Origin of the sequence: Bacillus sp. ES1-5 (assembly GCF_022487605.1) — a bacterium.
GTDB lineage: Bacteria > Bacillota > Bacilli > Bacillales > Bacillaceae_G > Bacillus_A > Bacillus_A wiedmannii.
Window position 1 is genome coordinate 541,078 of record NZ_JAKVPU010000001.1, and the last position, 115,343, is coordinate 656,420.

The window sequence follows — 115,343 nt, forward strand, 5'->3', positions numbered from 1 at the left end:
GGGCCTGTTACTCCCGGTGATCCTGTTAAACCAGTTGCACCTGTTACTCCCGGTGATCCTGTTAAACCAGTTGCACCTGTTACTCCCGGCGATCCTGTTAAACCATTCGGGCCTGTTAAACCATTCGGGCCTGTTACTCCCGGTGATCCTGTTAAACCAGTTGCACCTGTTACTCCCGGTGATCCCGTTAAACCAGTCGGACCTGTTACTCCCGGTGATCCCGTTAAACCAGTTGGACCTGTTACTCCCGGTGATCCTGTTAAACCAGTTGCACCCGTTGGACCGGTCATTCCCGTTAAACCCGTTGGGCCCGTTGGAATATAAATTGGGGGAAGAATCGGAAACGTAGGTCCAATGTTTTCAGGTTTTATCATAGCTTTATTTATTGATAATTTATTATCTCGCTTCACTTTAATACCTCGTTCCACATTTTTGTTTACTACTTAACAAAATAATACATCTATCATTTTAGAAGAATTCCATAACTACTTTTTTCATTCTCAAATGATTTTTACATATAGTAAACTTTTTACCGTTGCTATAACTAGTAGTATTAATATAATAAAATGATAGTTCCATTTCAAAATACTAAATCGGCTACGTTCTAATTTAAAAATGAGGTGATTTATATTCAAAATAGGAATGAAAAAATAAAAAAAGAACTATTATCACTGGCTCTTGAAATTATTCTTCCATACAGACTTACAGGTCCTACTGGGCCCACAGGTATTACCGGTCCTACTGGCATTACTGGACCCACAGGCTTTACTGGACCCATTATTACAACAAACTCTATGTTCGCTAATAATACATTAGGTGGTCCCATCTCAGTCATATTAGGTGGAACTAATATTCCACTTTCTAATAACCAAAGTCTCGGTAATTTTACAGTGAACGCTACAAATGATATATATACAATTCCTGTTACTGGAAGATATTATTTAACCTATCAAATTAATACAACAACTTCTCTACTTGCTGGTACAAGGCTACTATTAAACTCTTCGACTCCACTTCCCGGATCTATTTTTTCACCCGCACTATCAACTTCAAATTATAATAATAATTTAATAACCAATTTAATTGCTGGTAATACAATTTCCCTTCAACTATTCGGCGTATTATCCATAGTTAATTTAGTTGGAGGTGGTTCAACAGGTGCCTCTTTAACAATTATACGAATCGATTAATAAATGATTCATTCTTTTTTATAATAAACATTCTTAGCTGCTAAAGTAGTAACTATTACGTCATTCCTAAAGCTAATAATATTTCAATAATTTCACGACAGTGATTAAGCAATAAAAACAATTTGTACTATATTCGTAGTAGTAACCATCTATACTAAATTTTCCGTATATACATTATCAATTTACACTTCTCCCTGCCAATGTTACATTGAATAAGAAGACAGTTTCCCAAAATGCGAACCATCTCAAAACGTATTTGAGAAACATACTCCAATCCTATACGCGAGAGCAATACTATGTCGACACTCAAACGAGTGTCTTTTTTTATGAATTTTAAAAAATAAAACCATCTCTTATAGATGGTTTATCAACATACATTTCTTTATATTCTTGATGCAATTGTAAGTTTATGCAGCTGGATAATAAATGGTCATACTTAACCGAGTTAGCGTACTTCCGGAATTATGATAAGAGTGCGGTCTATCCGCCTTAAAGCGAATTGCATCTCCGCTATTTAATGTATATTGACAATCATTTATTTCAATTATCAATTCCCCTTCAAACACCGTTATAAATTCTTCGGTCCCTTCTTTATGGCCTTCCGAACTTAATTTTCCTTCTGTTTCAATTTCAACCGTATAGATTTCAAAGTTCCTATCATCTTGAAAAGGAAAAGAAGGATACACTTTATATCTCCCATTGTCTTCTGATAATACTTGAACATCATTTCGTAAAACAACTTTCGTATCTGGTTGCGGATTATTGATTAAAGAAGTAAAAGACACTTTTAAACCATTAGCAATTTTCCATATCGTTGTTAATGTTGGACTTGACTCTCCTCGTTCAATTTGTCCAATCATCGTTTTACTCACACCCGTTAATTGAGAGACCTTTTCTAAACTCATTTTCTCTTTTTCACGTATTGTTTTTAAATTTTTTGCTAAAATAAGTTGAATTTCTTCCATAAGAAACACTCCTACACTATATACAATATAACGACCGTTATGTATAATAAAAAGCACACGTTATATTGTTCTTTTCGGTCATTATAACACACGCCAAATAATTAGGGGGTATTGAAATGCCTATATTTTCTTTTTTGTTATTTGTTTTTATAAGTAGCTTCACACCCGGACCTAACAATTTTTTAGCTATGACATACGCCAATCAACACGGTTTAAAAAGGAGTATGCAATTTTGTTTTGGAGTAGCTTTCGGGTTTTTCATCCTCACTTCCTTATGTAGCTTCTTTAATATTGTACTAATTAATATCCTACCCATAATAGAATTCCCTTTAAAAATTTTAGGTGTAGCATATATGCTATATTTAGCTTTTAAAATACTCACTAGTAAAACTAGTACCGATCCCGATGAAAAACATAATAAAAACTTATTCACAGTGGGGATTTTTCTTCAATTTGTTAATCCTAAAGGGATACTATTCGGGCTGACTGTAGTATCAACTTTTATTCTCCCTTACTATAATTCATATTCAAGTTTTCTACTTTTCTCATTATTTCTAGGTGTAGTCGGGTTAATGAGTACATTTAGTTGGAGCTTATTTGGTTCCATGTTCCAAAAGCTTTTATTAAAGCATACGAAATCATTTAACATCATTATGGCTGTTTTATTAGTTTTCAGTGCTATTTCAATTGTAGTCAATTAAATTCAAGTTCTAAATTTCTTTTCTTTTTAAAAGTATGTTTTAAAAATATTGCTAAGATGCCCAATGAATCTCCCCCTTACATGCATTACTTATTTAATTTTAAGGCGGTAATCTTCTATATCTACTCTTATTCATACGAGATAAAATAAAAAGAGGATTACTCATTATAAGTAATCCTCTTTTTTGACTATTGATTTTTAAATATTCTGTTCCACTAAACTAAAATCTTTACTTAACTTCATACCACCAGCCTTTACGATCAAGGTAATCCGTCATTCCTTTAAGTTGCGCATCTGAAGTTGGTTCAGAGATAAAATATGTTAGACCATCCGATTGTAAGATGAAGTTAGCTGTCATTTTTAGTGACGTTAATGCTCCCATTACATCGGGGGTTTCATACGGTGAAAAAGCTCCTGATTGAATGATATTTTTTTTAGATGGCGGAGTTGTCCCACCAGATTGCCCAGTTAATGCATACACAATTGAATTTGCAATCTTATCTGGATTCCATTTTGCCATATCTGCTTCATTATCAATAAATCCAAGTTCGATTAAGATTGCAGGTGCTTTCGTCTTCGATAACACATAAAGGTCTTTTCGTTCCTTCGCACCACGATTTGACCAGCCAATATCTTTTGAAAGTTGCGCTGCTATCTTTGCTGATAAAGCTTGTTGGTCATAGTACAAAACTTCAACACCATTAGCTTTCGTATCATAAGAGTTTAAATGAAATGAAACTACTAAGTCTACATCATGTGAGTTTGTTTTTGATACAATGTTATTTAAATTTTGTGCTTGTGTTGTCCCTACTTCATCAGTATCATCATAAACTGTATGCCCTAATGCTCTTAATTTAGCAACAACTGCATCCTTAACTTGGCGATCCATAATGTGTTCTTTCCGATTCCCATAATTCGCACCCTGTACAATACTATTGTGACCTCCATGTAAACTATATCTAGCCATTGTTCAACATCCCCTTTTTTATTAATATATTCAAAGCTCGTCTTATTGTCCGGTCAAATATCCAGTAAAGCTCCAGCAAACAATAATAAGGGCACTAATCTATTTTTAAATTTTTAATTCTAGATTATCTATTTTCTAAAACAAAGAATACAAAAACAAAAATCCACAACTAATATATTAAGTTGCGGCATTTACTTTTTTAAACTATTCATTTCGAAATCTTTTTATTATAATACATAAAAACACGTTATAATATAAGCTACTGTACTTTAGGAGGGATTTAATGACTGATAAATATAAATTTTTGATTCTCTTTGTTACAGCATTTGTTTCTTTCTTTTCCTTAATAAAAGATTTCCGTAACATTTCAAAAAGTTTCTTTTGGGGGAGCTTTGCAATCCTAACAAGCTTTATATTATTATTAACTCACGCTTTAGAGTTAACTCCAATACTTCTCTATTCAGCTCAGATGGCTCTTGAGATTATTACAATACCACGTAAATTGTTTCTTCCACCTGTCACTGAAGTTGCTAGTTTTTGCTAACGAGAGGTGATCACTATAAATTGGAAACAATAATACAATCCAAAGTATCTCTTTTACCGCATGTATAGTTATATTTATAAAGTCCTTGATGATATATCATGGTCCTTAAAATAATTTAGATTGTTATGAGTACACATTTTTTGTGTGCTCTTTTCATATCCCTATAAGATAACGCTTTCATTTTAAAGTTATATTGTTATTAAATTATCTATTCTAATCCTCTTCTCTTGTTCATATGCCTAGTTGTTTATTCATAAATTAAAAATAATTGACATAACTGAATGGAGGCTAACTATGTCTTTTGCAAATATTATTAAATACGGACGCGTTCCGCACTTTAACTCTACCTTCCCTTTGATTTTATTTTGGAGTCAGAAAAGTGGCTGTACTTCACTTGCACATTGGTTTTTTTATCAAATAAATTTATTTAAACAAGCCATAAAATACGATTCCTTCATCCATAATTATGAAAATGAAATATACAAAAACTCCTCCGACTACTTTATTGAACTAGCTGCGGCTTTATATACAAACGGAAAAGATTCCTATAAATTAGTGAGAAACCCCTATACAAGAGCTGTAAGTTCATTCTTCTCACTAATTGCCCCGCCTCACATAGAAAACCCAGCATGGAATCCTATTCGGAATTTTTATTATGGTAATGAATTTTGTAATAAGCCTATTTCATTTAAAATCTTTCTCTACTATTTAAAAGCGCAAATGAAAGATTTAGAACAAGTAGATCCACATTTAATGCAGCAATATGAACCAGCTGAGGAGGAGTTTGTTACAAAGTATATCTACCTTGAAAATTTCTCTACTGAAATTGCGCACTTAGAACAAACATATCAATTAAAAACTTCTCCTTTACACATACTAACCAAATCATGGCATCATCAGAAGGACAGAGCGATTTTTAGAGGTGATTTTGCAGATGCTGATATTACCGATCCTTTATTCCCACGCCTCCCAACATACGATAGTTTTTATGATCATGAAACTATCCAATTAGTACAGGATATTTTTAATAAAGATTTTAGCACATACAATTACCCATTAACCCCTTTAACAAATAAGTGATTTTCTAATTGTAGTCTCATATATTATAGAGAAACTTAAATTCACCTATTTAAGTTTCCTCATAAAACTCTCGTAGTAAATTGGGGCACTGGAAACAGTGTCTTTTTTTAATAAAATTCAAATTGTATTATTTATTAAATCATTAAAACGTATAAATATAACGTGAAACACTCATTAAGGTTGTCTTCATTCGCTCTATTTGTTCCACTGCCGTTGTATAATCAAAGTTCAATTATTTCACTATTAAATACAAAAACTTCGATTTCATAGTTTACGTCATAATCATGCAACACTTTTTCTGAACAATTTGCACATCCAAAAATTACAAGTGAACGAATGGGTCATAAAGATTTTTTCATAACCTTACGAATGTTTTACCTTGGATGCAAGAATACGCAGTTAAAACATTTAGTGAACAACTATTTGGATAATAATGTTTACAAATATAAAAATACGGTTTCTCTTTCCTAGAGAAACCGCATCATATTAAAGTTTTTATTAAATTTTAAACTGACTCGTATACAGATCAAAGTAAAACCCTCTATCTTTCATAAGAGATTCATGATTCCCTCTTTCCAAAATACTTCCATCTTTTATAACAAGGATTTGATCTGCTTTTTCAATCGTTTTCAGTCGATGAGCGATTACGAAACTTGTTCGACCTCTCATTAAATTGTTTAGTCCTTCTTGTATTTGTAATTCTGTTCTCGTATCAATATTAGATGTCGCTTCATCAAGAATTAATATATCTGCATCTGCTAAAATCGCCCGCGCAATCGCAAGAAGTTGCTTTTGTCCTTGACTTAAATTCGATCCTTCTGAAGCAATTTTTGTTTCATATTGATTCGGTAAATGTTTAATAAAAGAATGTGCAGATGCTGCCTTAGCTGCATTGATTACTTCATCATCACTAGCATCTAATCGACCATAACGAATATTATCCATAATCGTCCCAGCAAATAAATACGTATCTTGTAAAACTACTCCTATTTTGCTTCGCAACGAATTCATATCATAATCTTTTATATTTTTTCCATCGATATGAATTTGTCCTTGCTGTATATCGTAAAAGCGAGTTAGCAAATTAATGATTGTTGTTTTGCCCGATCCAGTTGGACCAACTAAAGCAATTGTCTCCCCTGGCTGTGCCTTAAGACTCACTTCTTTTAAAATCGATTTATTTTCCTCATAACCAAATGAAACATTCTCGAGTGCAACATGCCCTTGTAAATTTTGTACAATGCATGCATCTTTTTTATTTTGAATTTCCGGTACTTCATCCATAATTTCAAAGACACGTTCTCCACCAGCAACTGCCGATTGAATTGTATTCATTAAAGTTGCAAATTGACTGAGTGGTCTTGAGAATTGACGAGAATAATTAATAAAAGCCGCAATGACACCTACTGTTGTCATTCCATTTAAAACCATAACTGAACCAGTCCCAATTACAAGCCCCATACCTAAGTTATTTATAAAGTTCATACTTGGAAAAATAAAAGCTGAAAATGTATCCGCCTTCGTAGCTGAAATTCTTAGTTGTTCATTAATTTTATTGAAATTTAGTACGGTTTCTTTTTCTTTCCCGTATAATGTTGTAACATCCGCTCCTGTTATAGCTTCCTCAATAAAACCATTTAATTCTCCTAAATCTTTTTGACGCTTTGCAAAGTTTTTACCACTATAAGCAACTAGTTTTTTTGTAACGAAAAACATAATAGGTACTGTAATTAAAGTAACAATCGCTAAAATCCAATCTAATGCGAACATCGCAATTGTTACACCTATAAAGGTTAATGCAGATGAAATAATTTGTACAACACTTTGCGTCAACGCTTGATTCAAATTATCTATATCATTTGTCACACGGCTCATTAAATCCCCTTGCGAACGTACATCAAAGAACCGTAAAGAAAGCGTTTGGATTTTCTCAAAAATATCTTGTCGTATTTTTTGTATTGTTTTTAATGCAACGTTAACCATGACAAATGTTTGTAGCCAAGTTAACAATACTGTTACACCGTAAATCACGATAAGTAACAAACACATTCTCGCCGTACCGCTTAAATCTTTCGGTACAATATATTGATCTATAATTACTCCCATTAAATACGGACCTAATAGCCCAAGTAACGTCGTAACAAATACTAAAAATATAACGAACGTAAGAGCAGCCTTTTGATACCCCATATAGTTCCATACTCGTAATACAGTTCCTTTAGTGTTTCTAGCTTCACCCATTTTAGGCGCGTTACGCCCACCTTTATTAGCAAATTGCCCTTGAAGATTACGCATGTTCTTTCCCACCTTCTTTATGTAAATTGCCACCTTGGGAAAGATAGATTTCTTGATATACCTCACATTGTTCTAACAATTCTTCATGTGTACCATCACCAACTAATTCACCGTTATCTAAAACGAGAATTTTATCAGCATCTATTATAGATGAGATTTTAGAGGCGATTAATAATGTTGTTGTTCCTTTATATTCTGTTCTTAATGCCGATTGAATGTTAGATTCTGATTTCGCATCAACTGCTGATGTAGAATCATCTAATATAAGAATGGATGGCTTTCTCACAAGTGCCCTTGCAATGGATACACGTTGTTTTTGTCCACCTGATAAATTCGTCGCACCTTGTGTTAAATGATATTGATATGAATCTTCCAACTTGTTAATAAACTCAGTCGCACAAGCTGATGAAGCCGCTACTTCCAGTTCGTCATTCGTTGCATCTTCTTTACCATAACGTAAGTTCTCTTCTATGCTACCTGAAAACAATAATGCCTTTTGAGGTACAAACCCGATTGAAGCACGAAGTTTTTGTAAATCGTATGCTCTAACATTTATTCCATCAATGCATACTTCCCCTTGATCAACATCGTATAAACGCGGTAACAGTTTTGCTAAAGTGGATTTACCACTTCCTGTAGAACCGATAATTCCTACTTTTTCACCTTTACATATGTTAAATGAAATATCTTTTAAAACATATTCATTATTTTTCGTGTAACTATAACTAACATTTTTAAAGTCAATTTGTCCCCCAATTTGCTTAGGTACAAACGCATTTGTTTCACTCATAATATCAACCTCAGTATTTAAAACTTGCTGTACACGATCCGCAGATGGAAATGCTCGCGCGATTTGCATAAATACCATACTTATAGACATAAGTGACATTAAAATAATATTCAAATAGTTTATAAACGCTAAAATAGCTCCTACTTGAAGCGTTCCATCAAATACTTTTTCTCCACCAATCCATAATGTTGCGACAATCCCGCCGCTTACAACTAGCATAATGATTGGCATCATTATGGAAATAAGCTGCACCGCTCGAATATTTATCTTCGTTAAATTTGTATTAACATTTCCAAACTGAGTAATTTCATATTTCTGTCTTACATACGCTTTAATAACACGTACTCCAGATAAATTTTCTTGTAGCTTTGTATTCACTTTATCTAATGCTTCTTGCACTTTTTTGAACGTTCCGCTCGCTTTACTTGCAATGAATATAATCGCAAGTAATAAAATTGGAACAACCACAAGTAATATAGGAAATAACTCGCGTGCTGTTACAAAAACAATTATTATACTTCCGATAAATAACAAAGGACCACGAACAAGTACACGTAATGTCATCGTCATCGCTGATTGAATAGAAGTAATATCATTTGTCACAATCGTTAATAATTTCCCAGTTCCAAATGAATCACGATTTTCACTAGAAAATGTTTCTACTTTCGCAAATACATCTTTTCGTATGTCTGTAGCGAAATTAACAGCTGCTTTTGTAGAATACATCATACACCCAAGTCCTCCAACTAAACCGAGTGCTGCAGCTCCTATCATAAGAAGCCCCATTTTTATTACATAATTCAAATCACGATTTGCTATCCCAACATCAATAATATGTTGCATAATAGTCGGTTGAATTAAGTCCATCGCAACCTCAAGTACCATAAATAGCGGTCCAATTATAGCGAAGAACATGTATGGTTTTAAATACTGTAATAACTTGCGAAATGATTTCATACATAATCTCCTTTTCCCATGAAATTACCACTGAATAATTCATATCCCTCCTTATTTAAGCGATGTAGTTTGTAATTTCTTTCTTATTCCTATTATATTATGTAAATTAATATTTAACATTATTAAATGATAAGCATTTATGACTTTCGGGTCAATAAATGTGCTTTATATTACGCAATTAGAAAAACCGTATTCTTAAATAGAAAGAATACGGTTTTTTATCTATATTTGTTCAACTGCAAAATTTAATCTCAAATTCATTTTCTTAGGTGGACTTCACATGTATAAACCTATTTAAATAGTATTTATACTTATATCCTCCCCATCAAAAATATCTATATAAACAATTAGAACTCTGTTAATACTGGGAACTTATATCCTTTAAAATCTAACTCTTTATTACTTCGCACCATTAAATACTTACTAGACTGTAATTCTGTAAACTGTACATCTTCAATCCCTAATTGATCTGGAGAGAAATAAAATTCGATTTCTGTAAATCTTTCAGCGATTTCCCTGCATATTTCATCTAAAACTGGAATTACTGGCGCAAACACTCCATATAATTTCAACTTTTCATTATCTATTTCATACACAATAAGAGCATCTAGTTTCTCTGAATAATACAATTTCTCATTCCATTCCAAGTCATACATATTCAAATAAAACGAAGGGCGGAAGTTTAATGTTGAAAAATTATTTGAAAGTCTTTGGCTACTATCAATAGTTTCATGTATTAACTTTCTATCCTCTTCCATATAATAATCTAACTTTCTAAGTAAGGAATCATTATTATTCTTTTTATCATATGAAATAGTCATCAAATACTCCTGCACAACTTTAAACCCAAATGATGCATATAGTTCAGGTATTTCCGTAAACAATAAAGTACATTCACATTTCTTATCGATTTCTACTATCATTTTACTCATTAATTGTGTCATGAGTCCTTGTCTACGAAAATTAGGGTGTGTCATTACCGATTGAATTCCCACTGCATTTATTCTTTCACCATTTACTAGCAATGGTAACGAAAATGCCGCAACATTTGCAATCACTTTATCATCCTGTAAAAATGATACAGCCTTATATGTATTGTCCCAATATCCTTTCTCCGAAAAATCATTTAATGTTTGAGTTGTAATCCCAAACACTTCTTCAAATAAAGGAAATAACTGCTCTCTTTTCGGTTCTTCTAAAAGAAGTTTTTCAAAATTTTCAACATTCCCCATGTTGTCCCTCCATACGTTAATTCCATCAAATTAGATGTAGTTGTAGAACCTGCTCTTAAAATAATAGGTCTTACCAATCAATATACTATCATAAAATATAAAAAAAAAGTCTAATTTATTTTATGTTTTGACTATTCGAAAATAAGTCGAATAAAAAAATATTAAGATTTTTGAATATTAATAAGTTTATTATATAAAAATAGTGCTATCTACTTCGTTTTTACTAATAGAAATGCACCATTTATAAAAAAATATTTATTATTATTTTTTTCCTTCTAGTCTTTCCTTCGTATTAATTTCTTCTCCTCTCATTCGCTTTTCAAACGTATTTCTCCAACTAGTAGAAAGTTCGTGTACTTCTAAGATCCTTTTTAGCCCTTCCATATTTTGTTTTTCCTTATGCATGATATGATTAGCAAATGCTACTGTTACACCTTTCGGATTAGACTTCAGTAACTTTAACGTATCAACAGGTGATACCCATCCTTCTTTTAATACACGAAAATAAAATCCTGTATATCCTGTTTCTTGAAAATAAAGTGGTAACTTTGGAATATTGTATTTCTTAGCTAATTTAAAACAAGGTTGTCTTGGCTGTGTTACTTGTACAATTGCTTCTCCAATTTGAAATGTATCACCAATACATACATCCTCTTCACACAGACCACTAATTGTAATGTTTTCTCCGAATGCTCCATATACAAGATCTTGATTCAACTCTTTTTCCCAATATCCATAATGTTCTCCCGAATATACGCATACCGCTTTATCTACTCCGCCATGATGTACTAAATCCGCCTGGCCATCTCCATTAAATTTTAAAAAGGATAAAAACACCGGTTCCCTTACTTGCTTCTTATTTATACCTGTATGAATTACCTTCCCCCCGTATGTAACCTCTTTTGGTAACCCTATATTTAAAGATAATAATTGATATCCATTAGCCATTCTTTTTCCTCCTTTAAAGGTGTCACATAATTTTCTCTCTCGATTTATTTTCACAACTATCTCTGTTATATAAAGTTCATTATAAAACCCGAAAAATCATTGTTCAATCCAATTATTTATATAATAATGATAGGTATAACCTATCATTAAACTTGAGGTGATCCCAATCGAATTACGACAACTTGAATATTTTTTAGCTGTTTCAAAAGAATTGCATTTCACAAAAGCAGCTGAGAAATTAAATATTTCACAACCTTCTCTAAGTCAGCAAATACGTGCATTAGAACATGAAGTAGGAATGCCGCTTTTCGATCGTATCGGTAAAAAAATATCTTTAACTGATGCAGGACGGATTTTATTATTACATAGTAAAACCATTTTTCATGAAGTCGAACAAGCTCGTTCTGCAATTCAAGATTTAAACGGATTACAGCAAGGTTCCTTAACAATAGGCTCTTTGTTAACCGTCGTAAATTATTTACTACCACCAGCTATATTAAATTTTAATCATTCATATCCCAATATAGAGCTTTCTGTATTAGGGCTTCGCACAGGAGATATTCGTGAAAAATTATTACAAAACGAACTAGATATTGGCATTACATTTCTCCCGGTGCAAGATAAAGAGATTATTTCTACCCCTCTATACAAAAGTGAACTTACATTAGTCGTACCAACCGGTCATCAATTAACTGAACGTAATCATGTATCTATTGCTGAATTACAGAACTACCCTTTAATTCTTTTACCTAAAAATTTCTTTTTAACCGAACTAATTACATCTCATTGTCAAAAATTTAACTTTAAACCAAAACCAATTTTAGAAATTAGTACGATGGAATCTTTAATCCAAATGGTTTCAAAAGGAATGGGAATTACAGTGTTACCAAAACCGTATATAGACTTTTTACAAAATAAAAACATTCAAGCTATTAAAATAGAGCATCCTACTCCAACAATAGAAATTGGGCTTATTTATAGAAAAGATAAATATATGTGTGCTGCAACTCGAGAATTTATTGAGCAACTAAAAAGAACAGTACGTTCTTTACAAAGCTAAAGGAACAAAAGAGATTATCCTATAAAACCGCTTCACAACGACCTAGTAGAATAATCTCTTTTCACAACATTATAAAACATAACATGTAAACTCATATAAATTTCAATGTACCTTTTTAGATATTGGAATATATTTCGTAAAATATGCCCCAACTAGCAATAAAACAATTGAAATGAACCAAATAAAAATCCCGCCAAAGTTAAACCAATATGCAACCAAATTTAAGATTGCTAGTGTAAAGAAACAAATTGAAGTTAACGCACTCTTCAATCCTTTTACCCCTGCTTTTTTTCTTTTTTCATAAGTAATATACATTGAAACGGCAACAAATAAAATAAGAACAATCGGTAACATAACTTTTAACAATGGCAATTCCTCCCGTATATACACCTTGTTATTACCATTTCATCTCATTTATTCTTCTTGAATCAATTAATAGCGTTCTTCTCTCCAAAAGTCAGTATACGTTTTATTATTAAATTTCACATTCACCTCAGAAAAGGACAGGCTTTCTCCAACTTTCAATGAGTACCAATCGTTGAATAGTGGAGATCCGAAGCAAATATTCATTGTACAATTATGCAAATCAAATAAGACAGAATGCAAAGTTCCAAACCATTCTTCATAATTATGTACTGTCAGCCCAGTAGGATACTCTCTTTCTACTAATCCTTTTAAAGAATCCATGCTCACTTGTTCATTTCGGTTTAAATGTTCATACAATGTTTGATATCTGTTTGTAGATTGTTCTAATCTTCTATTATTCAATTTTTGAACAGATAAACTGATCGCATGGTTTGTTGATACGATAAAATCTTGGCTTTCCTCATCAATTGTAGTAATTGATTTAAAACCGTCAAATATTTCAATACGCGCTGCGTCTAAAGAATCTGCTACAATTAGATTAATATTACTTGCAATTGGCATTTCATCAACTAGTGATATCGCCTCCTGCACATTTTTACATTTCTCCAATACTACTCGAATTACCGCAAAACATTGTAAACCATTTAACACTGGCTTTCGTAAGCCTTCAATATTTCCTACTGGTTGACCACATGCTGAAAATGTAACAGCTAACCCATGCTCATTAACACCTTCAGTTCGACCAAAATAAAAATTAGAAAATCCACTATGGGCATACGCGCCTTCAACATGTGTAGAGCAAAAACGCATATCATCTATTTCTGGTGACAAATCATAATTTCTTAATACATATGTGTGCTTTGAATCTGTCTTTTTAGGTAATACGACACAATGACTACATCCTGCTTTTAATAGTGTTTGATAATAATACATCATATTTCTGGAAGGAATATCCAACACTTCACAAAACCCTTCAATTTCTTCATTAATTCCAGGACAATATTGATGTAATATATTTCTAGATTCTGTCCAATAATTATCTGATACTAAATGTTCTTGCTGTATAAATTGTGGAATGAGATACGGATGATTTTTCACAAACTCTCCTTGTTGCTTTCCAATATCATAATGACTTCCTTTTAATGATGAAAAGTAGCCTTTTACTTGGTACATCTAATTCCTCCTCACATTGAATATATCCATATCATACCAAATGAATTTTATTCATTCTTGATGTTTTTTACTACCTTTCAAATCAAATCTGGCTAGAATAAAAAAACAATTATAAAATAAAAACTAGGAAACTGTAGTCATAAACAGTTCCCTAGTTTTGATCTATACTAAATAATCCCTTCCTCCACCAACGTTTCTACAATTTGAACCGAGTTCCAAGCAGCCCCTTTTAATAAATTATCGGAAACGATCCAAAGATGGAATCCTTTTGGTGTATCAGGGTCTTTTCTAATTCTCCCGACAAATGTATCTATTTTCCCTTCTGCATATAATGGCATTGGGTACAGCTGTTCACGAGGATTATCTTGCAGTATAACACCTGGTGCATCCAGCAACACTTCTCTTATTTTTGCAACAGTTGCTTCTTTTTCAAGTTCTATATAAACCGATTCTGAGTGCCCGGATACGACCGGAACACGCACACAAGTAGCTGCCATTTTCAAGTCTTGATCCTCCAAAATTTTCTTCGTCTCTTGAATCATCTTTACTTCTTCAAACGTAAAATCATTATCTGTGAATGTATCTACTTGCGGAAGTACATTAAACGCAATTGGATAATGTTTTTTATCTTTTTTTGCTGGCAGTATAGTACTCTTGACCTCTTCACCTGCAAGCATTGACTTTGCCTGTTCTTCTAATTCATGAATCGCATGAATTCCTGAACCTGACACAGCTTGGTATGTGGAAACAATAATTCGTTCCAATCCGAATGCTTTTCGAATTGGTTGAAGTGCCGTCACCATCTGTAATGCTGAACAATTCGGAACTGCAATGATCCCTTTATGCTTCTTTAAAGTATGCGCATTTACTTCTGGAACAACGAGCGGTACATCATGTGCCATTCGGTATTCACTCGTGTTATCAATTACGATAGCACCACTAGAGACTGCGTGATTGACAAATTGTCTAGAAACTTCTCCTCCAGCGCTAAAAAAGGCAATATCTACACTTTCAAAGCTAGTTGTTTTTACCTCTTTTATTATTATCTCCCGTCCTTTAAATCGCACTACTTTACCAGCGGATCGTTTTGACGAAAGCAATGTAACTTCAACTATATTAAATTGAGTTTCTTTCTCTAACAGTTCAATAATTTTCTGTCCTACTGCACCTGTAGCCCCAACTACAGCTACATGATAGCCCTTTTTGATCATCTTTTCTCCCCCAATATCACTTAAATGAATATTTCTACAATTTCATTTTATAAAGAATTTAACCATTTGGAAAATTGAAATACGTGATATAATCATTCACAAATCATGATAATAAAAGAGGGATAACTGATGGAAATGAGACACGTTAAAACATTTTGTGCAATTGTTAAATATGGTGGTTTTTCTAAAGCTGCTCGTGCGTTAGGTTATGCGCAATCTACTGTAACAGCGCATATGAAAGCATTAGAAAACGATTTACATCTCCCTCTTTTCGATCGATTAGGGAAAAAAGTACTTCTTACAAAAGCAGGTCATCAATTTCATCCTTATGCTCTAGAATTACTAGCTATTTATGAAAAAGCGCAAGAAATCCCTCAAAATAGTGATGATTTAGAGGGAACATTAACGATTACATCTAACGAATCATTAGCAGTGTACCGATTACCACAATTATTACGTATGTACAAACAGGAGAATCCGAAAGTAAATATCGTACTGGAAACAACTACAAACGAACAAGCAATGAATAAGCTACATGAAGGAGAATCAGATGTTATTTTCATAATTGGAGAAAGTATGGAACATAATGATTTTATTACGCGTACTTTTTGTAATGAAGCATTTGGATGGATTTTACCTCCACATTACTCTACACACTCTAATCCATTTTGTTTACTAAATGATACTCAATTTATCTTTACAGAACAAAGCTGCGGCTATAGACCGATGGTAGATCGGTTTTTACGTCAAAGCAGAAATATTCCAGAGAAAACATTTGAAACTTCCAATGTTGAAGTCATTAAACAATCTGTCATGTGTGAGTTAGGAATTTCGATTCTTCCTTACATCGTTGTAAAAGAAAGTTGCGAAAAAGAGCAACTCTGTTTTCAGCCTATTGAAACTCCAACAGTTATTCAAAGCCATGTAATCTATCATAAATCTAGATGGATTTCACCCGTTTTACAATCGTTTCTTTCCTTACTAGAGCGAGACTAAAAGGTGCACACAAAAAAGAGTAACTGCCTAATAAGCACTTACTCTCTTCCAATGTTATCTTATTTATTAGTCTGTCCCCCACCTGCAATTAATTGACTACCCGAATATGTACCTTTTTGCATAAACACTTGATTAATTAACTCTTTTTGTTCCGCTTCTGACATTACCCCTTTTCCTTCACCTAAATTCCCGCTTTGCAATTTCCAAATCTTGTTGTGATCCGCTTCCATCTTTTCATATTTTCCTTGTTTCCATCTCTCTAAAATATCTGCATATGTATTTCCTTGTACTAGATCATTACTCTTTACAATATCAAGTAAACTTTCAATTCGTTCTTGTGTGATAAAAATATAGCCCCACTTTTGATCAGCTTTCGTTTTTTGATGTGCCATTTCATGTAATGCTGTCTGTATGTTCTCATCTGTCCATTTAAAATTTTTATTAAAACCGCTATTCTGTAGTGAATGATTGCCATTTTCTAAAAGCTTTGCATCTTCAGCTTTTACATTACTATCAGCTAGTACTTCTGCTGCCGGAGCAGCTGGTGATGCCTTTTTCGCAGCTGGTTTACTATTATTTAGATAATACAGCATACCATATGTTAAACCTACGCCGATTACCGCCATACCAGCTATAATACCTATTATTTTAAATAATGTTTTCATCTTGCTTGTTTCCTCCCACATATCCCATTTCGTATTTTCTATTTCTTGAACCACATATACATTTCCTTATATTATATTTCTTTCTTTTATAAATTGAAAGATTATTCTGTAAAAATAACCCATCTATTTCAAATGCAAATCCACCTCTAAGCATTTCGTTTTAAATTCACAAAAATATATGCTAGCCTACATATAAAGGAGATGAATAAATATGAGTTTATTGTATAGCGGTTTAACTTTTTTAAACTTTGATGATACATATTTATTACAAAATAAACTTCATTCTTATTCACATGAAGATATTGATTTTAGTCATTTAGAGCACGCAAACCTGTATTGCGAGACTCCTTCTTTAAAGCGTATAAAACGGGAGTTATATCGTAGAAAGCAAAGAGGAATTACCTTTATCGGTTCTGGAAATTATCATTATGTATCTTATTTGCTACTAAAAGAAATAGATGAACCATTTAGCCTTATTTTATTTGATCATCACACTGACATGAACTTAAAAGAAGAAAATGAACATACTCTTATTTCTTGCGGATCTTGGGTATCATTCGCTCTTCAAAATAACCCAAAATTAAAGAAAGTAATTATTATTGGACCTTCTTCTTTAACCATTCATTCTAATGATTATTCATGTGTAGAAGTATTCCCGATAGATATATCTAATGACGTTTCTGCACATACAATACTTTCGCATATTCATACAGAGACTATATATGTAAGCATTGATAAAGATGTTTTAGATTCAAAAGTAACTATTACAAATTGGGATCAAGGACATATGAAACTTTCTACACTATTAAAATGTATTCACTCTCTTATTGGGAATAAAGATGTCTATGGTATCGATATTTGTGGTGAACTACCCGTTTATCCTTCTCAGCTTTTTCTAGCTAAATATACAAATGCTATTAAGAAAAATGAAAAAGCAAACTTACAAATTTTAAAATCAATATATAATACATAAAAAAACAACGAGTACCTTATAAGGCACTCGTTGTTTTTATGCACGATGTTCTTTTAACCACTTCGTAATCGCATCTAACCTCGAAACATCAAAACGTCTCTCTTCACACACATTTAAACCGTTTAAACTTTTCACAATTTCTAATTCATTCGATTTTACACTTTTCGCATCAATCATTTTGCAATACCCGTCTGTAATAGCATTTAAATTTTCATAATAATGTTGAAACGATTTTGATATATGTAAGTGTTTTTCAAAGTTTCTTCTTCTTTTTGTCTCGTCAGATTCTTTCCGTTTTCTAAGTTCTTCATCATTCGTATATAAATAAAAATATTGATCGGGAAAACCAATTTCCCTATGTATCAGCTTTTCTTTATAAAAGTTTTCTATTAAAGATAACGGCTGATTAAATATATCAAAATGGAAACACCAATTATAACTAAGTGGTTGATAAATATCACCATCAAGTATTACTAATTCATATTGCTCTGACTTCTGCAATGCTATTTTCCAGCGCTCTACTTGTTTTTCAAAATACCAAGTTCTATGTTCATTTTCTGGTCTTTCAAATAAAAAATTCACTTCAGGTATAATATACGCACCATAATTTTTTTCTAATTCACGACACGTGCTACTCTTACCAACCGCGCTCGCTCCCTCAAACGCTATAATCCCCATAGTTTCTCCCACTTTCATTAACTTAAATCTCGTTGTTTCTCTTTTCTCCCCCATAACTGTCTCCATAAAACAATTGAAGCGACAGAAAGCATGATTGTTGTAATGATACTCCCCTCAATTCCGAACGAGCCCCCATGAAGGACTTCCGATCCTTTTGTTACAGGTTTAAAAAGTGGTGTAGAATACATTTCCATTCCACTAACTGCAAAACCATAAATATTAAACTGTGCCCAATTCCACAACGAATGCCACGCGCATATCCCCCAAAGACTACTGTCTTTCAAAGCGTAAAAAGCTGCAAATACACCAACTAATATTATATTGGATATTGAAAGAATTGTAATACCTGGATTTAGTAAATGAAGAAAACCAAATAAAAAAGAAGTCACAACAATCCCAATCCATATACGACTTCTAACAGAAAGGACCGGAAATAACCAACCTCGAACTACAATTTCTTCTGTTGCACCTTGTATTAAAAAAGCAACTAAAGATCCCACAATTCCAATTATAGCGGTTGGCGTAATTTGTTGCATTTGTAGTTGTATAATTCCTGTTAATAAAAGTAGCATGACTGGTATTGAAATGAAAACAAACCCTAATAATGCACCTCTCAAATATTTTCTTATCCACTGATTTCTCCAAAAACCAATGGATGAAATTGATCTTTTCTCTACAAATCTAACCCATAAAAAAACAAAAAATACAGCTCCGCCAAACGTCAGTACCATCTCAATATCACTATAAATTGCCTTCATTAAAAGTGTTTCTGCTTTCGGTAAAAACAACATAAATAACATGAACAATTCACCTAAAGTTAAAAATACAATTGCGAGTATAACAGCGAATATTGGATGAACTTTTTTTCTTCCTTCTTTAGCTGCTTCAATTATTTTAAATTGAGTAAATTGCAATATTCTCGCCTCCATAACAAATATATCAATACTATATATCGTTTCTCTAATACAAACTTTCAATAAAAATTTTCTCTGTTTAGCATAAACCTAAATTTGGAATAATATATAAATAAAAGAGATGACTTTGTGCGTTTTACTATTATCACCAAGATTATTCACTGGTATTACCAGCACTTGCTATTTCCCACCATTTGTTGTAAGATAGTAATTAAGGTCAATTTAACACCATATTTCCTTTGCATATTATCAAGTATCAATCAGGATTATTTTGTACTCCTTATGGGTCTTTGATAATATGTGAACTTTTATTTTTCATTCAAATAAGGCCGATCATATTGTAATCTTTTTAAATTTTAGGAGGCATTACCATGACATTAACAGGTAAAGTAAAATGGTTTAACAGCGAAAAAGGTTTCGGTTTCATCGAAGTTGCAGACGGTAACGACGTATTCGTTCACTTCTCAGCTATCACTGGCGACGGCTTCAAGTCTCTTGACGAAGGTCAAGAAGTTAGCTTCGAAGTTGAAGACGGTAACCGTGGACCTCAAGCTAAAAACGTTGTAAAGCTATAATTCAAACAATAAAAAGGTTGTTACCAGCTCGGTTAACAACCTTTTTAATATATAACTAAAATTTTTTACATAAAAGGAGTGGTTATATGTATCGCAATCGAAAGAACGATGTAGCTGAAGTACCACCAGAACAAACCCCTGTCTGGGAATGTGAATCAGAGGATTGTTTAGGATGGATGAGAAAGAACTTTTCATTTGAAGAAGAGCCTAAATGCCCTTTATGTAAAAGTAGCATGAAAAGCGGAGAACGTTTATTACCTAAAATAGGTTAATTTTTACTTAACCCCTCTTTTATAAGAGGGGTTTTTTATTATAAATTTATATCCTCTACATCCGTTCGAACTATAGAATACAATAGTGCATCATGTTGCTTATTTCCTTGATGAATATATCCACGTAATAACCCTTCCTTATGAAAGCCTATTTTAGATAACATTTTACAAGAAGTAACATTTTCAGGGTATGTAATAGCTCCAATTCTAAATAAGCCTAAATCTCGAAATCCATAATGAATAATTTCTCGAGCCGCTTCTGATGCATAACCATTCCCCCAATAACGAGGATGTAAGTCATATCCAATTTCAGATCGTTTACTCCATAGTTGTAAATTATTTAATCCAATTGTACCCACTAAAGTATTTGTTTCTTTTAATACAATCCCCCATCGTATTGCCTTTTTCTCAAAGTAATTTTTTGAAAAAGATTCAATCATACGTGAAGCTTGTCCAAACTCCGTAAAAGAATTCATACCGTAATAACACGTTACTTCATCCAATGAAAAGATTTCATATATTTTTTGACAATAAGATTGTTCTATTTCAACTAAACGCAAACGTTCTGTTTCTAATATAGGAAACGCCACAGGATCACTCCTTTCTTTCTACTCATTCATTATAGCAGAAAAAGTATTTATAATTAGGAAAGTCCTCAATGTCCCATTTATCAAATATTTCTAGAGAAGCTTATCCTCTTAATTCAATACGAACTAAAAATAACCCTTCTCGCTTTTGCATGATTAGAAAAAATAAAGAGGTGATCAAAATACTATGATCACCTCTTTATGCTCTATTTATATGCAACTAATGCCCAATGACATGGAGCTGTTTGTCTCCAGTTTACACTTAAAAAACCAGTTTCTCTAAGTAGTGTATCTAACTCATTAACAAAAGGATACAATCACATTCCCTGCTCTTACCTTCATTTATAAAAGTTAATTGTATTATTTTCATTTTCAACACTCCGTCTTATAATTTCAATTCCATGCTCACTTTTCTCTTCTAAAACAACACCCTCCTCCATACATTTATGGTAAAATATAGTTAAAAATTTACTGTGGAGGTGTAAATGTTCTATGTATATATTCATCGGCTTATCCCTCTTACTCATATTACTCATATTTTTATTTGCAAAAAAGTTCGCCCCAAATTCATTCATGATGACTAATTTTAAAGGCAATAGCTTTAAAACATTTTCAATCGGTATTTTAATCGCTGCGACTCTTTCGCTTTCATATGGAATTTATCACGCAGCAACATATCAACCTAAACATTTAGATATTACGTTACAAAATCAAAACTTTACTGTTTTCGGTAATGTTGGGGAGCTTGGATATTTCTCAGAAGAGTTACTAAAGAAAGATACAGAAGTTGAACTACATTTTGCCTCTTGGGAAACAATGCAATTAAATAATCCAGAAATAATAGTAAAATACCCTTCAGGTAAACAAGAATTATGGAAACCGAACATAACATCACTTCCAGCCAATAAATTAAAAGAGAAACATGGCATAAAAGAGCTTTATCAACTCTCATCCTATTCATTTAAAGAATCCGGGAACATAACATTAACGATTACTGAGAATAATACAACTAATAAAAAAATCTCAATTCAAGTGAAATAAATAAAACGTCCCTCCAATATACTGGAGGGACGTTTTATTTATATGTATTCTATTTTGATGGTTCCTTTAAAGTTGCAATTATTTCATTTGCAATGTTCTTTCCATTTCCAATACACGCACCAATTCCGACACCATAATATGAAGCGCCAGCTAAGTATACATTAGGATAAAGATCTGTCATTTTTCCTTGTAACGTTTGAACCGCTTGATTATGTTCTAAATGATATTTCGGCATTAAATCTTTCCAATTTGTAACTTCAACTACTTCTGGTTTCCCTTTAATTCCGAGACTCTTTTCAATATCATATAAAGCGACTCGTACTAACTCTTCTTCACAATAATTTTTAATCGTTTCATACACCGGATTTGTACTCTTATAAAACATTCTTACTAAAAGCTTTTGTTTTCCCGATGTATGCTTCCACTTCCGGCTTGTCCATGTACAAGCATCACAATGTAAATCACTGTTTTCCGTTACGATAAATCCTGTGCCGTCCGCCGGTAATTGTTCATCTAGTATGTCAAATCCTAAGTAAATACTTATAAGAGATGAGTTTTTAAATGTATGAAACTGCTCGTTTAACTCATTAGACTGTAATAAAGTTTGTGCGATATCATGCGGAGCTGCTAAAACAACATAATCAGCTTGGATTAATTCATGATTTGCAAAGGAGATTTCATAGAGATCACCTTGTTTTTTTACAGCTGTCGTTATAGCACCTTTCTTAACAACTGTCTCAGTCAGCACTTCTTCTAAACGATCAATAATCGTAGATAGTCCACCTTTAAATGATACGAACTTTTTGTTTCCTGCTGATTGAAACTGTTTTTTATTCTCTTCAAAACCTTTAATAATACTTCCATATTTATTTTTATAATCCAGTAAATACGGTAATGTCGATGCCATAGTAAGCTCATTTAATTTACCGGAATATACTCCTGAAAGCACCGGGGCAATTTGTTTTTCCACTAACTCTTTCCCTAAAAAACTTTCTAAAAATACAGCAAGCGAAGTATCTTTTGTAAACTCTTTATTTTTCGTTATAAAATCTTTTAAAGCAACAATTTTCCCTTTCGTTGATACTAGCGTACTGCTAAACAACGACTCCACACTCATCGGTATCCCAAATATAGTGTCAGAAGGAATTGGGTGTAAAGTATTATTAGAATATATGTAAGAAATACCCGTTTCGTTATATACCATTTGTTCTTCTAAATTCAAATCTTTTACAAGCGGCATAACATGTTCATTACGAGCAACGATGGAATCCGCTCCTGATTCCATAATAAAATCCTTTTCTTCTACACTATGGATTTTACCACCTAAGTACTCTTCTTTTTCTACAAGGATTAAATTTAAATCAATATTATTATCCTTTTTTAATTTTTCTAAATAAAACATAGTAGAAAGTCCCGTTATACCTCCACCGATAACAACAACCGTTTTCATATGTGCTGCGCTCCTAACCGATACAATTAATAATTCCTTTACTATTATACCCAAAAGTCCTTATATTCGACTAGCAGCTTGTGCATTCTGTAAGAAATTAGACAATATATTCGAATATATTTCCGGTTGATCATTGTGTACTAAATGACCAGCAAACGGAATAACAGCAATATGTATATTGTCGTTTAATTGTTTAAACGTTGTAGCAGCTGTAACTTCATCTTCTGAATCTCCCCCAGCAATACAAAGTGTAGGTACTTGAAGATTAGCTACATTGCCAGTTTCATCAAAGGGGTACCAATCTTTAACTTGCCACGATTCAAGCAATGCTTTCCAGTCACTTTTCTCATGAATTTCATTCATATACGTTACAACTTCTTTATTTTCCATCAATTGCTGATGACACTTTGCTTCATACTCTTGAGACTCTTCCCAATTTTCTCTCTTAACCGGAAAAATACCTGAAAAAGTTAATGTTCTCACTTTATCTGGATATTTTTTTGCAAATAATAAAGCGACTAATCCTCCTAGTGAAACACCAGCTATATGACATCTATCAATTTGTAAATGTACTAACGTATCATGTAAATCCTTTACAGAACGTAGGAAATAATTCTCCAATGTCCCCCTTGATCTTCCATGTCCTCTTAAATCTGGACGAATGACTTGATAGTTTTTTTCTCGAAAAAATGCTACCTGCTCTTCATACTCTACTAAACCTGTCATACCACCAGAGTGTAAAAGCATAATTGGTTCCCCTTCGCCTGAAATGTACGTATGTAATATCATATATCCCCCTCCTACAAAACAGAATATTCTATCCATTATTAGTATATAGAATATATATCTTAATTTCCAAATAAAAAAGAACTATAACATTTTCAAATCATGCCATAGTTCTTTTTATTTTAAAAACATAAAGTAATTAATCAATTTGTCTATTTCTTGACTTAATGCCAATACTTTTTCATGTTGAATTCCGTAATCCGATACTAAATATAGAAGTTCTTCTTTCTTTATTTCAATTGCTTTTTCCAATTTTACTAATTCCATGTCGTTTTACTTCTCTCTCCAATACTAAAATATATGTATTTTAGTATAGCCTATTTACATAATTAGTAAAAGTAAAATAAGCATGTAAAATCTTACAAATATAAAAATAATATACTATCAACAAAAAATTTAAAATTTAACCTTTTATACAGATCATTAGACTTCATTACGTATGAATAACAAATCGGAATTTCTCTAATGTAATATCTTTATATTCTGGAGCTCTCTTTATATGGTCAAAATAACTATATGAGAATTTAAAAACATGCCCAAAATCCCAATCAAACGCACTATAGTCTTTTAGCCAAAATTGATTTTCTGTTGGTAATACATGAGCACGTTTTGATTCGATTAAAGGTAAACAATCTATAGGTGTGTGCAAGTTAATTTCAGTATTCGGCATAAGATTTTGGCTAGCACGTAACACGTATACTAGTTTTAACAGTGGCCGTATCGCTCGATGGAATATATCTATATGCCCTAAGTCATACATAATATTAATTGCATGAGAAAAAGTAAGTAAATGACCAATTAAATCATGATGCGATTCCGCTCTATAAATAATATTAAATTGCGAGAGCTCGTTTAAAATAAACTTAGATAATTGTTTCGGATTTTTGAATTCACTTTCTATCTCATCTTTTATACTTAATTGTTTTACTTCTTTCGTCGTAAAACCAATCCACGATCTACCAGGAATTGTTTTTCGAAACGATAATATAAGGTTAGTAATCCCTTCAATTGCTTGATTATCACCCCATTTTTGTAACTCTTTCATAGCTAATAAACTTAATGCAGCATAAATGACATTATGCCCGACCCAATGAAGTTCATCAATTGTATGTTCCAATGATTTTATAATCATTTTTTCAGCACTTTGAAAATCAATTTCTTCTTTACTATCAATTATTCCAACTAGTTTTTGATTGTTCAACATCATTTTTGTTTGAGAATACATACTACGAGTTATCTCTTCTTCCATATTGTTATCTTTCATGAAAAAATAACTAGCAATTGCAGCTGCTCCGAAATGCGCATGCCAAATATCATTTGTTTGTTTTTTACATTGAGAAATAATTGAAAGGCCATCTCTTAAAACAGTTTTATTTTCCATCTATTTTTCCCCCGTAATAAAAATCACTTAATACTCATCCTAACGATGGCGTCAATACAAATAAGATATGATTGGATTCATCACTTTTATTCAAAAAGCGATGTTTCACATTTGGCGGAATACGTACAACATCTCCTTCTTCTAAAAAATATTCTTTTCCTTCTAACTCCACATACACTTCTCCTTTCATAACAACAGCAAGCTCTTCCTTATCTTCATGTGAGTAATGACTTTCCGTTGTGTTTGCTTGTTTATTTAAATCCATTATTAACATTTCAATACGTGCTTTCATAAAATCAGGTGTTAATACATCATATACAATGTGATCATTGTTTTCCCGATATACTTTTTTTCGATCTTTTTTCTTAGAAATGAGTGAATCTGTATCAATCTCATTAATAAAAAGTGTAAATAGCGGTACATTTAATGCTTTCGCAATTAATTCCAATACACTTAAGGAAGGATTCGCATATCCTCGTTCAATTTGACTAATTAGTGAAGTACTAATCCCTGCATAATCAGCAAATTCCCGAATTGTCATATTATTTTTCTTACGATAACTTAATACAGTTTGTCCGAGCCTATCATGGATCATAATAAAAACTTCCTTTCGTCCATCATATTGCATGTTTCATTGTCTTTGTGCTGACATACTAAACAAAGGCAAATAATCCTTTCCTATCGTCTCTGGGACTTATATACTTACCCTTGTACATTATATCGTATTTAGTTCATTATAATAAACAACCTATTGGAGGGACAAACTGTGAAATCACCTATTCTTTCATATTGCATCTTATTTTTCGGCGTATTCGCCCTATCAACTTCAGCAATTTTCGTAAAATTGGCAGATGCTCCTGCGGCTATCATTGCTTTTTACCGTTTATTCTTTGCTGTACTAATTCTATTACCGTTATTACTATTTAATAAAAATAATCGAAACGAGCTAAAAACAGTAACAAGAAGACAATGGGGATTCGGATTCATATCCGGGCTATTTTTAGCTGCACATTATGTACTATGGTTTGAATCATTACAATATACTTCTGTAGCGAGTTCTACAGTTATCGTAACGTTACAACCTTTATTTTCAATGATTGGTGGTTACTTTCTATTTAAAGAGAGATTTACGAAAGGAGCGGTTATTGGTTGCCTCATCGCTATTTCAGGAAGTATCGTCATCGGATGGCAAGACTTCCAAATTAGCGGAGAAGCATTATACGGAGATATTTTAGCCTTTATTGCGGCCGGAATTATTACCGCTTACTTTTTCATTAGCCAACATGTTCGTAAAGATTTATCACTTATACTGTATTCGGTAATTAGTTATGGAAGTAGCGCCTGTTTTCTCGGTATATTTGCCTACATGCAGCAAGAATCTTTCATCCATTACTCTACACAAACTTGGTTGTGCTTTATCGGCTTAGCTTTCATTGCTACGATTTTAGGTCAAACAATATTCAATTGGTTATTAAAATGGATGAGTGCTACAGTTATTTCTATGAGCATTTTAGGAGAAACGATTGGAACTTGTATACTAGCGTACTTTATATTAAATGAGACTATTTCTTTACAACAAGGACTAGGCATTACAGTTATTTTTATTGGCTTAGCATTATTTTTAGTGCAACCAAAACTGCCTAACAACAACTAACAAATAAAAAGCATGACAGTATAATGCCATGCTTTTCACTATCCATTATGTATGATTAAACCATCAGGTCTAAAACGACTCATCATAATTTCATTAATAAACTTTCCGTGAGCCTTCAAATTCCCTACTTTTATTCCCTCTTCTACAAATCCAAATTTTTCATATAGCGATTTCGCTTTAGGATTCGTTGCTAAAACACCAAGCTCTACTCGCTCTAACATTAACCAATTATCAGCCAAATCAAGCATTTTTGTAAGAAGTGCTTTCCCAATGCCTTTATTATGATATTCACTATCTACCCCCATAAACAAATCCCCCGAATGAGATCTACGTCCTGGGCTTTGGGTTAATCCAACAAATCCGACAACTTTTCCATCATACTCTGCAACAAATTCAAATTGATTTGGCGCTAAATTACGAATTCTATTTTCCATCGCATCTACACGCATACTAGGTAAGAAAACCATATAAGGTAAAACATCATCTTGTATGCATATACGATGAATTGCTCTAGCATCTTGTATTTCTACCGCTCTTAGTTTAATCTCCATATTTTCTCCCCTCCATATTCATAACAATACATAATCCATTCTAGACCCCTGGTTGAAACCCCTTCCCTTCTATATTTCTTTATGTTATTTTTACACAATTATTTCGGTATAATTTCCAAATTAAGACCAGCATATCTACATAATATTGCGGGTTAACTTTTCACTTTATTATATAACTCAAGCAGATTTTCAATTAGAATACCATTTATTTTCATACCAGTTATATCACAATTTTCTATTTCCATATTTTTTAGATTACTATTACTTATCGTACTACCTTCCAAATCACATCTATTAAATGAAATAGGAAGCTTATCTTCTCCAAGGCTTGTATCTTTAAAATGAACTCCACCTAAAGTCACAAAAGAAAATTTACTACCGGAAAGATTTAAATCTGCATATAAAGAACTTTTTAAATTTATATTTCTAAACTTTGATTGACTTACATTACAATTACTCATATTCATATGCATTATATTACTTCCAACAAAGGAACTGTTTTTTAAATTCACTTGATAATACTCTGTATTTGCTAGATTACAGTTTTCATATTGGCTATTTTTCATATCATTATTTTTAATCAGTTTCTCTTTAGCTGACTCTACAGTTATTCTTTTTACATAACAATACTCATCTTCAGATTTAAAAATTATTTCATAGCCCATTTTTTTATAAAAATGATGATTATTAATTTGTCTACTGGATGTTTCGAGATCCCAAATCCTTATGCTTGGATATTCCTCTTCTATTAATTTAATAACATGTGATCCAATTCCTTTTCCTTGATAAACAGGCTCTACAAAAATACGATCAATTCGGCCATATGACTTACCTGAGATCGTAACTATAATTCCTCCGATTATTTTTCCATCCATTATCACTTTGTAACAATCCAATTCTTCAATCGAATATTTCATCATTTCAACTGAAGAATAACCTGGCGGTTGAATGTTATAGTCAATTACACCACCTTGACCGCATAGCCATCGTTTTGCTTCTTCATCAAATGTTCTTGTCATTATTTCTGTTAACTTTTCAGTATCTAAAATTGTAGCTTTTTCTATACAAATTATCGTCATTTTTGTTTTCCCCTTCATTGTTACAATATAATAAGTTTTATGAACTTTATAGTTATAAAATAAAGAAAATTAAAATTAATCATCTTATTTACTATTAAACTACAAATCAACCTATATTTTCCACAATAACTCAATATTAATGAATAAAGAAGAGAACATGCAATATAAACATGTTCTCTTCTTTTATTTAGTTTTAATTGTATATTATTAAAAATTAGATATTACTTTAGCCACTCGTTGCAACTATTACTTAACTCCTGTAAATCCTCTAGGAATCGACTCGCATGATACCCATCACAAACCGAATGATGGACTTGCAATGAAACTGGTAGTATAATCTTATTCTCTTCATTAAAATATTTCCCACAAGTTATTATCGGTAATAGAAAATCACCATCATTATTAATATTAAGATTAAATCCAGTAAAACTAGCCCAAGGTATACTAGAAATAGGAAAAGCATTTGGCGGAATATTCTCTTTCGTGAAGAGACCATGAACATTAGCATAGCATCTCATATCTTCTTCATAATTTTTATAGAAAATGTAGCAATCACTAGAATAATCCGTCCATATACTTGAAAAAGACTTATCATCTTTATGGAAGATTGTATAACTTGGTGTCATTTCCTCCCAATAACCTAAAACTCCTTCATCATTAAAACATGTTCGAAATTCTTTATGAATATTTACTACTTTAGAAATTAAATATATAAAAACGGGATAAAATTTTATTCCCTTTTGATGTAATTTCTTTAATAACCTCGTGATATCAACATTTACAGTTATACTAAACGTACATTTCAATTTTAAATAATGTTCAAAATACTGCTCTCTATTCCAATTTTCTCTGTCAATTATATGAAACCTCATTTTAATAGCCTCCTAAAATTTTATTTTAGAAGGCTAACTTTCTTGCTTTCACCATACCTGTTCACTCCTAATAGTTAAAGTTTTATTTAATTATATAACATCTACAAAAATTCATTCACATATTTATTGAAATCCAACCACATACTATTAATAAATCAACTGACGTTTGGAGGATTCAAATATGAATGACAAAAATGTAAATAAAAAAGATAATGCTATCGCAAACAATACACCTATTCAAAATAATAATACTGTAAACCTTAATGTAGAAGAACAAGCAATGAATGGCTTATATGGAATGCCAGAAACTGCTATTGAAGATGCTGATCATGCTTTAACTGATGATTTGACTTCAAAAAATTAATAAACTACATAGAAGAAAGCCAAGGAAAATATCCTTGGCTTTCTTAACTATGCATCCACCTTTTGTACTTCTTCACTCTTTCTTGAAAGCTTTCCTGGCCAAAAAGCAAAGCGACCTAAAACTACTGTGATTGCTGGTACAAGTAACGGTCTTACGATAAACGTATCTAGTAATACTCCAATTGCAGTTACAATACCAAATTGAACAAGAACTTGAATTGGAAGTGTACCTAATACCGCAAAAGTTCCTGCTAAAATTAAACCTGCGGATGTAATGACACTACCTGTTTGTATAACGCCATTTTTTACAGCATCCAAATGATTTTGTGTCTTTCTGTTTTTCCATATTTCTGAAACCATAAAGATATTATAATCTTCACCTAAAGCAACTAAAAATACGAATGCGTATAACGGTATCGCACCTTGAATGGCCGGCGCTCCCATACCATAATGAAGTACTAGCCACCCTGCTCCTAGTGCCGAGAAGAACGATAATACAACAGTTACAATTAAATAAATCATCGCAACAATTGATCGTAAGTAAACAAGTAACAATAAAGCTATAATACTAATCATTACTGGAATAATAACTGCTTCATCACGTTCCGTAATTTGCTTTGTATCATATAATGACGCTGTTTCTCCGCCAATCCATAGTTGATCTTCTGCATTACTAATCTCAGCATCTTTTAATACTTTTTCTACACTTTTTTTCAATTTAGGGATTTGATCTAACGCTTCAATTGAGTATGGATTTTCAGCTAAAGAAACCTCATACATTTGTATTTGCTTATTTTCTTTACCCTCTTTTGGGTCTTTCACAGTTTTTACGAAAGAAAACTTCTCTAGTTCTTCTTTAATAGGAAGCTCTTTTCCTTTCGTATCAACAACAACTTTTACTGGTGCTAGTTCCCCAGCTGAAAAATGATCACTAATTAACGTAAACCCTTCGCGGGAAGGCATATCTTTTGGAAATGATTCTAATAAGTCATATGTGTATTGAATACGTGGTACAAATAAAGCCAATCCACCTAAAACAAATACAGTGAGCATAATTATTGTCCACGGTCTTCGTACTACAACATCTCCAAGTTTTTCACTAAAGGCACCTTTTGATTTGTTAACTTTTACGACTTTCTTTTTCTTTCTTACCAATTCCTCATTCATTGAACTTGTTCTCGGTATAAATGGAAAGAATGCAGTTCTACCGAAAATCAATAATAACGCTGGTAAAATTGTTAAAGCAGCAATTCCCATTATGAATACAGCAACACTAAATGGTACTGCGAATCGATGAAAGGCACCGTAATGAGCGAGTAATAATGTTCCTAATCCAAGTACAACAGTTAACGCACTCATTATAATTGCTCCGCCAGAAGCTTTAATTGCAAGTTGCAGCGCCTTATATTTACTTTCTTCTTCTAGCAAGTACTCTCGATATCTTGAAATTAAAAATAAACAATAGTCCGTTCCAGCACCAAACAATAATACTGTCATGATTGATATTGCCTGAGCATCTACTTTAATCCATCCGTGATTAGCTAAAAAACCAAGTGTAGGACTAATAATACCGTATGCAAAGCCAACAACAAGTAAAGGTAAAATTGCTAATATCGGTGAACGGTACAGTAAAATTAATAAGACTAATACTAGTAGTACAGTAGCAACTAACAATTTCACATCTGCTTGACTAAATAAACTAACTGCATCCGTTTGAATACCTACAGGTCCAGATAAGCGAACATGTAAACCAGATTCACTTATTTTTTGTTTAAATGGATCTTCCTCCACCTTACTATTTACTATCTTTCTTAAATCTTCAAGATTTCCTTTTAATATATCTGTTCCGGCAGATTTATTAAAGAATACCGGTGTAACAAATGATGTACCATCTTTTGATGCACTTTTTGATAATACTTGTTCTGGTAATGTATCAAATGGTGGTAACGTTGATTGCTCCTTTAAAGGACTGGCTTTTAACTCTTTATAAACGTCTTGTATGAGTTTATAATCCTGTGACTGTAATCCACCATCTCTATACCATACTACTAATAAAGGATTCCCTGCATTATTCGGAAATTCTTTTTTCATAAGTGCTTCCGCTTGCTGCGACATAGCTGTTTCAGGTAAATTTTTCGGATTCGGTTCTTTCGTACTGTTTACTTGTGGTAACGTAAATGAAAGTAATAATGTAATAAGAATCCAAACCGATAAAGTTATCCACTGTGTATGCTTCCCTGCTACAAGCCTCCCTAACATATGTAACGGGTGCTTTTTCATAAAAACCCACCTTCCTTTTTCCCTCCAATATTAATTATATATACTGGTCGGTTAATTAATCAAGAAAGATTAAAAATTATGTTATAATTATTTCAACAATACATGTCAGGAGCGAATGGATTTGGAACAAAAACAACGTCCTCTCGGAAGGCCTCGTCAAAATAAAAATACAAAATCTACAAAAGAAACCATTTTGGAAGTTGCAACTCGCCTATTTCTTACTCAAAATTATCAAGTCGTTTCCATGGATGAAGTTGCAAAAGTTTGTGGTGTTACGAAAGCAACCGTCTACTATTACTATTCAACAAAAGCAGATTTATTTACCGCTACTATGATTCAAATGATGGTACGTATACGCGAAAATATGTCTCAAATCCTTTCTACAAATAAGACTTTAAAAGAAAGATTATTGGACTTCGCTAAAGTCTACTTACACGCAACGATGGATATTGATATGAAGAATTTTATGAAAGATGCAAAACTATCATTATCTGAAGAACAATTGAAACAATTAAAAAATGCTGAAGACAACATGTATGAAGTATTAGAAAAAGCACTTTATGATGCAATGCAACTTGGAGAAATCCCAAGAGGAAACGCTATTTTTGCGGCTCATGCATTCGTATCTTTATTATCAATTGGGAATTTTAAAGATGAAAATCACAATCCTATTCTTACAAATATAGATGAATTAGCCCAAGAAATCGTTTCTTTTTATTGGAACGGGTTAGGCCGTTAATCTTAAATAGATTTCATTTAATAAAAGAGCATGTTTGAATTTTTTTCAAACATGCTCTTTTATTATTTATTTACTATTAATTAGATTATACTTCAGCACAGTTTAACAAAAAATTCCTCTTCAACTTTTACAAATTTTGAATTTGAATCTTTATATTCTCCTTACTTAATCCCCCATGATAACAAACTACCGATTCAATATCTAGATTTGAATACCTCTTCAAAGACTGCTGTGCTTCCTTAACATTTAAAGTTGTTGGGGCGTGAATTCCTTCTAACTTTCCATTCACACTATACATCGAGTCTCCTGCAATAAGGGTTTTACTTTGTTTCAAATATAAACTAATATGACCAGGGGTGTGCCCTGGAGTATGTAGAATTAATATCCCACCGCAATACGGCAGTTCTTGCCCATCAATCACAGTATCACTCACTTTTCCTTTTGGTGGATTCTTTACTTGTCCATCCTTCAGTAAAGGAAACTCCCCTTCAATATAAGATTTATCTAGCTCGTGCGCATAAACTTTAATATCACTTACACCATTCTCCAATAAATCAGGAAGGCTACCTATATGATCTATATCCTGATGTGTCAAAATCACAACTTTTAGCTTATCAAAAGATATCCCAACTCTCTCCATCTCTATTTGTATATCTTCAAATTGTCCAGGAAAACCAGTATCTATTAACACTGCCATTTCATCATCCCATAAAAGAATTGGGTGAATAATAAATTCTTGAAACTCAAGTTGTAACATTTCTACCCCTTTAGCAATCTCCATATAGTCCGTCTCCTTTATGATGAAGTTTGAAAATATACACAACTACACCGAAAATATAAAGCCACACTATCTTTTAATAGGTTTTGTCATCCCAATAGAGAATGCCTCAAACCCTATAGATTCATAATAAGATTGCAATTTTTCTACACACATAAGTTGGGGAATAACCTTGTTTTGTTCACAGTGCTGGATTAATCTTTCTACTATTTCTTTTCCAATGCCAATGGACTGATACTCTTGCAATACACATATACCACAAATAATGCCTGTTATTACGCCATCTGATATAATACGCCCCATCCCTACTAACTTCTTATCATCAAAAGCATAAATTGCGTACCAACTTTGTTTACACATTTGTTCTAACTCGTTAACCGTTAATTGAAGAGAATTCCATCCTAAAGATTCATATAAGACTAATAATCCATTGAAATCTGTCGGGTGTTCCATTGTGTAATTTATACTATTATTCATGTTAATACTCCTTATTTTCTTGTTTGTATTTCATAAAATCACCCTAATATGAAATTACCTTTAACAAACTTCCATAAGAACAAAATAACTCCTTCTCAACATAAAATAAAAAGAAGTTAACCTCACATCAGTTAACTTCTTTTATATAAATCTATCATTATTTTATCAACCAAAAATCATACAACTGCAGACGATAAGAACAAACAAAACTAATAAACTGTTTGAGAAATAACCCATAGAATACTACCCCTTTATTTCATTATGTAAAAGATTTTAACATAAAATTATTTTCAACATAATAACTGAAAAAGACATTGCACGCATTAGTTATATGTATTTAGTAATATTTTATTTTCGGTCATATCCTCCTACCCTAAAAGCATCTCTCATACTCTTCTATTTCAATTCATATGATTTCTTAAAAAATATAGTAAACATTAATTTACCATAATAGATTAAATCGTTTGATTTATCATTAAAATAGTAATAAAATAATTACTAAATGCATAAAGGAAGCGAAAATGATGTCCCAAAACGAATTATTAAACGAATACATGAATTTGTTATTAAATATGTCAGGTACTTTCAAATTATTATCGGAAAAATCATCTGAATTTACACATTTAGAGCAACATGTAGTGGAATATATCGCACAACAAAAGGTGCCTGTAAATTTAAAAATGATTGCTAGTTATTTAAACATCCCTAAGCAACAATTAAGCGTAACAGTTCGCAATTTAGAACTAAACGGATACATTATAAAAAAACAAGATACGGTAGACAAAAGAGCTGTACTCATTTCTCTGACAGAAAAAGCTAAAAAGGTACATTATGAGAGATGGAAACAAATATATAATAATTTCACTCATAATCTTGAGAAACTAAGTGAAGAAGATCAACGTGATTTAACTTACGGATTGTTTAAAACAAATAAAATGCTCTCAAAAATGTTAAATAACGATTAAAAATACAAATAATTTTTTATTACCCGGAGGATATTTCATGGTTAAAGAAATAGATATACATTCAGTACAAGGTACGATGCTTATTCCGCTATGGGGACGTGCGTATGGCAGTGAGAACAATAAAGATATTTTAGATGATACAGAGGCTATTCGTATTATTAAAGAATGTGATTTTGACTTCTCCTCAATAGCAAATACATTTGGTGAATATGGATGTATCACATACATTACTCGGGCACGAAAAATTGATGATACGATAAAAAAATTCATTATAAAACATCCAAATGCTACTATTGTAAATATAGGTTCTGGACTAGACACTACTTTTTCTAGAATTGATAACGGTACGATACATTGGTATAATCTTGATTTGCCCGATGCTATTTCATTTCGAAAAACATTAATTGAAGATACACCAAGAAACATGAGCATCGCTAAATCATTTTTTGATACTTCTTGGTTTGACGATATAAAATATGATCCAGACGATGGTATTCTTTTTATATCAGCTGGCGTGTTTTATTACTTTAAAGAAGAGGATTTGAAGAAAGTCATAGTCGCTATGTCAAAACGTTTCCCTGGAGGCGAATTATACTTTGACGCTGAATCAAAATTTGCACTGAACCTTTCAAATGTTACAGTAAGAAAATCTGGTAATAATGGCGCTCTAATGTATTTTTATATAAATAATCCAAAAACACTAGAAAAATGGTCTTCAAACATAAAAGTCTTAAGCTGCTCTCCTTTCTTTAAAAATATACCTACAAATAGAGATTGGGATGGTAGTACACGTATTATGATGCGAATTGTAAACTTAATAAAGATGTTGAAGTTTGTTCATTTGCGGTTCAATAGAAAATAGGAAAAGAAGAAGACCTTAAGTTTACAAGGTCTTCTTCTTTTCCTATTTTTCAACTGCGTTAGTTACTGACTTATAATTGTATCGTATAGATGTAAGCTCTTCACAAGAATATATTCACTACTTCATATCCTGATTTATAAGAATAGCTTTCTTACTCGAAAATAAATTTTTAAAAATTCCTATCCCTATAATTAATAGACCTATACCAACTAATTTATTTATTTGTAATGGAATGCTCTCCATTCCAAATAATCCAAATGTATCAATACATAACGCAACTACTAATTGAGTTATGAGACTAATGAGCACCGTATATGCTGGACCTAAGCTCTTTATTGCACCCATTATACAAATAATTAATCCGATACCAAACAACCCACTTACATAAAACAAATAATTTGTAGTGTAAAAATTAACGCTTATACTTTTCTCTGTAATGATATAAAATAGCACTGAACTTACAAGACCGATTCCAAGAACACATGTAGTTGTTAACCACTGCCCTACATTTTCATTCACTTTCGTATTAAAAACAGATTGTAAGCTAATTAATATTCCTGCTAATATAGCTAAACTAAATCCAATCAAAATCTTCCTCTCCCTTTCATTACTCATAAATATTATCTTTAGCAACTTCCTTCATTTTAAAAAAGTCTTTAATTACAATAACTCCATTTCTCTTTTCAATTAATTTTTCTTTATAAAATTTTTGTAACACCCGAATTACGTGCCGATAACTTACTCCTATAAAATCCGCAATACTTGATATCGAAGTTGCATCCAAATCTTTTTTATACATATTCCCGTTACTATCAGTAGAAATAGAAAGTAAATAACTAGCTACACGTACTTCTACCGGATAAAGTAAATTAAGTGCTGTAAAACGAGTCGATATTTTTAATGTGTTTGCAATGTTTTCAAGTAAGAAGTTCATAAATATAGGATCATGTAATAACTTATTTCTAATTACAGCATGAGAAATAGAGATGGCTATAACATCTGAACAAGCTTCAACGACATTATGCACTTTGCTATTTTGTATGAATTCAATATCACCAACAACCGCCAATGGATTGATAAAACGAAGGATCAGTTTCTTCCCCTCTGGTGTAATCGTATAAACTTTTACTTTACCTTTAACAACAAAATATAAACGATCCATTGCGTCATCTATATTACATATAAACTTACCTTTATCAAAATGATTTACTTGAAAATAAGCTGTATCTATCTCTGAAAAAATTTTAAGCATTTTATTAGTTTTCAAATAATGGATAATTAAATCTGATTTATTCTCCATTTTCATTTCCTCCTTTCATTTACATGTTAAATACCACAATACCTATAATCATTACTATTGTTCCCACAATATGATATCTCTCCATCTGTATCTTTTTTATTTGAAATAATCCCTTCATTTCAATTAGAGTTGCTGTTAATAATTGAGCAACCATGAGTGTTCCAGCTGTTAATGTAACTCCCATTGAATGTATTGCTATTGTTTCTGCACAAATAATTAACCCACCAAGTGCACCAGCTACTAAATATATTTTTTTCACATCCTTTAAAGCAGCTACTTTCTCTTCTTTCTTTAACAAAAATACAGTTGTTGCAATAAGGACTCCAATTAAATGCGTTATAATACTCGTTGACCATATACCGATATGTGAACTAAGTTTTGCATTAAATGTACCTTGAAGTGTAATAAATACGCCAGCTAAAATAGCAAATACAACGCCTTTCAAAAAATCATCTCCTAATCTTCTATTTCTAACTTAATTAAAAGCTATAATCCTAAAAAGGCAAAAGGACAAATGTCACATCAGTATGAAAATAGCTACAAATGAACAATAAAAAACACAACTCAAAATATTTGAGATGTGTTTTTTATTATTTTATCTTTATATAACATTTTAATAATTATAACTACGCTATATTAACAGGTTTATTCTTCATAACAAACTTTCCAAATAAAAAACGCATAATTGGCCCCATAATAATTAATTGTAGTGGATACGCCAAAATGAAATTTTTAATGAAAATTGAAAAATACATTGATACAAATGAGTCTCCTTGTAGTCCACCATGTAAATACATCATAGCCATTCCGTAAAAAGACATAAAGAAAACCATTCCGATTACCATAGCTGTCGCCATCGCAACTATAATATTTATTTTCTTCCATTTATCAAACGGTAACATGAATACAATTTTTTTCGCACAAGGTCCAACGATACATATTTCAATTAATAATGCAATAATGAATCCAATTATTAGTTCTAATGCGATCTCCTTAATATGAATTTGTCCCCCTGTTCCATTCATCAATAAATTATAAAACGTCATTACAATAACCATCCCAAGGCACATCATCATACCAAATTGGAGGTTTTCCTTTCTTGTTGTTGGCAATTTTTATCATCCTTTCTCTTTGAGTCTTTGTCATTATATCGATTGTGGAAACCTCTTCGTAAGTGAACATTTTGTGAACAAATTTAAAGCGCTATCATATATTTTCTTTACTTTCTGCTCAAATCCTTACTTTCATTTATAAAGGTTTTATATATCTCAATGTTGAATTATTAAATTTAACTTTGTAATACCTGATAGTTACTACTAGGAGGATAACCATGGATAAACAAGCGTTTTACGCATATCACATCGTAACAAGGAAAAAAATGAATATTGGACAAATCATTCATTTCGATAAAAATCAAACGAATACCCTCTTTCATTTCTTTTTTGAAAGGGAACATTTGAATTCTAACGGTGAAGATCCCATGCAAATTTTAAAAGAACATTATACAAATGAAGAATTACATATAAAGAATGAAAATGCTAAAGTAGTTATGAATTATATGGATCAAACAATTAGAGCCGTTAGAGAAACGATTGTAGAAATGGTAAGACTACAAGAATTCCCTGAATACCCTTCAAGATTATCTTGTTTATATGCTGCAAAGAGCTATGAAGATACTTTAAAATGGAAAGTATTATTTGATTCTTACAATCGAGAAGTTTTGCAGATTGTTAAACTACGAGTAATTGGACATTATTTTGAAGGTGACGGAAATCTTTTACCGAAAGAAGATGGTATTCCTTTCTCTCAAAAAATTGAACAAGCTAGAGAGTATTGGAAAGGAACTGTAAATAATGAACTTCCTGAGTTATTAATCAATGGAAAAATTGAAGTGGTGGAAATCATTGATGATTTTTCCACAATTCATATTTAATTCCTAACTAAATTATATAGGATGGCGATTACAATGACGAAAAAAGTGTACTTCAATCATGATGGTGGTGTAGATGATTTAATTTCACTATTTTTATTACTCCAAATGGATAATGTCAAACTTACAGGTGTTTCAGTTATCCCTGCAGACTGCTATTTGGAACCAGCAATCTCAGCAAGTCGCAAAATTATTGATCGCTTCAGCAAAGAAAATATTGAAGTTGCCGCATCAAATTCCCGTGCGAAAAATCCATTTCCAAAAGACTGGCGGATGCATGCATTTTATGTAGATGCTTTACCAATTTTAAATGAGTCTGGAAAAGTTGTAACACCTATTGCGGCAAAACCTGCACATCATCACTTAATTGAAACCCTACTACAAACTGAAGAGAAAACAAATTTATTATTTACAGGTCCTCTTACGGATTTAGCTCGTGCACTATATGAAGCACCTGTAATCGAGGGGAAAATTGAGCGCCTTGTTTGGATGGGAGGAACATTTCGTACTGCCGGCAATGTACATGAACCAGAACATGATGGAACAGCTGAGTGGAATTCGTTTTGGGACCCTGAAGCAGTAGCTCGTGTGTGGGAGGCAAAAATTGAAATCGACTTAGTGACACTAGAAAGTACAAACCAAGTTCCGTTAACTATTAACATACGTGAACAGTGGGCAAAAGAGCGTAAATATATTGGTGTTGATTTCCTTGGTCAATGCTATGCAATGGTTCCCCCTCTCGTTCATTTCTCAACTAACTCTACTTACTATTTGTGGGATGTATTAACTGCTGCCTTTATCGGAAAATCTGATCTTGCAAAATTACAAACAATTAATAGTATTGTTCATACATATGGACCTAGCCAGGGGCGTACAGTGGAATTTGACGGTGGGCGACCTGTAAATGTCGTTTATGATGTAAACCACAATGGATTTTTTAACTATATAACTGAATTAGCGAAGAAAGCGTCCATTTGAAAACTTATCTATACGAAAATAAATAAAATGGTATCACGTTAGGCAATGAGCCAACAAAAATTTAGAAATTGGTTAAAACTTAATATTTAACTATTGAAAAGAGTATTGAATTAACTTTCAATACTCTTTTTGTGCAATTTCATTTGTATTTTACAGATTATCCATTTCAAAACCATTTACAAAAAACGTTATTGTTTCTAGTTCATCTTCATTTAATTCTCTATCTACGTCTCGTTTATACGCTGTCTTTATGTTTTCTTCATCGGCTTTATGAATTTCTGTATAAGTTCCTACTGTTTTTAGTAAATACATTTCTTGTAAAAACTCATCCCGACTTATAGCTGTCCCATGAGAAAGAATATAGGTTTCAGCATCAAATGACTCCAATTCTTCAATTAATTTAAGCGTTCGTTTCGTCGTATAGTTCCATTTTGAAGAAAAGATATCTGCATATATACAGTCTCCTAAAAATAATATCTTTTCTTCTTTCACGTAAATAACAACTGAATCATGTGCATGATCTCCGCCGACATGTTTTAACACGCATGTCACTTCACCAAGGTCTAATTCAATTTGATTGTGGAACGTTAAGGCCGGGGGAATAATTTTAATATTTCTCGCTTTTTCTTCAAACTCTTTTTTGATGCAATCCGCACAAAATGCAATTTCAGTACCCTCTTTTACACGTGCGTCCAACGCTTCATCTGTCCATTCATAAGATACTAGTGACTGCATTTCTTTTTTCGTTTCAGCATGCGCAATAGTTAATGCATTTTGTAGTACAGGCAATCCAAAAATATGATCCCAGTGCCAATGCGTTAATGCTACGAAATCAGGACTTGGTACATTTTGTTCTTGTAGCATTTCTAGAAATAATTGTGCATGTTCTTCTGAATTCCCTGCATCAATCATTAAAGTTTTTTCTTGTCCAACGACCATTCCTAATATAGGTCTATCTGTTTCAGAAACAGGTGTCATATACCAAAATGAGTTTCCTATTTTTTTAATTTGCTGCATAACAAATCCCTCCATTTACTAATACTCTTTTCAATTATTATTTGTGAAACCTTCATCCAACACATAGCATGGAATACTATACATTGCTTTATTTAAAAACGTAATAACTTCTTCTATCCATTCAAATATGCATTCCAATCATAGTCTTCAATTTTATAGAATCTACCTTCATCATTCCTTTCATATGCGCATAAAGGTGGTTCCTCAAGAAAGTTTAAAATAGAATCATCTATATTCAAAATGACTCCAATTGAAATAATTTGAAAGTTTTTAGGATTATTGATATAGTCATCACTTTCATAGCCACTTAAAATTGACCAACCTGGATCGCCCTCTGCTGTTCGATTATCTCTAAGCATAAAGTTAAATTCTCTTTTTTCAAGTACATCATCACTAACAATTACCTTCGTATCAAAATAAAAATCCCAATCACTTGAAGCTGGATCATCATATTCCGTATCACATATATTTTCGATTCCAAATGAAATTTTATCACCTATTTTTAAATCTAAATGATACGGATCATTGTCCAGTTCCCCTACAAACATCTTCTCATTTCTTTCAGTGATTACTACCCACATTCTTTCACCATGAAACCCATCTTCTTTCTCATTTTTAGATACAAAAATTAGCTTCACCAAATCTCCAACCTTTAATTTCTCCAAAACTTCTGAGCTAGGAAGATAGAATGTATAGGGCGCTTCTTTATTTATTTCATAAACATTATCTAAGTACCAAGTCATCTTTTTCTCTCCTTAAAAGCTTTTTACACTCATATTTTTAAAATAACACAATTTTTTCTTCCGACAAACAACTACCATTGAATAGCAGTCTTCCCCTAACTCATTTCCCTCCCAATCATTATATATATGTAATAATTCAAAACCATTTGCTACTAATAATCTTTCTAACTCTTGCGGATACGTATAGCGAAGATCAATCGTTGTTTTCAGTTCTTCTATTTTCACATCCCCCTCATAAAACCATCTTGTTGTTATGTAGTGCTGTATTTGCTGAATTGAATCATATGTCATTTCAGTATATAAATCACATTTTCTTCCCTTTTCATCACGAATAGTTGTCCAATATTCTTCTGTAGATGGTTGTATTAATTCTTCTTTTGAAGGAAAACGTGTATCGAATATGAATATACCATTATTAGCTAACACATGATGAATAGATGTTAATAACTTATTTTGATCAGTATTCGTAAGAAAATGCTGAAATCCATGGCCAACCATAAATGCTAACGGAATCGTTTCTTCAATATTCAATTGTAAGCAGTCTTGTTGTAACCATTTCACTTTTTTACACTCCATAGATTTTCTCTTCGCTTCAGCAAGCATACCTTCATGTATATCTACACCGATCATTTGATATCCGTTTTCTATAAATGGAATTGTAACCCTTCCTGTACCGCAGGCAATATCTAGAATCCATTCATTTTGTATATTTAGTTTTTGTGCCCATGATAGTAAGAACGGAAAATCGGACAAACTTTTATTTTCTATATCATATCGTTTTGGATTTTCGTATTCAGATAGACTCCATTTTGTTTGCAAACGTATTCCCCATTTCATGTTTCCACTTAAATTTAATATATAAATTATAACGAATTATTAGTTTTTTCTCTATAATCAAAAACAATTACTTGGACTAATCTAACTTTCCTTTTCGTAAGCTAAAAATAAGTGGAAGAATCGGAGTGTGATACGATGGAACGATTATGGATTCCTATGATAGTTACATTTTTTTCATTCGGTGGCTTATTATTAGGCGGTGCTGTTGGCATTGCTACGCGCCAGCTAATTGAAGAAAAAATGCATCGTTTATATGCATTATGTGGCGGAATTTTGCTTGGCCTTTTATCCCTTGAAATTATTCCTGAAACATTTGCAAGCTATGAAATAATCGGCCCTATACTCGGTATAGCTATCGGTATTTTGGTTATGAGTTTATTAGATAACTATTGTCATCATCCAATGATACATAAAAAAGATCAACAAGCGTGGCAAACTTTCCTTTTTCTTTCTTTTGCTATATTTATTCATAATTTGCCGAGTGGCTTTGCATTAGGTACAGCATTTATAAATCATAACGACTCTGCCATTCCTTTTTTACTTGCAATTGTAATTCACCATATTCCTGAAGGCTTAGCATTAATCATCCCCTTCCTCTTTACAAAGCATAAATACATTTCATTTTTATTAACGACTTTATTACTTTCACTTATTCTCGGAACTGGTACTGTTTTTGGCATTTTGATGGAAGGAAAAGCTCTACATTTACAAGGGCTCATTATGGGGAGCGCTATCGGTTCACTTGGCTATGTCACAATTCACGAAATGCTTTGGAAGGCTAAAAAACAGCTCTCCTTCCTTACATTTTTAATGTGGGCAACTAGTGGATTTTTAATAATAACTGTATTTACACTAGTTACTGGTCATCATTAAAGATAATAATATAATCATTTGTATATTTTTCCTTTTTCTCCAAAACATAATAGTATCTACCTATTATAAGGAGGAAAAATTATGTTTGGGAAAACAGCCGGTGAAGCATTAGTTGACCTATTAATTGACTGGGGAGTAGAACACATTTACGGAATGCCTGGAGATTCTATCAATTCTATAATTGAAGCTTTAAGAAAAAAACAAGATAAAATCAAATTCATTCAAGTTCGCCATGAAGAAGCTGGTGCACTAGCAGCAGCTTCCTATGCTAAGTTAACAGGAAAACTCGGCGTTTGTATGGCAATCGCAGGGCCGGGTGCTATTCATTTATTAAATGGTTTATATGATGCTAAACTCGATAAAGCCCCTGTTCTAGCAATTTCAGGTCAAGTTGAAACCGATTTACTCGGGACGGATTTTTTCCAAGAAGTAAACTTAGAAAGATTATTCGATGATGTTGCGGTATATAACCAGCGCATTATGTCAGCAGAACAGCTACCAGCTGTCGTGAATCAAGCGATTCGAATGGCGTATACGAAAAAAGGTGTATCTGTTCTTACAATTCCAGATGATGTTCCGAAATTCGAAGTAAAAAGTGGTGCTCGTGTTACAAATACTTCTTTTACATTACCTGAGTTATTTCCGCAAGAAGAAGATTTACACGCTGCAAAACTCGCAATAAATGAAGCGAAAAAGCCAGTTATTTTAGCTGGAAAAGGTACGAAACATGCGAGAGAATCTTTACTTACTTTCGCAGAACACATTGGTGCTCCAATTGTACTTACATTACCAGCTAAAGGAATTATCCCTGATGATCATCCACTTTGTATCGGTGGATTAGGATTAATTGGAACGAAACCTTCTTATGATGCAATGAAACATGCAGATACTTTAATTATGGTTGGTACTTCTTATCCGTTTACTGGCTTCTTACCCGAAAAAGCAAAAACAATTCATATCGATACTGATCCTGCCCAAATCGGGAAACGTTACGTAACAGATATCGGCTTAGCTGGTGACGCTGATAAAACATTAAAATGGTTAATTGAAAATGTAGAAAAACAGGAGGACCATTCCTTCTTAGAGCATCATCAAGAAATGATGAAAAAGTGGGAAGAAAAATTACACGATCAAGAAGACGATACTTCTACTCCAATTAAGCCACAACGTGTTATGCATGCACTGCAACAAGTAGCTCATGATGATGCAATATTATCAGTCGATGTCGGAAATGTAACAGTATGGACAGCAAGACACTTCCGTATGACAAATCAACAATTTATCATTTCTAGTTGGCTCGCAACACTTGGCTGCGGTTTACCTGGTGCACTTGCTGGAAAAATTGCTTACCCGAATAAACAAGTATTTGCAGTTTGTGGTGACGGTGGTTTTGGAATGACAATGAACGACTTCGTAACAGCTGTTAAATATAAACTGCCGATCGTGGTCGTTGTTTTAAACAATAATAAGATCGCCATGATTAAATTCGAACAAGAAGTTATGGGGAACATCGAATTTGGCACAGACTTAACAAACCCTGATTTTGCAAAATACGCAGAGGCGTGCGGAGGTATTGGATACCGTGTTGAGAATGTAGATGAACTACTTCCAGCTTTCGAAAATGCGATAAAACAAAATAGACCGTGTATTATTGATGTAGTTGTAGATGCAAATGAAGCACCAATGCCAGCAAAAATCACCTTTGGTCAGGCAGCTGGTTATACGAAGCATATGATAAAAGAATTATTTGAAGAAGGTAAGATTGATTTACCACCACTATAAACAAAAAAGACAGCTGAAAACGATTTGTCTTCAGCTATCTTTTTTATTTTTGTATCTCTCTATAAAAGGAAAAATCATTCATATTAGTTTGTACTCGCTTCTCTTCCTTTACCTCTTTATCCTTGCTCCTTGGTGTTCTTACATTTCCTAGTTTAATCGCATCTTGCATACTATTACTAACTAGATTTCCCGCTAAAATTGTCATACTATAAAAAGCAATTGGTATAAGTACAATCCATGTATGTGTAGTTAAATGGCGGAAGTTTTGACCAATTAGGCCAGTCCATTCTTTTGTTACACTATCTGGATCCATTCCACTGAAGGTTATTGTTCCACCAAAAAATAATTGCAACAAACCAAGGTGTAAAAGTAGTAATAAAGTACTTACAAATTGTTGGGCTACTAATAAAAGAAATGACGGTAACATATGCGGCCATATATGGCGCTTCAACCTATGCCACTTACTTCCGCCGAGCACAGTAGCTGCCAACATAAATTCTTCCTTCTTAATACGCTTGACTTCTTGCGCTACATACAACATAACCGTTGGTACAGCAAGGCATACAAGTACTATAATTTGAAATGTCACACGCAAATATAACGGCACAACTTCCGCTCCACTGTCAAACGTTAAAACTTCATTTAACATAAAATAAGAAATCATAACCATCGGTACAATACTAAAAGGATTAAAAAAGGATGAAATAACTGGAAAAGAACGTTTACCATACATACCAAGAAGTAAACCAATTCCCCCTCCAACTATAACTCGTAAAATCGCTATAATTATACTCGCTCCAACTGTCCATTTCGCGCCTTCTATTATTAATTGAACAAGGTCACGACCTTTCACATCACTTCCAAACCAAAATTTACTTGATGGTGAAAATGGAGCTGCCTCTAGTTCCCCTTTTTCGTTATACATCATCGTAAGTTCACGAATATTACCATCAAAAAACACCGTATATCCAATACTAACAATCATTAGTACACTCAAAAAAGTAATACCTATCCAAAATCTCACATCTCTTTTTACAACTTGCCACATATTACACACGCTCCTTTATAACATTTTGTAAAAGCGTATGTAATATGCGAAATAGTATAAAAAGCGGCACGTATAATATAACTAGACTCACTGTAAATATTTCTAATTTAGAATTTTCTTTTACAAAAACAAACATTCCATATGTATTGAAAATCCATTCGATAATATATAAATTTGAAAGCATAAATAAAATATTTGTTTTCGCATAATAAATTGTCGTCAATAAAACATTTCTTGAAATATGATGTGTCAAAATATGCCGTAAGCTTAATCCTTTACTCTTGGCAAACAAACTATATTCTTTCTCTAATTCTTCTTTAAACCGTAATAACAACAGTTTAATAAACAATAATGTTGTTGGTATTGTAAGACATATAATTGGTAACAAACGTATCCTTTCTTCCCCTAATCCAGCCAGTTTGACCGGCATAAATCCTGTTTTTTGAAAAAGAATTACGACAAGAAGTTGTGATAATAAAATAAGTAATATATCTGGTATACTCTCAAGCGTAAGAAAAAACCCGTTCCACATTTTTTGTTTCATATGAGAACGCTGCAATACCCAAACGACAAGTATATATGCGATAAGCAAAGATAGTAAAAACGCTGAGAGAAATACAATCATCGTTTCAATATAATGAATCCAAATTTGCGGAAATAATTTTCTTGAGTCCCGAAATCCATATGTAATTTCACCCGGTTGTAGTAACTTCCCTCCAAGAAAAACAATCGTGTTCCAAAAACCGATTAAATCGATTTGCAATCCCTTAAATAAACGCGGCAGCGCACCTAGACAAATTATACATAAAATTGCAGCTACTAGTTGTAAACAAGTAACCCCACACCATTTAACAATTCGCATCAACATAACGAGTTCCCCTTATCACCAGATAGAATATTCAGAAATAAAAAACCAGATATTAAATCTCTTCAGCTATACCTTGCACGTGTTTCTTCCCACTAGGTAAAACGGCTTGATATAAACACGTAACAAAAAATAATAAACCAAATAAAATAATATACAAAGTATCTGCACGAATCCATTGCGGGAACAACATTGCTATCGCACCGAGAGATAACAACTGGAATCCTGTCGTTAATGGACTAAGTAAACTTTGAACGCGTCCCATAAATGATTCTTCTACAATTTCATACATCCATCCCATTATTGCAACATTAATAAATGGTAAAAAGAAAGTCGCAAAAGCGATACATACATAAAAAGACCATACGTGATTTACAAAGTAACACATACCGAAAAAGACCCCTGAGCCCGCCATACCAAATACAATAATAGGCTTAGGTGCATATTTCTTACCTATACTTGTTGCTACTATACTTCCAATTAATAATGAAATTCCTCCAACTACACCGCCCACCATCGTTAAACTTTCATACGTTGCTGGTGCTAATTTATATTTTAATATGTAAGTTGTGGATACGCTTAAAATACCATTCAATAATCCAAATACGATAAATCCTAAAAGTAATTTTTTTAAAGTGTCATTTTGATATATATACTTGATCCCTTCTTGAAACTCTGTTATTAACATTTTCAAATTAACTTCTTTCCATTTTGTTCTACCGTTTGGCAAACGCACTTTTTCTGGAATGGAAATCGTTTGGATCAAAATACCACTCATAATAAAAGTGAGCGTATTTACTAAAACGCTCCCGTAAATTCCAAAAGTCCAGTACACCATCGTTGCAATGCCTACACCAAACAAAGCATACAAACTATTTACCATTTGATTCATGCCCGCTGCTGCACCGTATTGGTCGGATTCAACTACTCCCTGTATCATCGACTGTTCTGATGGAGAGAAAAATTGTATACATGCATTTTCCAAAAATAAAAATATAAAGACGAGTATAATCATTCCGTAATAAAGCGAAATTAGAATTCCGATATTACAGAGCGAACAACATATATTACTTACCGTACAAATACGCTGTCTATCAAAACGATCCACTACTGTCCCTACTAATAGAAAAAAGATTAATGCAGGTAATGCCATCATAATTTGTGTCATCGTTGCGTAAACTGGTTGTTTTCCGTATTGATCTAGCAAATAAAACATTAAAGAAACTCCAGCAATCATAGAACCGAGTCGCTCTAAAATATTTGCTAGAAAAAAACGTGCATACACTTTGTTACGAAATAACTGTAGCATTTCTTTCATACTTCTAACCCTTTCCCGCGACAAAATTTTATTTTTTCAGTCATTTCTTGGAAGTTATATTATATTTTTCGACCATTATCCAATCTTTTCCTTCTATATAGAGAACATTATAAAAAGACTCTTGTCTTTTATACAAGAGTCTTTTTATTTAACTTCGCTTCACGTAATGATATATAGCTAAGCTCTTTTTACGTCTCGCTACCTTTTTTAATTCTCTAAAGTTAGGATACACTTTATTTATTTTACGAATGTATCGCACATCCACTTATAAAATTTTTCTTTCTCTTCAAATTGTGGATAATGAGCTGATTTCTCAAAAGTAATAAATTCTTTTTGATCTGCTTCAATCGTATCAAAATATGTTTTTGCTGCATGAAATGAAGTGTTATAGTCATATTTCCCCATAAGGATATAAAGCGGTAATTTCATTTTAGTCACCTTAGTAGGCAATGGATTCTTTAAATCCTTTTCTAATAAGACAGTTTGAGAATGTGATAATCCAACGTTATAACGAATTACGTCCAACAAGTTATATTCATTACTGAGTAACATTCCAATGTTATCATCATCTGGATTTTCAATGCCTCTTGATGTTCCACCATATTTCGCAACATACTTTCTCGGAGTGTATGTATCGCCATTTTTAATTTTTTCAGTCAACCCATTTAAATAGGTAACCTCATCTGTATTACCAGCATTTTGTGCCTGTTCAATCACATAATTTAAACTATCCATTTCACTTTCAACTGTATCACTCATCTGCCCTATGCCAACATATGCTTCATATTTTTCAGGAGCTTTATTGGCAGCTTGCATTCCGATATATGTACCGTAAGAATGACCAACCAATATTACTTTTTCTTTACCTAGACGTTTTGAAATATAATCTGTCATAGCTAATAAGTCTTCTACAAGAAGATCTGATGTAAGATTCGAATAGTCTTCAAAGAAATGATACGACTTCCCGCTCGCTCTTTGATCGTAATTAACAACTGTGAATTTCTCTTCCAATAAGTCTTGGTATTTTTGAGCATATGGTATTTCTGAAGTACCTGGTCCACCATGTACAAAAATAATAATCGGATTGTTCTTATCTTTGCCGCGTATCATAATTTCATGATCACTTCCATTTATCTCTACTTTCTCTAATGTACTTATACTGTTTTTTCCCTTTATTTGCGAAGTCCATGTAGGAAATATTAGTGCTACGATTAATAATAGTGTAGTGATGACACCAATAAGTTTTATTAATTTTCTTATCTTCTTCATAAGTAGTCTCCTTTCTTTTAAATTTATAAAAACATCAATTTAGTTCTGTAAAACTACCTCAAAAAATATGAATGTACAACAATCACAATTTCCAATTTCACCTTGATCTTTTGTACATTCTTAATATCCCACACACTTCTTAACTTTCAGCTATATAAACTCTTAATATTTTCTTAATTTTCAATACATTAATAATAGGAAGATTTGGTCACAATGTATTATAAATAAAAAAGTCCTTGTTTTCTAAACAAGGACTTTTTTATTAAACTATTTCGCTACTTCTTCTTTCGGCATTACCATACCTTTATAAAGCTGAACAGTAATCCAGTAATAGATGAAATAAATGACTAAGAAAATCCCTATTGGCACCCACACTTTCACAAACGGGTCAACTAATATAAAGCTAAATAAGTTAAGCCCTACTAACACGTGGGAAATTCCAATAATCGCCGGGAAGATAAATAAATATGAAATTTCTTTATAAATACTTTTCGTTAACATACTACGTCTCACGCCGATTTTTCGTAACATTTCATAACGACGTACGTCACGAGAAGCACCTGTTAATATTTTGAACATAAGCGAACTTGCCATCATTGCTAAAAAGGCAATTCCAAGGAAAAATCCCATAAACATTGTTCCACTCATGAAACTGTTCATAAACTGATAAATTGTCATTTTTGTATATAGTTCTACTTTTGTACCTGTTGTTGTTTCAATTAATTCTTTTTGCCTCTTATCTATATCGAGCAACAATGGTTTATATTTTTTCATATCGTCTACTATTGCTAATGTAACACTATGCTCTGTTCCTTGAATTCCTTTATAATGCTCTTCATCTGCAATTCTTACAGGTTTTCCGTTAAATTGATTATGTGTAATTTGTATTTCTCTTACAACTGCATCTTCCCAATCTTTTGGCATGCGAGGAAGCTTATTCTCTGCTTCGGGAGCTTCCAAAGCAGAATAGACTGGTTCAGTTAAAGGTTCAGCAACACGTTTACGAGCAGGCTCTTTTAAAGTTTTTGTATCAAAGTGATCGGAAACCAGTGGTGGTTTCGCAGTTAAGTCGTTACGTAAATAATAAACCGCTTCTCCATCTACTTTATACTTATATTTGCTTTCTTCAACAATTTCCATTTCTTTTAAGGCCGCTGTATCTTGATCATTTGGATCATGAATTACGACATCATATACACGAGAAAAGTCTGTCATAATACCTACATTTTTTTGGAACGCCATACCTGCCGTCATCGCACCTGCACCTAATGCAATTAACATCGCTACCGTACCTAATACTCTCGATAAGCTATTTACGCGAAAGCGTAACTGTGCATATGTAAAACTATTTAAGCCTGTTTCATTTCGTTTTTTATTCCCTTTAATTTTCATCACAAAAAATGGGAGCAATGAACTAAAGATAAAATATGTTCCAAGTGTTGTAACGATTGTCGCTATTATAAAACCAAGTTCGGCAAATGTTTTTATATTTACCATAAAGTAGTATCCTGTACTTACTAGTAATACACCAAGTACAGTCATTATAATAATGCGAGTTTTACTTTTCTTCACTTCATCTAGTGTTTCATCTTCACGTATTAATTCTAATTCTGTTTTACGTAATAAACGGATGCTATTCATTAAACCAGTAATAAAAAATAGTATTAAGAAGAAAATAGCTGTAACTAAGATTGCTGGTGCATATACAGATGAATAACTACCTTTTGCAGAAATCTCCATACCATTCATTAAAAAGTTTCCTGCTACACTTGCAAGTAACATCCCTACTAAAATCCCGATAACAATACTGACAATACCCATACCGAATGTTTCAATAAATAATAACTGTGCTACTTTTTTCTTTTTCGCACCGAGCATCATGTACATACCGAGTTCTTTTCTTCTTAATGTGAGTAAGAAAGAATTGGCATATATAATATAAAATACAGTAATGAAAGATAATAGTATGGCACCTACCCAGAATACGAGTCTAATACTACTAATAAGACTATTATCTTTCGTAAATTCACTATTCATCGCCATCGTTTGGAACATGTAGAAGATACTAATACTAATAACGAGACCAATAAGTAAAACCATATAATCTTTTAACATCTTTTTCATACTATGACGTGATAATTTGAATAACATAGTCTCGCCCTCCTACTTAGACTCAGCAGCTGAGCCCATATGAGCGAGCACACCTAAAATATCTTGATAGAAACTTTCCCGCGTTCCTTGGCGCTTTAACTCTTTATATAGAAGACCGTCTTGAATAAATAAAATACGTTCACAATAACTCGCACTAAATGCATCATGCGTTACCATTAAAATACTTACATTGTGATTTTCATGTAAATCTTGCATCGCTTCTAATAAGCTTTTTGCATTTTTACTATCAAGCGCTCCTGTCGGTTCATCTGCTAATACGATTGCTGGATTATGTACTAAAGCTCGTGCTGCCGCTGTTCTTTGTTTTTGTCCTCCAGAAACAGCAGTTGGATATTTCGTTAAAATTTCAGTAATCCCTAATTTCTTCGCAACCTCATTCACCTTTCCAGTAATCTCACTTGAAGGTACGCCTTGCAATGAAAGTGGTAAAGCAATATTTTCATAAATTGATAAGTTTTCAAGTAAGTTAAAATCTTGAAAAATGAATCCTAATTTTTGAGATCGAAAATCAGATAATGCATTCCCCTTCATAGAAGTAATATTTGTACCAGCTATTGTCACACTGCCACCCGTTGCTTGATCCAATGTACTAATCACATTAAGTAAAGTCGTTTTTCCAGATCCAGAAGGCCCCATAATCCCGACGAATTCCCCTTCTTTAATACTTAATGACACACCCCTTAACGCTTTTGACTGATTCTCATTTCTTTTCCCATACGTTTTTTCTACACTTTCTATAGTAACTACGTTTGTTGACATCTCTTTCACTCCATCCCTTTTATATAAAATTAATTTCTCACATATTTCTTATCTTTTTCTCATGTAAATTCTTAATATTTTTTAATTTTTCAATTAGTAAGGGTTACACGAGTTAAGTAAACCTTTTTCCTATTTCATATTCTCACTTTTCTAAAACTCGTTCCTTCGATTTCGCTTACATTTACCTTACATTTTTGTAAGGTAAAAATATTACAGACCACTTTATAAAGGAATTTTCTTTGTAATGAAAAAGGCTTTTTATTTTCATCAAAATTAACATGATACATAAATAACAATAATAATAAGTTAAAAAACAATATATTTTTATTTTAAAACGATAAATTATATGTTAAAATCATGTTGTCATTAAATAAACGAGGTGTTTTTTATGAAACAAGTTTCAACACTCTTTTTAAAACTAGCTATTGTTTTTATAGGTATAGTAGTACTTGCATTGTGCATATTTTTAGTTCCTAAAATCGGGAATTTCGCTGGAGAATTGTATCCAGCTATTGCTTATATGAAATCTCTCGTTTTAATCAATATGTACGTAGCGACGATACCTTTTTACTTCGCTCTATATCAAGTTTTAAAACTTTTAAGTTATATTGATAAGAACAAAGCGTTCTCGGTATTATCAGTAAAGGCTTTAAAAAATATAAAATACTGTGCCCTCACTATCGGTACCATATACATACTAGGTATGCCACTTTACTATCTTATGGCAAAAAAAATTGATCCTCCAAGTTTTATACCCATTGGATTGATCATTATTTTCTCCTCTATCGTGATTGCTGTTTTTGCTGCAGTTCTCCAAAAGCTCTTGCAAGAAGCCATTCATATAAAATCAGAAAATGATTTAACAGTATGAAGTGAAGTATGTGGCAATAAATGATGAAGGGATAGCTTAATCGCTATCCCTTCATCATTTATTATGGTTCTTTAATGAGTTTAAATTCAGTAATACATGTTAATGGTGTATTTTATTATCAATCTCTATTTCTTATTTTTTATTTCCTCTTTTATACTCTCCACAAACCCATTTAGTTCAATAACTTCTGACTGGTCTTCACCGTATTTACGTACATTTACAGATCCGTTCTCCATTTCCTTATCCCCAATAACAAGAACATAAGGAACTTTTTGCATTTGTGCTTCTCTTATTTTATATCCTAACTTTTCATCTCGGACATCTCGTTCCACACGAACGCCAACTTGCGCTAATTTATCTACAACCTCTTCTGCGTATTGTACATGGACTGCATTCGAAACTGGAATAACTTTCACTTGAACTGGTGCCACCCATGCCGGGAACGCGCCTCCAAAGTGCTCAATTAATATCGCTAAGAAACGGTCTAAAGATCCTAAAACTGCTCTGTGAATGACAACTGGTCTTCTCTTTTCATTCATCTCATCTATATAATTTAAATCAAACTTCTCTGGCATTTGGAAATCTAGTTGGATTGTACCGCACTGATGACTTCTATTTAGAGCGTCTTTAATATGGAAGTCGATTTTCGGTCCGTAAAATGCACCGTCACCTTCATTTAGTCTATATTTATAATTCAATGAATGTAATACATTTTCTAATGCCTCTTCTGCTTGCTCCCACAACTTATCATCACCCATTGAATCTTCTGGACGAGTAGAAAGCTCTACTTCATATTCGAATCCAAAAGTTTTATAAACGTAATCAATTTGCGCCATTACTGATTTAATTTCATCTTCAATTTGTTCTGGAGTTACAAATAAATGAGCATCATCTTGGCAGAAAGTACGTACTCTTAATAAGCCATTTAATGCCCCGCTAAATTCGTGTCGGTGTACTTGACCGAACTCACACATACGAATTGGCAATTCGCGATAAGAATGTAATTTATTTTTGAACATTAACATATGTCCTGGGCAGTTCATTGGCTTTAATGCGAAACTTTTATTGTCTACTTCAGAGAAATACATGTTGTCTTTATAATGTCCCCAGTGTCCTGATTTCTCCCATAATTCTTGGTTCATCATAAACGGAGTACGTACTTCTTGATACTTATACTCTTTTTGAATTTCTCTTAAAAATGCTTCTAATTCATTACGAATAATTTGTCCTTTCGGTAAATAAAATGGCATTCCCGGAGCCTCTTCAGAAAACATAAATAACTCCAGCTCACTACCTAATTTACGATGATTTCTTTTTGCTGCTTCTTCAACGAAATGTAAATACTCTTCTAATTCTTTTTGGGAAGCGAACGCAACACCATATATACGCTGAAGCACTTGATTGTTACTATCACCTCGCCAATATGCACCAGAAACGTGAGTTAATTGGAAGGCTTTCAAATAGCCTGTTGATGGTAAATGTGGTCCTCTACATAAGTCTACAAATTCACCTTGTTTATATAGTGTTACACTTTCCCCATTAGGAATTGCTTCTAACAATTCTAATTTCAGGTGATCATTCATTTCTTGAAACAGTTTTTTTGCCTCTTCTCGTGAGACCTCAACTCGTTCTATTTTTACATTTTCATTTATAATCTTTTTCATTTCTTTTTCGATTTCCGGTAAATCTTCCACGTTTACACTACTAGGTAGATCCATATCATAATAAAACCCATTTTCAATAACAGGCCCTACACCAAGGTTTACATTACCTTGCATTCTCTTTACAGCTTGCGCTAAAATATGTGCCGCAGAATGTCTTGCAATTTCTACACCTTCATTTGAATCTATAGTAATGATTTCTACTTCCGCATTTTCTTCAATATTTCGGCGTAAATCAAATAACTGATCATTTACTTTCCCTGCGACTGCTTTCTTTTTTAAACTACTGCTAATGGATCCAGCAATTTCTTCTAAAGTAATTCCTTTTACATATTCTTTAACGCTACCATCTGGAAATTTAATTTCAATCATCTGTTCTTTCATTTTTCATCTCTCCATTTCATAATAAAAAGCACACTCATCCCTAAAATAGGGACGAGCGTGCTTATACCCGTGGTTCCACCCAGATTCCCATCGTAAACATACAATGGCTTCTTTTACGGTAACGTCGTTTACACGGCACTAGATACTGAATTTCCCTAGTGCAGCTCTAAGGTGGTAAGTTATTTTTCTGCGTTAGGAAGTTCTCAGCTTTCCTTCCTTCTCTGTATAACCGGGGAAAATAACTCGTGTCCTTTTCTTCGCTTATTATGAAATTGAATACAAAAAAGCATATTCATCCCTAAAATAGGGACGAATATGCTTATATCCGTGGTTCCACCCAGATTCCCATCACAAAAAACATAATGGCTTCTATTGCGATAACGTCGCTTACACGGCACTAGATACTGAATTTCCCTAGTGCAGCTCTAAGGTGGTAAGTTATTTTTCTGCGTTAGGAAGTTCTCAGCTTTCCTTCCTTCTCTGTATAACCGGATAAAATAACTCGTGTCCTTTTCTTTGCTTTTAAAAGTACATCCATTAATTGTTATTTACTATATCCTATTCATTTTATTATTGCAAGTGTTTAAAAAAGTTTTTTTATTTAATAAAAAAAGAAACCAAAATAGATTTTTGGTTTCCCCTTCTCAATTTTACCAATCTTGTGGTTCGTAATTTAAGTCTGAAAATAGACGTCGTTTCTCTTTCTTCGATAAATCTCTCCACTGTCCAACAGGTAAATTATTCAATTCAATATTCATAATTCTCGTACGTTTTAACGTGTATACTTGATAACCTAAAGCTTCACACATACGACGAATTTGGCGATTTAGCCCTTGTGTTAAAATAATGTTGAACTCATATTTTGATAACTGTGTGATCTCACAAGGAAGTGTTTTCGTTCCTAAAATCTTCACACCAGCTGCCATTTTTTCTAAGAAATCAGGTGTAATTGGCTTATCTACAGAAACGATATATTCTTTCTCATGTTTGTTTTCAGCACGTAAAATTTCATTAACGATATCACCATCATTCGTTAACAAAATTAAACCGTCTGAGTCTTTATCAAGACGTCCAATGTGACTAATTCGTAAAGGATGATTCACTAAATCGATAATGTTACCTTTTACAGCTTTTTCACTCGTACATGTAATACCTACTGGTTTATTTAAAGCAATATATACGTGATCTCGAGCAATACGAAGTTGCTCTCCATTTACGCGTACATCATCACCTGGATTGACTTGGTCACCAATTTTTGCAACCTTACCGTTAATAATTACTCTTCTCTCATTAATTAATTTATCTGCTCCACGTCGAGACGCTTTTCCAGCTTCACTAATAAATTTATTGATACGCAAATTAGGCACATCCTTTTCTAAACAAAATTTCAAGCTCACACTGCTTCTACCGTACAATACAAAAGGGTAAGCCTTCTATTATAACTTAAATATATTAACATGAAAGGGTATATAACGTCTTCTATTAATTACTCGTTTTATAAGAAAATATCTTTATTATACATTCATTTATGCACGTTTTGAACACTTAATATACAAGCCACTCTTCCTTACATACAGCTTGTTTACCTCTTATACCTTCTAAATCTTCATAAATATTAGCTAGTTTATACAACTCTGGGAAAATCTCTTCTACATAACTTTGATGCGCCATTTCATCTTTCCAATAAGTTAACACTATGTAACGATTTTCAGTTTTTAAAGACTTCCCAACAACTCCACCTAACATCCCTTTTGCATTTTCCATCCCTTTATTCCAAATTGTTTCTTGTTTATGTAAAAACTGCTTTTCCATTCCCGCCATTACATCACAAATTGCAACTCTTACAAATGACCCATCTGCAACAACGTCTTTCATAGGCATATCAGTTATATCATACAACGTTTGAAACAATTCAATTTCACATGAAAGAAACGTATCCTCTTGATTACTATTTAAATAAATGGTATCGTGAGCACCATTCATAAATGATTGATACGCACTTCTATCTTCCCATAAAGTAAATACACATGCCTCATCCTCATACCATCCACCAAATTGCCCGTGAAATCCATCTAGATGCTGTATATCACGCCATTTTTCTTGTGCTTTTGAAAATAAGTCCTTTTTCTCTTCTTCTACCTTACAGTAGATTGTTTTTAGTAACATTTTTAACTCCCCCTTAGGATATAATTTATCTTCTACTTACAATTTTTAATTTACATAATATTTTTATAATCTCCTCATTACTCTTTATGTGTATATAGAACTAATCATATTTATCACTACATCTATCAAACCATCTATCTGATTTTATTTCAAATAATTCAGAATCAAAAGAAAAGATGTAACCCTTAACGAATTACAACTTTATCTTATCTCTCTTATTCACCTTTTGTTCAAATAAATAATACGTAAGTTCTCCCGGATAATGTAATACAGTTACCTTCCGCTCTCCTTTTTTAAAACTAACAGTATGCCCGTTTTCCCCTAAGTTCTCCCATCCACTTGCCTTTGTAATAGGCATTACACTTATATATCTATAATGCTCTTCCTTATCATCGTTAATATGAATTGCTGACATTGGTACTGGAAAATCTTCAACTTTAGATTCTTTGTCTAAATATATAAGTGTAAATAAACCAACTAATAACACAACCGTTGAAATATTTGAAACTAGTTTTCTTCTATTCATTTTCACTAAAAACCCTCTTTTCTCACATATTACTTTCATTATTTTACTAATCTTGATTATTTATGTATATAAAAAATATAATTAAAATCAATTCCAGACTATATTCTCTATTACTAACAATATTATTGTTGTATATTATAATTAAAGGATGTTTATTTTTGGAGGTATTACCCATTGAAGAAATTATTTTTTAATAAATGGACAATAGTTATTTCTATTTTTATTATTACCTGTACGATTTTCTACACAACTAAAGATAAAAATAATAACGAAAAAACTACCGTAGAAACAATTGATACAAAAAGTTTTAAAACTAAATTACAACCAAAAATTGATGAATTAACTACAAATTATAATGACATCATCGAAAAAGATTGGTTGCCTGCCTGGGAAGAGATTAACACGAACGGAGATTCAGTAGACAGAGATAAACTATTAGTCACAATGACTGCTATTTCCAAGCAATATGAAAAAATTATGAACGAAATAGACACTGTGAAAATTAATGAAAATATATCGGAAGTACAAATACAAAAACAACTAGTTTATTTCACAACTGAATTTAATACTGCTTCTAAATTTATGAAAAACGCAGCAGATTTAATTATAGACGGAGCAAATAACTCTACTCCATCCAATGAAACAATTGAAAATACTAAACATGCTTTAGGACTTGCGGACCAACATATTGTCCTCGCTTTATCTACGTTAAATGAAGTTGAAGTTAAATTAGGACTTGCAAAAAAATAAAATTGGTTACTATTTTAAAATAAAAAAAGATTGCAATTCACATTTTGTCTGTCTATAATGTTTTTATTGATTTACAATCAATGTTTTTATAAATTTTATAATTCGGATGAACCATTCAGGAGAAGGTCTATTGATCTACCGACGGGGCAAAAAGTTGCTGAAGCAACTTTGAAACTCTCAGGTCTTGGTTACAAGTAGAACTGCATGGGGACGAATCTCTGGAGAGACTCCCTCTCGCTTTATATAGCGCGGAGGAAAACGAGCACCGAAGGAGCAAATCCGCTACTATAGCGGATAATCTCTCAGGTAAAAGGACAGAGACAAGCGAAAGAAAAAGCCGATTTGTATCGGTTTATTTTTCTATCCCTTGTTTCTCCAGAGACCATTTCATTTACTTGAAGTGGTTTTTATTTTTTCATAAAAAGGAGAATACAGATGGAGACAGTAAGTACAGTATTAGAACAAATCAATCACTATGTGTGGGGATTACCAACGTTGTTGCTACTCGTTGGTACTGGTATCATTCTCACAGTGCGTTTAAAAGGGTTACAGTTTAGTAAACTATTATACGCTCACAAACTAGCTTTTAAAAAATCAGAAGATACATCTTCCTCTGGAGATATTAGCCACTTCCAAGCACTTATGACAGCTATGGCGGCAACAATTGGTATGGGGAATATAGCCGGTGTTGCAACTGCTGTAACGATCGGTGGACCCGGTGCAATTTTTTGGATGTGGATTACTGCTTTGTTCGGTATGGCAACAAAATATGCCGAAGCAATTCTTGCGGTGAAATACCGTGTTAGTAATGAAAATGGTGAATATTCAGGTGGACCAATGTACTATTTAGAACGTGGTTTAGGTAAGAAATGGCTTGCTGTTTTATTCGCTATATTCGGCACAACTGCTTCTTTCGGTATCGGTAATATGGTGCAATCTAACTCAGTAGCAGAGGCAATGCGAATTAATTTCTCTTTCCCCCCTGCTTTAACTGGTATATTCATGTCGTTTTTAATCGCCATTGTTATTTTAGGCGGTGTGAAAAAAATCGGGAAAGTGACAGGATACATCGTTCCTATTAAAGCTTTCTTTTATATCATTGCTGGGCTTATTATTATTTTCTATCACTACGATCAAATTCCAGCAGCATTCTCACTTATTTTTTCTGGCGCATTCAATGGGACTGCAGCTGCTGGTGGTTTTATTGGCGCAACAATTGCATCTGCAATTCAAATTGGAATGGCGCGCGGTGTATTTGCGAACGAAGCTGGTTTAGGGAGTGCCCCTATTGCCGCAGCTGCCGCAAAAACTGATTCACCTGCAAAGCAAGCTTTAGTTTCTATGACTGGTACTTTTCTAGATACGTTTATTGTATGTACCATTACAGGGCTAGTATTAATTACTACAGGTGCATGGAAATCAGGTAAAACTGGCGTTGAAGCAACAACACTTGCGTTCCAATCTGTATTTGGCACTGCTGGTAGTATGATTCTTGGTATTGCAATTATATTATTTGCCTACTCTACTATTTTAGGATGGTCGTATTACGGCGAGAAGTGCGTCGCTTATTTATTTGGAGAAAGTGCTGTTAAATATTATAAAGCAATCTTTATCGTCATGATTGCTATAGGTGCAAATTTAAAGCTAGGCATCGTATGGACATTTGCTGATATTGCAAATGGACTTATGGCGATTCCAAACTTAATAGGGTTAATTGGTTTAAGTGGCATAGTTGTTGCTGAAACGAATCGCTTTTTACAAGCAGAGAAATTGAAAGAAAGTCATAAAAAACAGGCAAGTTAGTCACTATAAAAAGAATGGCTTATCTATAATAAGCCATTCTTTTTTTCACCTATTTCACTTCCTTCTGCACCATATGTAAATACAGTACAAAATCCATCATTGTCGACGAATGACCAAGTTGACGGATCATCGCTGTTATATTTCCTCTATGATATGTACCATGATTTACGACATGTTGTACTAACTCTAAAATTGAAGTTTCTAATTTCCCTGCATATGGATTCTCGATAACAAATACAGCATTCACGTCTTGTATTGCACTTAAAAATTCTTCATATTGATTTGCCATGTTTTCAAACATTTTTTCTAATTCATGTAACGATTTAGTTTCGATATGTTTTCGTAATTTTTCTCGGTCTTGTATTGCTTCATTCATACTTTTACCATGCAATATGTGTAACCACACTTGATCTGTAATATAAATATGCGCAAAAGTATCCTTGATTGATGGAAATACACTCTGTATCTGTTCATTAAAAATAGTCTCATAGTTTGGTAATTCTTTTAGTCGATTGAATAATCGTATATTAGCCCAAGCATGGTAATCCACCTGTTTTAACATGTAATCTTTCAATCTAAATCGCCTCCTTATTGTATGAAACGAATGCTTTGTTTCTCCATTTTCGATTCTCTATCAGCTTTTGCAATCCCTTTTTCCTCAACTACATATTTATTTATAGCTTTATAATTTACATACGTATGAAATTCAGTTTGAAATGGAAACGGTGTAATCCGAATTGTTTCCTCGTCCACCCATTCAGCTTGTATAAGTTTATCATCCTTGTTATTAAACATTTCTGTTCCTTCAAACCCATCTTTAAACAAATCAATTTCATCTTCCTTTTCTACACCAGGTTTATTCATACATATATATAAAGAAAGTTCATCACAAAACTTTAGTAATCTATAATGTTTATCGAACATCGAAAATTGTTCTTTTGTTAACGTTTTCAAAACTCTTTTTTGTCGTTCCAATTCATGTTTATAAAAAAACATCATCTCTTCATCTTTATCATTTAATGGAAATGATAAAAAGTGTTTACTACACAGTAACGCCCCATATGGATTAGACTCTTCAATTTCATTCAAACCAATCGTATAAAAGACAAAGCGCAATGAACTTGGACAATCCATAAATGTATATGGGATATTTTTAGAATCATTTAAAATCGGTACTTTATCAAGCTCTATCCATCCTCTATCATGCTCATATATTGCATCTAGTGCCTCTTTTAAGTATGTTTTATTTTCAAAAAAATCTTCTTTTATGTGCCTTGCAATCTCTCCAGCTAAAAAACCATGATCATGTTGACGAATTAATATACTTTCATTCTCATTCTTTTCACGAAAAATCATTCATATACTCCCCCTCATCCTCATATTACAGCGTTTTCTATACATCAATTCTTAATTAATCCCTAATTATTAGCAGGGATTCAGTCTCTTACAACGAAATTAACATAACTATATAGTATTCTTTCTAACCATATAAATAGCTTTCTCTATACTATCCATTATACTAAAACATTCATTCTAAAAAACTTTTTATGAGGTGAAAACATGAACAAAACAGAATTAGTTAAAAACGTGGCACAATCCGCTGATATTTCTCAAAAGGAAGCTTCTGCAGCGGTACAATCCGTATTTGACACAATTGCTACTGCATTACAATCTGGCGATAAAGTTCAATTAATCGGCTTTGGAACTTTTGAAGTGCGCGAAAGATCTGCTCGTACAGGACGTAACCCGCAAACTGGCGAAGAAATTCAAATCGCTGCTGGTAAAGTTCCAGCATTTAAAGCAGGTAAAGAGTTAAAAGAAGCTGTTAAATAAACAAGAAACCAGCCATTTTATAGGCTGGTTTCTTGTTTTATTTAAGTAATTCCTTTATATTCTCAGCATGATATACTTCACAAATATAAAATATACATTTGCAGTTACTTACAATTTGATATTTCCTAGTTGGATACACATTCGCCGTAACAGAGCATCCATCAAATAATTCAATAATATTCCCAGATGGCTGATATCCTTCGTATAATACGTTTCTTCTTACTTCCATCTTTTCTATAAGTTTTTCAACTGGAATATTTCCACTCTCTAATTCACTCTTAATTGTATTTGGTAAAAACGAAGTGTCCGCAAAAATTAGATTCTCAGATAACACTTTTCCTTTATAACTAACATTGGATACACGGTAAAGAAATGTTCCGTTTTTATCAAAGAAATTCTTTGCTTCTTTCGGGATGTACTGTCTATCAAGTACCTCTTGTTCGAGAACTTCAAACTGAACTGTATCATTCAAAAGCTTTTCTAAAGCATGGATAGATGATGTATCTCCAGAAAATAACATATTTTTAATTGCTTGTACATTATAAGTGAATTCATTTGTTCTATTTTCCGCTACTAACATGAGGAACACCTCTTCTATAAGATTTTTTATTTAACTTATTTATAATTTAAAAGCGCTACTGCGTCTAACTGTGTAATTTCAGTTACTTCTTTACTAAATATTGCAATTGAAGCCATATAATCTACACTCGGCCTTATATCTGCCATCATTGTATTTTCTACTAATTCTTGCCTATCCTTAAAAACTAACAAATTTGGAGGATCATTTGGAGCCGATACAGTAATATGTACTGGCGGAATCATTAGTCCTTCACCTGTCGCTTTGAGTACTGCTTCTTTTCGAGTCCAATATGTTAAAAAACCTTCTATTTTCTGTTCATTAGGTAATTTCATAACTTGTGCTATTTCAATGTCTGTTAATACGCCCTCTGCCATTTTCATAACATCTACATTTGGATTCATTTGTTCAACATCAACGCCAACAAGTGCAGACTTTGTAAATGTAACAACAACCCACTCACCCGAATGTGAAACAGATATTTGTGGCATTCCTTTTGGTAATTGCGGTCTGCCATGTTGTAACTTACATACAGGGCACATTCGATCGATTGGTACTTGAACTGGTGACATAGAAAGGATCTTTCCAAGAACTAATCTACTAATTACACAACCTATTATAAATCGTGCACGATCTGCCGATTGATGATATGAATTTGCTTTCTCTCGTTCAACATCGTTTAGTAAATTGTAATGCCATGATTGTAAATCTGAAATTCTTGCCCACCATATTTGACAATCATTCTCAGTCAAAGTTGGAATAGAATCTACAACTTTACTTTCTATCATGTAAACTCTCCTTTATACAATGAATATAAATTTTCATTAAAAAAGCTTACGTAAATTGTTATTCATTGACAAGTACTTTCTCTTTTTTTGATACAGATAACATTTTTTCTTTCTTCTTTGACATTACTTCTTTATCAGAAATACGTAAAGAAAATAGTAATGCTATAAGTAAAAATATTGCAGATCCAATTAATGCAGCTTGATATGGTAAGAAATCTGACTGTGCATTATTCTGTATTTCATTACTTCCAAATCCAGATAATATGCTAGCTAAAACAGCAACCCCTATCGCTGAACCTATACGGTTTTGCACATTGAATATAGTAGTCGCTCTCCCCATAGAAGGTGGCGTGATATTATTAAATGCCGAAAATTGAACTGCTCCAACAGACTGACCTAAGAAAATACCGATACCAAACAATAATGCCCGAATTTGCCATGGGTTCGTATCGTGATTTACAAAACTTAATAAAACAAAGATAATCGCTGTACAAATTAATCCAATAGAAATTACCTTTCGAGCTCCTAATTTCTTATATGACCATGGCACAATCTGTGACGATATCATTAACCCAATTGCCTCTGGGAACGTCGTAAGGCCTGATTCCAATGCGGAAACTCCTATTACATTTTGATACATAAGTGGAAAAACAAATAACATTCCTAGTAAACCAGCGGATGAAAACAATGAAATAAGACTCATTTTTCTAAAGACTGGTTCTTTTAATAAGCGTAAATCTAACATCGGTTGCTTTACTCTAAGTTCTACAATAATGAACAATATAATGAATACAATCCCAGCTATTCCAGTACTTATAATCTCTGAAGAACCCCAGCCTTTTGACGGCCCTTGACTAAGTGCATAGATAAGCATCGCGAATCCTGGTGCTGAAAGAACAAAACCGAGAGAATCAAAGCGACCAGCTGATTTTTCAATATGCTCTTTTAAAAATAGTAGACCGAATAGTAACGCTACGATTCCAAACGGTAAATTAATATAAAATGCCCAGCGCCAAGACATTTGATCTACAAAGAAACCGCCAATAATCGGTCCGATAGCTGGTGCCACAGCAATTGGTAACACAATAAACCGTGAAATTTTCGGCCTTTCCTCTGGTGAAAATGTTCGGAATAACATCGCCATCCCAACTGGTGTTAAAAGCCCCCCACCAGCCCCTTGCATGATACGAAAAATATTCAATGAAGTAATATCGTTTGCTATTCCACATAATACAGACGCAGCTGTAAATACGAAAAGAGCGGTTAGAAATACCCTTTTCGTACCGAAGCGATCTCCTAACCAACCAGAAATCGGCAGGAAAACAGCTAAGCTAACTAAATACCCAACATTAACCGTCCCCATTGCAGATGGAGGCACTTGTAGTTCTTTACTTATCGTTTGGAGTGCTACATTCACAATCGTTGCATCCATCGCAGCCATAAACATCGCTGTTATATATACGATACTTACAACTACTTTTGGATTTATTTTTGCCTTCATTATCGTTTTCCTACTAATATTTTTTCGCCAACTTGATTACTTTTTGGATTCAAATCTTTCCAGTTATTTTCAACATATTGTAAACAATCATTCCTACTAGCCTCTTCATGTACGACATTCCAACCAATAGGTGCATCAAGAAAGACAGGCCAGAGAGAATACTGGCCCTCCTCATTTTTTAATACTTTGTATGTGTAATTATCATTTTCAAACGGATTCGTCATACTGTACTTACCCCTTTCTTATTCTGCAAATATTTCGCTAATACTTGTCCAATTTCTGTAAGTGGTCCTGGTTGACATAAATCTTTATGTCGACAATCAATATCGTGTTGCACAATTTGCCCATCTAAATAATTTAGCCACGTATTTGGAGAAATAGGATCAAACCAGTCTGGTATAACAGTAGATCTAAAGAATAAAATATCTCCGTTATAAACTTTCGGTACATATTTCCCTAACAATCCTACCGAATTTACATATGTTTCTTTCAAGTTCAAAATCGTCTCTTCTTCAAGACTTGCTAATGCACTCCCATCTTTACGAAGTATTTCTACTGCACTTTCCATCGTAAGTGGTTTACCATCCATGTTATCTGGATCGTATCCGCCTAAAGCAAGTAATGCGATTAACGCTTCTTCTTCAGTAGGTGCTTCCGTATTCGGTAAGAAGTGACCAGGGTAAGAATCTAGCATAACGAGTAATTCTACCTCTTCCCCTTCACTTTGTAGTTGCGCCGCCATTGCATGAACAACATTTCCTCCGAGCGACCAACCGAGTAACCGATATGGTCCGTGAGGCTGTACTTCACGAACGTGTTTTAAATAATCCGCCGCCATCTCCTCTAAACTTTTTGGAAGTTCTTCATTTTTAGCGATACCACGTGCTTGGACACCGTAGATTGGATAATTTGTTCCTAAAGATTTCATAAGTCCTGCATAACACCAACTTAATCCACCTGCTGGGTGTACACAAAATAGTGGTAATTGGTCTCCGCTTGCTCGTAATGGAAGCAACACATCAAGTGCACTTTGTCCATTTCCCACCTCAAGTCTTTCAGCAAGACCCGCAACAGTAGGTGCTGCAAATAAAGTTCCGATATTTAGTTCAACCCCAAGTGCTTCTTTAATACGACTCATAAGCTGCACTGCAAGAAGTGAATGGCCACCTAGATCAAAGAATCCGTCATCAATTCCAACTTGCGGCACACTTAAAACTTCTGTAAACAAGTCACATAACATTTCTTCTTGCGGTGTTCTTGGTCCACGACTAGAAGATGATGCGATAAATTCTGGAGCCGGCAATGCCTTTCTATCTAATTTACCATTTGGAGTTAAAGGCAACTCATTTACTACTACAAAAGCGTATGGAACCATGTGATCTGGTAAACTACCTCCAGCATACTTACGCATTTCATTCGTATCAATCATTTCATTATTCGATGCGACGATATAAGAAACTAACCGTTTATCCCCTGGTTGATCTTCCCGTACAATAACGGCTACTTGCTCAACTTTAGGGTGTTTCATTATTACCGCTTCTATTTCCCCTAATTCAATTCGGAATCCTCGAATTTTTATTTGGTGATCTGCACGCCCTATATAATCTAGCGTCCCATCTTTACGCCAACGAGCTAAGTCTCCTGTACGATACATTCTTGTACCTGGCTTACCAAATGGATCCGCGATAAAGCGTTCTGCAGTTAAGCCCGCTCTTCCTAAATAACCACGAGCAAGCCCTGCACCTGCAACATACATTTCTCCAACTACTCCAGGTGGCACTGGTTGTAAATAGTTGTCTAATACGTATACTTTAAGGTCAGGTATACTGCACCCAATTAAACTATTCGCTCGTAACGAAACGATATTCTCATCTAACTCAATATAACTAACATGTACTGTCGTCTCCGTTATACCGTACATATTAATAAGCTTTGGTGCGTTATGAAGATGTCGACTATACCAATCTTCTAATCGACTTAGCTCAAGTGCTTCTCCTCCAAAAACGACATATCGTAATGATAACTTTTGACCAATCTCTTCATTTTCACGATCTATTTGTATCAATTGATAGAACGCTGATGGAGTTTGGTTTAAAACAGTAACCTTTTCTTTAACAAGAAGTTGTAAAAATTCTTTCGGCGAGCGACTTACAGTATGTGGTACTACGACTAGACGCCCTCCATATAATAAAGGTCCCCAAATTTCCCAAACCGAGAAATCAAAAGCGTATGAATGGAACATCGTCCACACATCGTCTGCATCAAATTGGAACCAATGATCAGTTGCTCCTAAAAGTCTTACTACGTTTTGATGAGGTATCATAACGCCTTTCGGTCTACCTGTTGAGCCTGACGTATAAATAACGTAAGCAATATGTGAAGGAGATAATGGCTTCATGCGCTCCATTTCATCAATATTATCTTCACTATACTTCTCAATTTCTTCTATTACCTGCACATCATCAACTAAAATTTTCAGTTCCTCATCACATTCAATTTCCACATCTGAATTTGTTAACACACATGATGGTTTCGCATCGTGGAGCATAAATGAAATACGATCTGACGGATAATCCGGATCTAATGGAAGATAACCTGCTCCCGCTTTCAGAACAGCTAGTAAGCTTACAACCATATTTAAAGATCTCGGCATCGCTAAAGCAACGAGTTGATCAGGACCAACTCCTTTTGCTACTAGCAATCGAGCTATTTTATTCGCTTTTTTATTCAACTCTTCATAAGTTAACTTTTCATCTTCAAAGACGACAGCAATAGAATTCGGATTTATATAAACCTGCTTTTCAAATAATTGTGATATTGTCATTTCTGGTACAATTTGGAAACCACCATTCCACTTTTCTAACACTGTATTTCTCTCTGCTAATGTTAAAATTTCTAATGTGCCAATTGATTGATCCGGATGTTTCGCTGCATCATCCAATAACAGAATGAATCGTTCTACTAATTGTTGAACCGTTTCACGTTTATACAAATCGGTACTAAACTCTAGTAACCCCTGTAAGCCGTCTGGCGTACCATCAACTCCGTTACTCTCGCTAATTTCAAATGTTAGATCAAATTTCGCAGAGCCAACACTTTGGATTTCAAGATCTGCTTTAATATCTGGAGCATCAAAGTTTGCTTCTGGCGTATTTTGGAAAGCTAACATAACTTGAAACAGCGGATGACTATTTCGAGTACGTACTGGGTTTAACACTTCAACGAGTCGTTCAAATGGAACATCTTGATTTTCATAAGCTGCAAGATTTGACTGCTTCACTCTATTCAATAATTCTTTAAAACTTGGATCTCCTGATGTATTTGTGCGTAACACTAATGTATTTACAAATAAACCAACTATGTCAGAGAGTACATCATCGTTTCTTCCAGCAATCGGACTACCGATTGGTATATCAGTACCTGCACCTAATCTTGTAAATAGCGCACTAAGTCCTGCTTGCAACACCATAAACAAACTAACTCCGTTTTTCCGTGCAAGCTCTACTAACCTACTATGCATACCCGCATCTATTTGAAAATGAATTGTTTCTCCGCGATAACTCGTTTCAATTGGACGCTGGTAATCTGTAGGTAACTCCAGCTGATCTGGTAAACCTTCTAGCTCTTTCTTCCAAAACTCTAATTGTGTTGAAATAAGACTCTCTTCTGTAGTTTCATCACCAAGCAACTGTTGTTGCCAAAGTGCATAATCTGCGTATTGAACTGGAAGTGTCTCTAGCTGAACTCTGTTACCTTGACATCGTGCTTTATATGCCGCTGTAAAATCTCTCGTTAACGGTTGTAATGACCAGCCATCCCCTACAATATGGTGCAATAGAATTAGTAATACATGTTCGTTTTCATTCACTGTAAATAGTTGCAGACGAACTGCTGGTTCAACATCAAGGTTAAAACTATATCTTACTGCCTCTACAAGCACACTTTCTAATTCATCTTTACATGTTTTTGTTATTATCATTTCTAGATTTAAATTTTCCATATCTAAAATTTTCTGATAGGAACTACCTAATACGTTAGGGAAAATCGTTCTAAGCGTTTCATGTTTCTCAACTACATCATAAAAGGCACCTTGCAATGCTTCCTCGTTCAACTTTCCAGAAATACGAACGACTAATGGAATATTATAAGTAGGACTTGGACCTTCTAAACAATTTAAGAACCATAACCTGCGCTGTGCAAATGAAAGTGGAACTTTATTTGGTCTACTTACTTTCTTAATAGCTGGTCTTGCAGTTTTTGCTTGATCCAATTGCTTCACAAGTTCAGCAACAGTTGGCGATTCAAATAGTTTTCCTATTCCTAATTCAACACTTAACGTTTCACGAATTCTTGCCATTAGACGAGATGCAAGAAGCGAATGGCCACCCATTTCAAAGAAATTATCATCAATGCTAATGCGAGAAACACCAAGTACTTCTGCAAATAAATCACATAATATTTCTTCTTTCGGATTTCTAGCAACTCTCTCCTTGTTCATTTCATTAAAATCAGGAGCAGGTAATTTCTTTCTATCAACCTTACCATTTGGCGTTAATGGTAATTCTTCTAGCACAACAAATGCCGATGGCACCATATAATTCGCTAAACTTTCTGAAACATAAGAACGAATTTCTGAAAGGTTAATCCCTTCACTCCCTTCGGCAACGATATACGCAATGATTCGTTTATCATTTGGGCGATCTTCTCGTACCATTACTACCGCTTGTTGAATATATTCATGTCGTTGTAATACCGTTTCAATTTCAGCTAATTCAATTCGGAAACCACGAATTTTAATTTGATGATCTGCGCGGCTCATGTACTCTAACACACCATCGTTACGCCATTTCACAAGATCACCTGTGCGGTACATGCGCTTCCCTGGTTTTCCATAAGGATCTGCAACAAACCGTTCAGCCGTTAACTCTGGTTTTCCTAAATATCCGTTCGCAAGCCCTTCCCCTGCAATATATAATTCACCAATTACTCCAGGTGGTACTGGTTGTAAACCTGCATCTAATACATACACGTCTGTACTCCAAATTGGCTTTCCAATAGGAGGTATACCACTTTCCCTTTCATCGATGTTCATGAAAGTAGACCAAATAGTCGTTTCAGTAGGTCCATATAAGTTTGTAATAGAGCAACCTAATTCTTTTAATGTATTTGCTAAATGGGCCGGAAGCGCTTCACCACCAACGAGCACATTTAGCCCTTGTAGCCTTTCTGGATATTCAGTTACTAACGCCTGCCATAACGTCGGTGTAGCTTGCATAATTGTTACTCTTTCTTCTTGTAACAATGCCGTTAACGCAGAAGGTTCTTGGATTACCTCTTTTTGTGCGATTGTTATACTTGCACCACTAATAAGAGGTAAATAAATTTCTAGTGCAGAAATATCAAACGCAAATGTTGTAACTGCTAATAAATGATCGTTTTCATGTAACGAAAACATATCATCCATGGCCAATAAAAAGTTACTTAAAGCTTTCATAGGAACAATTACACCTTTTGGATTTCCGGTTGAGCCTGAAGTATAAATTGTATACGCAGGCTTTAAAAGTGATTCTTCATTTCTAAATGGTAGATTCCTATGAGAATATGCTTTTAATGCTAGTTCTGTTTCTTCTCGATCTAATTCGATTTTTTTTATATCATTTTCTATAACTAAAGTAGATGAAACAGATGAATGTGTGATGATATAAATTGGTTTTGCATCATTTACTATATAATTTATCCGCTCAGCTGGATATTCTGGATCTATCGGTAAATACGCTGCACCAGCCTTTAAAACTGCTAGCATACTAACTACCATCTCTATTGACCTTGGAAATACTAAAGCTACAAAATGATTTGGCCCTATTCCTTCTTCTACTAAATAGTGCGCTAGTTCATTCGCCCGTTCATTTAGCTCTTTATACGTAAGGTATACTCCGTTACACGTAACCGCTATTTTATTTGGATTTTTTTGTACTTGTTTTTCAAATAATAAAGGTAGAGTGATTAAATCCTTAGCTTCCTTAGTTTCATTCCATTCGAATAAAACTTTATGATTTTCTTCTGGAAGAGTAATGTTTATATTTCCAATCGACATGTCTTTTTCATAATCATTTATCACTAATTCTAATACATTCATAAATCTCTCTTTATGCAATGCTAGTTCCGAGTCACTATATACCTCCGGGTTCGCATCAAAATGAATCATTAACTCATTTTCATCGAAACGTTTATAAACATTTATCGATAAATCATCGACAGGTCCTGCTGATAAATTATGTGTAATACCACGATTCCCAGCAAAATTAAGCCCATAATCAAAAGGCATCACATTCACTAACGGCCCGAATAACCTTTGATTTTCACCTAGTAACTTTAAGTCTCTTCTTAATTCCTCATGACGGTATTTATGATGACGACGTACTTCTCGAATCTCTTTAGAAACTTGCTGTAATAGTTCCACAAGAGTTATATTTGGAGTTACTGTAATACGAAGTGGTACTAAATTCATTACCATGCTCGGTGTATAAATAGATGCAGAACCTAGTCGCCCCATCATCGGTAAACCTAAAACAATATCATTTGCACCTGTTAATTTATGCATATAAATACTTGTTACAGCGACAATAAATTCCGGCCAATTTGTTAACGAAACATTGATATCTTCTAGTAAAGTTTTCGTGCTAGAACTGGATAAATAAGCTGTTTCTCGTAAAAATCCATTTGATGTTCTCGGCGCTCGTTCTGCTAAACTTATGACATCCGGTTCATCTGTAAACTTTTCTAACCAAAAGATACGATCTTCCTGAAATTGTTTAGACTCACGATACTCCATATCTTCTTGTACAATTTTTGCAAGAGAACCAAATGGCTTTTCATTCTTTCTTGTTTCTTCTATAAGTGATGTATACTCTTTCGCTACCTTTTGGCTAAGAAGTGAAAATCCATAGCCATCCATCACAATGTGATGGATGCGCTGATACCAAAAGAAACGATTATTTTCAACTTGAATAAGTGCTTCAGTAAATAATTTATCTGTTTTCAAATCGACTGGCATAGATAAATCATTTTTCATCCATATTTTAGCAGCCTCTTCAGAATCTTCTTCTTTACGAACGTCAATAAAATGTATATGAAAATTTGACGATTTCTCAATAACTTGCCACGGGCCAATTTCATCCTCTTCGAAACGAACATGTAGTGCTTCTGCTTCTGTTACAACTTTACGTACTGCTAATTCGAAAATTTCTTGATTAATATTTCCGTTTATTTCAACATATTCCCCAGTATTATAAATTGGATTAAGCGGATCTAATTGCTGTGCAAACCACATACCAGTCTGCGCAGATGATAACGAATGGCGAACCTTTTGACTATTAGGCATTCTTTACTACCCCTTTATTATGTAGTCTATTTGTTACAGTACCTGTGCTGTCTGTGAAGATAGTAAACTGTACCAATCGGAAACAGTTGGACGTTCTGCTAAATCTGCAAAAGTTATTTCTTTCCCTTCGCGACGCCACTTCTCTACTAAACTCATAATTCTGACCGAATCAAGTCCTCTATTTAGTAAGTCCTCATCAATATCAATACTCTCTACTGGCTCACGAAGTAGTTGTGCAACTAGTTCATGCACTTCCTGTATAGTGATTCCTTCACTCTCATTACTTTTTACACTTTGTAAATCTTTTAACAGTATGTTTGTTGATGTCGTTACTGCACATCTATTAGATGCATACTCCAATGCTTGTTTATGATGCTCTAATGAAAAATCAGCAACTGCATCTGCTACAAAGAACGGCTCTATACCATCCATAAATGCTTCACAAGCTGTTAAAAGGCAGCCAATATGTGCATAAATACCGCAAATAATAAGTTGATCTCTTTCCTGTTCATTTAAAATTTCTAATAGATTTGTCTTTTTAAATGCACTATATCTCCATTTTGTTAAGAATATATCATCCTCATCAGGAGTAAGTTCACCGACAATTTTCTTTTTATCTGGTCCAGCAGGAATACCGTTCCCCCAGAAATCTTGTAATAACCCTCGTTGTTCTAACGTTTGTCCACCTGGTTGTGCTGTATAAACAACTGGTATACCAAGTTCCTTACATTTTTCTCTTATCACCTTAATATTTGAAATAAGTTCTACTTTTGGTGATTCTTTATCGCTATATGCATCAAGAAAATATTCTTGCATGTCATGGATTAGAAGAACCGCACGTTTCGGATCTGGTGTCCAGTTCACTTTATTTTTTGGTAGTTCTGATTCAACTGGCATTTTGTATACTGAAATAGATGGGATAGCCATCTAATCACTTCCTTCCAATTTTTATATTTTTTATTGTTTTACCGTAATAAGTTTTTCAGTAATGACTTTACGTAACTCTTTTTTGCTTACCTTTCCAACACCTGTTTGCGGGAATGATTCAATAAATTCAATTCGATCTGGAATCTTATAAGCTGCTATACCGCGTTCTCTTAAAAACATTTTTAATTCGCTTATTGTTGGAGCTTGTCCTCGAGCTATAACAAAGGCACAAGTACGTTCTCCTAAATAATCATCAGGCATTGATACAATGGCTACATCATGTACTGCATCATGTGCTAATAGATGATTTTCAACTTCTTCCGCAGCAACTTTCTCACCACCACGGTTAATTTGATCTTTATCCCTACCTTCTACAATGATGTAACCTTGTTCATTTACTTTTACAAGATCACCTGTGCGATAAAATCCATCCTTTGTAAATGATCGTGCATTATGCTCTTCTGCTTTATAATAGCCACGAATTGTATAGGGCCCTCTTGTTAATAAACTACCCACTTCACCAGGTTTTACATCGTTATCATTTTCATCAACAACTCGTACTTCATCAAATGTAGACATCGGTCTCCCTTGTGTATGAATAATGATTTCTTCTGGATCATTTAATCTCGTGTAATTTACTAACCCTTCTGCCATACCAAACACTTGCTGTAACGTACATCCAAATGTAGGGCGAATACGCTTCGCAACTTCGGCACTAAATTTCGCACCACCTACTTGAATCACTTGCAAGCTCGATAAATCGTTATTACGGGAAGAGGCAGCATCAAGCCAAATCATTGCTAATGGTGGAACGAGCGCTGTAATCGTTACTTTTTCTTTTTCTATAAGAGCAAATGCCTCATCTGGACTCCCTCCAGTTGCCAACACTACCTTTCCCCCTGCATACAAAGTTCCAAATGTCCCTGGAGAACTCATCGGGTAATTGTGTGCTACTGGAAGAACTGCCATATAGACACTTTCTGCATTTAAATTACAAATTTCAGCGCTAACACGTAAACTATAAATATAGTCATCATGTGTTCTAGGAATTAATTTAGAAAGTCCTGTTGTCCCTCCTGATAATTGGAGAAACGCAACATCACTTGGCTGAACTTCTGGTAATGGAATGGAATCTATATACAGATTACTTATGTTCACAAACTCTTCTTCTTCTCCGACTACAATTACATGTTGTAAAGTTGGTACTTTCTCTTTCACTTCTCTTGCTAGTTTTCGATAATCAAAGCCAAGAGCCTTATCTGAAATAACGTAAGCACTCGCCTCACCAAACTCACAAAAATAACTAATTTCACTGCTTCGATGTGAAGGTAGTGCAAAAACAGGAAGTGCTCCAATTCGAAATAGCGCAAAGCATATTTCGAAAAACTCGATAATGTTAGGTAATTGGATTACAACTCGATCCTCTTGCTTTATTCCTAAATTCAGTAAGCCTGCAGCTAAGCGATCTACTTTTTTATCAAGCTCACTATATGTTATTTGCGTATCACCACTTACAACCGCAATTTCATCTCCATGCTTTTCAGCACGTTCTCTTAACAACGAACCAAAAGTTTCTCCAGGCCAACATCCTACTTCTCGATAACGATTTGCAAATTCTTCTGGCCATTCCGTATAACCTGTTAACATTCTTTCTTCCCCCTATTTTTCATTCAGCGAATTATCTCTTAACCCTAAAGCCTTCAGCATTGTTTGGAACTTAGCTGATGTTTCTGCTAACTCATCTTCTGGTTTTGACTCAGCAACCACTCCTGCTCCTGCAAATAATCGAAGTGTATTCTCTTGCACTTCAGCACAGCGAATTGTAACAATCCATTCACCATCACCATTTAAATCGCTCCATCCTAGCATTCCTGTAAAGAATTCACGGTCAAATGGCTCAATTTTTTGAATCGCCTCTCTCGCTTCTTCCATAGGCGCTCCGCAAACTGCTGGCGTAGGATGAAGACCAATTGCTAATTCCAAAGAAGTAGTATTTGGATCCTTTAGTTCACCTTTCACTTCAGTAGACAAATGCCACATCGCTTCACTATGAATCACGGATGGTTTTTCTGGAACGTGTAATGTATGACAGTATGGACGAAGTGCAGTAGCAACCGCTTCCACTACTACCGCATGTTCATGTAAATCTTTTGGAGAAGAAAGTAATTCCTCTGCTCTTCTTTTATCTTCCACTGGATCATCACTACGTGGTCTTGAACCAGCTAACGGATTAGAAATAACTTGCATACCATTACGTGAAACGAGTAATTCAGGACTTGCTCCAATTAACGTTTTAAAGTCTTCATTTTCATCTTTCGGTAAATTAACAGCAAATGTATAACCGTGCTTATTATGCTCTGCCAATTCGCGAAGTAGTTTTTGTTTATCAATCTTCTCTGAAGATTTAACATCTAACGATCTAGATAGAACGATTTTTTTTAAATCTCCGTCCCGAATTTTTTCAATCCCTTGCTTCACACCATTCATATAAACTTCAGGAGCTGGAACCGGTGTCATTTCGAATGTCAGTTTCTCATTTCGTTTTATCTCATTTGTTGTCTCTAACTGTAAACGCTCAGTAATTCTACTATGTTCTGGTACGATAAGTTGAACTTCTTTTCTACGATCAAAAGGCAAAGCACCAACAACGATAGGATTCGGATTTCCAGCTTGTTTTGCATTACTTAATACCGCTTGTACAAGTTCTGTAAAACTTTCAATTTCATGATGTTTTACTGTAGTAAACTCTCCTTCTGTCAATATCGTTCGAGTTGGTGAAGCAAAAAAGAACGAAGATTCAGTTTTATAATCTTCTAATAATTTTTCTGACAGTTCCTTTACGGCTATAAGTTCATTCATAGTATTAAAACCTCCTGAATTTTTTATTAAACTCCTAATGTAGCTCCGCCATCGACACATAAATTGTGCATTGTAATATGACTCGCTTTATCAGAGGCTAAAAACAATACTGCTTCAGCAATTTCTGAAGGTTGTGCAATTTTTTGTAACGGAATACCGAGTCTATATGTATTTTGAGAACCAGCAATTATATTTTCAGCTCCATTCTCATCAGCCCATAATAATCTTTGCATTTCAGTTTCAGTAGAACCTGGAGAAACTAAGTTACAGCGAATATTGTATGCTGCAAGTTCTAACCCTAAACATTTCATAAACATCGTCGTTGCAGCTTTTGATGCAGCATACGCAGCCATCTCCATTCTCGGCGTATTCGCTGCATTTGAACCAACTGTAACAATTGCCCCTGACTTTCTTTGCATCATATATTTACTTACTGCTCGGCACATATAGAAAACTCCTGTAGAATTTACAGAGAATGTTTTATTCCATTCTTCATCACTTAAAGAGTGAATCGCTCCCATACGTAAAACCCCTGCAACATTTACTAATATATCTATCGGTGCTATATCATTTTCAATCCGTTCTACTACTTCTTCAACAGCGGCACTATCACTCACATCTAAACAAAAGGTTTTCACACGTGTTTCATTTAATTCATTTTGATTTAAGAGTACGTTTAACCCCTCTTCAGTTTGATCAACCGCAATAACTGTAGCTCCTCTTTCTAAAAACATTTTTGCTACAACACTACCTATACCTTGCGCTGCACCTGTTACTAAAACGGTTTTTCCATCAAATTCCCCTAGGCTCATTTCCTCTATCCTTTCATATAAAAATAAATCAAGTTTAACAACATAAATGATAACGATTTTCATTATCACTGATGATGTAAAAAATAATACACTTACTAAACTAATTGGTCAAGTGTACTTTTCATCAAATTAATATTTATTGATAATGTTTTTCATTTAATATTCTTACATCGCAATGATAATGTTTCTCAATAAACTTGTCAACCTATTTTTATTTTTCAGATAAAATATTTTAATACTTCTCAATACAATTACATTTAAAAGCATTAGTACGTACTTACATTAAAAATATAATTCATACTCCTCTTTTTAAAATTGAAGAAGATAAACTGTAGATACCTTCATTTTCAAAGCCTTACAAAAAAATCGATTATATATTTTCTCAACATTTTTCTGAAAATATCGAGAAAGTATATCTTGCAATTATTGATGCATGTCGTGTTTATTATTTAAGATTTAATACGTATTTAGAATATAATGTACCATCTTTCAATATTCCAATATAATCCAAATAGATATTTCACTTACTTTTTTGTCTCAAAAAATTCCAAAGATTATATAACCTCGTTACAATCATTCATAAAAAAAACACCCTATTTAATAGGATGCTTTTTCGTATTTATAGTGTTATAGAAGATTTATATACTTATGCTACGCTGCGATACTCTTCTTCTTGTTCTTTTTTCTGCTTAGGTGCTTGAATTAAAATTGCGATAACAAATGATACGACACATAATACACCGATCACCATGAAGGTTGGTTTAAATCCACCTAGAAGTGCACCGATAAAGGAACCTGCAAGTGCTCCAAATCCAAATCCTTGATACACAATTCCGTAGTTCTTACTATGGTTTTTCATACCGTAGAAATCACCAACGATAGCTGGGAAAATAGTGATATTTCCACCAAAGCAAAACGCTACGCTTGCTACACATACGAAGTAGATACCATAATTTAAATCTACGAAACTTAAAACCAAGACTGAAGCTGCCATAACAACAAATGTACCAGTAACGATTTTTAAACGGCCGATTTTATCTGATAACGGTCCTAAAATAATACGACCTAATGTATTGAAGATTGCAACCATAGCCACCGCATTAGCTGCTGTCGCTGCGCTAAGCCCTACAAGTTGAACACCAATGTCTTTTACCATGCCAATTAAGTACAAGCCACTCATACATGATGTAAATAACATAATAAATAATAAGTATACTTGTTTTGTGCCTAACATTTCTTTCGTTGTATATTCGTGAGTTTTTGTTTCATGAACTGCTCCTTGATCTGCAGCTTGATGGATTAAACAAGCGCCAAGGACAATCATAGCTGTAACAATTAAACCCCAGTATATAAACGCTTGTGATACACCAACTGATTCAATTAACTGTGCGTTAATATATTTAAAGATTAAGCTACCCGAACCATATGCAGAGACAGAAATACCAGCAATTAAACCTTTACGCTTTGGAAACCACTTTATTAAATTGGATAGTGAAGTGATATATGCTGTACCATCTGCATAACCTACAACAACCCCTGCTAGTACATAAAGCAATAGTAATGAGGAAGCTTGTGAACTAAGTATTAATCCTAGTCCTAATGCTAGTCCAGCTATCATAATAAGTTTACGAAGTCCCCATTTTTCTTGCAATTTACTCGCAAATAAAGTTGAAAACGCTAAGGAAAGACTAGTAATTGAGAAAGTTATAGCAACAGCGTTTAAACTCCAACCATATTTACTAACTAAAGGCTGATTGAATAAACTCCATGTATATATCGTCCCAAGTCCCATTTGTACTATGACTGTGCCAAGGACAACAAGCCATGGATTAACATTTGATTTTTTCATATCATTCCGCCTCCTCTTTCTATTTCAATGCTATTCGCTAAATTTTCTTTTTTTATGTTCATATTGGCCACCTCATTTGATTTAACACCTTCATTGTATAAGATGTTCCCGTTTATGTAAGCACTTACAAGATAGAGCGTCAAAAATATGGAATTAGTTACAGAAAACGAAGGTCGAAATACAAAAAACGAATTATTAAATACGTAAGTAGCTATTATAATGTTTTGCATCAATACGACTTACAGCTGTTTTATCATCTCTCTTTATAAAAATTATGTCTCAAGTTATATGATGGCTATATTGCAAAATTTTGATTTTCCTATACAAACAGAAAAAAACTATTTTCACACTACGATGCACTTTATTTTTTATAAAATAAAAAATATTTTATTGATAAATAAAACTAAATATTCACTAATATATCTATACGTGGTTTAATATATATAATAAAAAAATATTTCTGTCTTTAATGAGGAGGTACTATGAAAGCAAACGTAGGGGATACTATACTTTTTCAACGAAATAATTTAAAGATTACAGGATCTGTATTAAAACTTTATACTGAATCGGTCTTAGTTGAAATTACAGATGTAAGCGGTGGTACTTTTGAATTTGATCGAACAATTGTAAATCATAAAAACTATAAAATTTTAAATACGAATACATAAAACAACAAAAAATAGCCCCTGCTCACCAGCAGCGGCTATTTTATATGAAAATACTTCATTAGTTTATATATCCTAAAACACTTACAATCTTACTCGCTTTTAGATTATTAATGTGATAATAAATTTCTAAACCTCTTCTCTCAGCTCGTAACACTTTACCTTTCATTTTTGATAAATGTTGCGAAACAGTCGATTGTGGAATATTTAGTAATTCTGTTAATTGTGTTACGTTACAAGTTTTTCTCGTACTTAATTCATTTACAATTTGTAATCGGATTGGGTGCGCCATAATTTTCAAAATATCTACATCTTCTTCTGAAACTAAACTTTTTCTCATTTCACTCGTATATGTTGTCATAAGACATTCCCCTTTTATATGAATTCCTCTTATTTAGATCTATTTCCAAAATATTTAAAACTCCGATGTGAAACCTTTATATAAAAATAATAGAATTTTAAATTTTTAAAAACAGAACGAAATACAATTCACTTTATTTATTTGGTACATATACATAATACAATGTTAATATGTGCTCTATGTGAAGTTAGCATATATTTATAATGAAGATTTTTCAAACAATTCACATGTAACTATATACTTCCTCATAACACTATCCAGTGATTTTAACATATTTTAGGCGTTTGTATATACTATCTACAAAATAAATGTTGTTTAGGGGGATTTCAAATGCCAACAATGTTACAAGAAGAAGTTGAAGAAGCTCGCGAAACATATGTCAGTCGTATCATATTGGTCAGTGGATCAGCTTTATTTTTAGTAGGTGGTGTTATATCGGCAATTTCAGCTTTTAAAGCTTATAATCGTTTGGAGAATACACCGCCTTCTCCAGATAACTCGTAGGTGCATTGTCTAATTCTGAATAACAAACAAATGCCACCTCTATAAAGAGGCGGCATTTGTTTTATCATAATTTTTATACTAAAAACTCGCAAACAATGCTTTAAGTATGAATTACAATTGAACTTACTTCACCACAAACCTAGTCTGACTACACCCATCCTTCTGCTTCGTTACTTCTAACACAGCCGGCATTGCGTTTTTCAGCTCTTGAACGTGTGAAATAACACCGATAAATCGGCCTGATTTTTGTAAGTCAATTAAGGCGTCAACTGCTTTTGTTAATGACTCCTCATCTAATGAACCGAATCCTTCATCGATAAACATCGTTTCGATGGAAATACCGCCTTCATATGCTTGAATTACGTCTGCCATTCCGAGCGCTAAGCAAAGTGATGCGTTAAATTTCTCACCGCCCGATAATGTTTTCACATCACGTGTTTGACCAGTGTATGCGTCGTAAACATCTAAACCTAATCCACTTTGACGATTTCTCTTTTCAACTCGTTCACTTCGTTTTAAATAAAATTGTCCATTTGATAATTTACGTAATCGTTCGTTTGCAATTTGAACAATTTGCTCTAAATACTCAATTAAGATGTAACGTTCAAATGATATGCGGCTTTCGTTATCACCTTTCATTACTTCATATAAATCAACAAGTTCTTGGAAAGCTTTTTCTTCCTCATGAATTTGTTCATCAATACGTCTAATATTTTCATGCAAATCAGAAATATATGTTACCGCATTTTGCGCACGTTGACGTTTTTCTTTAGTGATATCAAGATTTATTTCTAAATCTTTTATATGTTCACCTAACGCTGTAATATCCATATACTCTTTATCTTTTAATTCAGCATGTAACTCTTCAATTTGTTTTGCAAGCACTTCAAGAGATGAATAATAGCTTTGAATTTCTTTTTGTAACAGCTCCATCTCAATATCACTTAATTTGGCTTCTTTATACGTGATTTGATCTGTAAATCCACTCTGTTCAAGCTCTTTCATAAAGCGCGCGAAAGTCTCTTCTTTCTTCAATTTTGCACTTTCAAATTGATTAGAAGCGCTTTCCTGTTCTGCTTGAATACGTATATTTTCATTTTGCCAATGTTGATACGCTTCCTGCACTTTCTTCCATTCGTCCTCCATTAATCTGAGTTCGTGCATAGCTTGGTCAAACTGGACTTTCCAAGCTTGTATTGTTTGCAAGTTATCTGGAATATTTTTCTTATCATGTTCATATGACGTACGAAGCTGCATACACTCCATTTCTGTACGGTGATGCTCTGTTTCTACCTCACGCTTTTGTTTCTGAAGTACATCTACTTTTTCTTCTACGCTTTTTATATTCACAGCAGTTTGCTTACGCGTTTCTTCGCTTGCTTTTAACGTATTCACTTCTGTTGCTAATTGCTTTCCTTTTTGAACAAGCGCACTATATGTTTCAACTAATTCTTCCGAGCGATAACCTCGCTGCTTAACCTCTTCTATTACCTGTTCATATTGTAGGTGATAGAAATTCCATTTCTCCTCTAATTGAACATGTAATTTTTCAGCAATATTCTTCTTGTCTCTTAAATCATTTAACTCTTTTTCATCGATCGCATCACTTTGTTCTGTAGCTTTTTTCGGATGGTTCGTACTCCCACATACTGGACAAGATTCACCATCATGTAAATGAAGAGCTAATATACCAGCTTGTTCACTTAACCAGCGGCGTTCCATATTTTCATATGCATTAACTGCCAATTGCATCTTATTATGTGCCGCTTCTTTTTCTTGCTCGAATTTTTGTTTTTCTTGCCAAACATCATATGCTTGTTTTAAAACTTTTGCATCTTCTCGCATATTCGTTAGTTCTTCTACTTTAGCTACATATTGCTCAAGTGCTCGTTCTAATCGCTGTAATTCATCAGCCATTAACTGTTTTTGATTTGTATGCACCTCTAATTGTTGATCTAAGTTTTGCATACTTTCTTTTAATTTCCCTACTTGAACTTCTGCATTTTGTAAATTCAACTGTTTCTCAGCTAATGATGCAATAACCGGTTGTAACTCTTCTAATCTTTGAACAAGTTTTTTTGCATCTTCTCTCTCAGGTTCTTTATTCTTTACTGCTTCATATTTCTCCTGAGCAAGTTCAAAGCTTTTCGTTACATTTTCTTTTTTAGCGATTATTTGTTTTAATAAACTTTCAGTCTTATGTTCATTTTGCATTGCTTCTTCGTACCATTTTTCAAATGGTAATAAGTGCTTCGCTTGTTCCGCACGTTTAAAAGATTTTTCTTTCATTTCAATAACTGTACGGTTTTCTTCTAAAGTGTTATATTTCTCATTCTTTTGTTGTAAATCTATAAATTTCTCATTTACAGATTTCGCTGCGTGAAAACGTGTTTCAGCATTCTTTAATTGCTTCGTTTGAACATCTTGTTCTACTTGTAGTTGCTCAACCTCTGCCTTATAGGCAGCTGTTTCTTGTTCTAACGCTTCTACTACTTGATGCGTATTTACATGTTCTTGTTCTACTAATGTCTCTAATAATGCTCCATCGCGGATTGGTAATTTAAAAACATTACGGAAGTATAACTCTCGCTCTTTCTGCTTTTCTTGTAAAACGTCTTTCCATTGTTTTCGTTTTTGATCAAGTAACTCACGCATTAACTTATAACGATCCGTTTTAAAAATACGACGTAAAATTTCTTCTTTGTTTTCTGTCTCAGATGTTAATAGTTTTCGGAATTCCCCTTGTGGTAACATAACAATTTGGCTAAATTGATGTTTACTTAAACCGATTAAATCTTCCACTTTTTTATTTACATCCGTTACATGGAAACGATCAACAGCTGGAACATTCTCTTCATCAATCACTTCATATAGTTCTACTGCATGTCCAGTAATTGTCTTGTTCCCTTGTTTTTTATGTCCAAGTTGTCGTTTTATTTCATAACGTTTCCCTTTTAACTGAAAGGTTAGTTCTACACTTGTATACATATTATCATCAGCAAATTGACTGCGAAGCATGCTGGTATCACTACGTTCTTCTCCGCTTGCCTCACCATATAACACATAACAAATCGCATCAAAAATCGTTGTCTTTCCAGCTCCTGTATTCCCAGAAATGGCGAAAATACGATGATCTCCAAGATCGTTAAAATCGATTACTTCTTTCTGTTTATATGGCCCAAATGCTGTCATAATTAGCTGAATTGGTCTCATCCTCGTTCACCTTCCCGTTCTTGCACTGTTTGCAAAACATCTAAAAATAGACGTTCTTTCTCTTCTGATAAATCTAGCCCTTTCATTTCTTTATAAAATGCTTTTAAAAGAGATAAATCATCCGTTTTATGTCTTGAAACAGTTACTTCATTTTCATCTGTGAACTCTCGTCTTTGCATAGATCTTTCAACATGCATTGCATTTGGATATACAGAGCGTATTTTTTCCATTGGCTGCAAGACAGGATTTTCGTCTAATAATTTTACAAACACGTAATCTTCACTTACTGGATGTTGTAATAATTCATCTATTTTCGCTTCTACTGTACGCATTTTACGACGTGGTGTAAGTAAACGTTTTTCAATTGTTGTTTCACCTTTTTCATCCAGTTCCACAATATAATATCCTTTTTTATGCTTTTCTTCAGAAATAGAATATGTAAGTGGTGAACCTGAATATCGAATTGTCTCATTACGTACGAAATGCGCTTGATGTAAATGTCCAAGCGCTGTGTAATGAAACTTATCAAAATAATGACTATTTACGTATTCAGCACCACCAATTGAAAGTGGTCGTTCTGCATCACTTGTATTCTCTTCCGCTTCTCCCGCAGAAGTTACAAATGCATGACCAACAAATACATGTCTTGCTTCTTTATCCATCGTTTCTGAAAGCTCATTCATAAAAATACGCATCGCATCATCATGAGAACGTACATCTTCGTTTTTCAAAACATGTCTAACTATGCTTGGATCCGCATATGGAACGAGATGGAAGTGAACCTCGCCATATTCATCATTTAATATAATTGGCTCATATGGAAATTGAAATTGCCCCACAATAAATAATCCTTGTTTCTTCATTAAACTACTTCCAAAGTGAATACGATCTGGACTATCATGGTTTCCTGCAACCGCCATAACTGGTGTTTGTAAATCAATCACTATTTTTTGTAAAACATCATTTAATAAGTCTACTGCTTCCGTAGGTGGAATTGCTCGGTCATATAAATCCCCTGCAATAATTACGGCATCTGGTTTTTCTTCTTCAACAGCTTGTACAAACTGATCTAATACAATCTTTTGATCTTCAGTCATATACACGCCATGAACGAGCTTTCCTAAATGCCAATCCGCTGTATGAAATAACTTCATAGTTTCCTGCTCCTTTTAATTTACTGATTTTAGTGATACGAGTTGATAGTTTATTGTAGTTTTTCCGTTTTCCCACTCTAACTTTTGTATCATTGCACTACCAATTCTTTCTTCATTTGATTTATATAAAGGCAATATTTCTTGAACTGTAAATAAGTGATAACCATCCAATTTTAATTGAAATATGTTTTCTTCTATATGTAATCTTACTTCTTTTTCATTTGAAATAATTTTTGTGTGCATCTCAAATTTCATGACAGATACAACCCCTTTTTCTAATCTCTACACTATTAATAGTATATTGGCTATGCAAGATTGACAAGTAAATACACGGCAAAACACACACTTTTCTACTGTTATATGTTTTTTATTTTTACATATAATACGGTATGTGAAATTTTATTTATTGTAAAAATAAAAATGTCTAATGTGACATCTTTATTTTTGTATAAAGTCTTTCATTACATAATATAAAACTGTAATGAAAACGATCGCTACAAAAAATGAAAATACTGCGATAATGTACCCATCCTTATTTAATAAAATGCAAAAAGAAATAGATATGATAAAAATCGGAAATACAAGTCGTACTTTATCCTTCACTTCCTCTGTCGTATCTGTATGATGAAAATACTGCGTTATCCCTATCATTAAAGAAGACAAAATAATCACCGACAATAGTAAAGGTCCTGGCATTCCGATTTCTCCTTTCTCTATTTCTAATGAAAAGCAATTTTTCTTTCATCATAATCACTTCAAATACTCTTTTTGAAGTGATTATGCATAATTTACACATATATAATAGCGTGTTTATCATGATAATTTCAAATAATTACAATTACAGTAATGTTGTAATATTCATTTTCAACCTCAGAAATCCTGCAAATATATCTCGTCAAAATATGCGGTATACAAATTAACACGTACCGTCAACTTTAGACAAAATTTATAAAGGACATTTCAATACGTATCAAGAATTAAGAATAAGAAGATATGTAAGGGAGGATGAATTATGACTGAACACGTTTTATTTTCTGTTAGTGAAAACGGCGTTGCATCAATTACTTTAAACCGCCCAAAAGCGCTTAATTCTTTATCTTATGACATGTTACAACCAATTGGGCAAAAACTGAAAGAGTGGGAAAATGATGAGCGAATTGCGCTTATCGTATTAAAAGGAGCTGGCACTAAAGGTTTTTGTGCAGGCGGCGACATTAAAACTCTTTATGAAGCGCGTTCAAATGAAACTGCATTGCAGCATGCGGAACGTTTCTTTGAAGAAGAGTATGAAATTGATACATATATTTATCAATATAAAAAACCGATTATCGCTTGTTTAGATGGAATTGTAATGGGCGGTGGTGTCGGTCTTACAAATGGTGCGAAATATCGAATTGTAACTGAGCGTACGAAATGGGCAATGCCAGAGATGAATATCGGCTTCTTCCCAGACGTCGGTGCTGCTTATTTCTTAAATAAAGCTCCAGGATTTGCTGGCCGATATGTTGCTTTAACAGCATCTGTTTTAAAAGCTTCTGACGTATTATTTATAAACGCTGCTGATTACTTTATAACATCTGATTCATTACCAAATTTCCTTACTGAACTTGAAAGTGTAAATTGGCATAAAGAAGATGATGTACATACTAATTTAAAAGAAGTCATTCGTACATTTGCAACTGCTCCAAGCTTAGAAAGCGAAATTGCTCCTTCATTAGAAGAAATAAATTCACATTTTGCATTCGATACAATTGAAGAGATCATCCATTCATTGGAGAAAGATCAAAGTTCCTTTGCTTTAAAAACGAAAGAAACGCTATTATCAAAATCTCCTATTTCGTTAAAAGTAACATTAAAACAGTTTATTGATGGACAAGATAAGTCCGTTGAAGAATGTTTTGCTACCGACCTTGTACTTGCTAAAAATTTCATGAGACATGCGGATTTCTTCGAAGGAGTACGTTCTATTGTCGTTGATAAGGATCAAAATCCGAATTATAAATATAAGCAGTTAAGTGATGTTTCAGAAGAAGATGTAAATCGATTCTTTAACTTACTTAATGCATAATAAGGTGAAACATTAATAAGAGGGGGTTCATTCCCCGCTTATTATTAGCCCTCACCGATCGTCCGGTCATACGGGATAAAATTGAGGCTATATAGTAGTGGAATTCCACTACTATATAGCCTCTTTCTCATTTAATATTTTTTAATAAAATTTAATATTATTAAATCAAAATGTGTGCTACACTATTTTTAATCAAATATTCTAAAAATAAAAAAGGAGGCGCAACTATGATTGAAAATTATTTTCTTTTCATCATTATGTCTATTTGTCTTATTATTTTACCCGGCCCTGATACTGCAATGGCGACGAAAAATACATTGGTTGCTGGTAAGGTCGGTGGGGTGAAAACAGTGTTCGGTACATGTGTTGCACTTTTAATTCATACTTTAGCAGCAGTAATCGGACTTTCCGCAATTATTGTAAAGTCAGCGCTTTTATTTTCTATTTTCAAGTACGTTGGAGCTCTATATTTAATTTATATTGGCATTAAAGCCCTTTTAGCGGTAAGAAACAAAGAAGGCTTTGATACGAACGATATATCTTTAAATAATGAAGATGAACACACTTCTTGCTTTCGCCAAGGGTTTCTTACGAATTTATTAAACCCTAAAGTTGCAGTCTTCTTTTTAACCTTTTTACCGCAATTTTTAAATCCAAATCATAATACGTTTATCCAACTTCTTGTAATGGGTCTTACTTACCTCGTTTTAACAGTTATTTGGTTCGCTTTTTATATATTTTTAATTGATAAAATTAGTGCTTTTATGAAAAGACCGAGGACGCAACGTTATATTCAAGGCTTAACAGGAATCGTCTTAATTGGTTTTGGTATTAAACTAGCTTTTGAAAAAAATAATTAACAAGACGAAAACCACCACTATTAATAGTGGTGGTTTTCATTTAATAACTGTTTTGGCTGTTTACTCTCTATTAAAACCAGCGCTCAGTTACAACTTTTTTACGTGTATAGAATTGAACGCCATCTGTACCATTTGTACCTAAATCACCAAAGAAGGAAGCTTTATTTCCTGCAAATGCGAAGAATGCCATTGGTGCTGGAACGTTTACGTTTACACCGATCATACCAGCATCGATATTATCACGGAACGTTTGTGCATGTTTACCATTTGACGTATAAATAACCGCACCATTTGCAAATTTAGATTGATTTGTCAGTTTAATACCTTCTTCTAAATCTTTAACTCTTACAATGCTTAATACTGGAGCAAAAATCTCATCTTGCCAAATTTTCATTTCTTGATTTACACCATCAAAAATTGTCGCACCTACAAAGTAACCTTCTCCAACTTCTTCCTTAATTTTGCGGCCATCAACTAATAAAGTTGCTCCATCTGCTACACCGCTATTAATATAGCCTAATACGCGCTCTTTATGAGATTCACGAATTAATGGTCCAACATAATTATCTTCGTGGAAACCGTCACCTACTTTTAACTTCTTCGTCTCTGCTACTAGTACGTCAATGAATTCATCAGCAATTTCATCCACTACTGCTACTACTGAACATGCCATGCAGCGCTCTCCACTACTTGCGAATGCAGATCCAATTACACCTTGCACTGTTTTCTCAAGATTGCAATCTGGCATTACAATCGCATGGTTTTTTGCACCAGCTAACGCTTGTACACGTTTCCCGTGTTTCGTACCTGTTTCATACACGTAACGAGCTACTGGCTCAGAGCCAACGAACGAAACAGCTTGAATATCTTTACTTTCTAAAATGCTATTTACAACATCTTTTCCGCCTTGTACTAAATTTAATACCCCTTTTGGAAAACCAGCTTCATAGAATAACTCTACAAGTCGCTCTGCTAAAAGTGGCGTTCTTTCCGATGTTTTTAATACGAACGTATTACCGCAAGCAATTGCAAGTGGGAACATCCATAATGGAATCATCATTGGGAAGTTAAACGGTGTAATACCAGCAACAACTCCAATTGGGTAGCGCCAAATCGATCCATCAATGCCGCTAGCAATATTCGGAAGAGCTTGTCCCATCATTAAATTTGGTGCTGATGTTGCAAGTTCTACCGCTTCAATCCCTCGCTGCACTTCACCAGTTGCATCCGTTAAAGTTTTACCATTTTCTAGCGTAATGATTTTTGCAAGCTCTTCTTTATTTTCTTGTAAAAGCTGTAAATATTTATACAATTGTCGTGAACGATTCGGAACTGGTACTTTAGACCATGTTTCGTATGCTGCTTTTGCCGCTTCAACAGCTTTTTCAACATCTTCTTTCGGAGATAGCGGAACGTAAGCGATAATTTTTCCAGTCGCCGGATTCGGAACTGCTTCTACTTCTGTACCAGTAGATTCTACCCACTCACCATTAATATGATTTTTTACTCGTTTAATTTCAGTTGTAATCATTATATTCTCTCCTTTTTTATGATGTATATAAGTCTATTATTTTTGGTTAGAAATTAACTGTTCACTAACTTTCTTATATAAAGCAGCCATATCGTTTTCACCATATCCTGCCTCACTTGCTTCTTCATATACGTTTAATAGCATTTCGCTTACTGGTAAGTGAAGTTCGCTTTCTTTCGCTAAATCTACTGCAAATCCTAAATCTTTCTTTAATAAATTCACAGTAAAGCCTGGATCGTAGTTTTCAGTTGCAATGAAACTTTTATAATTACGCTCATAAATTCTACTTTGACCGTAACTCACATTTAAAATATCAAACATTTTATCTAAATCCATATTATTCTTTTTTGCTAATGTTAAAGCTTCACTCACACCAGCTGTATAAAAACCAATTAATAGGTTATTAATTAATTTAACTGTTGTGCCACTATCGATCTGCTCACTAACATGGAAAACATTCGCGCCTAGTACGCCCATGATAGATTCCGTTTTCTCATATACTTCTTTCGATCCACCAACCATAAACGTTAATGTACGGTTTTCGGCTCCAATTACCCCACCGCTAACTGGTGCTGCTAAAAAGTCTACTTTCTTTTCCTTTGCAGCTTCCTCTAACTGTTTGTTTAATTGTGGAGATACAGTACTTGTATCAATTAAAACTACATTCGAGTGGCTATTTTCAAACAATCCTTCTTCCCCAAAATACACCGCTTCAACAGCGCGAGGTGAAGGTAAACTTGTAAAAATCACATCGCATGTTTCTGCTAGTTTTGAGATTGATAAGCCAATAATTCCTCCTTCATTTTCAAAGGAAGCTTCAGCCTCTTTATTTAAATCCACACCGTATACTGTGTAACTTGATTTAACTAAATTTTTAGACATCGGAAGACCCATGTTACCTAAACCGATAAAGCCAATCTTTTTCATATCGCTTTCCTCCTATTTACACAATATACTTTCCGCGATTTATAATAGCTTTCGCAATTTCTCTCTTTTTCGTAAACACGTTCGTGTATAAAGGCACTAATAATTGACGAATTTCAGCTAAAATTACGTGTCTATCTTGTTCTTCTGTGACAGCCGCTGAAAGTATAGAAATCGCTGCTTCTTCTACTTTACGATAGCCTTCTTCACAAATAACGTCAGTTATCATTTGTTTCGTACGCTCTTTCTCTTCACCATTTTTACTAATTGCTTTCCTCGTACGTAAAAATGTTGATTCCATGACGTACACGTCCGTTAACATATTTGATAATACACGTGAATATTCTTGTTCTTGGTCAATTTTTAACCCTGGAGTTTTAGAGAGCGTTTTCAAAGATTGTTTCAACAATTGTTTCGCTAATAAAATGTAACGATGGTTTCTTTCAACGTTTGCTACATCAATCTCTACTTTAGTATCTTCAATTTGTTCCATTTGCTTCATTAACATTTTAGCAACTGTTAATCTATTAATTTCATTCGTTCCTTCGAAAATACGACTAATTCTAGCATCACGATATAATCGTTCTACCTCGTACTCTTGCATATAACCGTAACCACCATGAATTTGTACAGCTTCATCTACGATATGACCAAGTGTTTCAGAAGCATTTATTTTATTAAGTGCACATTCAATTGCAAATTGAGACATTTTCTTCATAAGATCCTCATCACTCTCATGGATTGCTTCATCAATTACACCTGCTGTACGGTAGGCTGCACTTTCTGCTCCATATGTAGCAATGATCATATTTGCAATTTTCTCTTGAATCATCGTAAAATCTACTAATTCCGTTTGGAACTGCTTTCGCTCTTTTCCATATTGTACCGACAGACCAATTGCTTGTTTTGCTGTTCCAATATTTCCAAAAGCCAGCTTTAGTCTAGCGAAGTTAAGAATATTAAGAGCTACGTGATGCCCTTTTCCAACTTCCCCTAAAATATTTTCAGCAGGGATTACAACATCTTCTAAAATTAGGGTAGCCGTTGAAGAACCTTTAATCCCCATTTTCTTTTCTTCTAGTCCAATGGATACACCTTCACATGTTCTTTCGACAATAAACGCTGTCATTCCTTTATTTGTCTTCGCAAAAACAACGTATACATCTGCCATATGAGCATTTGTAATCCACTGCTTCTCACCATTTAACTTCCAAGCAGTACCATCTTCATTTAATACTGCACTCGTTTTTGCACTTAAAGCATCAGAACCAGCATTTGGCTCAGTTAAAGCATAAGCCCCAATCCATTCTCCAGACGCAATTTTCGGCAAATATTTTTCTTTTTGTTCTTTCGTTCCGTAATATATGTAAGGCAACGTACCTACACCAGCGTGTATATTAAAGGAAACGCTAAATGCACCAGCATATCCCATTTTTTCTGCTACAAGCCCTGAAACTGCCTTTCCTAACTCAAATCCGCCGTACTCTTCTGGGACTTCGATACTTAATAATCCAAGTTCTCCAGCTTTCTCAAATAATTGACGAGAAACTTTATAATTATGTTGTTCAATATTCTCCATTTGTGGAACAATTTCTTGTTTAACAAATTGTTCTGTCGTTTTTGCAATTAAATCTTCATCTCCTGAAAAATCTTCTGGCGTAAAGAAAGCATGATTCACATCTTTATTAAGTGAAAAAAATTCATCCCACGGTAATTTCGTTTTCTCCATCTGAATCCCCCTATCATTTCGGCCTTACTTGCTACTACGTATGCTCGTCTACGATGAGTGGAATTTCTTATTTTTGAAAACAGAAGGCGATGAATTTTCACATCAAGCAGTTCGTTTTGCCAAAGATGTATTCTCATCGCCTTAGTTGTTTTATCTATTGATCCTCTGATAATACTGTTTTTGCAATTCCAGTATCTAATTCTTCAAAGTCATGATATGAAATTGTTTCATATAACTCACTTCTCGTTTGCATACTTGAAAGTGCATCTTTTTGAGAACCTGTTTCCTTAATTAAAGTAAACACATTCTCATATGCTTTCGCTGCAACACGAAGTGAAGTTACAGGATAAATAACCATTTGGAAGCCCATATTTGCAAATTCCTCTGCACTATAATACGGCGTTTTCCCGAACTCAGTCATATTCGCAAGTAAAGGCGCATTTACTTTACTATTAAATAGACGGAACTCTTCTTCTGATTGAAGCGCTTCAGGGAATATCGCATCTGCACCTGCTTTTACATAGGCGTTCGCTCTTTCAATCGCTTCATCTAAGCCTTCTACACCGCGAGCATCTGTACGTGCCACAATATATAAACTTGGTGCAACTTCTTTAATCGCTTTAATCTTTTGAACTAATTCTTCTGTAGTAACGAGTTTCTTACCATTTAAATGTCCACATTTCTTCGGTAATTGTTGATCTTCAATTTGAACAGCCGCAACTTTTGCTTCCACCATTTCTACTGCTGTTCTCGCTACGTTTAATACACCGCCAAATCCTGTATCAATATCAACAAGAACTGGTAAATCTGTAGCTCTTACTAGATCTCTTGCTCTTTCTGCTACTTCAGTAGACGTCACGATTCCTAAATCTGGTAGACCTTTACTTGCAGTATAAGCAGCTCCCGATAAATATAAAGCTGAAAAACCTGTATTTTTCGCAACAAGAGCAGCCATTGCATCATGAGCACCTGGAATTTGCAAAATCCCATTTGCTTCTACTAAAGCTCGGAAGCGATTCGCAAGCTCCTCTTGTGTTGACTGTTTATTCACAACCCAAGCCATTCTAAATTCCCCCTATTATTAATTTAAGAATAGATCTACAAATTCGTTTACATTCATATTTTCTAGTTTTTCTTCATTTAGACAAACTTCATGAATTTGTTCTTGTTGCTTACTAGAATAATGACCTGCCATATTTGCAGTGAATTTTTGAACAACTTTTGGAATTGCTTCGTCTCTACGGAAACGGTGACCAAGTGGATATTCACATTCCACATTTTCTGTTACAGTGCCATCCTTGAAATGAACTTGAACAGCGTTGGCGATTGAGCGCTTGTTCGGGTCAAGGTAATCTAAACTGTACTGTTTGTTTTCAACAACAACCATCTTATTACGTAATTCATCTACACGTGGATCATTTGCTACTACATCCTCATAATCATCCGCAACGATATCTCCTTTTAATAAACCGATTGCCGTAATGTATTGTAAGCAATGATCACGATCAGCTGGGTTATTTAATGGACCTTCTTTATCGATAATACGAATTGCTGATTCATGAGTTGTAATTGTAATACGATCAATTTCATCTAATCTTTCTTTAATTTCTGGATATAATTTCACAGCACACTCTGCAGCTGTTTGTGCATGGAATTCTGCTGGATATGAAACTTTAAATAATACATTTTCCATTACATAAGACTCTAATGGTCTTGCTAACTTTAATTCTTGTTTATTGAATAATACATCTTGGAATCCCCAGCCTGGTGCAGATAATGCTGTTGGATATCCCATTTCACCTTTTAGAGCAGTCATTGCAAGATGAACACCGCGGCTTGTTGCATCACCTGCTGCCCATGATTTACGTGAGCCTGTATTTGGTGCATGACGATATGTACGAAGACTAGAATTATCAATCCATGCATGTGATAATGCATTAAAGATTTCTTCACGTGTTCCGCCAAGCATTTTTGCAACTACAGCAGTTGTTGCTACTTTTACGTATAATACGTGGTCAAGACCAACGCGGTTTAAGCTATTTTCTAAAGCAAGTACACCTTGAATTTCATGTGCTTTAATCATCATTTCTAATACTTCACGTACTTTTAATGGTTCTTTTCCTTCTGAGATACGAACACGGCTAATATAATCTGCAACTGCTAAAATTCCGCCTAAGTTATCAGATGGATGTCCCCACTCTGCTGCAAGCCAAGTATCGTTATAGTCTAACCAACGGATCATACATCCGATATTAAATGCACCTTTCACTGGATCAAGCACATATGACGTACCTGGTACACGTGTACCATTTGGCACGATTGTTCCTGGTACAACTGGTCCTAGTAATTTCGTACACTCTGGATATTGTAGTGCTAAAATTCCGCATCCAAGTGTATCAAGTAATACGTAGCGAGCAGTACTGAATGCTTCTGCGCTAGTTACCTCTTTATTTAATACATAATCCGCAATTTCTTCTAATAATGCATCTTTTTGTTTAATTTCATTTGTTTTAATCATACTATTCTTCCCTTTCTGTCGAAAATTCGTTATTATTAATGATGGGTGTCGGTCAAACACCCATCTAGCGGGCGGCGCTAACAACTCCCCAGTTGTTCTTATTTACTAAGTACATGTCGCTCGCCAACATAATTTACACGTGGACGGAACAATCGATTGTTCGCATGTTGCTCAATTACGTGCGCACATAGTCCCACTGTTCTAGAGCTAAAGAAGATTGGTGTGTAAAGTTGAATTGGAATACCAAGCATCCAATATACTGGAGCTGCATAATAATCAAGGTTCGGATAAATTCCTTTTTCCTTCTCCATAATCTTTTCTCCAGCTTCACACATTTCATATAGTGTATAATCACCTTTTACATCACATAACTGCTTTAAAGCTTCCTTCATCATCAGTGCTCTTGGATCCATCTTCTTCATGTACACACGATGTCCAAAGCCCATAATTTTTTCTTTGTTATATAATTTCTTCTGTAACAACTCTTCAAACTTCTCAACATTACCAGCTTCTAACAGCATGTACATAACCGCTTCGTTCGCACCACCGTGTAAGCTACCTTTTAAAGATGCAACTGCACCTGTTAAAGCACCATATAAGTCCGATTGCGTTGATGCAATAACGCGCGCTGTAAATGTAGAGTTTGGCATTTCATGTTCACTATATAAAACAAGGGAACGATCAAAGATCTTCTCCTCAAGTTCAGTTGGTTTTTTACCTGTTAACATATAGAAGAAATTCGCGCTATATGATAATTCTTGAAGAGGCTGGATTGGCTCTTCATTATTTAAAATATGATAGCTATTCGCTACAATGTTTGGTACTTTGCTCAATAATTTGTACCCGCGGCTTTTGTTTACTTCTAACGAGCGGTTTTCGATATCATTATCATAACCAGCTAATGCGGACACACCTGTACGCAATCCATCCATCGGGTGCGTTTCTTTCGGTAATGCCTTTAATACGTTGAATACACCTTCTGGTACCGCGTATTCTTCTTTTAATTTCTTTTCAATTTGTGCTTTTTCATCCTCATTCGGTAGATGTTCTTCCAATAAAAGGTGCACAATATCTAAATACTCTTTTGTTTTTGAGAGTTCGATTAAATCATACCCTTGAATTACAATTTCACCTTTCACTGTGTCAAGAAACGAAATTTTCGTCTCCGCTGCCACTATACCATCTAATCCCGGGGAAAATTTTTCTTCAGCTTTCATCATTATTTCCTCCAATCCTAATAGATCTTCGTGCACATAACTGTAAGCCTTTACAATACTGTGAAACTACATTTCTATTTCAATGTATCAGAGTTTTTAGAAGATTTCAATTTATTTTATAATGATAAGTTTCCTATACTTTTACCGATGTAACAATACAATTTTTCAAAAATAATTTTCACATTTTATAAAGAAAGGACTGACTTCTTTATGCGTCTTATTAAAACAAAATATAAGGATGACTCAGAAAATCCTACAGAATATATCATTCAACCAATTTTTTTAAGAAAATAAAAAAAACGAGCTGTACACATATACAACTCGTTTTTACATGATATTTATTTCACTATCTCATCAATATAATTCTTATATAAAACTTATTTATTTTTAAAAAAGTTATTATTTCACATAATTAAATTGAATTTCTTCCGTTTCCTCATAGTAACATTTAACTAAATGATAGTTTTTAAAGTACCAAAGATTATAAACATCTCCCAAAATAGAATGACTTCTTTCTCAACTGACACGATTTCCCCATCTGATTTCTCAGAAACTATCCCTAAAGAATAGTCCGGCTGAATTGAACTATTATTATGTTATCCTTTAACCATTTTAAATCGTTAAGTTCAATTGAAATTTTCATCTTTGTTACTCCCGTTTACGCAAATTCTTTTTTACCTAATCGCTGTTTTACAAAAATGACAAAAATAATGAAAGCGATTAGTCCTGAAATTGCACTACCTGCAAATAAAATACGGTAACCAAACATTTGCGAAACAACTCCAAGTAAAATCGCACCAAGTCCAATCCCTAAATCAAATGCAGTAAAGAATGAAGCGTTAGCAACTCCTCTTTTACTCGGGTCAACAATTGTAATCATCGATGCTTGCAATGCCGGCTGTGCTGAACCGAATCCAACACCGTATAATGCAGCGGCGATAACTACCCCCATTAAACTATTTGAAAGTGTTAATACAACTATTGCGATAATAGTAATGCATAGTGCTGGGAATATGATAAATACTTCTCCATACTTATCTAATAGTTTTCCTGAAATTGGTCGTACAATTGTTAAAGCAACTGCATATACAAGAAAGAATGTACCAGGATTCACATGAATTGACGATGCAAATAGCGGTAAAAACGTCGTAATGCCTCCATATGCAAATGATAAAAAGAAAACAACAATTGTAATGGATAGAACCGATTTTTCAAACAACTGCATTTTTCCTTTTTCTTTTTTTGGTGTGAATGGCATTCTCGTCATGAACGATAATAGGACTGCCATAAAGGATAAAAGAGTTGCCAACAAGAATAGGCCGTGAAATGAATAATTTTGTACAACCCATAATCCAATCATTGGGCCGATCGCCATTGCAATTGTCATAGCCATCCCGTACCAACCCATACCTTCACCACGGCGTGAATCTGGAATAATATCAGTTATCGCTGTTCCAACAGCTGTTGTAGAAACAGCCCATGTCACCCCGTGAATAACACGTAAAACAGCTAAAAGAACAATAGTCGATGCTAAATTATAAGAATACATCGTTATCCCAAAAAAGACGAGTCCGAAAATAATAAAAGATCTTCTCCCATATTGATCTAACATTCCTCCGATAATCGGTCGTATTACAACTGCTGCTATTGTAAACATTCCCATCATAAGTCCAACTTGTGATTCATTGCCACCAATCTCTTTAATAAAGAGCGGGAGCGTTGGAACTAGTAAATAAAATCCTGTAAATAAAAATAACATTGCGAAAGTCATTTGAATAAATGATTTCGTCCATAATCGTTCCATTAAAATTCCTCCATAAATACGTATGTTCTTGCCATTAACACCTCCATTTTACATTTTCTTGGTCCCTTTTTCCTCCGTAAATAGACGTAACTTTTTATAATACATGGTCCACCATCAATATAAATTGGTCTTACAACTTTATACGTATACATTAGCCTAAAGTCCTATCTATATGTACCTTTATACGCGTGAATAGAATATACTACTTTATTATCACAACTTAGGAGTGATTATTTTATGTGGGTATCTTCAAGAGTGACAGTCGTCGTTCCTTCGACCCCCGAAATACACGTTCCAGCCGTACATACGGCTAGCTCCGATGTAGGAATTGAACTTCCCACAACTTGGCAACAATATCAAATTCCCGGTCAAGTTACCCCATCATTTTGGCATCATGGCACACATCCAAGTAGTACCACCTTTCATAGCCAAAGTTATCCTCCACTACCTCAGGCTCAAGTTTTTTATCATTTCCCTTCTATTTATTTCCAAAATTTCTACGGTACTTTTAACATTTAAATTCATCCTTGCATAGCTGATGCATTTTAACGAAAATAATACTTCAAATAAAAAATTATGTAGTAATTTCAAATAACAACTATTTAATCCTAAAAACTGCTTACTATAGACTTTTCTGTAGGAAATCAATAATCAACATTTTAATTTAAACGATAAAAAAGCACTTAAGATTGTAATTTTTACAAATCTTAAGTGCTTTTTTGTACTTTTTATTAACTTCTCTTATTGTCCATTATTGACAGGGGCTTCTCCTGCATTCCCGCCAGTATCTGGCTGTGTGGTCGCTGGAGGTGTTGTATTTCCTTGGCCTCCTCCATTATTCGCTGGAGGTGTCGTATTTCCTTGGCCTCCTCCGTTATTCGCTGGAGGTGTCGTATTTCCTTGGCCTCCTCCATTATTCGCTGGAGGTGTTGTATTTCCTTGGCCTCCTCCGTTATTTGCTGGAGGTGTTGTATTTCCTTGGCCTCCTCCGTTATTTGCTGGAGGTGTCGTTCCTTGGCCATTTCCATTATTTTGTTCATTTTGTTTCTTCTCTTCTTCTTGTTTCTTTTGCTCTTCTAGTTTCTTTTGTTCTTCTTGCTTCTTCAGTTCCTCTTGTTGCTTTTGTTCTTCTTGTTTTTTAAGCTCTTCTTGTTTCTTTAATTCTTCTTTGTTTTTCTCTTCTTCAGTTTTTTGCTGTTGATCTTGTTTTGGTTGTTCCGTTGTATCCGGTACGCTCGTATTTGGTGAAGAATCACGTTTTTCACCTTTTATACGTAGCTCACTACCTTCTTGAATAACACTACTTGGCATTTTAAAGCGTGATTTGTCAGTAGCAAAATCTCTCATCATTTCTTTAAAGATCAACTGTGCAATTTTCGTATTTTTACTACTAATATACTCGTCTTTACCATCTTTCATATATCCAGTCCATACCGCCATCGTATATTGCGGCGTATAACCTGCAAACCAACTATCACGAGTTGCACTTTCTGGAATATTAAATTTCGCTAATTGTTTTGAATCATAGTTTGTTGTACCCGTTTTACCAGCTACATCTAAAGAACTAATATTTGCCGCTGTACCAGTACCTGATGTCACTACTGAGCGAAGCATATCAGTAATCATATATGCTGTAGAATCAGCTATAACTTGTTTTGGTTTTTGTCCAAAACTTTGTGATTTGCCGTCTGGATAAACTACTTTCTTAACAAAATGCGGTTTCGTATACTTTCCACCATTACCAAATGTCGCATAAGCACCCGCTATTTCTGTTGGTGATACTTCGTTTGTACCAATAGCTGTAGATTCTGCCGGCGCTTTATTAAATGTAATACCTAATTTCTCAGAGAATTCCTTTGATTTATTAAGTCCTACTTCTTTTGCAGTTTTAACTGCTGGAACGTTACGTGACATTTTTAACGCTTCACGCATAGTAATTGGGCCTAAATGACTTCTGTCCGCATTTCGAAGTTCTTGTCCAGTTGAATATTTAAATGGAGAATCATCAATTTGATGATACGTAGCCCATTTTAAGTATTCAATTGCAGGACCGTAATCAAAGATTGGCTTCATAGTTGAACCAGCTGCACGATCTAATTCAATTGCCATATTATGCCCTTTAAATACTGCTTTATTTTCACCGCGCCCACTACCTATAGCACGAACCTCACCTGTTTTCGTATCCATAAATGTGAAAGCACCTTGGAATTTATCATTTGGATAATTAATAATATTAGTATCTAATATCCTGTCGGCAGCCTTTTGTGCTTCTATGTCTAAAGTTGTATAAATTTCTAAACCGTCAGAACCAATATTAGCATCTGGCAATTCCTTTTCAACTTCTTTCACAACCGCATCCATAAATGCAGGGTATGGCATTGCTTGTACAGTTGCAGTTTTAAGTCCATCTGTTACTTTAACTTTCGAAGCTTCTTCCATTTCTGCTTTCGTAATATAACCATGTCGATTCATTAATTTTAGTACAACATCTCTTCTTTCTGTTGCTCTTTGAATATTTTCTGTTTTCGTCGGATCATAGTTATTCGGTGCTTTTGGTAAACCTGCAAGCATCGCAACTTCTGGTAATGTTAACTCTTTCAATTCTTTACCATAGTAGTTCTGTGCTGCTGTTGCGATTCCATATGAACGGTTTCCTAAATTAATTTTATTTAAATACATTTCTAAAATTTCATGTTTTGAATACTGTTGTTCTAGCTTATACGCTAAATATATTTCCTGAACCTTACGTTTTGATGTTTTTTCCATCGATAAGAAGTAGTTTTTAATAACCTGCTGCGTTATCGTACTTCCACCCTGTGAACCGTAATCTCCTTTAAGGCTCACCAACACAGCACGGGCAGTACCTTTGAAGTCTACGCCGCTATGCTCATAAAAACGTGCATCTTCTGTTGCTAAAAATGCATTTTCTACTAATTTAGGAATTTGATCATACGTAACATTCGTCCGTTTTTCTTTTCCATATTCATAAACCAAATCGCCATTTTTATCATAAATTTTTGAGGATAACGGATTAACAAGTTTTGCTTTCTCAAGTTTTGGTGCATCCTTAATCATTACGAAGAAGGTAGCAACCCCTGCCACTAAACCAACAATACCAAGTAATAAACAAGTAATTAAAAACTTACGAAAGAACGATGTTTTCCCTTTTGGTTTTTGTGTTTTAGAAGCTGGCTGTTTTTTCTTTTTAACTTGTCGTCGCTCCTCTCGAGAACGATAATTTTCTGACATGTTACTTTCTCCTGCCTTTCAATTCTCCCGTTGATTTACTTAAAAATATTGAGGTCACTTTCTAAACTGAATTTAATTAAGAAAGTATATTGACCTGGAGCATTCAATATTTTCCTAATTCACAGATTATAAATTTTAGAATTCTTCTTATGCAAACTATTTTCACTTCTATTTTTCCTAATAATGCTGCCCCTTGAAGCATAGAATGTAAAAAGTGAATTTTTCATACCTCGTATAAATAATATACCTTTTTTTCAAATGGTCAATATTTTCTTATTTATAAATCAAAGGTGAAATAAAAATAGCACAACGATATGTACTTCGTGTGAACTTCCTTATCATTACGTATAACGAACATTTAATATATTGCATATAAGTATAATACCTCTTTAATTATAAGGATTTCAACACTATAACCTCAACATCTACAAGAAATTATTAAAAATGAAAAGTGAGGAGTTGCATAATGATGAAGCTATCTCCCGTGAGTTCCAAAAATATTGTTGCTGTTGGCTATAATCCTTTTTCTATGATTTTACGCATTCAATTAAGGAATGGAATGTATGATTTCTTTAACGTGCCTGAAAACATTTACACCGGTTTATTAAGCGCACACTCTAAAACTAATTATCACAATACTTATATTAAAAATTCTTACCGCTATACTAAAATTTAAACTTAAACAGAATGAAAAAAAGAAAGGAGGTAGTCCCCCTTTCTTTTTACAATCATTTCACGACTTAACTATCTTCTATTCCTCTTATTCATTTCATCATATGCTTGAATTTGTTTTTTTAATCTCCGGTCTGCTTTTTTATCATGTACAACTAATATCGCATGTATAACCCCTGGAACCCAAAATATTAATGTTAATAGGAAGTTAATTATTGCTTGAAATGGTTTTCCGCAAAATAATACGGCTACTGGTGGTAGTAGAATTGCCAATAAATACATCATCTCTTGAAAACTCCTCGTTTTGTATTTTTTATCTCTCTTCTTTTCATACGCTCACAAGACCAATTATTTTTATATTTCATACATTCCAATTAAGCATGAAAAACTTTTCTACTCTTATATATTCTATTCAAATGCCTAAAGATCTACTACTTCAATCTTACCACATATGTAAAATTGAAATTCCCCTTCCTGTATCAAATGTGTATTTTCATATTTTTATTTCTTCTAATCTTTCTTCTTTCTCTATTATAGTTAATCCAATCGCAGAAATAATAGTTCCTATTGCTTGTATCCAAATACCAATGAGTGCTATTATCTTCTCATTCTTCTTATCAACCATACTGTCTTCATTTTCTATTTCGTTCTTCGATACATTAATAATACCTTGATACGCTTGAAGTCCAGCACCTAAACTTTGCAAAGAATTACCTAGTATTATAATTCTCTGTATTGCTTTCATCTGAAGCAAAGCTGCTTCTACTCCTAAAAAAGCACCAATCGATTGTAAACTGTTCCCGACAATTATGAGATAATCATTCTCTTTCAATTGTTTATTTATATTAAAATATGTTCCTATTACATTTGACATATTCCCTAATGCTAATAATTCAATGCCCATTTTATCGAGCATTTCACTTTTATTCTCCAAACACATATTTTGATTTTCTCTTTCAACTTCATCTCCTGTATCATCACTCGCTATTATTTGTAATATATAACCGAGGGCTTGTAATGAGCTTCCTACAATTACAAGATCTGATTCAACTTTCTCTTCTCCAATAAATCCTCTTGTCGTCCCAATTGCCGCCGTAAGATTTCCTCCTACTTGAAACCATGCTCCCGTCACTTTTAAACCGCTTGGATTCATTCTTATCACCTATTTAGAAATTTTCTACCGCTTTCGAAATACATAAATGGCATCCTCTTTCTCATATTTATTTTCTATATGTAATTTTGTGCATTCAATAATATGTTAAAAATACAAAAAAGCACCTTTAAGGTACTTTTTTAGACAAAGTGTGTATCACTGAAAATATGCTAATTAAAAGATACGTATACAATTCAAAATATATTTATATACATTCTGGGCATGTCAATGAAGCTCCATTTTTATCTATTGTTATATTTAATATATATTTAATCGCATTACGTGACCACATTTCAGGTGTGGGTGATTCATTTACATACTGTGGTGCACATGAATACAGCATTGGAGTGCTAATGCTGCCGCCTGGATCTAAAGCGACAACAGCCATGCCATAGGGCAATTCAAGTGCCATAGATTTCGTGATACCTTCAATTGCAAACTTTGAGGCACAATATGGCGCCAGCTCAGCTTCTCCCTCTCGGCCCCAACTAGAACTCATATTAATAATCATTCCTTCTTTCCTAGCTACCATCGCTGGGACAAATGCCCTAATTACATTTACTACACCATTTACGTTTACACTCATTACATTTTCGAATTCTTGAGCTGTTACTTTCCACAGTGGCGCATTTTTATTAACAATCGATGCATTATTTATTAACAAATCAGGTGCTCTATACCTATGAAGTATATAATTCGCCCAATTACTTACTTGCTGGGAGTCTGAAACATCAATTATTTGAAAATCATGTATATTACCGTAATATTTTTTCAATTCTTCAATTTTATCTTTTGAACGTCCACAGCCATATATATTCCATCCCAATTCATGAAATCGATCAACCATTGCACGACCTAATCCTTGCGTCACTCCTGTAATCATTACAATTTTTCCAGTTTCGTTTCGCTGCATGTACCTCTCCTCCTTAATAAAATGTTACACTCTCCCTTTTCATTCAGCCATTTACTAAAGTATCAACTCATTTCATACTTTAGTAGGAGTTTTTATGTAAGCAAAAAGAGTAACCATAACAGTTACTCTTTCTTATATATCAAAAAAATCATTATTTATTTCGTTATTGCTTTTATATTTCAGCTTCTCCTTCCCGCACTTCTCACATCGATACATATAAGCTACACCTAACTTACCATTTTTAAAATCTTCATTATCCTGCATCTTAATAAAACTATATTTATGTTTACAACGGGATTCATCCCCCAAAATTTCAAACCATTTTTTCAACATAGAACAGTTCACCTCTATGAATGAATCTTCATCTATTCTTATTACATACTTTTATTTAAATTCTCAATCTCATTTTGCAACTTTTTGAATTGTTCAAAATGCATAGTGATAGATTGACTGTTACCATAATCAACACTATGCTTCACAAATAAAACACCAGTGTCATGAAAAATTGCTTCCAATTCTTTTCTGATGGTTACTTTCATTATATGTGCTGTTTTAATAGCCGATAAAATTGCAATTTCATTAAACTTTAATCTTATTTCATTTGGACAAAATGCTTCTTCAACCAAAATAACTTCATTTCTATAAATAAGTGCAACAAGATTACTTGATTTTGCATCTGTTAAATCTACTTTTTTTATAACATTATTCATTACATTTTGCCTCCTTCTATTTCGTATATATTAATTATACAATTGTTATTATTAATTACTCAACCTTACATTAATTTTAGCATACTTTTATTGCGGGATTAAACTACACTTCAAACCTTTTACTATTCCACAATTTTTGTTACATGAACCATTTGGACTATAAGACCATATAGTAGTGTTAACAAATGATTGTAAAGCGGGTGAAAACTATGCCCTCAGTTGTAGGGAATTTAGTTGTACAAAATAGTAACGGTTCATTTAACTTAGGTGATTTCTACAACGTTTCTCCGAAAGAAAATACGAAGGCTTATAATGGATCTGGCGCTTCAAACGTTGGTTTTGTTGTTAATACTTTTAATGGCGTGAGCGCGACTAATACGTTTGATTCTGACCTTGCAGATCAAAACCAAGTGGGTACAGCCTAATCCTATTTTTTCATCGTTCTGTTTAGGAATTTTAAATTTGTCTATACTATAATCAGGCTGTTACACAGCTATTATTGATTTTTGGAGTACCCTATCTTTCTCTCCCTTTCCCTGGGGCTCAGCAGCTAGTATGAAGCTAGCTGCTTTTTCGTTTCATTATTTATATCCCTCATCTAACATAACGTAAAGGAAGCTAAAATTGAAATTTCAGCTTCCTTTACGTTATTTCAATAATATCAGAAGTATTAAATACGTAAGTTTTATAAAATGCGTCAGTACATATTACACTGTGCTTTAGCGGGTTTATATGCACAACTGTCATATAACTTGTAAGGATGTATCCATCTTCAAAATATGTAACCAATATTTCTTTCTCAGACAATAATGACGTTAATAATTTATCAGAAATTCTCTCTTTTGCTTCGTTTGTTAAGAGCGGTTTTTGTACTTTAAACTTTTCTACAACAACCTTTCGCATACTTAACAACTGTTCCGACATTACTGTAAATGGAACCCATACTCTTTCTATTTTCTGCACCTTTACATCATTCATTTCTTTATCTCCTTGATCATTTATCCATTCAATTTCACACATAATGTTACTCCATTATTCTTTCATAATTGCTAGGCTCATATTTACCCCGCATTAACAGGTAATGAAGCTCCTACCTCAAAATCCGCTATATGCGAGGAGGTAAGACGAAAATCAACTGCCCGTAAACGCTTAATTGGTGAAAGCTAATAAATAACGGACGATGAACACCCTGCTTATTAAAGTTTCACTTTATTTCTTATTCGTATACTATCTGCACATACGAGAACATTCGTTCTAATTATACACGAACCTACGTTCTTTTGGAATGATTTAAATTATATTTTTATCCATCATTTATTTTTTCTTCATCAAGTGAGCTTTTCACTTCTTATATAATAGGCCGTCCACATATTAACAGAAAAAAGCGACTTCATACAAAGTGAAGTCGCTTTTTTCTAATAACGTATATTTCTATATTTACTTTTCTATCCTGACAAGCGTTCTTTCCGGGATACAAATCTCATCTATATTAAAATGATTTATTTTTAATTTTAATTCTCCCACTCGTTCCTGATCTTCATCACCAACCCAACAACTGAATAATTCAAAATAGTCCCCCTCATTTAAATAACCTTCCATAATCGAGCATAAAGCTAATAGCTTTTTTTTAGCTTCTTTCTTCTCCTTTTCACTTTGCCACTCAACAAGTTCAATGCCCCAGCTCGTTGAAACTTCATACGTGTAACTTGTTTGAAATTGAAACTCTTGTACAATTTCAAGCATTCTTTCATCTGAAAAGCACGATCCAAAAACAATTACATCATTAGAATCTGGATCCGTTAACGGAATTTCTACATTGCACCCTATATAACTTGCTAAACTCATTTTTACTCCTCCAATATTCGTATAAAAAATACTTTATATGAATATTTATCTACTCGAATATAAAATCCCTGCCTAAACTAAAAAGTTTTAATTTTTCAAGTTTATTAACCAACTATAAATGAAAGCATATATTATAAAGAACGAACTCACAAAATTTAAGGAATTTATAACGAACCACAATTCATTCCTTATGAATTTCTATGAAAAGAGAGCAATTTAAACACTCTCTTTTCGTACATAATGTATAAAACTATTTATAAATAATTGTCCCTTATTATTACATATATTTTGGTTGTACTATTATATGTAACTCCCTCTCTGTTACTGCTTTTTTGGGGTTACGAAAATACTCTAATTCGTATTTTAATACTTCATACTCAACCATCCCAATCTTGATCCCTTTCGTTTCTTTTAAAATAGCTAATAAGTTGCTTATATCTTCATCATACGATTCAAAAACCTTTCCTCCACCTTCTCTTTGAAAAATTACTTTCATATTTTCTCCTCCTACGTAATATATTTATCTATTAAATAATTTCTTTAAAAGCATTCTTTCTTTACCCTGAAAATTTCATACTAAAAAGAACATTCTTTTCTAGTAGAATGTTCTGCTTTCCATTTCATTTAGCATCAATATTTTTTCAATAATATTGTATGTTTCATTCTGCAAATTATGTTTATCCACTTCAATAAAGTAAAATTTAAATCAATTAAGGTTTTATTCATTCTCGACTAATAATTTGCCTACACCAATCAGATTACCTGCAAATAGTGGGAGGAATTTAATAAATTCACTTTATATTTAATGAAATTAAGCAAACGAAACATTATTATATCAACATTCTATGAAGCATTGATCATTCCAATTTAAAACAATTACATAAATTCCCATTGTAATTCTTAATATTTAAATGTAATATTATATTGTCTTACTATCTATTTATAACACACACACTAACTAGAAAAAGGAACCTATATCGGTTCCTTTTTCTAATTACAATCATTATTTCTTTTCTAGAAATTCAAATGTATTTTTAAATTCTTTATCATTCACTTTAATATCAGCATCTTTCAATAAATCATTAACTACTTGCTGTTTCCATTTACCTGTCGTATCTTGTAGTCTTTGCTGTTCTAAATCTTTACGAATTTGATCTTTTACTTCATCAAATGGCTTCAATTCTTTTTTATCTGTCACTTTAATAATATGGTACCCGTAAGTTGTTTTTACCGGCTCACTTACTTGTCCTGCATCTAATTTATATGCAGCTTCCTCAAATTCTTTCACCGTTTGCCCTGGAGCAAAACCAGTTATTTCTCCGCCTTGTTCTTTTGAACCAGTATCCTCTGAATATTGCTTCGCTAAAGCTGCAAAATCTTCACCATTATTTACTTTCTCTTTCACTTCTTTAGCAGTCTTTTCATCTTTCACTAAAATGTGACTTACCTTCATTTCTGGTTTATAGTTATCTTTTACATCTTTTTCTGTGACAGTCGCTTTAATCGCTTTCTCAAATGCAATTTCTGGCTTCATTTTTTCTTTTAATTCAGCTTCATTCTTCAAGCCAACTTGCTCTAAAGTTGATTTGAAGTTGTCACCCATCTTATCTTTTGCTTCTTCTACTTGTTTTTTTGCTTCCTCATCTGAAACTTTATATTTATCTAACAACGCCTTACTTAACACCATTTGGTATAAAGTACTTTCCCCATATTTTTGTCTTAATTCTTTACTTAACTCTTTCTCTGTAACATTTCCTACTTTTGATGTTACTACATTGTCTGAGGAACCACATGCCGATAATGCCAGTACTACGCATGAAATAATTGTTCCTAAAAATAGCTTTTTCTTTTTCAATTCAAAATACCTCACTTTTATTATTATATAAGAATAACTATACAATGTACTTGTGTTAACAATGTGTTTTCCACATGTAATTCATTTCATTTGAATACACTCTGTATCTTGTTCTTTTTTGTTCAAATATTAAAGGTCATCTTACTATGTATCAGTAAAATGACCCATTACGTATTCCTATAGATTCTTAATAGTTACATGTTCTTCCAGTATCCAATTATTTTGCCCGATATCTACCGCATCTTTGGCTCTGCCCCACACACGAAAAGATTTTGATCCATCAATATTTCCTTTATAATTTATACATTCAGGCTCTGCATAATAATTTACTCCATACCCAACAGGATATTTTGAAACTGCATAAAACCATTTCACATCAAAATGTTTTACATATACCCACTGTTTATCATTGCCTAAGCAAATCATATCTTTATCTGCGTCTTCCCAATAACCATGTAAGACTAAATATGGATTTTTTTGAGTGATTGTACCTGTAAACTGAGGATTCGCAGGATTTTCATATACGTTTATGCCATATCCATCAGGATATTTTGAAACTGCAATACCAATACCATTTGATTGCTGTGTATTCTCTTTGTTAAATTGAATAGGTTGATTTACTTGATCCAAACCTATAAACCAAGAAAGCGACTTATTTCCTATTAATTGATTTAAATCACATTTCCCAATACCAGGAACATTTCCCGCATCAGTATATTGCCAAATATCACATGGATATGCTGGCTTATTTCCTCCATAACGAGGAATCCATACAAAATCAACTTCAATATTACGTGCTCCAAATGATACATACGTGTGATGCCCTACGTATAGCCCTACTTTTTTCGCACCTAAACGGCGTAATTCATCTATAAACGCTTGTGTCCCCCCTTGCATATCCATCATCGTTTGAATTTCTACGTCCACCACCCAAAACTTAGCAGATTTATCGCCACGACTCCAAAAATCTTGTGCCTCTTTCCTTGCATCAGCAATAGATATAAAGCGACAAAATGCATAATTACCAAATGGAATACTGCGCTTCTTCATTTCATTCACATAATTTTGATACATAAAATCTACCGTATTCGAGCCATCTTGAACTCTAGCAATAACTAAATCTAGCTGAGATGCTGCAATATCCCAATAAATAGTTCCATTCCATTTTGAAATATCGATAATATACCCCAATACCACTCATCTCCCTTTTATTACCATATTCAAAGCTTGTCTTATTGAAAGCCCCTTATGCCTAATACTAGCTTTCTATAATATAAATAAGGAGAATCTATATTATTTTTCAAAACATATAATCTTTTAATTAGACTTCCACTAATTTTATTTATATTTCATAGCGTTCATTCACAAATTCGAAATGTGCACTATCATCCATTAGTAAATAATATCAGTTAATTAACCTTTCATTAGCGCTATTATTAGAAACGTTTTCAACATTACTACTTCTTTAGGCTAATAAACATATGTATGACAGCTAACTTTCTGTATTTTTTACGGTAACTCTATATTAACGAAAATGATTTATCTTTCATTTCTTATATATTTTCACATGAAACATACTATCTTTATACGATATATATTTATCAGTAGAAATTTCAGTCACCATCCGCAATTAGTTAGACAATGTAACGTTAATGCATACAAAAAGACATTTTCTATTAAAGAAAATGTCTACTTACAATCTAGTAAAACAGTTTTGGTGTTAAATCTGTATTTTGTAATTGTGCACTCTCACCGCTCGGAACACAGCTTGTGGAGAATAAAATTGGGATATCACAAACGTCATCGTTCATTACATCATGAAATACATTTGCAGCAACACCAGTAAATGTTTGACATAAATTTGAAATATCATCATTAAAAAATTGAATCACTTGCGCAGCAAAAACCGGAAAGACAACATTTGATCCACCAGGAAGCTGCGGCTGTACAACAACTTGTTCAAAATAAGGATTATTTTCTAACGCCACTTGAAATAAATGAGCAATTTCAAATGCATCTAGTGGACATGGAAGTGGATTTACAATGTCATTTTCATTATTAGTTACAATAACTGTTACACTTACATTCCCAAATTCTACAAAAGATTTTAGAAGCGTTGCTAACGCTATCGCTTTTTCATTACTTAGCGCGTGCACTAAAATAATATAATTCCCGCCAACTGGAATTAGCGGACCAACTGAAATAGTTGGATCAGCACCAATTGAATTTTTCAACTCATTGAAATATGTGATCCACGGTGGTGAAAGCTGAGCTTGTACATTTTCTTGCACTCTTTCATTACCTCCTAATACAATTCTTACTATTATAATATGTATCAAGGAAAAAAGTGTATTAGATAAATTACTTATTTTTTACTTTTACCTATTATATCGATTAAACATTTTATAAAACATTTTTCCACATTCTTACCACGCCATAAAATTCTATATCATTATCAACTCAACTAAAATTTCATATTATATTAATACGCCTTTATAATCTGAACGAAAAAGCGCAGTATACGATACTGCATATGAGGAGCTGATTTCATGGAAAAAAAGCCTATCGTGTTCAAAGTTCCACCAAATTCAAAACTAAAAGTTACATTTTTCGGTCCTTGTAACGAGGTAATTACAAATGTTTCTATAATTAATCAACTTTCCACACCTAAGTGCCAAGCTATTACGCAATATCCAAACTATAAGAAATACGAAACTGAAGTGCGATCTTTATCAAATTGCTAATCCATTCAATCTACAATTCGGTTAGCTAAACGACTTCGGTAAAAGACTAAAATTACTCATTTCATGATATTCCTTTGATAATCTATTGATTTTTCACACGTTTTTATTAACCGAGCATATATTATCGTATGGAGATTATCCACTCATAAAACCTATCTTTCTTTAGAGCGTACTTTTTATGTATGCTCTTTTTTTATTTATCTCTCATTCTGTACACATAAACCTGTTTACTTTTATATTTCATGAGTGGTAAACCCACCTGCTACTTATAAACAATTTAATCAATGTGTAATCAACAATACTCCTTTATTTATTATACATTCACTATAACCCTTGCATTTTAATATCTTGATAAAAGAGTGAAATGTATGACTGCTGTACATATTAGGTGGTCTAAACTTTATAATTTATCTGAAATCAATCATTATGAAGAAGCTTTTTCAAAAGGTATATATGCAATTTATAGAGTGTATCGTGGGACGGAAAAATTACTATATATCAGAAAAACAAAAAGAAGTTTTTCGAAACAATTAAATGAGCATTACAAAGATTGGATTCATGGAGCAAGAGATATCCATGTGAGACTAGGGATTTTAGAATTTCCTAATGGAGGTAAATATTCTGAGCAAAAATTATCAGATGTAGAAGCACTTTTAATTTCTTGGCATACTCCAATAGAAAACACCCAATGTACGAATTACTATATAGGAAGAGAAAACTTAGAAGTTATCAGCTTTAGACAAAGAGGATTAATTGATAAAAAAATAACTACTCAGAACTATGAATGGGCGTGAACTCAGATCATAAATTAGTTTAATAGAGTTTGACACTCCCCTATAAAGTCCGCTATGGTTTTTAACAGATAACAAGACAATATAAAGACTTATTCTTCGCCATTGAGAAAAAAGCTTGATAGCCATGTCATGCTCTTTTTCGTTTTAACTGACCTCTGTTAAATTAGTGTATTCATCTAATATATTCCCCTTCTAAATTGACCAAATATGTATTAAAATTCTTTATATACCCAAGGAGGTCAAATATGTTCAAGTTGCATCCCATACTACTCATCTTAGGATTTATTTTATTTTTATATAGTGTAATCACCTTAATGTTTTTCCTTTCCATACAATAGCAATACCTACACAAACCTATGTTAAATATGTAATTTCTATATAGTAAAGAAAAAGCCCGTAATTATACGACCTTTTATGTATTAGTAAATTTAGATGTCTTTTCTATTCCATAAGACGACTAGCAAATGTAATGCCTAAAAACTTTCACAACCATGTTACTTGTTTCGTTGTACTCTTTTTATTACCTGTAGAATATCTAATCCTCATAATAAGCTAGCGCTTTCAACCTTACATACATCCTAGCATGTGAAATTCTCCTGAAACAAACTACATTTAGCCTATTTACTTATATATTTTAGAAAAACAATATTAATCCCCCACCATTTGGTGCAGGGGATTAACTAAACCTACTGAAAAGTATTTTATTCTATTCGTTATTTAATTGGAGAAGGAAATCTTGCAGCTTCAAAATGAACCGTATTCAAACCATTAACATTTTGAACAATTACTCCAGCAACACTACTCTCAGCAAAAATTTCAACTGAATCTCCTGCTTCTAATTGTAGAATAGCCGTTACTGAAACATCATTATTAAAAAACACCCCGGTCCCAAAGAAATCATTATCTATTGCTATTGCTGGATTTCCATTCACACGAATTTCAACTCTAGCTCTGTAATTTACATTAAAATCATTTGGAGAGAATGTTATATTTCCTAATACACTATATACACCTTTCGTCTTCGGACTAAAAATAGATGTTGCTGGGTTATATTCATTTGCTAGATCAAACTGTTCATTTTGAAATAATACTTTAACTGAAGTATTTTCAGGAACAGGTTGATTCATTGTATTAACAGCTCTAAATGCAGACGCTCTTACAAGCTTTTCTTTTTTATCATCACAACAATTCACTTTTACATACTTTCTATCACATAGACTATTTTTTCTGAAGCAATCATGACTTTTCTCTTTGTAATCTTTACAATACTTGCAGTAATAATAAGACGTAGTAAGTCCCCCTTTAAATTTATTATTACATACTATGCAATATAGATTAGAATAGCTTGGACAAACTGTTACTATTTTCAATAGAATAAAATATCCCCACCATTTTGGTGAGGATTATTCTTTCTCTTTTGTTTACTCGACTTTATTTAATTGGAGAAGGGAATCTTGCAGCTTCAAAATGTGAGCCGTCTTCCGAAGGACTTAAAACTCCGTCTATGCTACTTTGTGCATAAACCTCAACTTGATCTCCTTCATTCAATTGAATAATCGTCGAAACACTTACTACATTTCCAAAACCTATTGGACCGAAAAAGTCATTATCTATAGCTATTGCTGCGTTTCCATTTACACGAATTTCTACACGAGCTCTATAATTTAAGCTAGGATCGTTTGGAAAGAAACCAATCGTTCCAATAATAGAGTAAACTCCTCTAGTCTTCGGAATAAAAATAGACGTTACTGGATTATACTCATTTGCTAAATCAAATTGTTCATTTTGGAACAATACCTTTACAAAAGTATTGGCAGGAACCGTTTGATTCACCGTATTTCTAGCTCTAAATGCAGATGCCCTAACAAGCTTTTCCTCGTTGTCATTACACTTACTCGTGTACTTACAACAATCATGCTGTTTCTTTTTATACTCTTTACAATACTTACAGTAGTAATAGCAAGACATACTAGTTCCCCTTTCATGCTTATTACTACATATTATGTAAGGAGGATTCGCAATGCTTGGACGAGCTATTGTTTTAGCACTATACTTATCGCCTATTTATATACACGTAAGCGTAAAACATATCAATAAAACCACAACCTAGATGTATAGTGCACTCTATTCAAATTTAATAGATTCTTCTATTATTTATTTTACTTTCTATACATAAAAAAGAGCGAATCTACATTCGCTCTTTCCCACACATTTATGGCCCAAAGCTTATCATCCAACCTAACATAAATCCAAATACAGCAAACAGCAGCATAAAAACAAATAAACTACATGCCCACAATGCATATTTTCGACTTTTGCTTTTTGTGATCATCCCTACGACTGAGCACACCACTCCAATACCAACTATTTGCAGAAAACCTTTACCTATAAATGTTTCTTGAATAAGCAATATAATGTTCAAATACAATAACGCTAGAAAGGCAATAATTAATGAAATAGTCCCCATCCATGTTTCCTGTTTATAAATATGATTCTTTCTTTTTTTTAAGAATGCCAATTCCATAACCTCGCTTCACCTACTTTCAATTTTCTAACTTTTTCGTGGCTCATCAATTTTTCAACTTCTACTTTAGGCCCAGTTACAACTGCCCCGTATGTTTTTACCCCATTTTTTTCAAGGAAAGAAATACGCTTTGACAACTCTAATACTTTCGCTCTAGATAGCTTCACTGCTAAACTTTCATGCTTCTGTAATGACTTTAAAACATCAATAAATTGTTCCTCATGAGGTGAATCACTCTCAAAAGCACCACTTGGCCTTGAAATCATATCTGCTGGGAAGCCAATCGGGGCTACATACATACCCTCATCATTCATTTGCTTCTCCTCTAATCCTGTATTAAC

General features: G+C 33.5%; 114 protein-coding genes, 1 pseudogene, 1 riboswitch and 2 other annotated features (1 of these 118 running past the window's edge). Of the genes and pseudogenes, 32 read left to right on the forward strand and 83 right to left on the reverse strand.

Translation table 11 applies throughout. The annotated features are described in order from the left end of the window. Positions 1-410 (reverse strand): exosporium leader peptide-containing protein (locus tag MKO96_RS02860; protein ID WP_240586602.1); only part of this gene is annotated, 410 nt, incomplete at its 3' end. 210 nt (positions 411-620) lie between these two features. On the opposite strand from MKO96_RS02860, the gene MKO96_RS02865 reads away from it, so the two are divergent. After that, entirely contained in the window at positions 621-1,190 is a 570-nt protein-coding gene (locus MKO96_RS02865; protein ID WP_240586603.1) for a BclA C-terminal domain-containing protein, read from the forward strand. A 407-nt stretch (positions 1,191-1,597) separates the two neighbouring features. Here the strand turns inward: MKO96_RS02865 and MKO96_RS02870 are convergent, their stop codons facing one another. Continuing rightward, the gene (locus MKO96_RS02870; protein WP_097860314.1) at positions 1,598-2,212 is read right to left on the reverse strand and encodes a helix-turn-helix domain-containing protein; all 615 of its coding nucleotides are present in this window, start codon (positions 2,210-2,212) and stop codon (positions 1,598-1,600) included. A 59-nt stretch (positions 2,213-2,271) separates the two neighbouring features. On the opposite strand from MKO96_RS02870, the gene MKO96_RS02875 reads away from it, so the two are divergent. Beyond that, positions 2,272-2,856 carry a LysE family transporter gene (locus MKO96_RS02875; protein WP_088092364.1) on the forward strand — a complete coding sequence of 195 codons (585 nt, stop codon included), beginning with the start codon at positions 2,272-2,274 and terminating at the stop codon, positions 2,854-2,856. 228 nt (positions 2,857-3,084) lie between these two features. Here MKO96_RS02875 and MKO96_RS02880 read toward each other — a convergent pair whose 3' ends face one another. Continuing rightward, on the reverse strand, positions 3,085-3,822 hold the full coding sequence (locus MKO96_RS02880; protein ID WP_240586604.1) for an N-acetylmuramoyl-L-alanine amidase: 738 nt from the start codon (positions 3,820-3,822) through the stop codon (positions 3,085-3,087). Between the two features lie 283 nt (positions 3,823-4,105). Between MKO96_RS02880 and MKO96_RS02885 the strand changes: the two genes are divergently transcribed. Next, positions 4,106-4,366 carry a hypothetical protein gene (locus MKO96_RS02885; RefSeq protein ID WP_240586605.1) on the forward strand — a complete coding sequence of 87 codons (261 nt, stop codon included), beginning with the start codon at positions 4,106-4,108 and terminating at the stop codon, positions 4,364-4,366. A 294-nt stretch (positions 4,367-4,660) separates the two neighbouring features. Further along, a complete protein-coding gene (locus MKO96_RS02890) occupies positions 4,661-5,446 on the forward strand; it encodes a sulfotransferase family 2 domain-containing protein (RefSeq protein WP_240586606.1) in 786 nt (261 codons plus the stop codon). Positions 5,447-5,944: 498 nt separating this feature from the next. On the opposite strand, the gene MKO96_RS02895 is transcribed toward MKO96_RS02890, so the two are convergent. The 4 genes from MKO96_RS02895 to MKO96_RS02910 form a co-directional block, all read right to left on the reverse strand. Further along, positions 5,945-7,741 (reverse strand): ABC transporter ATP-binding protein, encoded by a 1,797-nt coding sequence (locus MKO96_RS02895; RefSeq protein ID WP_240586607.1) that lies wholly within the window; start codon positions 7,739-7,741, stop codon positions 5,945-5,947. Continuing rightward, positions 7,734-9,488, reverse strand: a complete 1,755-nt coding sequence (locus MKO96_RS02900) for an ABC transporter ATP-binding protein (protein ID WP_240586608.1) — start codon at positions 9,486-9,488, stop codon at positions 7,734-7,736. Before MKO96_RS02900 ends, MKO96_RS02895 begins: the two co-directional genes overlap by 8 nt. A gap of 347 nt (positions 9,489-9,835) precedes the next feature. Next, positions 9,836-10,720, reverse strand: a complete 885-nt coding sequence (locus tag MKO96_RS02905; protein WP_087980411.1) for a GNAT family N-acetyltransferase — start codon at positions 10,718-10,720, stop codon at positions 9,836-9,838. Between the two features lie 261 nt (positions 10,721-10,981). Further along, positions 10,982-11,668 carry an MOSC domain-containing protein gene (locus tag MKO96_RS02910; protein WP_087980410.1) on the reverse strand — a complete coding sequence of 229 codons (687 nt, stop codon included), beginning with the start codon at positions 11,666-11,668 and terminating at the stop codon, positions 10,982-10,984. Positions 11,669-11,825: 157 nt separating this feature from the next. Here MKO96_RS02910 and MKO96_RS02915 point away from each other — a divergent pair, with 157 nt between their 5' ends. Next, complete coding sequence (locus MKO96_RS02915) at positions 11,826-12,728, forward strand: LysR family transcriptional regulator (RefSeq protein ID WP_240586609.1); 903 nt, start codon at positions 11,826-11,828, stop codon at positions 12,726-12,728. Positions 12,729-12,830: 102 nt separating this feature from the next. Here the strand turns inward: MKO96_RS02915 and MKO96_RS02920 are convergent, their stop codons facing one another. The 3 genes from MKO96_RS02920 to MKO96_RS02930 all read right to left on the reverse strand — a co-directional run bounded on the left by MKO96_RS02920 (position 12,831) and on the right by MKO96_RS02930 (position 15,478). Further along, a complete protein-coding gene (locus MKO96_RS02920; protein WP_140386750.1) occupies positions 12,831-13,094 on the reverse strand; it encodes a hypothetical protein in 264 nt (87 codons plus the stop codon). 66 nt (positions 13,095-13,160) lie between these two features. Next, positions 13,161-14,267: a C45 family autoproteolytic acyltransferase/hydrolase gene (locus tag MKO96_RS02925; RefSeq protein WP_240586610.1), complete on the reverse strand. Its 1,107-nt coding sequence runs from the start codon at positions 14,265-14,267 to the stop codon at positions 13,161-13,163. 167 nt (positions 14,268-14,434) lie between these two features. Next, positions 14,435-15,478, reverse strand: coding sequence for an aspartate-semialdehyde dehydrogenase (locus MKO96_RS02930; protein ID WP_240586611.1), 1,044 nt, complete (start codon positions 15,476-15,478; stop codon positions 14,435-14,437). Positions 15,479-15,607: 129 nt separating this feature from the next. On the opposite strand from MKO96_RS02930, the gene MKO96_RS02935 reads away from it, so the two are divergent. Then, positions 15,608-16,474, forward strand: coding sequence for a LysR family transcriptional regulator (locus MKO96_RS02935; RefSeq protein ID WP_240586612.1), 867 nt, complete (start codon positions 15,608-15,610; stop codon positions 16,472-16,474). Between the two features lie 59 nt (positions 16,475-16,533). Here MKO96_RS02935 and MKO96_RS02940 read toward each other — a convergent pair whose 3' ends face one another. Beyond that, positions 16,534-17,139, reverse strand: a complete 606-nt coding sequence (locus tag MKO96_RS02940; RefSeq protein WP_240586613.1) for a PRK06770 family protein — start codon at positions 17,137-17,139, stop codon at positions 16,534-16,536. A gap of 211 nt (positions 17,140-17,350) precedes the next feature. Here MKO96_RS02940 and MKO96_RS02945 point away from each other — a divergent pair, with 211 nt between their 5' ends. Continuing rightward, positions 17,351-18,112 (forward strand): arginase family protein, encoded by a 762-nt coding sequence (locus MKO96_RS02945; protein ID WP_240586614.1) that lies wholly within the window; start codon positions 17,351-17,353, stop codon positions 18,110-18,112. Positions 18,113-18,148: 36 nt separating this feature from the next. Here MKO96_RS02945 and MKO96_RS02950 read toward each other — a convergent pair whose 3' ends face one another. Both MKO96_RS02950 and MKO96_RS02955 read right to left on the reverse strand, forming a co-directional pair. Further along, entirely contained in the window at positions 18,149-18,790 is a 642-nt protein-coding gene (locus tag MKO96_RS02950) for a nucleoside/nucleotide kinase family protein (RefSeq protein ID WP_240587377.1), read from the reverse strand. 17 nt (positions 18,791-18,807) lie between these two features. Next, the gene (locus MKO96_RS02955; RefSeq protein ID WP_087980402.1) at positions 18,808-19,704 is read right to left on the reverse strand and encodes a CPBP family intramembrane glutamic endopeptidase; all 897 of its coding nucleotides are present in this window, start codon (positions 19,702-19,704) and stop codon (positions 18,808-18,810) included. Positions 19,705-20,075: 371 nt separating this feature from the next. Here MKO96_RS02955 and cspD point away from each other — a divergent pair, with 371 nt between their 5' ends. Both cspD and MKO96_RS02965 read left to right on the forward strand, forming a co-directional pair. Continuing rightward, the gene (cspD, locus tag MKO96_RS02960; protein ID WP_000176365.1) at positions 20,076-20,279 is read left to right on the forward strand and encodes a cold-shock protein CspD; all 204 of its coding nucleotides are present in this window, start codon (positions 20,076-20,078) and stop codon (positions 20,277-20,279) included. A gap of 86 nt (positions 20,280-20,365) precedes the next feature. After that, complete coding sequence (locus MKO96_RS02965) at positions 20,366-20,551, forward strand: cold-shock protein (protein ID WP_000286202.1); 186 nt, start codon at positions 20,366-20,368, stop codon at positions 20,549-20,551. Positions 20,552-20,589: 38 nt separating this feature from the next. Here MKO96_RS02965 and MKO96_RS02970 read toward each other — a convergent pair whose 3' ends face one another. Continuing rightward, the gene (locus tag MKO96_RS02970; RefSeq protein WP_046954301.1) at positions 20,590-21,141 is read right to left on the reverse strand and encodes a GNAT family N-acetyltransferase; all 552 of its coding nucleotides are present in this window, start codon (positions 21,139-21,141) and stop codon (positions 20,590-20,592) included. Positions 21,142-21,630: 489 nt separating this feature from the next. Here MKO96_RS02970 and MKO96_RS02975 point away from each other — a divergent pair, with 489 nt between their 5' ends. After that, the gene (locus tag MKO96_RS02975) at positions 21,631-22,179 is read left to right on the forward strand and encodes a hypothetical protein (RefSeq protein ID WP_240586615.1); all 549 of its coding nucleotides are present in this window, start codon (positions 21,631-21,633) and stop codon (positions 22,177-22,179) included. A gap of 49 nt (positions 22,180-22,228) precedes the next feature. Here the strand turns inward: MKO96_RS02975 and MKO96_RS02980 are convergent, their stop codons facing one another. From MKO96_RS02980 to MKO96_RS03000, 5 genes are all read right to left on the reverse strand, one after another. Next, the gene (locus tag MKO96_RS02980; RefSeq protein ID WP_240586616.1) at positions 22,229-23,629 is read right to left on the reverse strand and encodes a protoporphyrinogen oxidase; all 1,401 of its coding nucleotides are present in this window, start codon (positions 23,627-23,629) and stop codon (positions 22,229-22,231) included. Positions 23,630-23,689: 60 nt separating this feature from the next. Then, positions 23,690-24,418: an alpha/beta fold hydrolase gene (locus MKO96_RS02985; protein WP_240586617.1), complete on the reverse strand. Its 729-nt coding sequence runs from the start codon at positions 24,416-24,418 to the stop codon at positions 23,690-23,692. 114 nt (positions 24,419-24,532) lie between these two features. Beyond that, the gene (locus MKO96_RS02990) at positions 24,533-24,682 is read right to left on the reverse strand and encodes an aspartyl-phosphate phosphatase Spo0E family protein (protein ID WP_000424360.1); all 150 of its coding nucleotides are present in this window, start codon (positions 24,680-24,682) and stop codon (positions 24,533-24,535) included. 166 nt (positions 24,683-24,848) lie between these two features. After that, the gene (locus MKO96_RS02995) at positions 24,849-25,796 is read right to left on the reverse strand and encodes a hypothetical protein (protein WP_087980398.1); all 948 of its coding nucleotides are present in this window, start codon (positions 25,794-25,796) and stop codon (positions 24,849-24,851) included. A 34-nt stretch (positions 25,797-25,830) separates the two neighbouring features. Next, a complete protein-coding gene (locus MKO96_RS03000; RefSeq protein ID WP_313897873.1) occupies positions 25,831-26,424 on the reverse strand; it encodes a helix-turn-helix domain-containing protein in 594 nt (197 codons plus the stop codon). Positions 26,425-26,562: 138 nt separating this feature from the next. On the opposite strand from MKO96_RS03000, the gene MKO96_RS03005 reads away from it, so the two are divergent. Further along, positions 26,563-27,450 carry a DMT family transporter gene (locus MKO96_RS03005; protein WP_240586618.1) on the forward strand — a complete coding sequence of 296 codons (888 nt, stop codon included), beginning with the start codon at positions 26,563-26,565 and terminating at the stop codon, positions 27,448-27,450. Positions 27,451-27,488: 38 nt separating this feature from the next. Here the strand turns inward: MKO96_RS03005 and MKO96_RS03010 are convergent, their stop codons facing one another. The 3 genes from MKO96_RS03010 to catA all read right to left on the reverse strand — a co-directional run bounded on the left by MKO96_RS03010 (position 27,489) and on the right by catA (position 29,952). Then, positions 27,489-28,001 (reverse strand): GNAT family N-acetyltransferase, encoded by a 513-nt coding sequence (locus MKO96_RS03010; RefSeq protein ID WP_048563037.1) that lies wholly within the window; start codon positions 27,999-28,001, stop codon positions 27,489-27,491. Positions 28,002-28,153: 152 nt separating this feature from the next. Further along, positions 28,154-29,080, reverse strand: a complete 927-nt coding sequence (locus tag MKO96_RS03015; RefSeq protein WP_240586619.1) for a GNAT family N-acetyltransferase — start codon at positions 29,078-29,080, stop codon at positions 28,154-28,156. A gap of 221 nt (positions 29,081-29,301) precedes the next feature. Further along, positions 29,302-29,952 (reverse strand): type A chloramphenicol O-acetyltransferase, encoded by a 651-nt coding sequence (catA, locus tag MKO96_RS03020; RefSeq protein WP_240586620.1) that lies wholly within the window; start codon positions 29,950-29,952, stop codon positions 29,302-29,304. Between the two features lie 181 nt (positions 29,953-30,133). On the opposite strand from catA, the gene MKO96_RS03025 reads away from it, so the two are divergent. After that, complete coding sequence (locus MKO96_RS03025) at positions 30,134-30,316, forward strand: DUF4021 domain-containing protein (protein ID WP_240586621.1); 183 nt, start codon at positions 30,134-30,136, stop codon at positions 30,314-30,316. Positions 30,317-30,363: 47 nt separating this feature from the next. On the opposite strand, the gene MKO96_RS03030 is transcribed toward MKO96_RS03025, so the two are convergent. Beyond that, positions 30,364-32,595, reverse strand: a complete 2,232-nt coding sequence (locus MKO96_RS03030) for an MMPL family transporter (RefSeq protein WP_240586622.1) — start codon at positions 32,593-32,595, stop codon at positions 30,364-30,366. Positions 32,596-32,716: 121 nt separating this feature from the next. Between MKO96_RS03030 and MKO96_RS03035 the strand changes: the two genes are divergently transcribed. Beyond that, a complete protein-coding gene (locus MKO96_RS03035) occupies positions 32,717-33,334 on the forward strand; it encodes a TetR/AcrR family transcriptional regulator (protein ID WP_240586623.1) in 618 nt (205 codons plus the stop codon). A gap of 127 nt (positions 33,335-33,461) precedes the next feature. Here MKO96_RS03035 and MKO96_RS03040 read toward each other — a convergent pair whose 3' ends face one another. After that, on the reverse strand, positions 33,462-34,115 hold the full coding sequence (locus tag MKO96_RS03040; RefSeq protein WP_240586624.1) for an MBL fold metallo-hydrolase: 654 nt from the start codon (positions 34,113-34,115) through the stop codon (positions 33,462-33,464). A 66-nt stretch (positions 34,116-34,181) separates the two neighbouring features. Next, positions 34,182-34,589: a GNAT family N-acetyltransferase gene (locus MKO96_RS03045; protein ID WP_240586625.1), complete on the reverse strand. Its 408-nt coding sequence runs from the start codon at positions 34,587-34,589 to the stop codon at positions 34,182-34,184. A 524-nt stretch (positions 34,590-35,113) separates the two neighbouring features. On the opposite strand from MKO96_RS03045, the gene MKO96_RS03050 reads away from it, so the two are divergent. Next, positions 35,114-35,554, forward strand: coding sequence for a MarR family winged helix-turn-helix transcriptional regulator (locus MKO96_RS03050; protein WP_240586626.1), 441 nt, complete (start codon positions 35,114-35,116; stop codon positions 35,552-35,554). 37 nt (positions 35,555-35,591) lie between these two features. Then, positions 35,592-36,416 (forward strand): class I SAM-dependent methyltransferase, encoded by an 825-nt coding sequence (locus tag MKO96_RS03055; RefSeq protein ID WP_240586627.1) that lies wholly within the window; start codon positions 35,592-35,594, stop codon positions 36,414-36,416. Between the two features lie 117 nt (positions 36,417-36,533). On the opposite strand, the gene MKO96_RS03060 is transcribed toward MKO96_RS03055, so the two are convergent. The 4 genes from MKO96_RS03060 to MKO96_RS03075 all read right to left on the reverse strand — a co-directional run bounded on the left by MKO96_RS03060 (position 36,534) and on the right by MKO96_RS03075 (position 38,828). Next, positions 36,534-37,004, reverse strand: coding sequence for a DMT family transporter (locus tag MKO96_RS03060; RefSeq protein ID WP_240586628.1), 471 nt, complete (start codon positions 37,002-37,004; stop codon positions 36,534-36,536). A 19-nt stretch (positions 37,005-37,023) separates the two neighbouring features. Then, positions 37,024-37,716 (reverse strand): Crp/Fnr family transcriptional regulator, encoded by a 693-nt coding sequence (locus tag MKO96_RS03065; RefSeq protein WP_240586629.1) that lies wholly within the window; start codon positions 37,714-37,716, stop codon positions 37,024-37,026. Positions 37,717-37,735: 19 nt separating this feature from the next. After that, the gene (locus tag MKO96_RS03070; protein ID WP_076537611.1) at positions 37,736-38,161 is read right to left on the reverse strand and encodes a DMT family transporter; all 426 of its coding nucleotides are present in this window, start codon (positions 38,159-38,161) and stop codon (positions 37,736-37,738) included. Positions 38,162-38,342: 181 nt separating this feature from the next. Continuing rightward, positions 38,343-38,828 carry a DUF2798 domain-containing protein gene (locus MKO96_RS03075; protein ID WP_240586630.1) on the reverse strand — a complete coding sequence of 162 codons (486 nt, stop codon included), beginning with the start codon at positions 38,826-38,828 and terminating at the stop codon, positions 38,343-38,345. 218 nt (positions 38,829-39,046) lie between these two features. On the opposite strand from MKO96_RS03075, the gene MKO96_RS03080 reads away from it, so the two are divergent. Beyond that, the gene (locus tag MKO96_RS03080; protein WP_240586631.1) at positions 39,047-39,649 is read left to right on the forward strand and encodes a DUF2441 domain-containing protein; all 603 of its coding nucleotides are present in this window, start codon (positions 39,047-39,049) and stop codon (positions 39,647-39,649) included. Between the two features lie 33 nt (positions 39,650-39,682). After that, entirely contained in the window at positions 39,683-40,624 is a 942-nt protein-coding gene (locus tag MKO96_RS03085; protein WP_240586632.1) for a nucleoside hydrolase, read from the forward strand. A gap of 150 nt (positions 40,625-40,774) precedes the next feature. On the opposite strand, the gene MKO96_RS03090 is transcribed toward MKO96_RS03085, so the two are convergent. From MKO96_RS03090 to MKO96_RS03100, 3 genes are all read right to left on the reverse strand, one after another. Beyond that, on the reverse strand, positions 40,775-41,641 hold the full coding sequence (locus tag MKO96_RS03090; RefSeq protein ID WP_240586633.1) for an MBL fold metallo-hydrolase: 867 nt from the start codon (positions 41,639-41,641) through the stop codon (positions 40,775-40,777). Between the two features lie 113 nt (positions 41,642-41,754). Next, positions 41,755-42,384: an immunity protein Imm33 domain-containing protein gene (locus tag MKO96_RS03095; protein WP_240586634.1), complete on the reverse strand. Its 630-nt coding sequence runs from the start codon at positions 42,382-42,384 to the stop codon at positions 41,755-41,757. Between the two features lie 12 nt (positions 42,385-42,396). Beyond that, on the reverse strand, positions 42,397-43,221 hold the full coding sequence (locus MKO96_RS03100; protein WP_240586635.1) for a class I SAM-dependent methyltransferase: 825 nt from the start codon (positions 43,219-43,221) through the stop codon (positions 42,397-42,399). Between the two features lie 135 nt (positions 43,222-43,356). On the opposite strand from MKO96_RS03100, the gene MKO96_RS03105 reads away from it, so the two are divergent. Both MKO96_RS03105 and MKO96_RS03110 read left to right on the forward strand, forming a co-directional pair. Further along, complete coding sequence (locus MKO96_RS03105; protein WP_240586636.1) at positions 43,357-44,094, forward strand: ZIP family metal transporter; 738 nt, start codon at positions 43,357-43,359, stop codon at positions 44,092-44,094. Positions 44,095-44,175: 81 nt separating this feature from the next. After that, positions 44,176-45,876: a pyruvate oxidase gene (locus MKO96_RS03110; protein ID WP_087980380.1), complete on the forward strand. Its 1,701-nt coding sequence runs from the start codon at positions 44,176-44,178 to the stop codon at positions 45,874-45,876. Positions 45,877-45,919: 43 nt separating this feature from the next. Here MKO96_RS03110 and MKO96_RS03115 read toward each other — a convergent pair whose 3' ends face one another. The 6 genes from MKO96_RS03115 to MKO96_RS03140 all read right to left on the reverse strand — a co-directional run bounded on the left by MKO96_RS03115 (position 45,920) and on the right by MKO96_RS03140 (position 53,307). Then, positions 45,920-46,924 (reverse strand): ABC transporter permease subunit, encoded by a 1,005-nt coding sequence (locus MKO96_RS03115; RefSeq protein ID WP_240586637.1) that lies wholly within the window; start codon positions 46,922-46,924, stop codon positions 45,920-45,922. 1 nt (position 46,925) lies between these two features. Then, positions 46,926-47,792 carry an ABC transporter permease subunit gene (locus tag MKO96_RS03120; protein ID WP_140386746.1) on the reverse strand — a complete coding sequence of 289 codons (867 nt, stop codon included), beginning with the start codon at positions 47,790-47,792 and terminating at the stop codon, positions 46,926-46,928. A 52-nt stretch (positions 47,793-47,844) separates the two neighbouring features. Continuing rightward, a complete protein-coding gene (locus MKO96_RS03125) occupies positions 47,845-49,131 on the reverse strand; it encodes an MFS transporter (protein WP_276314056.1) in 1,287 nt (428 codons plus the stop codon). Between the two features lie 213 nt (positions 49,132-49,344). Beyond that, a complete protein-coding gene (locus tag MKO96_RS03130; RefSeq protein ID WP_087980377.1) occupies positions 49,345-50,376 on the reverse strand; it encodes an alpha/beta hydrolase in 1,032 nt (343 codons plus the stop codon). Between the two features lie 267 nt (positions 50,377-50,643). Then, entirely contained in the window at positions 50,644-52,527 is a 1,884-nt protein-coding gene (locus MKO96_RS03135) for an FtsX-like permease family protein (RefSeq protein ID WP_240586639.1), read from the reverse strand. Between the two features lie 12 nt (positions 52,528-52,539). Continuing rightward, complete coding sequence (locus MKO96_RS03140) at positions 52,540-53,307, reverse strand: ABC transporter ATP-binding protein (RefSeq protein WP_240586640.1); 768 nt, start codon at positions 53,305-53,307, stop codon at positions 52,540-52,542. Positions 53,308-53,695: 388 nt separating this feature from the next. Between MKO96_RS03140 and MKO96_RS03145 the strand changes: the two genes are divergently transcribed. Then, on the forward strand, positions 53,696-54,178 hold the full coding sequence (locus MKO96_RS03145) for a DUF2975 domain-containing protein (protein ID WP_240586641.1): 483 nt from the start codon (positions 53,696-53,698) through the stop codon (positions 54,176-54,178). A gap of 125 nt (positions 54,179-54,303) precedes the next feature. Here the strand turns inward: MKO96_RS03145 and thrS are convergent, their stop codons facing one another. The 4 genes from thrS to MKO96_RS03165 form a co-directional block, all read right to left on the reverse strand. After that, entirely contained in the window at positions 54,304-56,223 is a 1,920-nt protein-coding gene (thrS, locus tag MKO96_RS03150; RefSeq protein WP_087980373.1) for a threonine--tRNA ligase, read from the reverse strand. Positions 56,224-56,267: 44 nt separating this feature from the next. After that, positions 56,268-56,490 (reverse strand) — a binding site (T-box leader). A gap of 35 nt (positions 56,491-56,525) precedes the next feature. Further along, positions 56,526-56,749: a binding site (T-box leader), on the reverse strand. Positions 56,750-56,873: 124 nt separating this feature from the next. Beyond that, positions 56,874-57,581, reverse strand: a complete 708-nt coding sequence (locus MKO96_RS03155) for a pseudouridine synthase (RefSeq protein WP_001222159.1) — start codon at positions 57,579-57,581, stop codon at positions 56,874-56,876. Between the two features lie 187 nt (positions 57,582-57,768). After that, positions 57,769-58,389, reverse strand: coding sequence for a DUF4937 domain-containing protein (locus tag MKO96_RS03160; RefSeq protein WP_240586642.1), 621 nt, complete (start codon positions 58,387-58,389; stop codon positions 57,769-57,771). A 193-nt stretch (positions 58,390-58,582) separates the two neighbouring features. After that, a complete protein-coding gene (locus MKO96_RS03165; RefSeq protein ID WP_240587378.1) occupies positions 58,583-58,957 on the reverse strand; it encodes a hypothetical protein in 375 nt (124 codons plus the stop codon). Between the two features lie 132 nt (positions 58,958-59,089). Between MKO96_RS03165 and MKO96_RS03170 the strand changes: the two genes are divergently transcribed. Together MKO96_RS03170 and MKO96_RS03175 are read left to right on the forward strand one after the other, a co-directional pair. After that, complete coding sequence (locus MKO96_RS03170) at positions 59,090-59,665, forward strand: hypothetical protein (RefSeq protein ID WP_240586643.1); 576 nt, start codon at positions 59,090-59,092, stop codon at positions 59,663-59,665. Between the two features lie 208 nt (positions 59,666-59,873). Beyond that, positions 59,874-59,993: riboswitch (glycine riboswitch) on the forward strand. Between the two features lie 107 nt (positions 59,994-60,100). Further along, positions 60,101-61,468: an alanine/glycine:cation symporter family protein gene (locus tag MKO96_RS03175; protein WP_240586644.1), complete on the forward strand. Its 1,368-nt coding sequence runs from the start codon at positions 60,101-60,103 to the stop codon at positions 61,466-61,468. Between the two features lie 49 nt (positions 61,469-61,517). On the opposite strand, the gene MKO96_RS03180 is transcribed toward MKO96_RS03175, so the two are convergent. Together MKO96_RS03180 and MKO96_RS03185 are read right to left on the reverse strand one after the other, a co-directional pair. Further along, on the reverse strand, positions 61,518-62,042 hold the full coding sequence (locus MKO96_RS03180) for a DinB family protein (RefSeq protein WP_087980369.1): 525 nt from the start codon (positions 62,040-62,042) through the stop codon (positions 61,518-61,520). A 14-nt stretch (positions 62,043-62,056) separates the two neighbouring features. After that, positions 62,057-62,824 carry a DUF3891 family protein gene (locus MKO96_RS03185; protein WP_240586645.1) on the reverse strand — a complete coding sequence of 256 codons (768 nt, stop codon included), beginning with the start codon at positions 62,822-62,824 and terminating at the stop codon, positions 62,057-62,059. A 204-nt stretch (positions 62,825-63,028) separates the two neighbouring features. On the opposite strand from MKO96_RS03185, the gene MKO96_RS03190 reads away from it, so the two are divergent. Then, entirely contained in the window at positions 63,029-63,301 is a 273-nt protein-coding gene (locus MKO96_RS03190) for an HU family DNA-binding protein (RefSeq protein WP_001043960.1), read from the forward strand. Positions 63,302-63,338: 37 nt separating this feature from the next. Here the strand turns inward: MKO96_RS03190 and MKO96_RS03195 are convergent, their stop codons facing one another. The 10 genes from MKO96_RS03195 to MKO96_RS03240 all read right to left on the reverse strand — a co-directional run bounded on the left by MKO96_RS03195 (position 63,339) and on the right by MKO96_RS03240 (position 79,995). After that, positions 63,339-63,881, reverse strand: a complete 543-nt coding sequence (locus MKO96_RS03195) for a cold-shock protein (RefSeq protein WP_240586646.1) — start codon at positions 63,879-63,881, stop codon at positions 63,339-63,341. A gap of 35 nt (positions 63,882-63,916) precedes the next feature. Continuing rightward, positions 63,917-64,666: a 4'-phosphopantetheinyl transferase Sfp gene (sfp, locus tag MKO96_RS03200; protein ID WP_240586647.1), complete on the reverse strand. Its 750-nt coding sequence runs from the start codon at positions 64,664-64,666 to the stop codon at positions 63,917-63,919. Positions 64,667-64,724: 58 nt separating this feature from the next. Next, entirely contained in the window at positions 64,725-66,167 is a 1,443-nt protein-coding gene (locus tag MKO96_RS03205; protein ID WP_240586648.1) for an MDR family MFS transporter, read from the reverse strand. Continuing rightward, on the reverse strand, positions 66,167-66,391 hold the full coding sequence (locus tag MKO96_RS03210; RefSeq protein ID WP_240586649.1) for an MbtH family protein: 225 nt from the start codon (positions 66,389-66,391) through the stop codon (positions 66,167-66,169). Before MKO96_RS03210 ends, MKO96_RS03205 begins: the two co-directional genes overlap by 1 nt. Continuing rightward, positions 66,388-73,548, reverse strand: a complete 7,161-nt coding sequence (locus MKO96_RS03215; protein ID WP_240586650.1) for an amino acid adenylation domain-containing protein — start codon at positions 73,546-73,548, stop codon at positions 66,388-66,390. Before MKO96_RS03215 ends, MKO96_RS03210 begins: the two co-directional genes overlap by 4 nt. Positions 73,549-73,581: 33 nt before the next feature. Then, complete coding sequence (locus MKO96_RS03220) at positions 73,582-74,475, reverse strand: isochorismatase family protein (protein ID WP_240586651.1); 894 nt, start codon at positions 74,473-74,475, stop codon at positions 73,582-73,584. Positions 74,476-74,505: 30 nt separating this feature from the next. Continuing rightward, positions 74,506-76,122, reverse strand: coding sequence for a (2,3-dihydroxybenzoyl)adenylate synthase (locus MKO96_RS03225; protein ID WP_240586652.1), 1,617 nt, complete (start codon positions 76,120-76,122; stop codon positions 74,506-74,508). Between the two features lie 12 nt (positions 76,123-76,134). Further along, the gene (dhbC, locus tag MKO96_RS03230) at positions 76,135-77,334 is read right to left on the reverse strand and encodes an isochorismate synthase DhbC (protein WP_240586653.1); all 1,200 of its coding nucleotides are present in this window, start codon (positions 77,332-77,334) and stop codon (positions 76,135-76,137) included. A gap of 26 nt (positions 77,335-77,360) precedes the next feature. Continuing rightward, complete coding sequence (gene dhbA, locus MKO96_RS03235; RefSeq protein ID WP_240586654.1) at positions 77,361-78,146, reverse strand: 2,3-dihydro-2,3-dihydroxybenzoate dehydrogenase; 786 nt, start codon at positions 78,144-78,146, stop codon at positions 77,361-77,363. 646 nt (positions 78,147-78,792) lie between these two features. Further along, the gene (locus MKO96_RS03240) at positions 78,793-79,995 is read right to left on the reverse strand and encodes an L-lactate MFS transporter (protein WP_240586655.1); all 1,203 of its coding nucleotides are present in this window, start codon (positions 79,993-79,995) and stop codon (positions 78,793-78,795) included. Between the two features lie 482 nt (positions 79,996-80,477). On the opposite strand from MKO96_RS03240, the gene MKO96_RS03245 reads away from it, so the two are divergent. Next, positions 80,478-80,663 carry a YkvS family protein gene (locus tag MKO96_RS03245; protein ID WP_000646788.1) on the forward strand — a complete coding sequence of 62 codons (186 nt, stop codon included), beginning with the start codon at positions 80,478-80,480 and terminating at the stop codon, positions 80,661-80,663. A 58-nt stretch (positions 80,664-80,721) separates the two neighbouring features. Here the strand turns inward: MKO96_RS03245 and MKO96_RS03250 are convergent, their stop codons facing one another. Continuing rightward, positions 80,722-81,021, reverse strand: coding sequence for an ArsR/SmtB family transcription factor (locus tag MKO96_RS03250; protein ID WP_000214798.1), 300 nt, complete (start codon positions 81,019-81,021; stop codon positions 80,722-80,724). 330 nt (positions 81,022-81,351) lie between these two features. Here MKO96_RS03250 and MKO96_RS03255 point away from each other — a divergent pair, with 330 nt between their 5' ends. Then, entirely contained in the window at positions 81,352-81,525 is a 174-nt protein-coding gene (locus tag MKO96_RS03255) for a hypothetical protein (protein WP_001142749.1), read from the forward strand. A gap of 123 nt (positions 81,526-81,648) precedes the next feature. Here MKO96_RS03255 and MKO96_RS03260 read toward each other — a convergent pair whose 3' ends face one another. The 4 genes from MKO96_RS03260 to MKO96_RS03275 form a co-directional block, all read right to left on the reverse strand. After that, entirely contained in the window at positions 81,649-84,738 is a 3,090-nt protein-coding gene (locus MKO96_RS03260; protein WP_240586656.1) for an AAA family ATPase, read from the reverse strand. Then, entirely contained in the window at positions 84,735-85,892 is a 1,158-nt protein-coding gene (locus MKO96_RS03265; RefSeq protein ID WP_240586657.1) for an exonuclease SbcCD subunit D, read from the reverse strand. Before MKO96_RS03265 ends, MKO96_RS03260 begins: the two co-directional genes overlap by 4 nt. Before the next feature lie 15 nt (positions 85,893-85,907). Next, the gene (locus tag MKO96_RS03270) at positions 85,908-86,147 is read right to left on the reverse strand and encodes a DUF2584 family protein (RefSeq protein ID WP_000667347.1); all 240 of its coding nucleotides are present in this window, start codon (positions 86,145-86,147) and stop codon (positions 85,908-85,910) included. A 183-nt stretch (positions 86,148-86,330) separates the two neighbouring features. Then, positions 86,331-86,588: a hypothetical protein gene (locus tag MKO96_RS03275; RefSeq protein WP_046955733.1), complete on the reverse strand. Its 258-nt coding sequence runs from the start codon at positions 86,586-86,588 to the stop codon at positions 86,331-86,333. Between the two features lie 316 nt (positions 86,589-86,904). Between MKO96_RS03275 and MKO96_RS03280 the strand changes: the two genes are divergently transcribed. Next, the gene (locus tag MKO96_RS03280; RefSeq protein ID WP_240586658.1) at positions 86,905-87,960 is read left to right on the forward strand and encodes an enoyl-CoA hydratase/isomerase family protein; all 1,056 of its coding nucleotides are present in this window, start codon (positions 86,905-86,907) and stop codon (positions 87,958-87,960) included. A 227-nt stretch (positions 87,961-88,187) separates the two neighbouring features. Then, positions 88,188-88,820 carry a LysE family translocator gene (locus MKO96_RS03285; protein ID WP_240586659.1) on the forward strand — a complete coding sequence of 211 codons (633 nt, stop codon included), beginning with the start codon at positions 88,188-88,190 and terminating at the stop codon, positions 88,818-88,820. 70 nt (positions 88,821-88,890) lie between these two features. Here MKO96_RS03285 and MKO96_RS03290 read toward each other — a convergent pair whose 3' ends face one another. The 8 genes and pseudogenes from MKO96_RS03290 to MKO96_RS03325 form a co-directional block, all read right to left on the reverse strand. Continuing rightward, positions 88,891-90,351, reverse strand: coding sequence for a CoA-acylating methylmalonate-semialdehyde dehydrogenase (locus MKO96_RS03290; RefSeq protein WP_016134425.1), 1,461 nt, complete (start codon positions 90,349-90,351; stop codon positions 88,891-88,893). A gap of 36 nt (positions 90,352-90,387) precedes the next feature. Beyond that, positions 90,388-91,278, reverse strand: a complete 891-nt coding sequence (locus MKO96_RS03295; RefSeq protein WP_000719430.1) for an NAD(P)-dependent oxidoreductase — start codon at positions 91,276-91,278, stop codon at positions 90,388-90,390. A 16-nt stretch (positions 91,279-91,294) separates the two neighbouring features. Further along, positions 91,295-93,004 carry an acyl-CoA dehydrogenase family protein gene (locus MKO96_RS03300; RefSeq protein WP_240586660.1) on the reverse strand — a complete coding sequence of 570 codons (1,710 nt, stop codon included), beginning with the start codon at positions 93,002-93,004 and terminating at the stop codon, positions 91,295-91,297. Between the two features lie 154 nt (positions 93,005-93,158). Continuing rightward, positions 93,159-94,067: a methylisocitrate lyase gene (prpB, locus tag MKO96_RS03305; protein WP_097857151.1), complete on the reverse strand. Its 909-nt coding sequence runs from the start codon at positions 94,065-94,067 to the stop codon at positions 93,159-93,161. An 18-nt stretch (positions 94,068-94,085) separates the two neighbouring features. After that, positions 94,086-95,522 (reverse strand): 2-methylcitrate dehydratase, encoded by a 1,437-nt coding sequence (gene prpD, locus MKO96_RS03310; protein WP_137051701.1) that lies wholly within the window; start codon positions 95,520-95,522, stop codon positions 94,086-94,088. A gap of 98 nt (positions 95,523-95,620) precedes the next feature. Next, on the reverse strand, positions 95,621-96,742 hold the full coding sequence (gene mmgD / locus MKO96_RS03315) for a citrate synthase (protein WP_140386743.1): 1,122 nt from the start codon (positions 96,740-96,742) through the stop codon (positions 95,621-95,623). 396 nt (positions 96,743-97,138) lie between these two features. Continuing rightward, positions 97,139-97,329 (reverse strand): annotated as a pseudogene (locus tag MKO96_RS03320) (hypothetical protein); the annotation flags it as partial. Between the two features lie 68 nt (positions 97,330-97,397). Then, entirely contained in the window at positions 97,398-98,543 is a 1,146-nt protein-coding gene (locus MKO96_RS03325) for an MFS transporter (RefSeq protein WP_240586661.1), read from the reverse strand. Between the two features lie 237 nt (positions 98,544-98,780). On the opposite strand from MKO96_RS03325, the gene MKO96_RS03330 reads away from it, so the two are divergent. Next, a complete protein-coding gene (locus MKO96_RS03330; protein ID WP_098112212.1) occupies positions 98,781-99,062 on the forward strand; it encodes a hypothetical protein in 282 nt (93 codons plus the stop codon). A 222-nt stretch (positions 99,063-99,284) separates the two neighbouring features. On the opposite strand, the gene MKO96_RS03335 is transcribed toward MKO96_RS03330, so the two are convergent. Then, on the reverse strand, positions 99,285-101,792 hold the full coding sequence (locus MKO96_RS03335; RefSeq protein ID WP_240586662.1) for a PBP1A family penicillin-binding protein: 2,508 nt from the start codon (positions 101,790-101,792) through the stop codon (positions 99,285-99,287). A 466-nt stretch (positions 101,793-102,258) separates the two neighbouring features. On the opposite strand from MKO96_RS03335, the gene MKO96_RS03340 reads away from it, so the two are divergent. Beyond that, positions 102,259-102,468: a KTSC domain-containing protein gene (locus MKO96_RS03340; protein ID WP_000977084.1), complete on the forward strand. Its 210-nt coding sequence runs from the start codon at positions 102,259-102,261 to the stop codon at positions 102,466-102,468. A 68-nt stretch (positions 102,469-102,536) separates the two neighbouring features. Here MKO96_RS03340 and MKO96_RS03345 read toward each other — a convergent pair whose 3' ends face one another. From MKO96_RS03345 to MKO96_RS03365, 5 genes are all read right to left on the reverse strand, one after another. Then, positions 102,537-102,749 (reverse strand): YqaE/Pmp3 family membrane protein, encoded by a 213-nt coding sequence (locus MKO96_RS03345; protein WP_000990230.1) that lies wholly within the window; start codon positions 102,747-102,749, stop codon positions 102,537-102,539. 208 nt (positions 102,750-102,957) lie between these two features. After that, the gene (locus tag MKO96_RS03350; protein WP_240586663.1) at positions 102,958-103,617 is read right to left on the reverse strand and encodes a DUF6944 family repetitive protein; all 660 of its coding nucleotides are present in this window, start codon (positions 103,615-103,617) and stop codon (positions 102,958-102,960) included. 205 nt (positions 103,618-103,822) lie between these two features. Then, a complete protein-coding gene (locus MKO96_RS03355; protein ID WP_240586664.1) occupies positions 103,823-104,530 on the reverse strand; it encodes an SDR family oxidoreductase in 708 nt (235 codons plus the stop codon). Between the two features lie 132 nt (positions 104,531-104,662). Continuing rightward, positions 104,663-104,863 carry a hypothetical protein gene (locus MKO96_RS03360; protein ID WP_098199577.1) on the reverse strand — a complete coding sequence of 67 codons (201 nt, stop codon included), beginning with the start codon at positions 104,861-104,863 and terminating at the stop codon, positions 104,663-104,665. A 41-nt stretch (positions 104,864-104,904) separates the two neighbouring features. Beyond that, positions 104,905-105,240 carry a hypothetical protein gene (locus MKO96_RS03365; RefSeq protein WP_240586665.1) on the reverse strand — a complete coding sequence of 112 codons (336 nt, stop codon included), beginning with the start codon at positions 105,238-105,240 and terminating at the stop codon, positions 104,905-104,907. 209 nt (positions 105,241-105,449) lie between these two features. Here MKO96_RS03365 and gerPF point away from each other — a divergent pair, with 209 nt between their 5' ends. After that, positions 105,450-105,665 carry a spore germination protein GerPF gene (gene gerPF, locus MKO96_RS03370; protein ID WP_001141565.1) on the forward strand — a complete coding sequence of 72 codons (216 nt, stop codon included), beginning with the start codon at positions 105,450-105,452 and terminating at the stop codon, positions 105,663-105,665. Positions 105,666-105,882: 217 nt separating this feature from the next. Here the strand turns inward: gerPF and MKO96_RS03375 are convergent, their stop codons facing one another. From MKO96_RS03375 to MKO96_RS03400, 6 genes are all read right to left on the reverse strand, one after another. Next, positions 105,883-106,218 (reverse strand): YolD-like family protein, encoded by a 336-nt coding sequence (locus tag MKO96_RS03375; protein WP_087980816.1) that lies wholly within the window; start codon positions 106,216-106,218, stop codon positions 105,883-105,885. Between the two features lie 459 nt (positions 106,219-106,677). Next, positions 106,678-107,085, reverse strand: a complete 408-nt coding sequence (locus MKO96_RS03380; RefSeq protein ID WP_240586666.1) for a hypothetical protein — start codon at positions 107,083-107,085, stop codon at positions 106,678-106,680. Between the two features lie 277 nt (positions 107,086-107,362). Continuing rightward, the gene (locus tag MKO96_RS03385; protein WP_087980343.1) at positions 107,363-107,581 is read right to left on the reverse strand and encodes a hypothetical protein; all 219 of its coding nucleotides are present in this window, start codon (positions 107,579-107,581) and stop codon (positions 107,363-107,365) included. A 507-nt stretch (positions 107,582-108,088) separates the two neighbouring features. Then, positions 108,089-108,940 (reverse strand): peptidylprolyl isomerase PrsA, encoded by an 852-nt coding sequence (locus tag MKO96_RS03390; RefSeq protein WP_240586667.1) that lies wholly within the window; start codon positions 108,938-108,940, stop codon positions 108,089-108,091. 177 nt (positions 108,941-109,117) lie between these two features. Then, positions 109,118-110,131 (reverse strand): glycoside hydrolase family 25 protein, encoded by a 1,014-nt coding sequence (locus MKO96_RS03395; RefSeq protein ID WP_240586668.1) that lies wholly within the window; start codon positions 110,129-110,131, stop codon positions 109,118-109,120. Between the two features lie 509 nt (positions 110,132-110,640). Further along, a complete protein-coding gene (locus MKO96_RS03400; protein ID WP_087980340.1) occupies positions 110,641-111,231 on the reverse strand; it encodes a hypothetical protein in 591 nt (196 codons plus the stop codon). 258 nt (positions 111,232-111,489) lie between these two features. Between MKO96_RS03400 and MKO96_RS03405 the strand changes: the two genes are divergently transcribed. Continuing rightward, on the forward strand, positions 111,490-111,684 hold the full coding sequence (locus MKO96_RS03405) for a hypothetical protein (RefSeq protein ID WP_240586669.1): 195 nt from the start codon (positions 111,490-111,492) through the stop codon (positions 111,682-111,684). A 368-nt stretch (positions 111,685-112,052) separates the two neighbouring features. Then, a complete protein-coding gene (locus MKO96_RS03410) occupies positions 112,053-112,478 on the forward strand; it encodes a GIY-YIG nuclease family protein (protein WP_240586670.1) in 426 nt (141 codons plus the stop codon). A 713-nt stretch (positions 112,479-113,191) separates the two neighbouring features. Here the strand turns inward: MKO96_RS03410 and MKO96_RS03415 are convergent. The 4 genes from MKO96_RS03415 to MKO96_RS03430 form a co-directional block, all read right to left on the reverse strand. Next, complete coding sequence (locus MKO96_RS03415; protein ID WP_240587379.1) at positions 113,192-113,803, reverse strand: C1q-like domain-containing protein; 612 nt, start codon at positions 113,801-113,803, stop codon at positions 113,192-113,194. A gap of 106 nt (positions 113,804-113,909) precedes the next feature. Continuing rightward, positions 113,910-114,446 (reverse strand): complement C1q domain-containing protein, encoded by a 537-nt coding sequence (locus MKO96_RS03420; protein ID WP_240586671.1) that lies wholly within the window; start codon positions 114,444-114,446, stop codon positions 113,910-113,912. Positions 114,447-114,690: 244 nt separating this feature from the next. After that, complete coding sequence (locus MKO96_RS03425; RefSeq protein WP_240586672.1) at positions 114,691-115,002, reverse strand: hypothetical protein; 312 nt, start codon at positions 115,000-115,002, stop codon at positions 114,691-114,693. Further along, a protein-coding gene (locus tag MKO96_RS03430; RefSeq protein WP_240586673.1) for an anti-sigma factor crosses the window boundary here: on the reverse strand, positions 114,984-115,343 show its 3' end. 663 nt of this gene lie beyond the right edge of the window; 360 of the gene's 1,023 nt are visible here — the last part of the coding sequence; the start codon falls outside the window, past its right edge — the gene reads right to left on this strand; its stop codon occupies positions 114,984-114,986. Before MKO96_RS03430 ends, MKO96_RS03425 begins: the two co-directional genes overlap by 19 nt.

Excerpts from the sequence above, each read along its gene's own strand:
- MKO96_RS02875 (WP_088092364.1), top strand. The coding sequence starts at position 2,272 with ATGCCTATATTTTCTTTTTTGTTATTTGTTTTTATAAGTAGCTTCACA.
- MKO96_RS02880 (WP_240586604.1), bottom strand. The coding sequence starts at position 3,822 with ATGGCTAGATATAGTTTACATGGAGGTCACAATAGTATTGTACAGGGT.
- MKO96_RS02885 (WP_240586605.1), top strand. The coding sequence starts at position 4,106 with ATGACTGATAAATATAAATTTTTGATTCTCTTTGTTACAGCATTTGTT.
- MKO96_RS02890 (WP_240586606.1), top strand. The coding sequence starts at position 4,661 with ATGTCTTTTGCAAATATTATTAAATACGGACGCGTTCCGCACTTTAAC.
- MKO96_RS02895 (WP_240586607.1), bottom strand. The coding sequence starts at position 7,741 with ATGCGTAATCTTCAAGGGCAATTTGCTAATAAAGGTGGGCGTAACGCG.
- MKO96_RS02900 (WP_240586608.1), bottom strand. The coding sequence starts at position 9,488 with ATGAAATCATTTCGCAAGTTATTACAGTATTTAAAACCATACATGTTC.
- MKO96_RS02905 (WP_087980411.1), bottom strand. The coding sequence starts at position 10,720 with ATGGGGAATGTTGAAAATTTTGAAAAACTTCTTTTAGAAGAACCGAAA.
- MKO96_RS02910 (WP_087980410.1), bottom strand. The coding sequence starts at position 11,668 with ATGGCTAATGGATATCAATTATTATCTTTAAATATAGGGTTACCAAAA.
- MKO96_RS02925 (WP_240586610.1), bottom strand. The coding sequence starts at position 14,267 with ATGTACCAAGTAAAAGGCTACTTTTCATCATTAAAAGGAAGTCATTAT.
- MKO96_RS02930 (WP_240586611.1), bottom strand. The coding sequence starts at position 15,478 with ATGATCAAAAAGGGCTATCATGTAGCTGTAGTTGGGGCTACAGGTGCA.
- MKO96_RS02935 (WP_240586612.1), top strand. The coding sequence starts at position 15,608 with ATGGAAATGAGACACGTTAAAACATTTTGTGCAATTGTTAAATATGGT.
- MKO96_RS02940 (WP_240586613.1), bottom strand. The coding sequence starts at position 17,139 with ATGAAAACATTATTTAAAATAATAGGTATTATAGCTGGTATGGCGGTA.
- MKO96_RS02945 (WP_240586614.1), top strand. The coding sequence starts at position 17,351 with ATGAGTTTATTGTATAGCGGTTTAACTTTTTTAAACTTTGATGATACA.
- MKO96_RS02950 (WP_240587377.1), bottom strand. The coding sequence starts at position 18,790 with ATGGGGATTATAGCGTTTGAGGGAGCGAGCGCGGTTGGTAAGAGTAGC.
- cspD (WP_000176365.1), top strand. The coding sequence starts at position 20,076 with ATGACATTAACAGGTAAAGTAAAATGGTTTAACAGCGAAAAAGGTTTC.
- MKO96_RS02965 (WP_000286202.1), top strand. The coding sequence starts at position 20,366 with ATGTATCGCAATCGAAAGAACGATGTAGCTGAAGTACCACCAGAACAA.
- MKO96_RS02975 (WP_240586615.1), top strand. The coding sequence starts at position 21,631 with ATGTATATATTCATCGGCTTATCCCTCTTACTCATATTACTCATATTT.
- MKO96_RS02980 (WP_240586616.1), bottom strand. The coding sequence starts at position 23,629 with ATGAAAACGGTTGTTGTTATCGGTGGAGGTATAACGGGACTTTCTACT.
- MKO96_RS02985 (WP_240586617.1), bottom strand. The coding sequence starts at position 24,418 with ATGATATTACATACGTACATTTCAGGCGAAGGGGAACCAATTATGCTT.
- MKO96_RS02990 (WP_000424360.1), bottom strand. The coding sequence starts at position 24,682 with ATGGAATTAGTAAAATTGGAAAAAGCAATTGAAATAAAGAAAGAAGAA.
- MKO96_RS02995 (WP_087980398.1), bottom strand. The coding sequence starts at position 25,796 with ATGGAAAATAAAACTGTTTTAAGAGATGGCCTTTCAATTATTTCTCAA.
- MKO96_RS03000 (WP_313897873.1), bottom strand. The coding sequence starts at position 26,424 with ATGCAATATGATGGACGAAAGGAAGTTTTTATTATGATCCATGATAGG.
- MKO96_RS03010 (WP_048563037.1), bottom strand. The coding sequence starts at position 28,001 with ATGGAGATTAAACTAAGAGCGGTAGAAATACAAGATGCTAGAGCAATT.
- MKO96_RS03015 (WP_240586619.1), bottom strand. The coding sequence starts at position 29,080 with ATGACGATAATTTGTATAGAAAAAGCTACAATTTTAGATACTGAAAAG.
- catA (WP_240586620.1), bottom strand. The coding sequence starts at position 29,952 with ATGAGGTTTCATATAATTGACAGAGAAAATTGGAATAGAGAGCAGTAT.
- MKO96_RS03025 (WP_240586621.1), top strand. The coding sequence starts at position 30,134 with ATGAATGACAAAAATGTAAATAAAAAAGATAATGCTATCGCAAACAAT.
- MKO96_RS03030 (WP_240586622.1), bottom strand. The coding sequence starts at position 32,595 with ATGAAAAAGCACCCGTTACATATGTTAGGGAGGCTTGTAGCAGGGAAG.
- MKO96_RS03040 (WP_240586624.1), bottom strand. The coding sequence starts at position 34,115 with ATGGAGATTGCTAAAGGGGTAGAAATGTTACAACTTGAGTTTCAAGAA.
- MKO96_RS03045 (WP_240586625.1), bottom strand. The coding sequence starts at position 34,589 with ATGAATAATAGTATAAATTACACAATGGAACACCCGACAGATTTCAAT.
- MKO96_RS03050 (WP_240586626.1), top strand. The coding sequence starts at position 35,114 with ATGTCCCAAAACGAATTATTAAACGAATACATGAATTTGTTATTAAAT.
- MKO96_RS03055 (WP_240586627.1), top strand. The coding sequence starts at position 35,592 with ATGGTTAAAGAAATAGATATACATTCAGTACAAGGTACGATGCTTATT.
- MKO96_RS03065 (WP_240586629.1), bottom strand. The coding sequence starts at position 37,716 with ATGGAGAATAAATCAGATTTAATTATCCATTATTTGAAAACTAATAAA.
- MKO96_RS03080 (WP_240586631.1), top strand. The coding sequence starts at position 39,047 with ATGGATAAACAAGCGTTTTACGCATATCACATCGTAACAAGGAAAAAA.
- MKO96_RS03085 (WP_240586632.1), top strand. The coding sequence starts at position 39,683 with ATGACGAAAAAAGTGTACTTCAATCATGATGGTGGTGTAGATGATTTA.
- MKO96_RS03090 (WP_240586633.1), bottom strand. The coding sequence starts at position 41,641 with ATGCAGCAAATTAAAAAAATAGGAAACTCATTTTGGTATATGACACCT.
- MKO96_RS03095 (WP_240586634.1), bottom strand. The coding sequence starts at position 42,384 with ATGACTTGGTACTTAGATAATGTTTATGAAATAAATAAAGAAGCGCCC.
- MKO96_RS03100 (WP_240586635.1), bottom strand. The coding sequence starts at position 43,221 with ATGAAATGGGGAATACGTTTGCAAACAAAATGGAGTCTATCTGAATAC.
- MKO96_RS03105 (WP_240586636.1), top strand. The coding sequence starts at position 43,357 with ATGGAACGATTATGGATTCCTATGATAGTTACATTTTTTTCATTCGGT.
- MKO96_RS03110 (WP_087980380.1), top strand. The coding sequence starts at position 44,176 with ATGTTTGGGAAAACAGCCGGTGAAGCATTAGTTGACCTATTAATTGAC.
- MKO96_RS03115 (WP_240586637.1), bottom strand. The coding sequence starts at position 46,924 with ATGTGGCAAGTTGTAAAAAGAGATGTGAGATTTTGGATAGGTATTACT.
- MKO96_RS03120 (WP_140386746.1), bottom strand. The coding sequence starts at position 47,792 with ATGTTGATGCGAATTGTTAAATGGTGTGGGGTTACTTGTTTACAACTA.
- MKO96_RS03130 (WP_087980377.1), bottom strand. The coding sequence starts at position 50,376 with ATGAAGAAGATAAGAAAATTAATAAAACTTATTGGTGTCATCACTACA.
- MKO96_RS03135 (WP_240586639.1), bottom strand. The coding sequence starts at position 52,527 with ATGTTATTCAAATTATCACGTCATAGTATGAAAAAGATGTTAAAAGAT.
- MKO96_RS03140 (WP_240586640.1), bottom strand. The coding sequence starts at position 53,307 with ATGTCAACAAACGTAGTTACTATAGAAAGTGTAGAAAAAACGTATGGG.
- MKO96_RS03145 (WP_240586641.1), top strand. The coding sequence starts at position 53,696 with ATGAAACAAGTTTCAACACTCTTTTTAAAACTAGCTATTGTTTTTATA.
- thrS (WP_087980373.1), bottom strand. The coding sequence starts at position 56,223 with ATGAAAGAACAGATGATTGAAATTAAATTTCCAGATGGTAGCGTTAAA.
- MKO96_RS03160 (WP_240586642.1), bottom strand. The coding sequence starts at position 58,389 with ATGTTACTAAAAACAATCTACTGTAAGGTAGAAGAAGAGAAAAAGGAC.
- MKO96_RS03175 (WP_240586644.1), top strand. The coding sequence starts at position 60,101 with ATGGAGACAGTAAGTACAGTATTAGAACAAATCAATCACTATGTGTGG.
- MKO96_RS03185 (WP_240586645.1), bottom strand. The coding sequence starts at position 62,824 with ATGATTTTTCGTGAAAAGAATGAGAATGAAAGTATATTAATTCGTCAA.
- MKO96_RS03190 (WP_001043960.1), top strand. The coding sequence starts at position 63,029 with ATGAACAAAACAGAATTAGTTAAAAACGTGGCACAATCCGCTGATATT.
- MKO96_RS03195 (WP_240586646.1), bottom strand. The coding sequence starts at position 63,881 with ATGTTAGTAGCGGAAAATAGAACAAATGAATTCACTTATAATGTACAA.
- sfp (WP_240586647.1), bottom strand. The coding sequence starts at position 64,666 with ATGATAGAAAGTAAAGTTGTAGATTCTATTCCAACTTTGACTGAGAAT.
- MKO96_RS03205 (WP_240586648.1), bottom strand. The coding sequence starts at position 66,167 with ATGAAGGCAAAAATAAATCCAAAAGTAGTTGTAAGTATCGTATATATA.
- MKO96_RS03210 (WP_240586649.1), bottom strand. The coding sequence starts at position 66,391 with ATGACGAATCCGTTTGAAAATGATAATTACACATACAAAGTATTAAAA.
- MKO96_RS03215 (WP_240586650.1), bottom strand. The coding sequence starts at position 73,548 with ATGCCTAATAGTCAAAAGGTTCGCCATTCGTTATCATCTGCGCAGACT.
- MKO96_RS03220 (WP_240586651.1), bottom strand. The coding sequence starts at position 74,475 with ATGGCTATCCCATCTATTTCAGTATACAAAATGCCAGTTGAATCAGAA.
- MKO96_RS03225 (WP_240586652.1), bottom strand. The coding sequence starts at position 76,122 with ATGTTAACAGGTTATACGGAATGGCCAGAAGAATTTGCAAATCGTTAT.
- dhbC (WP_240586653.1), bottom strand. The coding sequence starts at position 77,334 with ATGAATGAACTTATAGCCGTAAAGGAACTGTCAGAAAAATTATTAGAA.
- dhbA (WP_240586654.1), bottom strand. The coding sequence starts at position 78,146 with ATGAGCCTAGGGGAATTTGATGGAAAAACCGTTTTAGTAACAGGTGCA.
- MKO96_RS03240 (WP_240586655.1), bottom strand. The coding sequence starts at position 79,995 with ATGAAAAAATCAAATGTTAATCCATGGCTTGTTGTCCTTGGCACAGTC.
- MKO96_RS03245 (WP_000646788.1), top strand. The coding sequence starts at position 80,478 with ATGAAAGCAAACGTAGGGGATACTATACTTTTTCAACGAAATAATTTA.
- MKO96_RS03250 (WP_000214798.1), bottom strand. The coding sequence starts at position 81,021 with ATGACAACATATACGAGTGAAATGAGAAAAAGTTTAGTTTCAGAAGAA.
- MKO96_RS03255 (WP_001142749.1), top strand. The coding sequence starts at position 81,352 with ATGCCAACAATGTTACAAGAAGAAGTTGAAGAAGCTCGCGAAACATAT.
- MKO96_RS03260 (WP_240586656.1), bottom strand. The coding sequence starts at position 84,738 with ATGAGACCAATTCAGCTAATTATGACAGCATTTGGGCCATATAAACAG.
- MKO96_RS03265 (WP_240586657.1), bottom strand. The coding sequence starts at position 85,892 with ATGAAGTTATTTCATACAGCGGATTGGCATTTAGGAAAGCTCGTTCAT.
- MKO96_RS03270 (WP_000667347.1), bottom strand. The coding sequence starts at position 86,147 with ATGAAATTTGAGATGCACACAAAAATTATTTCAAATGAAAAAGAAGTA.
- MKO96_RS03275 (WP_046955733.1), bottom strand. The coding sequence starts at position 86,588 with ATGCCAGGACCTTTACTATTGTCGGTGATTATTTTGTCTTCTTTAATG.
- MKO96_RS03280 (WP_240586658.1), top strand. The coding sequence starts at position 86,905 with ATGACTGAACACGTTTTATTTTCTGTTAGTGAAAACGGCGTTGCATCA.
- MKO96_RS03285 (WP_240586659.1), top strand. The coding sequence starts at position 88,188 with ATGATTGAAAATTATTTTCTTTTCATCATTATGTCTATTTGTCTTATT.
- MKO96_RS03290 (WP_016134425.1), bottom strand. The coding sequence starts at position 90,351 with ATGATTACAACTGAAATTAAACGAGTAAAAAATCATATTAATGGTGAG.
- MKO96_RS03295 (WP_000719430.1), bottom strand. The coding sequence starts at position 91,278 with ATGAAAAAGATTGGCTTTATCGGTTTAGGTAACATGGGTCTTCCGATG.
- MKO96_RS03300 (WP_240586660.1), bottom strand. The coding sequence starts at position 93,004 with ATGGAGAAAACGAAATTACCGTGGGATGAATTTTTTTCACTTAATAAA.
- prpB (WP_097857151.1), bottom strand. The coding sequence starts at position 94,067 with ATGGCTTGGGTTGTGAATAAACAGTCAACACAAGAGGAGCTTGCGAAT.
- prpD (WP_137051701.1), bottom strand. The coding sequence starts at position 95,522 with ATGATTAAAACAAATGAAATTAAACAAAAAGATGCATTATTAGAAGAA.
- mmgD (WP_140386743.1), bottom strand. The coding sequence starts at position 96,742 with ATGATGAAAGCTGAAGAAAAATTTTCCCCGGGATTAGATGGTATAGTG.
- MKO96_RS03325 (WP_240586661.1), bottom strand. The coding sequence starts at position 98,543 with ATGGAACGATTATGGACGAAATCATTTATTCAAATGACTTTCGCAATG.
- MKO96_RS03330 (WP_098112212.1), top strand. The coding sequence starts at position 98,781 with ATGTGGGTATCTTCAAGAGTGACAGTCGTCGTTCCTTCGACCCCCGAA.
- MKO96_RS03335 (WP_240586662.1), bottom strand. The coding sequence starts at position 101,792 with ATGTCAGAAAATTATCGTTCTCGAGAGGAGCGACGACAAGTTAAAAAG.
- MKO96_RS03340 (WP_000977084.1), top strand. The coding sequence starts at position 102,259 with ATGATGAAGCTATCTCCCGTGAGTTCCAAAAATATTGTTGCTGTTGGC.
- MKO96_RS03345 (WP_000990230.1), bottom strand. The coding sequence starts at position 102,749 with ATGATGTATTTATTGGCAATTCTACTACCACCAGTAGCCGTATTATTT.
- MKO96_RS03350 (WP_240586663.1), bottom strand. The coding sequence starts at position 103,617 with ATGAATCCAAGCGGTTTAAAAGTGACGGGAGCATGGTTTCAAGTAGGA.
- MKO96_RS03355 (WP_240586664.1), bottom strand. The coding sequence starts at position 104,530 with ATGCAGCGAAACGAAACTGGAAAAATTGTAATGATTACAGGAGTGACG.
- MKO96_RS03360 (WP_098199577.1), bottom strand. The coding sequence starts at position 104,863 with ATGTTGAAAAAATGGTTTGAAATTTTGGGGGATGAATCCCGTTGTAAA.
- MKO96_RS03365 (WP_240586665.1), bottom strand. The coding sequence starts at position 105,240 with ATGAATAATGTTATAAAAAAAGTAGATTTAACAGATGCAAAATCAAGT.
- gerPF (WP_001141565.1), top strand. The coding sequence starts at position 105,450 with ATGCCCTCAGTTGTAGGGAATTTAGTTGTACAAAATAGTAACGGTTCA.
- MKO96_RS03375 (WP_087980816.1), bottom strand. The coding sequence starts at position 106,218 with ATGAATGATGTAAAGGTGCAGAAAATAGAAAGAGTATGGGTTCCATTT.
- MKO96_RS03380 (WP_240586666.1), bottom strand. The coding sequence starts at position 107,085 with ATGAGTTTAGCAAGTTATATAGGGTGCAATGTAGAAATTCCGTTAACG.
- MKO96_RS03385 (WP_087980343.1), bottom strand. The coding sequence starts at position 107,581 with ATGAAAGTAATTTTTCAAAGAGAAGGTGGAGGAAAGGTTTTTGAATCG.
- MKO96_RS03405 (WP_240586669.1), top strand. The coding sequence starts at position 111,490 with ATGGAAAAAAAGCCTATCGTGTTCAAAGTTCCACCAAATTCAAAACTA.
- MKO96_RS03410 (WP_240586670.1), top strand. The coding sequence starts at position 112,053 with ATGACTGCTGTACATATTAGGTGGTCTAAACTTTATAATTTATCTGAA.
- MKO96_RS03420 (WP_240586671.1), bottom strand. The coding sequence starts at position 114,446 with ATGTCTTGCTATTACTACTGTAAGTATTGTAAAGAGTATAAAAAGAAA.
- MKO96_RS03425 (WP_240586672.1), bottom strand. The coding sequence starts at position 115,002 with ATGGAATTGGCATTCTTAAAAAAAAGAAAGAATCATATTTATAAACAG.